The 80,803-nt window shown below is 45.4% G+C and carries 76 protein-coding genes and 5 tRNA genes; 43 read left to right on the top strand and 38 right to left on the bottom strand.

Features of this window, described 5'->3' with window-relative positions; genetic code table 11:
• Positions 1-233, bottom strand: a 233-nt coding sequence (locus Q335_RS10280) for a hypothetical protein (protein WP_038369413.1), incomplete at its 3' end; no start/stop codon positions are given.
• A gap of 101 nt (positions 234-334) precedes the next feature.
• Here Q335_RS10280 and rsmD point away from each other — a divergent pair.
• From rsmD to Q335_RS09355, 3 genes are all read left to right on the top strand, one after another.
• Entirely contained in the window at positions 335-907 is a 573-nt protein-coding gene (rsmD, locus tag Q335_RS0105090) for a 16S rRNA (guanine(966)-N(2))-methyltransferase RsmD (RefSeq protein ID WP_028357708.1), read from the top strand.
• Positions 908-974: 67 nt separating this feature from the next.
• Positions 975-1,496, top strand: a complete 522-nt coding sequence (gene coaD, locus Q335_RS0105085) for a pantetheine-phosphate adenylyltransferase (protein ID WP_028357707.1) — start codon at positions 975-977, stop codon at positions 1,494-1,496.
• 61 nt (positions 1,497-1,557) lie between these two features.
• Complete coding sequence (locus Q335_RS09355; RefSeq protein ID WP_051532311.1) at positions 1,558-1,842, top strand: YfhL family 4Fe-4S dicluster ferredoxin; 285 nt, start codon at positions 1,558-1,560, stop codon at positions 1,840-1,842.
• A 144-nt stretch (positions 1,843-1,986) separates the two neighbouring features.
• Here Q335_RS09355 and Q335_RS0105075 read toward each other — a convergent pair whose 3' ends face one another.
• From Q335_RS0105075 to Q335_RS0105030, 10 genes are all read right to left on the bottom strand, one after another.
• Positions 1,987-4,509 carry an AsmA family protein gene (locus Q335_RS0105075; RefSeq protein WP_028357706.1) on the bottom strand — a complete coding sequence of 841 codons (2,523 nt, stop codon included), beginning with the start codon at positions 4,507-4,509 and terminating at the stop codon, positions 1,987-1,989.
• Positions 4,510-4,551: 42 nt separating this feature from the next.
• Entirely contained in the window at positions 4,552-5,643 is a 1,092-nt protein-coding gene (gene ychF, locus Q335_RS0105070) for a redox-regulated ATPase YchF (RefSeq protein ID WP_028357705.1), read from the bottom strand.
• A 133-nt stretch (positions 5,644-5,776) separates the two neighbouring features.
• Positions 5,777-6,559, bottom strand: a complete 783-nt coding sequence (locus Q335_RS0105065) for a CPBP family glutamic-type intramembrane protease (protein ID WP_028357704.1) — start codon at positions 6,557-6,559, stop codon at positions 5,777-5,779.
• A complete protein-coding gene (gene pth, locus Q335_RS0105060; RefSeq protein ID WP_028357703.1) occupies positions 6,559-7,170 on the bottom strand; it encodes an aminoacyl-tRNA hydrolase in 612 nt (203 codons plus the stop codon). Before pth ends, Q335_RS0105065 begins: the two co-directional genes overlap by 1 nt.
• Before the next feature lie 133 nt (positions 7,171-7,303).
• Complete coding sequence (locus Q335_RS0105055; RefSeq protein ID WP_028357702.1) at positions 7,304-7,963, bottom strand: 50S ribosomal protein L25/general stress protein Ctc; 660 nt, start codon at positions 7,961-7,963, stop codon at positions 7,304-7,306.
• A 167-nt stretch (positions 7,964-8,130) separates the two neighbouring features.
• Positions 8,131-9,066, bottom strand: coding sequence for a ribose-phosphate pyrophosphokinase (locus Q335_RS0105050; protein ID WP_028357701.1), 936 nt, complete (start codon positions 9,064-9,066; stop codon positions 8,131-8,133).
• A gap of 116 nt (positions 9,067-9,182) precedes the next feature.
• Positions 9,183-9,259, bottom strand: a tRNA-Gln gene (locus Q335_RS0105045).
• Positions 9,260-9,607: 348 nt separating this feature from the next.
• Positions 9,608-10,528 carry a 4-(cytidine 5'-diphospho)-2-C-methyl-D-erythritol kinase gene (ispE, locus tag Q335_RS09350; RefSeq protein WP_051532310.1) on the bottom strand — a complete coding sequence of 307 codons (921 nt, stop codon included), beginning with the start codon at positions 10,526-10,528 and terminating at the stop codon, positions 9,608-9,610.
• A gap of 11 nt (positions 10,529-10,539) precedes the next feature.
• Entirely contained in the window at positions 10,540-11,109 is a 570-nt protein-coding gene (gene lolB / locus Q335_RS0105035) for a lipoprotein insertase outer membrane protein LolB (RefSeq protein WP_038369410.1), read from the bottom strand.
• A 266-nt stretch (positions 11,110-11,375) separates the two neighbouring features.
• Positions 11,376-13,181: a tetratricopeptide repeat protein gene (locus Q335_RS0105030; RefSeq protein WP_028357699.1), complete on the bottom strand. Its 1,806-nt coding sequence runs from the start codon at positions 13,179-13,181 to the stop codon at positions 11,376-11,378.
• Positions 13,182-13,263: 82 nt separating this feature from the next.
• Between Q335_RS0105030 and mutM the strand changes: the two genes are divergently transcribed.
• Positions 13,264-14,088, top strand: coding sequence for a bifunctional DNA-formamidopyrimidine glycosylase/DNA-(apurinic or apyrimidinic site) lyase (mutM, locus tag Q335_RS0105025; protein ID WP_028357698.1), 825 nt, complete (start codon positions 13,264-13,266; stop codon positions 14,086-14,088).
• A gap of 60 nt (positions 14,089-14,148) precedes the next feature.
• Here mutM and Q335_RS0105020 read toward each other — a convergent pair whose 3' ends face one another.
• A complete protein-coding gene (locus Q335_RS0105020) occupies positions 14,149-15,564 on the bottom strand; it encodes an FAD-binding oxidoreductase (RefSeq protein WP_028357697.1) in 1,416 nt (471 codons plus the stop codon).
• 224 nt (positions 15,565-15,788) lie between these two features.
• On the opposite strand from Q335_RS0105020, the gene Q335_RS0105015 reads away from it, so the two are divergent.
• The gene (locus tag Q335_RS0105015; RefSeq protein ID WP_051532309.1) at positions 15,789-17,207 is read left to right on the top strand and encodes a phosphomannomutase/phosphoglucomutase; all 1,419 of its coding nucleotides are present in this window, start codon (positions 15,789-15,791) and stop codon (positions 17,205-17,207) included.
• A 21-nt stretch (positions 17,208-17,228) separates the two neighbouring features.
• Here Q335_RS0105015 and Q335_RS0105010 read toward each other — a convergent pair whose 3' ends face one another.
• From Q335_RS0105010 to Q335_RS0104970, 9 genes are all read right to left on the bottom strand, one after another.
• The gene (locus tag Q335_RS0105010) at positions 17,229-18,353 is read right to left on the bottom strand and encodes a glycosyltransferase family 4 protein (protein ID WP_028357695.1); all 1,125 of its coding nucleotides are present in this window, start codon (positions 18,351-18,353) and stop codon (positions 17,229-17,231) included.
• Positions 18,343-19,482, bottom strand: coding sequence for a glycosyltransferase family 4 protein (locus Q335_RS10275; protein ID WP_028357694.1), 1,140 nt, complete (start codon positions 19,480-19,482; stop codon positions 18,343-18,345). The genes Q335_RS0105010 and Q335_RS10275 overlap by 11 nt, the downstream gene beginning before the upstream one ends.
• A complete protein-coding gene (locus Q335_RS10270) occupies positions 19,467-20,639 on the bottom strand; it encodes a glycosyltransferase family 4 protein (RefSeq protein WP_051532308.1) in 1,173 nt (390 codons plus the stop codon). Before Q335_RS10270 ends, Q335_RS10275 begins: the two co-directional genes overlap by 16 nt.
• Before the next feature lie 39 nt (positions 20,640-20,678).
• The gene (gene asnB / locus Q335_RS0104995; RefSeq protein WP_028357693.1) at positions 20,679-22,571 is read right to left on the bottom strand and encodes an asparagine synthase (glutamine-hydrolyzing); all 1,893 of its coding nucleotides are present in this window, start codon (positions 22,569-22,571) and stop codon (positions 20,679-20,681) included.
• Between the two features lie 13 nt (positions 22,572-22,584).
• Positions 22,585-23,697 carry a glycosyltransferase family 4 protein gene (locus tag Q335_RS0104990; protein WP_028357692.1) on the bottom strand — a complete coding sequence of 371 codons (1,113 nt, stop codon included), beginning with the start codon at positions 23,695-23,697 and terminating at the stop codon, positions 22,585-22,587.
• A gap of 17 nt (positions 23,698-23,714) precedes the next feature.
• Entirely contained in the window at positions 23,715-25,001 is a 1,287-nt protein-coding gene (gene murJ, locus Q335_RS0104985) for a murein biosynthesis integral membrane protein MurJ (RefSeq protein ID WP_084493570.1), read from the bottom strand.
• A 64-nt stretch (positions 25,002-25,065) separates the two neighbouring features.
• Positions 25,066-26,091, bottom strand: a complete 1,026-nt coding sequence (locus tag Q335_RS0104980) for an NAD-dependent epimerase/dehydratase family protein (protein ID WP_028357690.1) — start codon at positions 26,089-26,091, stop codon at positions 25,066-25,068.
• A gap of 44 nt (positions 26,092-26,135) precedes the next feature.
• A complete protein-coding gene (gene tviB / locus Q335_RS0104975; protein ID WP_038369408.1) occupies positions 26,136-27,419 on the bottom strand; it encodes a Vi polysaccharide biosynthesis UDP-N-acetylglucosamine C-6 dehydrogenase TviB in 1,284 nt (427 codons plus the stop codon).
• A 59-nt stretch (positions 27,420-27,478) separates the two neighbouring features.
• Positions 27,479-28,555: an MraY family glycosyltransferase gene (locus Q335_RS0104970; RefSeq protein WP_038369524.1), complete on the bottom strand. Its 1,077-nt coding sequence runs from the start codon at positions 28,553-28,555 to the stop codon at positions 27,479-27,481.
• A gap of 934 nt (positions 28,556-29,489) precedes the next feature.
• Between Q335_RS0104970 and Q335_RS0104965 the strand changes: the two genes are divergently transcribed.
• From Q335_RS0104965 to Q335_RS0104955, 3 genes are read left to right on the top strand one after another with little or no spacing between them, the layout of a single operon-like run.
• On the top strand, positions 29,490-29,921 hold the full coding sequence (locus Q335_RS0104965) for an OsmC family protein (RefSeq protein ID WP_028357687.1): 432 nt from the start codon (positions 29,490-29,492) through the stop codon (positions 29,919-29,921).
• A gap of 1 nt (position 29,922) precedes the next feature.
• Positions 29,923-30,735 carry a thymidylate synthase gene (locus tag Q335_RS0104960; RefSeq protein ID WP_028357686.1) on the top strand — a complete coding sequence of 271 codons (813 nt, stop codon included), beginning with the start codon at positions 29,923-29,925 and terminating at the stop codon, positions 30,733-30,735.
• A 17-nt stretch (positions 30,736-30,752) separates the two neighbouring features.
• Complete coding sequence (locus tag Q335_RS0104955) at positions 30,753-31,250, top strand: dihydrofolate reductase (RefSeq protein WP_028357685.1); 498 nt, start codon at positions 30,753-30,755, stop codon at positions 31,248-31,250.
• An 89-nt stretch (positions 31,251-31,339) separates the two neighbouring features.
• Here Q335_RS0104955 and Q335_RS09340 read toward each other — a convergent pair whose 3' ends face one another.
• The 3 genes from Q335_RS09340 to ppk2 all read right to left on the bottom strand — a co-directional run bounded on the left by Q335_RS09340 (position 31,340) and on the right by ppk2 (position 35,213).
• Entirely contained in the window at positions 31,340-32,677 is a 1,338-nt protein-coding gene (locus Q335_RS09340) for a mechanosensitive ion channel family protein (protein ID WP_051532307.1), read from the bottom strand.
• Positions 32,674-34,020 (bottom strand): glutathione-disulfide reductase, encoded by a 1,347-nt coding sequence (gene gorA, locus Q335_RS0104945; protein WP_028357684.1) that lies wholly within the window; start codon positions 34,018-34,020, stop codon positions 32,674-32,676. The genes Q335_RS09340 and gorA overlap by 4 nt, the downstream gene beginning before the upstream one ends.
• A 158-nt stretch (positions 34,021-34,178) precedes the next feature.
• Entirely contained in the window at positions 34,179-35,213 is a 1,035-nt protein-coding gene (ppk2, locus tag Q335_RS09335) for a polyphosphate kinase 2 (RefSeq protein ID WP_084493547.1), read from the bottom strand.
• Positions 35,214-35,527: 314 nt separating this feature from the next.
• On the opposite strand from ppk2, the gene thiD reads away from it, so the two are divergent.
• Positions 35,528-36,373: a bifunctional hydroxymethylpyrimidine kinase/phosphomethylpyrimidine kinase gene (gene thiD, locus Q335_RS0104935; RefSeq protein WP_028357683.1), complete on the top strand. Its 846-nt coding sequence runs from the start codon at positions 35,528-35,530 to the stop codon at positions 36,371-36,373.
• Between the two features lie 168 nt (positions 36,374-36,541).
• Positions 36,542-37,252, top strand: a complete 711-nt coding sequence (locus Q335_RS0104930) for a protein-L-isoaspartate O-methyltransferase family protein (protein ID WP_245588283.1) — start codon at positions 36,542-36,544, stop codon at positions 37,250-37,252.
• Positions 37,253-37,288: 36 nt separating this feature from the next.
• Here Q335_RS0104930 and rfaE2 read toward each other — a convergent pair whose 3' ends face one another.
• From rfaE2 to ubiE, 4 genes are all read right to left on the bottom strand, one after another.
• A complete protein-coding gene (rfaE2, locus tag Q335_RS0104925) occupies positions 37,289-37,720 on the bottom strand; it encodes a D-glycero-beta-D-manno-heptose 1-phosphate adenylyltransferase (protein ID WP_425393515.1) in 432 nt (143 codons plus the stop codon).
• A gap of 64 nt (positions 37,721-37,784) precedes the next feature.
• On the bottom strand, positions 37,785-39,341 hold the full coding sequence (gene ubiB, locus Q335_RS0104920; protein ID WP_028357680.1) for a ubiquinone biosynthesis regulatory protein kinase UbiB: 1,557 nt from the start codon (positions 39,339-39,341) through the stop codon (positions 37,785-37,787).
• A 3-nt stretch (positions 39,342-39,344) separates the two neighbouring features.
• The gene (locus tag Q335_RS0104915) at positions 39,345-39,986 is read right to left on the bottom strand and encodes an SCP2 sterol-binding domain-containing protein (protein ID WP_028357679.1); all 642 of its coding nucleotides are present in this window, start codon (positions 39,984-39,986) and stop codon (positions 39,345-39,347) included.
• 12 nt (positions 39,987-39,998) lie between these two features.
• Positions 39,999-40,808 (bottom strand): bifunctional demethylmenaquinone methyltransferase/2-methoxy-6-polyprenyl-1,4-benzoquinol methylase UbiE, encoded by an 810-nt coding sequence (ubiE, locus tag Q335_RS0104910; protein ID WP_028357678.1) that lies wholly within the window; start codon positions 40,806-40,808, stop codon positions 39,999-40,001.
• Between the two features lie 143 nt (positions 40,809-40,951).
• On the opposite strand from ubiE, the gene phoB reads away from it, so the two are divergent.
• The 3 genes from phoB (at position 40,952) to ilvA (ending at position 44,581) form a co-directional block, all read left to right on the top strand.
• A complete protein-coding gene (gene phoB, locus Q335_RS0104905) occupies positions 40,952-41,647 on the top strand; it encodes a phosphate regulon transcriptional regulator PhoB (RefSeq protein WP_028357677.1) in 696 nt (231 codons plus the stop codon).
• Between the two features lie 3 nt (positions 41,648-41,650).
• The gene (phoR, locus tag Q335_RS0104900) at positions 41,651-42,955 is read left to right on the top strand and encodes a phosphate regulon sensor histidine kinase PhoR (protein ID WP_028357676.1); all 1,305 of its coding nucleotides are present in this window, start codon (positions 41,651-41,653) and stop codon (positions 42,953-42,955) included.
• Positions 42,956-43,069: 114 nt separating this feature from the next.
• Entirely contained in the window at positions 43,070-44,581 is a 1,512-nt protein-coding gene (ilvA, locus tag Q335_RS0104895; protein ID WP_028357675.1) for a threonine ammonia-lyase, biosynthetic, read from the top strand.
• A 174-nt stretch (positions 44,582-44,755) separates the two neighbouring features.
• Here the strand turns inward: ilvA and Q335_RS0104890 are convergent, their stop codons facing one another.
• Complete coding sequence (locus Q335_RS0104890; protein WP_051532306.1) at positions 44,756-45,310, bottom strand: adenine phosphoribosyltransferase; 555 nt, start codon at positions 45,308-45,310, stop codon at positions 44,756-44,758.
• 232 nt (positions 45,311-45,542) lie between these two features.
• On the opposite strand from Q335_RS0104890, the gene Q335_RS0104885 reads away from it, so the two are divergent.
• From Q335_RS0104885 to lptB, 5 genes are read left to right on the top strand one after another with little or no spacing between them, the layout of a single operon-like run.
• Positions 45,543-46,580, top strand: a complete 1,038-nt coding sequence (locus Q335_RS0104885; protein ID WP_084493546.1) for a KpsF/GutQ family sugar-phosphate isomerase — start codon at positions 45,543-45,545, stop codon at positions 46,578-46,580.
• Positions 46,581-46,585: 5 nt separating this feature from the next.
• A complete protein-coding gene (locus tag Q335_RS0104880; RefSeq protein ID WP_028357672.1) occupies positions 46,586-47,188 on the top strand; it encodes a KdsC family phosphatase in 603 nt (200 codons plus the stop codon).
• A gap of 2 nt (positions 47,189-47,190) precedes the next feature.
• On the top strand, positions 47,191-48,018 hold the full coding sequence (gene lptC, locus Q335_RS09330; protein ID WP_051532305.1) for an LPS export ABC transporter periplasmic protein LptC: 828 nt from the start codon (positions 47,191-47,193) through the stop codon (positions 48,016-48,018).
• Positions 48,015-48,665: a lipopolysaccharide transport periplasmic protein LptA gene (gene lptA, locus Q335_RS09325; RefSeq protein ID WP_028357671.1), complete on the top strand. Its 651-nt coding sequence runs from the start codon at positions 48,015-48,017 to the stop codon at positions 48,663-48,665. The genes lptC and lptA overlap by 4 nt, the downstream gene beginning before the upstream one ends.
• Positions 48,666-48,667: 2 nt before the next feature.
• A complete protein-coding gene (gene lptB, locus Q335_RS0104865) occupies positions 48,668-49,456 on the top strand; it encodes an LPS export ABC transporter ATP-binding protein (protein ID WP_038369406.1) in 789 nt (262 codons plus the stop codon).
• Between the two features lie 78 nt (positions 49,457-49,534).
• Here the strand turns inward: lptB and htpG are convergent, their stop codons facing one another.
• The 5 genes from htpG to Q335_RS0104840 all read right to left on the bottom strand — a co-directional run bounded on the left by htpG (position 49,535) and on the right by Q335_RS0104840 (position 55,300).
• The gene (gene htpG, locus Q335_RS0104860) at positions 49,535-51,454 is read right to left on the bottom strand and encodes a molecular chaperone HtpG (protein ID WP_028357669.1); all 1,920 of its coding nucleotides are present in this window, start codon (positions 51,452-51,454) and stop codon (positions 49,535-49,537) included.
• Between the two features lie 68 nt (positions 51,455-51,522).
• Positions 51,523-52,332 (bottom strand): heme ABC transporter ATP-binding protein, encoded by an 810-nt coding sequence (locus tag Q335_RS0104855; protein ID WP_028357668.1) that lies wholly within the window; start codon positions 52,330-52,332, stop codon positions 51,523-51,525.
• A 3-nt stretch (positions 52,333-52,335) separates the two neighbouring features.
• Positions 52,336-53,310, bottom strand: a complete 975-nt coding sequence (locus Q335_RS0104850) for a FecCD family ABC transporter permease (protein ID WP_425393514.1) — start codon at positions 53,308-53,310, stop codon at positions 52,336-52,338.
• A 35-nt stretch (positions 53,311-53,345) separates the two neighbouring features.
• Positions 53,346-54,218: a heme/hemin ABC transporter substrate-binding protein gene (locus tag Q335_RS0104845; protein WP_245588282.1), complete on the bottom strand. Its 873-nt coding sequence runs from the start codon at positions 54,216-54,218 to the stop codon at positions 53,346-53,348.
• Positions 54,219-54,271: 53 nt separating this feature from the next.
• Complete coding sequence (locus tag Q335_RS0104840; protein ID WP_038369404.1) at positions 54,272-55,300, bottom strand: hemin-degrading factor; 1,029 nt, start codon at positions 55,298-55,300, stop codon at positions 54,272-54,274.
• 250 nt (positions 55,301-55,550) lie between these two features.
• Here Q335_RS0104840 and Q335_RS0104835 point away from each other — a divergent pair.
• The 25 genes from Q335_RS0104835 (at position 55,551) to Q335_RS09290 (ending at position 77,459) form a co-directional block, all read left to right on the top strand.
• Positions 55,551-55,635 (top strand) — tRNA-Leu (locus tag Q335_RS0104835).
• Positions 55,636-56,104: 469 nt separating this feature from the next.
• The gene (locus Q335_RS0104830) at positions 56,105-56,539 is read left to right on the top strand and encodes a hypothetical protein (protein ID WP_028357664.1); all 435 of its coding nucleotides are present in this window, start codon (positions 56,105-56,107) and stop codon (positions 56,537-56,539) included.
• 404 nt (positions 56,540-56,943) lie between these two features.
• A complete protein-coding gene (gene miaB, locus Q335_RS0104825; protein WP_028357663.1) occupies positions 56,944-58,416 on the top strand; it encodes a tRNA (N6-isopentenyl adenosine(37)-C2)-methylthiotransferase MiaB in 1,473 nt (490 codons plus the stop codon).
• Positions 58,409-59,512 carry a PhoH family protein gene (locus Q335_RS09320; protein WP_051532304.1) on the top strand — a complete coding sequence of 368 codons (1,104 nt, stop codon included), beginning with the start codon at positions 58,409-58,411 and terminating at the stop codon, positions 59,510-59,512. The genes miaB and Q335_RS09320 overlap by 8 nt, the downstream gene beginning before the upstream one ends.
• Positions 59,513-59,514: 2 nt before the next feature.
• On the top strand, positions 59,515-60,033 hold the full coding sequence (gene ybeY / locus Q335_RS0104815; protein ID WP_051532303.1) for an rRNA maturation RNase YbeY: 519 nt from the start codon (positions 59,515-59,517) through the stop codon (positions 60,031-60,033).
• 72 nt (positions 60,034-60,105) lie between these two features.
• Positions 60,106-61,002 (top strand): CorC family transporter, encoded by an 897-nt coding sequence (locus tag Q335_RS0104810; protein WP_028357661.1) that lies wholly within the window; start codon positions 60,106-60,108, stop codon positions 61,000-61,002.
• Positions 60,980-62,614 carry an apolipoprotein N-acyltransferase gene (gene lnt, locus Q335_RS0104805; protein WP_028357660.1) on the top strand — a complete coding sequence of 545 codons (1,635 nt, stop codon included), beginning with the start codon at positions 60,980-60,982 and terminating at the stop codon, positions 62,612-62,614. Before Q335_RS0104810 ends, lnt begins: the two co-directional genes overlap by 23 nt.
• A 183-nt stretch (positions 62,615-62,797) precedes the next feature.
• Positions 62,798-62,873 (top strand) — tRNA-Ala (locus tag Q335_RS0104800).
• 95 nt (positions 62,874-62,968) lie between these two features.
• Positions 62,969-63,044, top strand: a tRNA-Glu gene (locus Q335_RS0104795).
• Between the two features lie 33 nt (positions 63,045-63,077).
• Positions 63,078-63,154, top strand: a tRNA-Asp gene (locus Q335_RS0104790).
• A gap of 195 nt (positions 63,155-63,349) precedes the next feature.
• Positions 63,350-64,561 (top strand): tyrosine-type recombinase/integrase, encoded by a 1,212-nt coding sequence (locus Q335_RS0104785; protein ID WP_038369401.1) that lies wholly within the window; start codon positions 63,350-63,352, stop codon positions 64,559-64,561.
• A 72-nt stretch (positions 64,562-64,633) separates the two neighbouring features.
• On the top strand, positions 64,634-65,695 hold the full coding sequence (locus tag Q335_RS10015) for a JAB domain-containing protein (protein ID WP_028357658.1): 1,062 nt from the start codon (positions 64,634-64,636) through the stop codon (positions 65,693-65,695).
• A 22-nt stretch (positions 65,696-65,717) separates the two neighbouring features.
• Positions 65,718-66,146 carry a hypothetical protein gene (locus tag Q335_RS0104775; protein ID WP_028357657.1) on the top strand — a complete coding sequence of 143 codons (429 nt, stop codon included), beginning with the start codon at positions 65,718-65,720 and terminating at the stop codon, positions 66,144-66,146.
• Positions 66,147-66,226: 80 nt separating this feature from the next.
• Positions 66,227-67,291, top strand: coding sequence for a JAB domain-containing protein (locus Q335_RS0104770; RefSeq protein ID WP_028357656.1), 1,065 nt, complete (start codon positions 66,227-66,229; stop codon positions 67,289-67,291).
• A gap of 22 nt (positions 67,292-67,313) precedes the next feature.
• Positions 67,314-67,541, top strand: a complete 228-nt coding sequence (locus tag Q335_RS0104765) for a hypothetical protein (protein WP_028357655.1) — start codon at positions 67,314-67,316, stop codon at positions 67,539-67,541.
• A gap of 336 nt (positions 67,542-67,877) precedes the next feature.
• Positions 67,878-68,228, top strand: coding sequence for a TrbC/VirB2 family protein (locus tag Q335_RS0104755; protein WP_028357653.1), 351 nt, complete (start codon positions 67,878-67,880; stop codon positions 68,226-68,228).
• A gap of 14 nt (positions 68,229-68,242) precedes the next feature.
• Positions 68,243-68,614: a VirB3 family type IV secretion system protein gene (locus Q335_RS09305; protein ID WP_051532302.1), complete on the top strand. Its 372-nt coding sequence runs from the start codon at positions 68,243-68,245 to the stop codon at positions 68,612-68,614.
• Positions 68,568-70,982 carry a VirB4 family type IV secretion/conjugal transfer ATPase gene (locus Q335_RS0104745; protein ID WP_028357652.1) on the top strand — a complete coding sequence of 805 codons (2,415 nt, stop codon included), beginning with the start codon at positions 68,568-68,570 and terminating at the stop codon, positions 70,980-70,982. Before Q335_RS09305 ends, Q335_RS0104745 begins: the two co-directional genes overlap by 47 nt.
• Before the next feature lie 22 nt (positions 70,983-71,004).
• On the top strand, positions 71,005-71,289 hold the full coding sequence (locus Q335_RS0104740) for a HigA family addiction module antitoxin (protein WP_028357651.1): 285 nt from the start codon (positions 71,005-71,007) through the stop codon (positions 71,287-71,289).
• A 70-nt stretch (positions 71,290-71,359) separates the two neighbouring features.
• The gene (locus tag Q335_RS09300; RefSeq protein ID WP_051532301.1) at positions 71,360-72,007 is read left to right on the top strand and encodes a type IV secretion system protein; all 648 of its coding nucleotides are present in this window, start codon (positions 71,360-71,362) and stop codon (positions 72,005-72,007) included.
• 24 nt (positions 72,008-72,031) lie between these two features.
• Positions 72,032-72,991: a TrbL/VirB6 family protein gene (locus Q335_RS0104730; protein ID WP_038369399.1), complete on the top strand. Its 960-nt coding sequence runs from the start codon at positions 72,032-72,034 to the stop codon at positions 72,989-72,991.
• 45 nt (positions 72,992-73,036) lie between these two features.
• The gene (locus Q335_RS0104725; RefSeq protein WP_028357649.1) at positions 73,037-73,624 is read left to right on the top strand and encodes a hypothetical protein; all 588 of its coding nucleotides are present in this window, start codon (positions 73,037-73,039) and stop codon (positions 73,622-73,624) included.
• A 136-nt stretch (positions 73,625-73,760) separates the two neighbouring features.
• Positions 73,761-74,261 (top strand): plasmid mobilization protein, encoded by a 501-nt coding sequence (locus Q335_RS0104720; RefSeq protein ID WP_028357648.1) that lies wholly within the window; start codon positions 73,761-73,763, stop codon positions 74,259-74,261.
• 15 nt (positions 74,262-74,276) lie between these two features.
• Positions 74,277-75,344 carry a relaxase/mobilization nuclease domain-containing protein gene (locus Q335_RS09295; RefSeq protein WP_051532300.1) on the top strand — a complete coding sequence of 356 codons (1,068 nt, stop codon included), beginning with the start codon at positions 74,277-74,279 and terminating at the stop codon, positions 75,342-75,344.
• Positions 75,345-75,425: 81 nt separating this feature from the next.
• Positions 75,426-77,459, top strand: a complete 2,034-nt coding sequence (locus Q335_RS09290) for a DNA topoisomerase (RefSeq protein WP_038369398.1) — start codon at positions 75,426-75,428, stop codon at positions 77,457-77,459.
• An 83-nt stretch (positions 77,460-77,542) separates the two neighbouring features.
• Here Q335_RS09290 and dcm read toward each other — a convergent pair whose 3' ends face one another.
• The 4 genes from dcm to Q335_RS0104690 all read right to left on the bottom strand — a co-directional run bounded on the left by dcm (position 77,543) and on the right by Q335_RS0104690 (position 80,541).
• Complete coding sequence (dcm, locus tag Q335_RS09285; protein WP_038369396.1) at positions 77,543-78,865, bottom strand: DNA (cytosine-5-)-methyltransferase; 1,323 nt, start codon at positions 78,863-78,865, stop codon at positions 77,543-77,545.
• A gap of 80 nt (positions 78,866-78,945) precedes the next feature.
• Positions 78,946-79,665: an Eco47II family restriction endonuclease gene (locus Q335_RS0104700; RefSeq protein ID WP_028357647.1), complete on the bottom strand. Its 720-nt coding sequence runs from the start codon at positions 79,663-79,665 to the stop codon at positions 78,946-78,948.
• An 89-nt stretch (positions 79,666-79,754) separates the two neighbouring features.
• On the bottom strand, positions 79,755-80,324 hold the full coding sequence (locus Q335_RS09280; RefSeq protein WP_038369395.1) for an ATPase: 570 nt from the start codon (positions 80,322-80,324) through the stop codon (positions 79,755-79,757).
• The gene (locus Q335_RS0104690) at positions 80,317-80,541 is read right to left on the bottom strand and encodes a hypothetical protein (protein ID WP_038369393.1); all 225 of its coding nucleotides are present in this window, start codon (positions 80,539-80,541) and stop codon (positions 80,317-80,319) included. The genes Q335_RS09280 and Q335_RS0104690 overlap by 8 nt, the downstream gene beginning before the upstream one ends.
• Between the last annotated feature and the right edge of the window lie 262 nt (positions 80,542-80,803).

The following is an 80,803-nucleotide window of genomic DNA, read 5'->3' as shown; positions in this document are numbered from 1 at the left end:
TCGGTTCTTTGTACAGGTTCGGTTCTTTGTACAGGCTCGGTTCTTTGCACGGGCTCCGTTCTTTGCACGGGTTCCGTTCTTTGTACAGGCTCAGTGTTTTTTACTGTTTCGTTTTCTTGCACAACCTCGGTAGCAACGGGAGGCGTTGACGGCGACGTGCTAGGTTGGCTGGGGTCATTAAGGTCTTTTTCTGTGTCTTGTTTTTTATTCTTTTTGCGGAAAAAACTGAACATTTCACTCCCTATGCTTAGTGATAACTCGAGATATACTACAATGAGCGGCAATATAACAAAATTATAAAGCCTTTCAAATGTAGAGATGGCTTTTATACCCTATGACTCAACAGAACAAAAGCTCCCACAAAATTCGTATTATTGGTGGTTCTCTCAAGCGCTCTTTATTGCCCGTCGCCAATCTTGAAGGATTACGGCCTACGCCTGATCGCGTGCGTGAGAGTCTTTTCAATTGGATTGATCACCTGTGGCAACGCCAATACAGTGACAAGGCGGTGCTAGACCTTTTTGCGGGCACGGGTGCCTTGGGTTTTGAGGCGGTCTCAAGAGGTGCTCAATACGTGCAGATGGTCGAGCCCAATGCACAAGCACGAGCGGCACTACGAACGTTTCGCGATCAGCATCAATTGCAGCAAATTAGAATTCATAGTGGCGATGCCATGTTGGTGCTTTCGCGTATGGATGCCTCACGTTTTGATTTAATTCTCTTGGACCCACCTTTTAGACAAGGCTATTTGCAACAAGTCAAAAGCTATCTACCCCAAATCTGTAAACCGGGCGCCTTAATCTATACCGAATCCGAAGCCTTTCAGGAGTGGCATGAACCTTTCGAATTATTACGTCACGGTAAAGCAGGCCAGGTGTATTATCAATTATTCCAACTCCATTCCTAGCAATTTTTAATTATCAATCGAAATATCTTATAATTAAGGTATCTCTTTAATTTTTATACAGTTTGTTATGCGCATTGCCGTTTATCCGGGGACGTTTGATCCCCTGACTCGAGGCCACGAAGATTTAGTAAGACGGGCTTCAACCCTATTTGACCAGGTCATTGTTGCCGTGGCTGCTAGTGCCGGCAAGAACCCCTGTTTTACCCTAGAGGAGCGTTTAACCATTGCCCACGAGGTCTTGGATCACTATGATAACGTCACCATCAAGGGCTTTAGTGGTTTATTACGTGATTTTGTCTGCCAAGAGAATGCTCAGGTCATTATTCGTGGATTGCGTGCGGTCTCCGACTTTGAGTATGAGTTCCAAATGGCCGGCATGAATCGCTACTTGCTACCCAATGTCGAAACCATTTTCTTAACGCCTGCCGACCAATACCAGTTTATTTCAGGGACCTTCGTGCGCGAAATCGGTCTGATGGGCGGTGATGTCAGTAATTTTGTCTTCCCTTCTGTAGAACGTTGGCTCAACGAAAAGGCCAAACAACGTCAAGCCAAACTCGCTAGCCAGCAAGCACTACAAAATAAATAATGTTAAGGTCAGCACATTACGCCGCTCTTTGGGCAGTGTTTTGGGACCGTAGGTAATAATTATGGCACTTAAGATTGATGACGAATGCATCAATTGTGATGTATGTGAACCACAATGCCCCAATGAGGCTATCTTTATGGGGCCAGAATACTATGTAATTGACCCAGCTAAATGCACTGAATGTGTTGGTCACCACGAGGAACCCCAATGCATGGTGGTGTGTCCAGTCGACTGTATTGCCGTCAATCCAGAATTTGTAGAGTCTGAAGCCCAGCTCATGCAAAAATTCAAAGAACTCACTGGTCAAAGCGAAACGGAGACTGATCCCCAAGAGGTATTATCGTAATCATTCGGATAGGGTTAGTGGTTGAGCGTTAAACGTCACACGCTTGCGTTGTTTATAACAAGTCCCATTGATGCACTCACAAAAAAGCTGCCAATCATTCAGAGTTGGCAGCTTTTTTGTATTTGATAGCCTAACTAGAAGAGGCTATTTGCTGGGTTGTGATTTACTTGGCTCGGCGTCCTGAGAATTTGCCTTCTCAGCCTGTGCTTTTTCTTGCAGCAATTGTTTGACATGCGTCTGCTGCTCTTTGGCTTCTTCTAGTTGTGTCGCTAGGTCTTTTTTAAGCGAAGCCTGTAATTCTGGATAGGTACCCTCTAGAGTCAAAGGCAGCTTAAGATTACGCACATTGATACGGACGCCGCCCATGGCGACATCGGCGACACCGTTTTTGAGGTGGACCATTAAAGGTAGATAGAGAGATTGCTTGGCCATATCGGCATAGGCAAACGCGTTACGCTCAAGGTCGATTTGTGGAGATAACCACTGCAAATGTTTAAAGGTAAGAATGCCATGATCAAGTGCCGCCTGTGCTTGCAACTGCTGAAACGCTGTGCTTGCATTCTGATAAAACTCAAAGCTTGGATGCTCTTGCGGATCTGCTTTGGCCGCCTCGAGCCATTGCAAAAAATCGACCCCGTTGAGCTTACCATCGTTGACTTTAAGGTTTAATTTACCAGATAAACTTTGTGCAATGTCTTGATCTGCGAGACTCGTCCCTTGTACATCAAACACCAAATCGGCCTGTCCCTCAATTAAGGGCAATTGCTTAAAGAGTGGCCAGAGTTGACGCAATTGGACTTGACGCAAATCACCGTCGACGCGGAAACGATCACCATGCAAATCAAAATCACTATTAAGGCTGAGCTGGCCCTCAAAGACCTTGGCTTTGAGGGATTTGATAGACATGGTACTGGAGGCATCAAATAATAAGGTTGCGCCTAGGTCTTTGAATTCCGTATCGTGATACACCAAGGAAGCAATATTAAAGGTACCCACACCACTTAGACGACTTAATAAATCTTGTTTAAAGCTCAAGCCATTACTTGGCTTAGCAGCGACGTTGGTAGCGTTTGTATCGTCCTTATCATTTGCTTGGGTTTGTTCTGGTGCTGACGAGGTTTCTTGAGCCGTCTCATCAGCTTTCGCAGATTCTTGCTGCTCGGCCTCTTCAGCTTGTTTGGGATCGTTGGAATCAATTAAACGATCTAAGACGATTTTGTCCGCTTGTAGATCCACATTTACGCGTGGATCACTAAAATTATGTAGCTCACCCTTAAGTGATAGCTTCTCGTTATCAAACAAGGCATCCATCTGCATGCTGAGTTGGCGTTGTGGCAAATCTCCCTTGATTTTGCCGATCAACAGCATTTCTTGTTGTGGGTTGTCATAGTCTTTGAGTTTAAGCTTACCGTTGATCCCATCCAAAGAGAACTGCTGACCCAAATCGCGAATATGCCCGGCAGCATCGAAATCAAATTGCAAATTACGCGCTTCGCTAGGCGCATAAATGCCATTGACCGTCACCTTACCAATTTGAATATGCCCGGCAGTCCCACTAATATCCTTAAAGCTTAAATTCAAATCCGCTTTTTCTTGACCTTCAAAATGCAATACCCCCGTCAATGGTTGACCTTGAGCCTTGCTGGGTGAAATATTCAAGTCCGGTGATTTCAGTTCCAAACTATAATTTTGCTGTTGCTTGGTTTGGGCATTGGCATTGATCGCTAAATCCTTAAGCACCAATGTGGTCTGTGAGATATCAAAATTCAGCGTTGGCGCTGCCATACTGAAGTCAAGATCCTCGAGATCGGTATGCTCTTCACCCTTAGTATTGAGACTGAGCGCTACGCCACGGCCTTTGAGCATACCGTTTTTAGTGTCAATATCAAAGTTGCCTTTGACCCCTGCTTGGCTTTGACCAAAGTGGGCATCGCTACCATTTAGACCCAGATTTAAATTTTTGGCACTGTATAAGCCCAAGACCGGATCGAATTGCAATAAGCCATTGATATTTAATTTACCTTCTACGTCAGGGGTATCACTTTGCAAGTTCGCGCTGAGCGTCGCATCAAAGGCTTGGTTGGGTGAAATACGTCCCGTATGCACATTAAGATTGTGTAGCTCGATGTTCTGGTGGCGTTTGAGATCGTGATAGCGTAGTTGGCCATCTTGCAGCTCTAAGCCCGCCACGTCGACAACAAAATCATCGGAGTCAAGCGCAAAAGAATCCTGTTCATGGTCATCTTCGGCACTCAGATTCGCTTTGGCCTCTTTGAAGAAATCATCAAAATTAAAGTTACCATCAGCCTGATGCAATATATTGACATCAAAGCCTTTAACATCGATATGATCGATCAAGAAACGATCAAACAATAAGGGCCAGAGGGCTACAGCAAAACGCGCATGATCGATATGAGCAAATTGCTCTTGGCTATGAGGCTCACTTAGGCGAATATCATCAGCGTTAAGGCCAATGCGCGGAAACAATGACAATTTAAAGTCACCATTAATGCTAAGTTCTCGGTCGTAACGCTGTTTAACCGCGGTCACGAGCTTTTGTTTGTAGACATTGGGGTCAAACGTCAAGAGAAAGATAGCGCCACCAATAAATGCAATAATCAATAAGGCGACTAGACCCAATAGACCTTTTTTCAGGAAACTTTTCATGAATGAATGCCTCGTGTTTAGGCGCAAAAGACAATAATTGCCTTAAACATTAAACAAGAAATTTAGCACATCGCCATCTTTAACAATGTAATCTTTACCTTCTGCCCGCATTTTACCAGCTTCTTTTGCACCGGCCTCACCTTTGTATTGGATGAAATCAGCGAAAGCGATGGTCTGTGCACGAATAAACCCGCGCTCAAAATCAGTGTGAATGGCCGCCGCCGCACGTGGCGCTGTATCTCCAATGCGAATGGTCCAGGCACGAACCTCTTTGACACCCGCCGTGAAATAAGTTTGTAAGCCTAGTAATTTGAAACCTGCACGGATAACCCGGTTTAGCCCTGGTTCCTGCATGCCCATATCTTCGAGGAAGACTTGCTTATCATCTTCGTCAAGGTCGACAATTTCGGCCTCGATGGTGGCACAAACCGCCACGACGGGGGCGTTTTCTTGGGCAGCGTAGTCTTCGACCTGTTGGAGTAAAGGATTATCTTTAAAGCCGTCTTCTTGGACATTAGCCACATACATTATCGGCTTGGCTGTAATAAAGCCATACGGTTTGAGCAACGCCTTATCGTCAGCAGACAAATCCATGGAGCGGATGGATTTGGATTGATCGAGTACCGCAATGATTTTTTCGAGTAAGGCGGCAAATTTCTGCGCTTCTTTATCGCCAGCTCTGGCGGTTTTTTGGGCTTTAAGTAAGGCCTTTTCGGCAGAGGCTAAATCCGCTAAGGCCAGTTCTGTGTTGATGACTTCAATGTCGGCGATAGGGTCAACCTTACCGGCAACGTGTACCACGTTATCATCTTGGAAACAGCGAACCACATGCACAATGGCATCGGTCTCTCGGATATTTGCCAGGAATTGGTTGCCTAAGCCCTCGCCTTTGGAGGCGCCCGCCACCAGTCCAGCAATATCGACAAATTCTACTGTCGCAGGGACGACGCGCTGTGGCTTGACGATTTTTGAGAGTTCGTCAAGCCGTGAATCGGGCACTTCAACAATACCAACATTCGGTTCAATGGTACAAAACGGATAGTTTTCAGCGGCGATACCGGCTTTAGTAAGCGCATTAAATAACGTTGATTTACCGACATTTGGAAGTCCGACAATGCCACATTGAAGAGCCATAATAATCCTTAACTAATTTATGCTAAAGGGTCTATTTTAACCTTAAGATCCCTTGAAATTTAAAAAAAACCGTTACCCTATTGCGCTAACTACATGCGCTGAAGCGAAGAAAATTGTCCTAAAAATGCTTGAGTTAGTTCACTAATTCTGGGTCAACAGCGTACAAGAGCACCATGAGTAAGACGGGGCCACCATTGAAGGCCGCATGAAATAACATACTTTGTAAAATCCCAAAACGCACACGTAGCCAAGCCAGAATCATGCCTGTGGACATTTGGGGCAATACCAAAAAAGGCATAGCCCATAGAGGGATATGCTCACTTTCATAATTAAAGGTATGCATAAAGGCAAATAGCAAAACCATACCATACAATATGTACGGAAAAGCGCAGACATAACGACGCTGCTGCTTAAACGACAACGCGACAAAGTAGTGTTCGTGCTTTTTTGGGATATAAACAATTACTGCAGACAATAACAGCGCTAAAAGCAAGAGGTTATACCAATGCGCGCCGGCTAGCAGTAATACAATACTTAGGGGAATCAAAAAGGTCCAAGCGGAAGGACGGCGCAAAATAAAGCGAAAAACGGTTTCTTCAATCAGTGGAGCCCATAGCACTGCCAGCAGTACAATGTCCCATCCCGTAAAAGTAATTTTATTGACAGCACCGACTTTTTGCGAGACCACAAAAGTCAATGGCGCCAGCAAAAATAGATTGACGACCCAGGCCAAGCACAGCCACTTGATAAAAACCCCCAGTGGTAGGATTCGATTCCAGTCACGCTGCCAACTGTGCGCGGTCCCCTCCAAAAGGGCATGTGCTCCCTGACCATGCTTGAGGGTAGGTTTTTTGACAAAAGCAATAAAATCCTTCCAGAGCATGGAAAACGTCACTGGTCTTGGCGTTGCAGACATTAGGCTTCCTTTTTGCAAATACTGGCTAATTGACGATTGGCTTTATCTATGTCACCTTCTAATAAGGGTGTAATCACCGTTTGGCATGACAGCAAGACAGGTTCAATAGCATTCATCTCGGTCTGACTAGGGCGATGCAAAACAAATTGTACGACGGGTTGCTGTAAATTGAGACTGCGAGGGTGCCCAATCCCGAGCCGTAAACGCCAGTAATTTGGCGTACCTAAGGCTTTGTCAATATCACGTAGACCGTTATGGCCAGCATGGCCACCCCCCTTCTTGAGTTTGACTTGGCCTGGCAATAAGTCCATTTCATCGTGTATGATCAAAATCTCTTCCGGCGCGATCTTAAAAAATTTAGCTACAGCTTGTACGGACTGACCTGAGCGATTCATAAACGTCGCCGGTTTGAGTATATAAACGGGCTGACCAAGATAACGCGCCTTGGCTATTTCACCAAAAAAACTCGATTCTAGTTTAAATGCACTATTAAAACCTTGAGCAATATGATCGGCCATCCAAAAACCTGCGTTGTGGCGCGTGAGTTCATACTCAGCCCCTGGATTGCCTAACCCCACAATCAAACGAATTGCACTTGCCTGCTGCGCCATCTTGTACTCTACCTAAAAACTAAACAAAAAAACCCTTGCATGAATCATGCAAGGGTTTGCTGCAACTACTCTGTGCATTATACACAACTGCTAAGCGCTAAAAACACATTGTTGCTGTTGCAGCCATTTATGCTTACTCTTGACCTTCAGCGTTATCATCTGCTTGATCGTTATCAGCAGACTCTTCTGCCTCTTCGCCTTCAGCGTCGGCATCCACGTCTTCATCCAAGCTTGGATCTTCAGTGATTTTAGCGGCTGTCGCCACTGTTTCTTCTTCGCTGATTTGGAAGGTAACGCCTTCTGGGGCTTTGAGATCGGCAACTGTGATCACGTCACCATCGTGCATACCGCTCACATCAACTTCGATGTGTTGAGGGAGGTTACGTGGCAAGCAAGTGATGCTGATTTCGTACATAACGTAAGAAATAGATGCATCTTCTTCTTTGACGGCTGGAGATTCTTCCTCACCAAAGAAGTTAAGAGGTACGACCGTAGAGATTTCTTCGCCTGCACGGACACGTTGGAAGTCAACGTGAAGAACTTTTGGTTTGTAGGCATGCCATTGCACGGCACGCAAGAGGACTTTTTCGCTTTCACCATCAATTTGCAAATCTAGCAATGATGAACGGAAAGATTCTTTGCGTAAAGAATGGAAAATCTCGTTGTGATCTAACTCGATATTGACTGGCTCTTTGTCGCCACCGTAAACAATCGCTGGGACACGACCTTCGCGGCGCAGGCGGCGGCTCGCACTCGAACCCTGAACGCTACGTTTAGTTGCTGTTACTTTCATGTAATACTCCAAATAAATAAAATCAATCGTTGATTGATAAAAAAGTGTTTCTAGACAGAAACTAGCAGATTTGCCGCGACCAGCAAATCTGCCGTATTATTACCGCTTGCTCAAAGTGCAAACGATAAGAATTCTAGGGACTCAGTCCCGTGCCCAACACGGGCGACTTATTGATCGTCAAATAATGAGCTGACGGATCCCGCAAAAGCAATCCGAGAAATCGTCTCGCCAAGCAAGGCTGCAGTAGAAAGCTGACGAATCTTAGTGCATTCAGCAGCCTCTTGACGCAATGGAATCGTGTCGGTAACGACTAATTCATCTAAGGCAGAGCCACTGATGCGCTCGACCGCTTGACCGGATAACACGGGATGCGTGCAATACGCATAAACAGCCGTTGCACCGCGTTCTTTGAGGGCCGCGGCTGCTTTGCACAAGGTGCCTGCGGTGTCGACCATATCATCCATAATAATGCAGGTACGGCCATTTACGTCACCGATGATATTCATCACCTCTGAGACATTGGCGCGTGGACGGCGTTTGTCGATGATGGCCAAATCCACCTCGAGTTGCTTAGCAAGTGCACGTGCGCGAACCACACCACCAATATCTGGCGATACCACGACTAAGTCTTTAAAGTCGCGTTTGGCGATATCGTTCAGCAATACCGGTGCGGCGTAAATATTGTCGACAGGAATATCAAAGAAGCCCTGAATCTGATCAGCATGCAAATCCATAGTGAGGACACGATCAACCCCCACACTTTGCAGCATATTGGCGACGACTTTGGCAGAGATGGCAACCCGTGCAGAACGCGGACGACGGTCTTGGCGAGCATATCCAAAATACGGAATCGCTGCCGTAATACGACCTGCTGAAGCACGGCGCAGTGCATCGACCATGGTCATAATTTCCATCAAATTATCGTTGGTGGGTGCACAGGTGGGTTGCAAGACAAAGACATCTCGCCCACGAACATTCTCGTTGATCTCTACCATGACCTCACCATCTGAGAATCGCCCCACTGTCATTTTACCGAGAGACATATCTAAGTGATTAACTACGTCTGTGGCCAAGCGTACATTCGCCGTGCCCGTAAAGATCATAAAGGGGAGATTTTCGTGGATCATGGTTTAGCCGTATAAACAAAAAAACCGTACGACAACTCCTACAGCATACTAAGACATACTCATGAGTTTTGTACGGTTCACATTTAATTCTTTGGCTGGGATGGAAGGATTCGAACCTTCGCATGCCGGAATCAAAATCCGGTGCCTTAACCAGCTTGGCGACATCCCAACGAATGAAAGAATATAATTATAGACACTTTTTTTAGTACTGTAAAGTCCTTTTTGCAAAAAATTTAAAAAATTTAAACCTGACCAAAAAAGCAACAAATAAACAACAAATCCGACTTAAACATCGTAGCCACATAAGCGACCCACAGTGACGGCAATCATGCAGATTATCTGTGGCTAAATATAGCGATGATTACTGAGCTACGTTGAGCTGATATGAGCTGATGCTCCCTATCTGCCCTGTCTATATTTGTCAGAGTTAGGCCTCTGCAATAAGGAACTTATGAATCTAACGGTACAAAAAGTGAACCTTTACATTCAGGAATGGTTATTTTAGCAATTTCTAAAATTATGCGGGCAAATAAAGAGAGGCCGCGGTAAATTTAAAAGGCATTAGCGATTGCCACGCGGCTGGCGGCTGCTTAGCGCTACCCTGCTCCGAAAAAACACGGCTTAAATCTTTGACCAGCTGCTGAGCCTGCGCTAGATCCGCCACCGGAATATAAAAATTAGAGCCCGACCCCGTCATTTGTGCCTGCAAACCCATCGTCTCTAGCGTTTGCAACATGCTTTGTAGTGCTGGATGGAGTTGGCAGGCGACTGCTTGTAAATCATTTCTAAAATGTTCCAAATAGGCCGACACACTCCGCTGAGCACAGTCTTGAAACTGTTGCTGCAGGCTGTCTAGATCAAGTGTTGGGGTATTGCGTTGCAACGTCGGGTGCTTAAAAATCGCTGGCGTCGCAATGCTTAAATTCGGGCTGATCAGCACATAAGCAGGCGGTACATCCAGCGCCACGGCATGGACTATTTCGCCAATACCTTCGACAATGGCCGCTTGTTGTTGCATAAAAAATGGTACATCGGCTCCCAACTGTAAACCTAATCGCTGCAACTGCGCGACACTTAGATTGATTTGCCACAGTTGATTGAGCGCGGCCAAAGCACAAGCCGCGTCAGATGAGCCACCGCCCAAACCCGCCCCTGAAGGAATCTGCTTTTGCACCTCAATACTCACCCCGGCTTCGGGCTTATAGGCCTGCATAAGCCGCGCCGCACGAATAATTAAGTCATCTTCAAAGCGGGCATGAGCCGTGCTACCTAAGCGCTCAATTTGAGCATCATCGCGCCTGGTAAAACGCAGTCTATCGCATAGATCTATCGGTACAAATAGACTCTGCAATTCATGATAACCGTCAGCTCTGCGCCCCGTCACATGCAAAAAAAGATTGAGTTTAGCGGGGGCCAGTCGTTCAAGTGTTTTCGTCATTCGCCAGTACTCTAGTCAACATTAATTTGCACTTTGTATTTAAGCGTGCCTTTTTGACTTTCTAAGTTGAGATGCTTAGGACCTTGTGCATCGTAATTATTGACCTTGACCGCCCAACCGTTTTGCTTGAACGATTGCAAGCGCCCTTGCGCGTCTTTTTGGACATTGCTGGCGGCAGGACTTGGCATAAGTTGACCAAGCACCCAGTAACGCAAGCCACTGACAGGCAATGGACTGCCATTGAGGGCTTGCTGCACTAAATCATCGATATTGTTGGCTTCTAGGGTTTGACCGCTGGAATCGGTGAGGGTGGCCGATCCCAGTCGCGCTTGCACCCGGGCAATGGTCGACCCCATAGGACTGGTCAGATCTAACTGTAAGCGATCATGTTGATCGAGCCATATAAAACCGCCTTGCACTGAATCCTTGTTACGATCATTGGCTTGATCCTTAACTAAGACGGCAAAACGTCCGCTACGCTGCTGTTCTGGCGCATTGGAATCCACTTTAGGTGAAGAGACACACGCGCTGAGCGTGAGTACGCCACTCAAAAGGCTAAGCTGCACGAATTTCTTTAACATAATTTCCTTTTGGTAAATTTAGTAGTGACCACTATCATACTTTAAGCGCTTAAATCATATGGCTTTTTTGCCTTACCTAGCCGTCAACTATAAAGATCGTCTGCCAGCTTTTACCCCTGCCCTCCAGCTCAAGGAGTTACTGAATAAACCGTTAGGTGAATTATTCACAGTTTCTGTGCATAACTCAGTGAATAGGCAGCGTATAGATAGTTTATGTGATTGATTTTTAGAAAAAATCACTACAGCTGGTTAATCTTTGATCAATTTTACTTTGCGAGTTTGATATGCAAGCGTTTGGCAGTATCCAGTAATGTTGGATCCGAACGATCCAATTGATAGCCTTGGTGCAGATAATCCCTGGCCTCTTTTTTGCGACCAATGGCGAACAACACTTCCGCCATATGTGCGGCCACTTCTGCCAGGGGTTCCTGTTGCCAGGCCAATTGCATATAGTGTAGAGCTAGCTGTGGATTGCCCATTTTGAATTGCAACCAGCCATAACTATCTTGGATATAGGCGCTCTGCGGCTCGATGGCTAAAGCTCGCTTTAATAATTCATTACTAAAACTTAATTTAGTGGAGTGATTGGTCAAGGTATAACCCAGGGCGTTATAGCCTTCTGAGGCGTCAGGATGCTCTTGAATCAAGTCCAAAACCATGGCTTCTGACTTGTCTAATTGGCCGAGTTTTTCGTAGTTAAGCGCCAAAAAATATTTGACAAATACATTGTTGCGATCGGCTTTTTGGGCCCGCTCTAGCACCTTAAGCGATTGTGGCCACTGCTGTAGCTCTTGGTGTAACTGTGCACTGAGCAACAAGGCTCGCACATACTCCGGGTCATCCGCTTGGATATTAGACAGCAATTCAAAGGCTTTAGCATAGGCCTTAAGCTTAGAATAGAGCTGCGCCTGTAAAATTCTGACGCCATTGCGCTTATTAAAGTCCACGACTTTATTGAGCACTTGGATACCTTTGGCATACTCTCCCGAGTTGAGATACACCTGCCCTAACTGCAAATTAGCCATATCCAACTGGTGTTGGGCATCCAGTTGTACCTCTTCTGAATCAGGCTGCTCTTGCGCTAATTGCTTAACGTCTTTTTGGAAGTCATTAAGCTGCGCGACGGCCTGATCATATTGCCCAGCCTCAGCATACACAAAAGCCATGACGGTTTTGAGATTGTAGTTGTCTGGATTCAGGCGCACCAGTTCCTGCATTTCTTTGACAGCAGAATTGTAATGCTTGTCGTAAAGCAATTCTTCTATGTAGGCATAACGCGTTTCTATGATTTCTGGTTGCTTAGCAATCACTGCCTGGAAACGTGACAGCACTTGGAAACGATCTGGCCTGTCTCGACTCAATTCCAGCAATTGCAACATAGCGGTGGTGGCAGTGGGCCCCGTGAGTGCTTTTTGGGAGGCATCTCTTGCCAAATCAAAATCATTGGCACGCATGGCAAAATCATGTTGCACTAAGAACAAGAGCGGGTCCGGTGGTAAATCTTTAATCACTGCATTATATATATTAAGGGACAGTGAGGGATCTCTGAGTTGACTAATGAAGGTGGCGACCTCATATAGAGATTTGGTGAGTTGCCCCTGTTTGATGTGATTTTGAAGTTTTTTGATAAGCCCTTCGTAGTGCCCTGCTCGCGCTGCCAAAAACAAATAGTTAAATTGGGCTTGCTCACTATCTGCATCCAGACTTTGCCATAAACTTGCTGCCTTAAGAGCATTACGTCGATCATCTAGCAAGGTATACAAAAAACTCGCCTGCCGAGCCATATAGATAGAATGTTTGGCTTGTGCCAGACTCAGGGCAATCGGCGCCGCCACTTTGAAGTTTTGTTCCATGAGCGCTAATTGGAACACCGTGACCTGATAAATATCCTCGGGGTTGGTGTAATCCTTCAGCTCAACGGGGGCCAACTCCTGTTGCGTGGCAAACGCGCTTGCTTGAGGCGCTGCTGCGGAGGGCAAATCTGCTTGAGATGAGGCTTGGGGATCTTTGCCACAGCACAGCGCCAGCATTAAACCCAGCATCTGAGCGAGCACAGTCACAGAACTTAGCATAGTGTAGGCAATCAAAGGGATTACAATAGATTTGATAACCTACCATAGTACCACGATCATCTGTTTTTGAATATTAACAAAAATGCCTGAATTACCCGAAGTTGAAACCACAAGACGTGCCCTTGCGCCCTATATGACCGGACAGCGATTACGGGGCTTGATTATTCATAATGGCCAACTGCGTTGGCCAGTACAAAGCGACTTAGCTGATCGCTTAGTGGGGCAACGGCTGTTACGCTGTGAGCGCCGCGGCAAATATTTATTGTGGTATTTTGAGCACGGCGTACTACTCGTACATTTGGGCATGTCTGGTTCTTTACGACTATGCCCGTGTAACGAATTGCTGCGCAAACATGACCATATTGAATGGCACTTTGAAACCTGTTGTATCCGCTTAAACGACCCACGCCGTTTTGGCTCGGTGCTCTGGCACCCCTATAGTCAAGGCGACGTCAACACTCATCCCTTGTTGAGGCATTTGGGCATTGAACCTTTTGATAGCCACTTTACGCCAGAGTACTTGCACCAGGCCTTGCGACGCAAGCAAGTGAGTATTAAGCAGGCCTTACTCAACGGTCAGATCGTGGTCGGGGTGGGCAATATTTATTGTTCAGAAAGTTTATTTTTGGCGGGCATCCATCCTAAAACCCGAGCTCATCGTATCAGTCTGGCTCGCTGCTATAAATTACACCAAGCGATTCTCGAGACCCTCACAAAGGCGCTCGAAAGTGGTGGCAGTACGATGCGCGACTTTATCAGTCCTGATGGCCAGCCAGGCGCTTATTTTGAGATACATGCCCTGGTCTACAATCGTGAGGGCTTAGCGTGTAAGCGTTGCGCCAAACCCATCAAAAAAATCATACAAAATCAACGAGCCACGTATTATTGCAGTGCGTGCCAACACTAAAACCGAACGCACTGCTAGCGGTGCTTGTGACATTGCACGACACAACACCGTCCTAGCCATTTAGTACTCAAAATCAACACTGCTGATGACTTTGCCTGGGTTCATCAAACCATAAGGGTCAAGCGCGCGTTTGATACGGCGCATTAAGGCAATTTCGACCTCGTCTTTATAATCAGGCAAAATGCTTTTTTTGAGTTGACCAATGCCATGCTCGGCACTAATAGAACCATTAAAAGCCGCTACCTGATCATAAACAACTTTAAAAGCGGCTTTTTGATTCTCGAGAAAGCCCTGCTCTTGGCCAATAGGGGCGCCGATATTGTAGTGAAGATTACCATCCCCCAAATGTCCAAACACAATGTGCCGCACACCAGGAAAATGTTGTTGCAATAAGGCATTGGTGTCTTTAACAAAGCGCGCAATCTCTGAAATCGGGATAGAAATATCGTTTTTGATGCCTTGACCCGTTTTGGCTTCGGCCAATGGAATACTTTCTCGCAAATGCCATAAATCATGACTTTGCTGTAAAGACTCAGCAATGGCCGCGTCGATGACTAAGCCGTCTTCCATAGCCTGACCCACCACTTTTTCAAAAAGTTCACGAGCATGTTGCTCACTCTCGGCATCAGAAATTTCGAGCAAAGCATACCAAGGACTTTGTAAAGCGAAGGGCACGGGCAAGCCAAAGCAATCGACTACACGTTGTAAACAATAATCTGACATCAATTCAAACGCTGTCAAACTAGCACCAAATCCGTAGCTGGCACGATTCAACACTTGGACGGCGGCATCAATCGATTCAAAGGCTAATAAGGCTGTGCACGTGCCCGCAGGCAAGGGATATAGCTTAAGCGTAGCTGCTGTAATAATGCCTAAGGTTCCTTCAGAACCAATATATAAATCGCGTAAATCGTAGCCGGTATTATCTTTGCGTAAGCTGCGTAGGCCGTTCCAGATGTCTCCTTCGGCAGTCACAACCTCGAGACCTAACGTCAATTCTCGGGTATTGCCATAGCGAAGCACTTGAGTGCCGCCCGCATTAGTGGCCAAGTTACCACCAATGCTGCAACTGCCCTGTGCCGCTAAACTCAAGGGAAACAAACGCCCCGCTTGTCGAGCGGCTTCTTGGATGGTTTGCAAAATACAACCCGCTTGCACCGTTATGGTGTTGTTGTCGGTATCGATATTGAGGATTTGATTAAGCCGCATTGTGGAAAGCACTACGGCATCGCCCTTGTTGGAAGGTGTGGCACCACCGCACAGACCGGTATTACCACCTTGAGGCACGATCGGAATTTGATAATTAAAGCAAGCGCTGACAACCTCGGCGATTTCTTGACTATTGGCGGGACGCACCACAGCGAGACATTTGCCGCTGTAACGATGGCGCCAATCAGTAAGATACGGCTCTGCGCTCTCACCCTGCAATACATGCTCTGGACCGACAATGGATTCTAATTCGTGCAACAAGCTCATCTTGGACTCTGTATTAGTAATTAATTGGGCAAACCATAATCTTTCATTATAAGGTGAAAAAAATGATTTTGGCCCAAAGGCGTTGCACAATATCACACCATCCATGCAGCACTTACGGTCTTTTTAGAGGTAAGCCAAACGGTCCGTGTCTGCCTACTGGTAGCTTTCATGCCTGAGCCGATAGTTGCTATAATCAATTTTTTATCACTATTTTGCTGACTATTATGACCCAGTCTACTTCTCATCAAGCGACAGGCTTGGCGCTACCTAGCAATGTTTTTAAAGCCTATGATATTCGTGGCATCGTACCCGATCAGTTAAATCCCCCATTTGCTTATCTATTGGGTCGTGCCCTTGCTGTCCAAGCACGTCAACATGGTATTGAACAGGCCGTGGTCGGCTATGATGGCCGGCATAGTAGCCCAGAACTCTCTAGTCATTTAATCCAAGGTATGAATGCTGAGGGTCTAAATGTAGTGCTCTTGGGTCAAGTGCCAACGCCTTTAGTGTATTTTATGGCTTACTCCAAAAATATCGGCGTGGCGGTGGCGATTACGGGGAGCCACAACCCCCCACAATACAATGGCTTTAAGATGATGATGCAAGGCAAAGCCATTTATGGCGAGCAAGTAACGGCGCTCCGAGAGCTCATGCAATCCTTGCAAGGTCAAGAAACATCGGCGCAAAGCGTTGGTCAATGTCAGCAAGTGACTATTATCGATGATTATGTTCAACGCATTGTTAGCGATGTAAAATTAGCGCGCCCTATGCATATTGCTATCGACTGTGGTAATGGCGTTGGAGCGGCTGTTGCACCACAACTCTTTAAAGCCCTGGGCTGCCAGGTCGATGAGCTTTATTGTGATGTTGATGGTGATTTTCCTAACCACCACCCCGATCCAGCCGATCCTCATAACCTCGAAGATTTAATTCATCACGTCCGCACGACGGATTGTGAACTAGGTTTAGCTTTTGATGGTGACGCCGATCGCTTAGGCGTCGTGACCAAAAGCGGCCAAATCATTTGGCCCGATCGGCAACTCATTTTGTTTGCCCAAGATATTTTGCAACGCCATGCAGGGGCGACCGTGATCTATGACGTGAAATGCAGTCGCCACGTTGCCCTAGAAGTCGAGAAAGCGGGTGGTCAACCTTTAATGTGGAAGACAGGTCACTCGCTTGTCAAATCCAAACTGGCAGAGACAGGCGCCCCTTTAGCTGGCGAAATGAGTGGTCACACCTTCTTTAAAGAACGATGGTATGGTTTTGATGACGGTTTATATAGCGGCACACGCTTACTCGAGATTCTGTCCAAACACGGCAACCCGAGTGAGGTGCTCGAAGCCATTCCGCAAGACTTATCAACACCTGAACTCAAACTACAACTACAAGAGGGGCAAGCGCACCCATTAATTGCACGCCTACAAGCCGAGGGTCAGTTCCCGAGCGCCAAATCCTTAGTCAAAATCGACGGTGTCCGCGCTGAATATGAAGATGGTTTTGGGTTAGCTCGCGCCTCCAACACGACGCCGGTGATTGTCTTGCGTTTTGAGGCTCAATCAAAAGAGGCTTTGCAGCGTATCCAAGCAGAATTCAAAGCCGCCATCGAGCAGCTGTTGCCCGACGCCAAATTACCTTTCTAACGTTTTACCTGTGAGTAAGAACTAGGAAGTTAACAAGTCTCGGTAAATTTCTATTTGCCGAGACACAATTTTTTGTTCATCAAAAACAGTTTCCGCCAGCTGACGTCCTGCTTTCCCAAAGCGTTGTCTGAGTTCATGATCATTGGCTAGACGTTGCACCGCTTGAAACAAGGCAGTGGCATTTTTGGCGGGTACTAATAAACCCGTTTGCTCGGCGATAATCGCATCGCGACAACCTGGCACATCAGTGGTCACAATAGCACGCGCGCAAGCACCCGCTTCTATGAGTGACTTAGGCAGCCCCTCACGATAGGATGGCAAGACCGCAATATGACAATTCTGATAGAGCGCCGCCATATCCTTAACCTCACCTAAATAATGAATATGCTGCTGATAGTTAGCCAATTCTTGTGCCGTGACCGCGCTTGGATTGCCTGGATCTAAGGCCCCTGCTAATTGCCATTCAAGCGCAGGCTCTTGCTGAGCGCTCAACTGCGCCGCCTGCACATACTCTTGCACACCTTTGTCTTTGAGTAAACGCGCAGCCATGACTACTTTAAGCGGTGGCAACGCTGGTTCGGGGGTCGCTTTAAAGAGATCGAGATCAACCCCTGAGCCTTTGATCAAAACAATTTGTTGCTCATCCAGCGTCGCTAACTGTTTAAGTGTGGCAGCGTCGTTTTGGTTTTGCACAATGATACGCGCATGCTTGTGCGCCAAGGCGAGACGATATAAATGGCGAGTAATCCATTGTGCTGGATGGAATCCCTGCTGGCGTGTAAACAGATAACCCAAGCCTGAAATCGCAAACACGACTGCCGGAACCTTGGCCATGCGTGCGGCAATGCCCCCGTAGAGCACAGCTTTAATGGTGACTAAATGCACCAGGTCTGGCTGCACTTTTTTAAATAGCTGATAGAGGGCATAAATCGTGTGCAGTTCTTGTTTGGGATTCATACCACTGCGAGACATAGGTATGACAAAATGTTCAAACCCTAAATCCTTAATTTTTTGTACACTCTGACCGGCCATAGTGGCTATCACCACCTGATAACCTTGAGCCTGCGCCGCCTGGGCAATATTGAGTCGGTGTGACAAGAAAAAGGCGGGATTGTTAACCACCATTAGAATTTTTTTAGTGCTCATAAACTTCTTTCCAAACGGCTTCGTAGCGGCTCACCATGGCTTGCAAACTAAAGTTTTGTAAGATGTGCTCTCTGGCGGCAGTTGATCGAGCTTGACGCTCTGGCGTTTGCAAACTGTCTAGCGCCTCTTGAATCGCCTTGGCCATGGCTTTGGGATCCGAGGGTGGAACCACCCAACCCGTATCGGCGACAATTTCAGCGGCGTCTCCGACATCCGTCACCACACAAGGGGTGCCACAAGCCATGGCTTCGGCCACGACATTGGGAAAGCCCTCCGCCATACTAGAGAGGACATGGATGTCCATAACATTCATAAGTTCCGGCACATCACTACGACTACCAAGTAAGATGACTTGTCCCAAAACATTATGCTCAGACAAAAGCCGAATCAATTCCGCATTGTCCGTACTCATATCTTTACCAATTAATAAGCATTTAAAGTCGTATTTTTGTTGTGCACACAAGGCTAGTGCCTTGATTAAATTGGCATGGTCCTTTAGCGGATTCCAACGCGCCACAAAGCCAAGTACGGGCTCATCTTTTTGGATACCGAGCTGATAACGCCCATCCTGTCTGGCCTGTTCGTCACTATGCCAACGGCTCATGTCATAGCCATTCGGAATCACCTGCATTTTATTTTTTTGATAGTGCCAGAGCGCGTGTCTACGTTTGGCTTGGTGAGCACAGCAAATGATTTTTTTGGGAATAAAATAAGATGTCCAGCCAAAATAGCGGGCTAAAAAATAGGATGAACGGCTGCTTTTTTCGAGATTAGCACCAGAGTTACGAATACCCCAAACGATGTTTTTTATGCCGACTAAACGTGCGGCCATGCCACCAATAAAATCGGCGTGATACATCCATGTCTGCAACACATCTGGGGCCTGTTGTTTGAGTGCTCGCATTAAGCGCTGTAAGCTCTCAAGATTGAATTTACCATTCGGTAAGCCCAAACAATGCACTGGGACACCGTGTTCTTCTAGGATCTTGCCATAACTGCCAGCATCCGTCATAGAGATCACCACATGTTGCTGCTGCGGGGCATTTAGCACCAGTCGCATGAGTACGTTTTCGGCGCCACCTTGTCCTAAGCCACTAATCAGATGAACAACTTTTAGTTTTTTTTGCATGAGGTCACCAACTCTAAGTCTGCAAATAATTTACGCCAATCCTCAAGTACGGCTTCTAGACTGTAATTTGCCAAGACACTGCTTTGGGCTTTTTGCCCTAGTTCGGCACGCAACGAAGCATCGCTGAGCAATTTTTGGAGCTGTGCCACAAAGGCAGCTTTATCGTGCATGCCTACTAGCAGCGCTAATTGGCCATGTTGACTTAATTCAGCCGGCCCACTAGGACAATCAACCGTAATTGCAGGTAAACCACAGGCCATCGCTTCAAGCAATACGTTAGGGAACCCCTCCAGCCTTGAGGTCAAGGCGAAGGCTTGAGCTTGCAACATAGTGGTTCGTACTTGATCGGTTTTGCCCTTAAGAAAGGCGCGATCTTGTAATTGCAAGTGGTCAATTTGTTGTTGCAGCGTATCATGCTCAGGACCTTGCCCATAAATATGCAATTGCCAATCGGGGCATGCCTGTCGGACTTGTGCAAAGCATTCCAGCAAAAAATCAAAGCGTTTGATGCGATTTAAGCGCCCCATCGCTAACAGCACCTTGGGTTGTTCATGGCTGTTGGATCCTGTTGGGTCAGCCTCGACCTTTTCGGCTTGCTCGACCTGCTCAGGCGGCATAAATTCCGCCGGTAAAGGATTAGCAATCACGGCCACCTTGCGTAAGGCAGGCATGTGCGCTTCAAACTGCTGAGCGGCCGCTTGCGTTTGGAGCATGACGGCGTCTGCCCGTGGATAAAGCGTGCGCCGCAACCACTTTAGTACAGCAGAGATATTTTGCCCAGCCATAGGGTTAGTGCGTTCGCATACAATCAACTTCGGTCCCGTACCCCGCGGACAACTCTTAAGGGCCAGCAGCGCCGTGATATTGACATTGGTAAGAAATGAAATCACGACCTCGGGCTGTATTTTTTGGACCACTTGGCGCAAATAATAAGGCTTTAAGAGGCGCGACAAAACCCTATTTTTGGGTAATGCATCGGCTAACCACTGCAACTTGACTTGCGCTTGCAAATCATAAAAGCTTTTGTGCTGAGTCTGCGAGGCACATGCCATTAAGGTGACATCATGACCTTGGTCAGCCCAGGCATTGCATAAGGTCGCCGCCACCCGCTCGGCGCCACCGGCATTCATAGAGCTGACTAAAAATAGTATTTTCATAGCAAATTAGCTTAACATCTTGGTCATGATCATGGGCCTTTACTCGACGCTATAAGGGTAATAATCCAACCAACTTTGTAACATTAAAATACCCCATAAATGCGTGCTGTGATCGGCCTGGCCTTGCAGATGTAATTGCCAGAGACGTTGCACAGCGGCGCTGTTGAATAAGCCTTGTTGTTCCAATCGTTGTGGTTCGAGTAAACCTTGAGCCCAGTCTTTGAGTTCATGGCGTAACCAATGCCCTAGTGGCACTGAAAAACCTTTTTTGGGGCGATTGAGTAAAGCTTCAGGAACATATTGATACAAAACTTGTTTACTCAACCATTTGGCTTGCTGCTCACGCTGCTTGTAAGCAAAAGGCAAGCTCCACACATATTCATATAAGCGATGATCAAGCATCGGGACTCGGGCTTCTAGGGAATAATGCATAGCAGCACGGTCCACTTTTACCAAGATATCGTCCGGTAAGTAGCTTAAGGTGTCGAGCGCCATCATGGTTTCAATATCATGCGGTAGCGCACCATAATGATCAAACGCTGTCTCTAGCTCTTGACTACCGAGTACCAATTGACTCGGATCACTCCAATAAGACACGGCATCTCTATAAAAGGTGGGCAACTCGGTGAGTGATAAGCGCCGCGCTAATTTATGTAATTTGTCCTTTTTGGCCGACGGCGCTAAGCCCGCCATGGTCTCAATGACAGGCACCAAGCTTTGGCGCAGAGGACCGGGGACGCGACTCAGACTATGCCACCATTTGGCAATACGCGCGTACCTGTTATACCCTCCCATGAGCTCATCACCAGCATCGCCAGACAAGACGACTGTTACGACTTGTTTGGCTAGCCCCATCACGAGGGTTGTCGGAATTTGTGAAGAATCAGCAAACGGTTCGTCATAAATTTTAGGCAGATCAGCAATAATGTCTAAGCCTTGCTGTGGGCGAATATACATGGTCTCGTGTTGCGTGCCTAAATGCTCGGCAATCGCCTGCGCGGCAGGTGCTTCATCAAAGGCTTTTTCCTCAAAACCAACAGTAAAGGTTTGTACTTTCTGCTCACTTAATTGCTGCATTAAGGCTACGACCAGAGCAGAATCGGTGCCTGACGATAGGAGCGCGCCTAATTTAACATCGGCCAGCATTTGACCTTGGATGGACTGACGTAGTTTGTCTTCAAATTGTTGTACGGCTTGATCTGGACTAAGCGCTGACTGTTTGCTTTGGCGCGCAAGCTCATAGGCTGACCAGTAAGGTTTAGGCATCGGCAATAGTGCGGCGCTGATATCACTGTGTTTGAGGGTGAGAATACTGGCGGGCGGTAATTTATAAATACCTTTATAAATACTATAAGGGGCAGGAATGTAATTATGGCGCATTAACAAAGCCACCGCATCACGATTAATGATGGGCTTAAAGCCAGGCAGCGCGTGCAAGGCTTTAAGCTCAGACGCAAACATAAGCCCTTGCTGACCGTAGCCATAATATAGAGGCTTTTCACCAAAACGGTCACGCACAAGACTGAGCGTCTGCTCTTTTTGGTCCCAGATGGCGATCGCAAACATACCAACGGATTGTTGGATGGTCGCTTCTATCCCCCATAATTCGAAACCCGCTAAGAGCGTTTCTGTATCCGAGTGGCCGCGCCATTGCGGCGCTTGCTCACCCATGCGTTGGCGCAGTTGTAGGTGATTATAAATTTCACCATTAAAGGCCACGACATAGCGTTGTGATGCAGACAACATAGGTTGATGGCCACTCGGTGATAGATCTTGAATCGCCAAACGTACGTGAGCTAAGGCGATTTGTTGGGCTTGATTTTGCCATACGCCATGACTATCTGGACCGCGATGGCGCAAGCATTCACAGCCCTTTTGTAGGTATGCAGTTTTGTCTTCGGAGCCGCCCCAGCAACCTAATAATCCACACATAGTTTTTTTACTCTTAGTTCATAAGGGAATCAAAAAGCGCCTGCCATTTACTGCCGACCAAACGCATACTAAAACGATCTTTAACGTCGGGTGCTCGTTGCGACAATTGATAGCGCAACTCCGGCTGGCTAAGCATTTGTTCTAAGCCCTTGGCGAGCGAGTCTGTGGCGTTGTCGTTACTCACTAACTTGCCATCAATCCCATCTCGAATAATTTCTTGGGGCCCCACTGGACAATCCACAGCCAGCACCGGTAAACCTGCCGCCATGGCTTCTTGCAAGGTATTAGACAACCCTTCGGCGCGCGAGCTCAGTACGTACATATCAGCATGTCGATACCACCAGGTCATATTTCCCACGCGTCCGAGTAGGTCAATTTGTGATGACAAACCAAGTTGATCGATCTGCGCTTGCAGATTTTTGCGTTGTGGACCCTCACCCAAAATAATTAAACGCCAATCAGGATATTGCGGCGCCACTTTGGCAAAGGCATCAATCAGGCGATCAAAACCTTTTTCGTGATGCAGGCGTCCAACCGCTAAAAGCCATTTTTTGCCGACTTGTTTTTGCGTTTTGAGGACGGGTTCGGCATCGCTGATAGGCCAGTGAATGGCATTAGGGATCACCACATAATGAGCTGCAATATGCTGTTTGAGATAATCAGCAGAGCCTTGTGCGAGTGTCACCACGGCAGCCGCTTTTGGGTACGTGCGACGACGTAGCCATTGCCAAAATTTAGAAAGTTTTTGCGAAGGCGGGTACGCATGCTCGGTAGCAATTACATGACAAGGTAATTTGTGGGCTGCTAAGACACTCAAAATCGAGGCATTAGTCATAAAGCCAATCACGATATCTGGACGCAAGCGCTTGAGCTGTCGACGCAGTAAAAATAAGCGTTTGCTGTGACCCAAGATCCCCTTGCGCCCGAGGGTTTGCAGACTAATCCGTTGTACCTCTGGATGGAGGGTGTAAACATCCGATTCCGGAGTGCTTTCGGTAATTAAGGTCACCCGATGCCCTATTTGCACCCAACGACTACTCAAATCAGCTGCAACCCTCTCGGCGCCACCGCCACGCAAACTCGCGATAAATATCAGGATATGATAGGGGGTAACAGTTGGATTCATGTTAGTTCTAATTTAGCTTAAGATGGCGTGGTCTGCTTCTTAGGTTTCAGGCAGCTGACCGCCACAAAATAACAACAAAACGATAGTAAATACATCAGTGCCGTGGCTAGCATGATGCCTTGCACGCCCCAGGTTGGCGCTAAGTAATAATTCATCACGGCTTTGAGCGCAAAGTTAGCCACAGCAATGGCAGCCATCAAACTATAACGGTTTTGGCTTGCCATCAATTGTACTAGGATTAAAACACCGAAATAAAACGGCAACTGCAATAAACCATAACGTAGGACTTCACTGACAATGGTGGTATTTTTGCTACTAAAGGCCCCACGCTCAAAAAGAATATGCACCATCCAAGGACTCAACCACCACAACAGCGCCACGACGACTACCCCCGCCAAGACCATCAGCAAGCTCCACTTGAGGGCAATAGTGCGTGCTCTGGCGACCTCACCCCGAGCTTCAATATCGGACAAGACCGGCAACGCCGCACGCCCTACCGAAGCAGCGCCAATGCCGATAATCAGAGATAACAGACGGGTCGCGTAGCCCATGGTGGCATTGGCATTCGAGCCGAGTTTCGCAGCCGCCATTTGATCTAAGGGCGCCACAAAACTACTTGCGATTTGCCCAATCAGCATAATCCCGGCCGCTTTGAGCAGTAGACTCCAATAAGGTGAAGATAGCGAGAAGGCCGGCAAAGCATAGTGCTGATCTGCCCGGCTGGATAAATAATACAGAATGACGGCTTGCAGTAAGGTGCCGATGAGAGTACCGAGTAACAGCGGTAGCGTTGAAGTATTGCCGGGTAAGGCAAATATACACAGCAAAATCAAGATGGCCGGCATACTTTCAAGGAGAGTATTGATATGCCGCTCGCGCGCTCGCAAACGAGCCATGCTAACCCCAATCACAACTGTCATCATGGCCACGGGCGCAAAGCCTAGGATTAATTCTTGGCTGGCTTGCTTGGCATGTTCATTAAACTCGGTAGCTAAATACTGTATGACCCAAGGCCACAGGGCCCACGTCAGAATGCCAATAATGGCGCCAACCAAGAGTACCCCACCTTGCAACTGAGACAAGAATTGCTTTTGTTCTTGAGGTTCGGCATAGCGTAATTTCACAAGTGTTGGCACTAGCACGACCGATAGCACACCTACCAAAGTCACGGGTAACCAATTACTCATGGTCATGGTGAATTGGTAGGCATCCACAACGTCCGAGACACCGTAGCGATTAGCGACCGCCATCTCTTTGAGGGCGCCAGCCAATTTACCAATCAATAAGAAAAAAGCCACCCGCATGGCACCTTTGGCAATGCGGGCATGATCTGAATCTAAAGCTTTGAGGCGTTTTAACACAAGTCTTTTATTTGAGGAATTGAATATACCAAGGCATCGCTTCTGCTAAGCCTTGCTGCACATTATATTCGGGAGCATATCCCAATTGACTTTGGATTTTGCTGATATCGGCTTGAGAATGACGCACATCGCCGCGGCGGAAATCGCGGTAAATCGCGTCTTTGGTATAGTTGACACCATTTGCCGCTAGGTTTTTTTGGAGGGCGACAAATAATTGATTTAAAGACGTGCGGTCATTAAGCGCAACGTTATACACCTCAAAACCAGACTCAGGCATCTGTACAGCACTCAAAAGATTCGCTTGCACGGTGTTTTTGATATAACAAAAATCACGGCTAGTTTCGCCATCACCATTGATCAAGACGTCCTCATTGTGGATCATTGCGCCCGTCCATTTAGGAATAACGGCGGCATATGCGCCATTTGGCGTTTGTCGTTTACCAAAAACATTAAAGTAACGCAAGCCAATGGACTTGAAGCCATAGGTACTGGCAAACACACGTGCGTACAACTCATCCACATACTTAGTGACGGCATACGGCGATAATGGATTGCCGATTTTGTCTTCTTGTTTTGGGAGATCAGGGTGATCACCGTAAGTCGAGCTGGAAGCGGCAAATACAAAAGAACTCACCTTGGCATCACGCGCAGCGACTAACATCTTCAGGAAACCGCCAATATTGACCGAATCTGTGGTGATAGGATCATCGACAGAGCGCGGCACTGATCCCAGCGCGGCTTGATGCAAGACATAATCGACGCCCTCTACAGCGGCTTGGCAATCCTCACTGTTGCGAATATCACCTTCAATAAATTTAAAGCGTTGCCATTGCTCAGGCATCACAGAGGCTTGCACTTCATCAAGATTATGCTGAAAACCAGTAGAAAAATTATCGAGCCCTGTCACTTTTTGATCTAACTTGAGTAGAGTCTCGAGTAAGTTCGAGCCAATAAAGCCGGCACAACCCGTGACTAACCAATGTTTAGGATGTTGTTGCAGTTGCTCTACAACTTCTTGAAATTTACTTGTCATGTTGAAAGCTTAGTGATTAATTACACAGTAAATAATTACGAAAATTACAGACGAATATCGACTTTGTCTTTAGGTAAGATGTATTTGAGATCATAAAGAACATGCTCTGGCTTACCAAACTCACGGATTTTCTCGGCACCCATTTGTACGAATTGACGATGCGCTACTGCGACGACAATGGCGTCATAATGACCTTTTTTGGGTTCTTGAATTGGCGTAATACCATATTCGTGTTGAGCTTCAGCGGCTTCAACCCATGGATCATAAACGTCCACTTGGATATTGTATTCACCTAACTCACGTACAATATCGACCACTTTAGTGTTCCGTAAATCTGGGCAGTTTTCTTTGAAGGTTAATCCCATCAAGAGCACACGGCAGTTTTCTACCTGAATTTTACGTTTAGTCATGGCTTTGACCAATTGAGAAACCACATAACTGCCCATGGTGTCATTTAAACGACGACCGGCGAGGATAATCTCTGGGTGATAGCCAATGGATTGCGCTTTATGAGTCAAGTAGTATGGGTCAACGCCAATACAATGACCACCCACCAAGCCTGGGCGGAATGGCAAGAAGTTCCATTTGGTACCCGCGGCTTTAAGGACGTCTTCGGTGTCAATGCCTAACTTACTAAAAATTAAAGCCAATTCGTTCATTAAGGCAATATTGACATCACGTTGCGTATTTTCAATGACTTTGGCCGCTTCAGCCACTTTAATGCTAGCGGCTTTATGAGTGCCTGCCGTAATGATTTCTGCATACAAGGCATCGACTAAGTCAGCGATCTCTGCCGTCGAACCTGAAGTCACTTTTTTGATGGTAGACACACGGTGCTCTTTGTCGCCTGGATTAATACGCTCGGGACTATAACCCGCAAAGAAATCCTCATTAAAACGAAGTCCTGATTGTTTTTCGAGCTCAGGCACACATACTTCTTCGGTGGCTCCTGGATAAACTGTTGATTCGTAAATAACGATATCGCCTTTTTTGAGAACCTTACCAATCGTTTGGCTAGCTTTGACTAAAGGAGTGAGATCCGGCTGTTTGTATTCATCGATGGGCGTTGGTACGGTCACAATGTAAGTATTAGCCTGCGCCAAGTCTTGCGCATCGGCGCTATAAGTCAAATGTTTAGCGCTGGCGAGCTCTTCGGCATCTACTTCTAGCGTGTGATCGACTCCGCTTTGTAATTCTTTAACACGTTTGGCGTTGATATCGAAACCAAGTACCTGCCTTTTTTTGCCAAACTCAACGGCTAGTGGCAGACCCACATAACCCAGTCCAACAATCGCTAATTTGATATCTTGAATGTTTTTAGTAGTCAAAATAAAACTCCTGTGAGTAACTTATTCCTAAGCATATGTAAAAAATGCCGCTTGATTGCTTAACGTTTACGAAAAGCTTGAGGCAATAACAGCCAACGCGGACAACGCCATTTGACAAGGCGACGGTACAACCAAATATATAGGGCTGAGAACATCAACATGGAGCCAATTAGCAACCATGCGTTATTCCAGAATAGCGTGGCAGGCACCAAGCCGATCAAGCATAAGACCCACAAATAGGGTGAGGTCAAGGCATTACAAAAAGCGGGTACTTTGCCATCGGAGTCACGGCTAAACGTGACACGAACTAAACGTCTAAAGACTAATTGGTGTAAGTGCAAGGCATCCGGTTGATCCACGGGTACGTTGCGAATAAATCGACGGCGCCAAATCGAAAATAAGGTTTCGAATACCGGATAGAATAATACGGCTAAGGCATAAAAAGGTGAAACAGATGGATTACGAACCACCAGTAAGACGGCTAATTCGGCCAGCAAAAAGCCAATAAAATAAGCGCCACCATCGCCTAAAAATACGCGACCGTAGGGGAAATTCCAGACAAAAAAGCCGATAATACTCGAGGCCAGTGAAATGGCTATCGTGAAAATCGCGATGTCGTTGACTTGATAAGCCACCAGAGCCACCGAGATAGACATTAAGCAAGCGGCCATACCGGCTAGGCCATTCATGCCATCGATTAAATTAAGGGCATGCGTACAGCCTGCCACAGCAGTAATGGTAAACAGAAAGGAAATAATCCAGTAACCCAGAATATAATTATCGATGAAGTCGATACCGACGCGATTGACTCCACCAAAGAACCAGCAAGCGATCGCCGCCGAGGCAAACGCCGCTAATAAACGCTGCCCTGCTCCAACATCCTTAGTGATATCTTCGAGAATACCGGCCACAAATACTGGCATCGCCGCCACAAACAGCGCGGGCCACAGCCAGTTAAGGGTGGTGTTGCCAGGGTGTCCCATGACCAACAAACCCGCCAAAGTTCCTGCAAAGACGGCTAAACCACCAATCCTAGGCGTGGAGCGCACATGCGAGGCTTGAGGTTTGTTGAGATCATAGTCGCCTGTGTAACGACCATGCCAGCGCTCTGAAAATACAATCAGACCGCCCACCATAAAGGCCACTATACTAATATATAAATATTGCCAGCTGCCAGACACAATAAAATCTGCCTCAGAAACAAATTTGGGATTCAAAGAACTGCATTCTAGCAAGAAATGCAGTGTAGGTTTGTAAGTACTCGTAAATGCCTATTGCGAGATACTACCTGTTATAGCATGCTTAGTATAGCACTTGGAGATTGTAGGTGGTTTTTGCCCCATTCCGATAAAAATGCAAAAAAAACCCAGAGCCAAAGGCTCTGGGTAAAATCCACCAAAGGAGGAGGGTGGAGGAGACAACTTTGATGACCTAGCAATTGAGTCGTTGATACGAGTTGTTAATACAACTAGGGATTACAGCAATTGCAATCACCTAAATCAATTACGGAGCAAAACAAGCACATTAACAAACTAAGGAGATTAATATTGGCCAACATTAAAAGCCAACAATAGTAGCCAACAAAAATATCAAGATTCTCTGAGAGATCAATGATTGGTTAGCCAACAATATGCAGCAATTGCTACGTCATTCATTAATTTGAATTCTAGCAAACCTATCTAAGCAATGCAACATTATCACGCCCCCAAAACGCCTACACACAGGTCTTTATCAGGTCTTTATCAGGACTTCATTCGGTTCCAAAAAGCTTGCAAATTCACATTAATTTGTGATGATAAGCTGACTTAATAGTCATATGACAAATTGAGCCCATGCCCCAAATTGCCCTTAAATCAGGGCTATCCCTAGGTTTAGTGAAGTCGCCATTGCAGCAAAGGCGCCCACTTTTTGTCACGCCGTGTTTAAAAGTTTTATCTACATTCAAGGGCTGTGTCAGAGTACAATGTAAACAGGTTTTTTTATGATTAAGGGATATTTTCTGTATTATTTTTGCAACAAATCCCCTAATTTCAAAAATTTGTCATATCACTTTTGGGTGTAAGTATCTCTATGAAATGTACAACAGAATGGCATGGTCCTGACGGCATGTTAATGGTCAGCAAGACTGGCACAGGTCATGTAGTGGCCATGGATGGCTCTCTCGAAAGCGGCGGTAATAATCTCGCTGCGAGCCCGATGGAATTGCTCTTGAGCGGCGCCAGTGGGTGCTCCTCCTTTGATATTATTAGCATTCTTAAACGCAGTCGCGAAAATATCCAACGCTGCCAAGTCAATGTCAGCGCCGAACGCCGTGATGAGCATCCGCGCATATTTTCAAAAATTCATTTTGAATTTATTATTAGTGGCCGCGACCTCAAAACGGCCACTGTTGAACGTGCTGTGCATCTTAGTCTCGACAAATATTGCTCAGCGATTGCCATCCTGAGCCAAAGTGCTGAGGTGACCCATAGTATTGCCATCCATGACACCGCTAACGACTAATATGACTGATTTAGTAATAAATACGGCTTACGAAGACTTAATGCGCTTAGTCTACGAGCAAGGCCATCTCAAAACGGATAGAACGGGCACAGGTACGCGTTCGATTTTTGGACATCAGATGCGTTTTGATCTGCGCCAAGGCTTTCCTCTTATCACCACCAAGAAAATTCACCTCAAAAGTGTGATTTACGAATTATTGTGGTTCTTACGAGGTGACTCTAATGTGCAATGGCTGCAAGAACATGGTGTAACTATTTGGGATGAATGGGCCGATGCTGAGGGTGAGTTAGGCCCTGTATATGGCGTGCAATGGCGCAGCTGGCCCAGCACTGATGGCCAATCGATCGATCAGATCACTCAAGTCATTGACCAAATCAAACAGAATCCTGATTCGCGTCGCCTGATTGTGAGCGCCTGGAATGTTGCCTTGATCGAGCAAATGCAATTGCCGCCTTGTCATCTATTGTTTCAATTTTATGTGGCCGACGGCAAACTCTCATGCCAATTGTATCAACGCAGTGCCGATATCTTTTTGGGAGTGCCTTTTAATATTGCGAGTTATGCCCTCTTGACCCATATGATTGCCCAACAGTGCGACTTAGACGTGGGTGATTTTATATGGACGGGGGGTGACTGCCACTTGTATAGCAATCACATGACGCAAGCCAAGGAGCAACTCAGCCGCCAGCCTTATGCATTCCCTCAGTTACGCATCAAGCGTAGGCCTGCTTCTATTTTTGAATATGATTTCGATGACTTCGAAATTATCAATTATCAACACCACCCTCACATTAAAGCGCCTGTAGCGGTTTGATGTGTTCTTGGATTTTTATGCCTATGTCTTCTCGTCCTATTAAGCTTATCGTCGCTTATGATAATGATTACGGTATTGGCAAAGATAATGCCATGCCCTGGCATTTGCCGAGCGACCTTGCTTTTTTCAAAAAAACCACCATGGCTTGCCCAATTATTATGGGTCGAAAAACCTATGAAACGATTGGTCGCCCTCTTCCTGGTCGCCTAAATATAGTCGTCAGCTATCAAACAGATCTTAAGATCGAGGGTGTCAGTGTGGTCAACAGCCTGCCACAAGCCATTGAGCTCGCCAATACTCAGGATGCGCCGAGTATTTTTGTGATTGGTGGGGCACAAATTTTTAAGCAAGCCCTGGAGCTGGCGCAAACTGTATATGCCACCGAAATCCACGCTAACTTTGATACAGACACGCATTTCCCCGTCTTAAACCCCGAAAGCTGGCAAGAGGCAAGCCGTGAGCCTCATTCCGAAAATGGCTTAGATTTTGATTTCGTACGCTATGAGCATTATTAAGTTTCTGCCTGCTTAACGGATTATGAACAAAAAAGCCACCCCGACGAACACTCGAGGTGGCTTTTTTATAAATAGAAATAATGCTGAATTTATTGAATGATATTGGCCGCACTCATACCCTGAGCCGCAGATTGATTCTGCAAGCCCTTAATAAGTGCTTGAGAGACATCTTTACCGCCCAGATTTTGGTAGATACTCAGATCGAACATTGGCAACACGGCCAATAAATGATCAAAAATATCTGACTGGATGGCTTCGTATTCCGCCCACACGGTAGTATTGGTAAAACAATATACCTGCAATGGAATGCCGTTGGGGGTAGGATCCATTAGGCGCACCATAATGCTCATGCCCTTATTGACCGAAGGATGGCTCTTCAAATATTGCAAGACGTAGGCTCTAAACGTCCCCAAATTGGTGAGACGGCGACCATTGAAGTTATAGCTCAGGTCACTGCGTCGTGATTCATTGAATTGCTTAATCTCTTTCGTCTTATGATCAAGGTACTGTTCTAGCAAGTGGCTATGCTTGAACTCCGCGATGTCTTCTTCTTTGAGAAAGCGCACGCTATTCATATCAATATTGATGGCTCGACTAATGCGGCGCCCACCTGATTGCGACATACCGCGCATATTCACAAAGGCGGTACTGATTAAAAATGAGGTTGGGACATAGCTAAAGGAGTTATCGAAGTTCTCTACCTTAACGGTGGTCAGCCCAATATCCAAGACAGTCCCATCCACACCAATCGACGGCATGGTGAGCCAATCATCCACCGCTAGCATATCGTTGGCAGATAACTGAATACCAGACACCAGCCCCATGAGTGGATCTTTAAAGACCAACATTAAGACGGCGGTCATAGCACCTAAACCACTGAGCAGTATCAAGGGTGACTTACCGATCAAAACGGAAATAATCAGCAGTGCTATAGCAATCGCTACGACTAGCTTGATGGTTTGCTCAATACCTCGAATCGGAAATTTTTGGAATTTTTTGTGCCTCGCGGCTAAATGCGCGATCAAGGTCACAAATTCATTAATCGTCAGCCCGGTAAAGATCAGCCCCACCACCTTAAGGCAGGCCATAATGGCATCGCGCCCTGGGCTCGGCAACATCCAAGATTTCACCATCATTTGCATGGTCACCATAATCGCCACCATGACCATATATCTGAGCACCTCGCGTTGCCCGAGTTCAAACAAGAGTGCTTTTTTGGAGGAGCGTAAGCCTTTGCGAATCCAACTGATGCCAAAAAGAATCAATAAATAATACAAGGCATAGCTGGCAGCAAATACCAGAATCAGAATGATGGTGTTGGCGATGGTAGTTGAATGCCCCAGTCCTAGACTACTCATAATGTCTAAGATGAAGTCTTGTAGGATATCGCCTTGCTTGTCTAGATTGGCTTCGACAACGTTTTTCATTCAGGAGTTCTCATAGTAACTAGTTCTTCGGCGCTACTTGGGTGGATACCAATAGTGCTATCAAAGTCAGCCTTCGTAGCCCCGTGCTTGATCGCGACCGCAAAGCCTTGTAGCATTTCAGCAGAATCGGCACCGCCTAAATGCAAGCCCACCACTCGATCGCTGGCCTTATCGACGATAATTTTCATCAGGCTACGAACATCATGACCACTTAAGGTGTGCTTCATGGGTTTAAAGTTAGACTTATAAACATCGATATCTTTAAACTTTTCACGGGCTTGTTCTTCAGTGTAACCAACTGTCCCCAATTCTGGATGGGTAAAGACAGCGGTGGGGATGTACTCATAAGACATTTGGCGAGACTTATCACCAAATAAGTGGTTATGTAAGACCACCCCTTCGTTAATGGCCACAGGCGTCAGTTGTACCCGAGAGATGACATCACCCAAGGCATAAATAGAGTCCACATTACTCTGGAAGTTCTGATCAACCACTACAGAGCCGTTTTTATCCAACTCTACACCGGCATTTTCTAGACCTAAATTCTGGGTGCGCGGTTTACGTCCCGTCGCAAAAAAGACCTGGTCACATACAATGCTATCGCCGCTTTCCAGGTGAGCGATAAATTCATCACCCTGCTTAGTGATTTTTTTGACATTATTCCCGCAGAGAAAATCAACGCCGGATTTTTGCATTTCTTCGCTGACAAAGCTGCGTAAATCCTCATCAAAGCCTCTAAGTATTTTTTGGCCGCGATAAACCAATTTGACATCGCTACCCAGGCTATTGAAAATACTGGCGAATTCAGCCGCGATATAGCCACCACCAACAATAACTAGACGTTTAGGGAAAGGAATGTCAAAAATCTCATTCGAGGTGATGGCGTGTTCTTTGCCCTCGATATCTGGCACGAAAGGCCAGCCGCCAACGGCAATCACTATATTTTTGGCGGTGATCTTATCAGCGTCGTTGACCTGTACGGTATGCTTGTCGATCACCTTGCCCCAACCTTCAATCATATGGGTGCCAGCTTTTTGCTGTTGAGAAGCATAAATTCCATTTAGACGCTTGATTTCCTGGGCGCGTCGTTGTTTGAGTACCTCAAAATCAAAGCTCGCCTCTGGTATGGACCAACCGTAGCCCTTGGCTTCTTGAATATACTCGCCGTAATAGGACGCATAGCTATACAGTTTTTTGGGTACGCAACCGACATTTACGCACGTACCGCCAATATCGGAGCCTTCAATAAGGGCGACCTTAGCACCACTTTGCGCGGCTAAGCGAGCAGTGCGTACACCACCACTACCCGCACCAATTACGATTAAATCATAGTCAAATTGCATCGTTTTACCTTTGTGTTGAGTGTGTAAGGGATGAGGCCTCGGCGCCATACTAGCCGTTCCGAGGCTACCATCCTTTTTAGTTTTTATCTTACAGATAATGCAAACTTTTGCAAATTCAAGTGCTTATAAAATCAGAAAGTCCAGAAGACTCATAAAGCTTAGGATTTTTTGGCGCGCTCACTATGCTCATACACGAGATTGGAGCGACCAATAATAAGAGGATCAAGTTTACCAATGGCCTTAGTGTCACGATTATCATAATCGACATTGAAAAGCACATAACGAATAGCATTGAGCCGTGCGCGTTTTTTGTCATCGGATTTGACCACAATCCAAGGAGAATCAGCGGTATCAGTACGATAAAACATGGCTTCTTTGGCTTCGGTATATTCGTCCCATTTATTTTGGGATTCTTTGTCGATAGGTGAGAGTTTCCAACGTTTGAGGGGATGGTTTTCGCGGGATTTAAAACGTTTGTCCTGCTCCTCACGACTGACTGAGAACCAAAATTTAATCAAGGTAATGCCATCGCGCACCAGCATACGTTCAAATTCAGGCACCTGATACATAAATTCTTCGTATTGGGCATCGGTACAAAAACCCATGACGCGCTCGACACCTGCTCGGTTGTACCAGGAACGGTCAAACAACACAATCTCTCCCGCTGTCGGCAAGTGCTCGATGTAACGTTGAAAATACCATTGGCCCGCCTCTGCTTCAGTCGGTTTCTCGAGGGCCACCACGCGCGCACTACGGGGGTTTAAATGCTCCATAAAACGCTTAATCGTACCGCCCTTACCGGCGGCATCTCGCCCCTCAAAAAGCACCACCACGCGTTTACCCTTTTCACGAACCCAAGCTTGTAGCTTGAGTAACTCCACTTGTAGGGCAAATTTCTGTTGCTCGTAGACTTTGGTGGACATTTTGTATCGATAAGGATACTTACCCGACTCTCGCCAGTCGTCACGAATCGCCCCCTCTTGCTCAGCCGTGTAGGCAGCACTCATATCCAAAGCCGTGTATTCATTTTTGAGGCGCTTATAGACACCACTTCTTTCTGAGACGGTTAGATTGCTAAGCACCTCGTGTAAAATTCGCTCGCGCGTTTGGATATCGGGAATTTCATCAAAAATATTACAGATAATTTGAATGATTTCTTCGGTGGAATTGTAGTTGAGTAGTTCTTCTGACATGATGTTCTACTGGCGGTGAATAAAGGGGTCAGTGAGGGGCTCCAGCGCAATTTTGTGATCTCTAAAATAAGACTAAGACCTCAAAACTAAGCAAGTCTCTCCTAAAATTCTAGCATAAGCATTTTTGATTATTACTAGACCTATGTGAAATTTTTTGACAGCGTGAATAACCGTTAAAGCATTTTTTTATTCAGCAAAAACCACTGTACAGCAGGGGATATCGCTAATTTAAGGACTCACTCGATTGTCCTACAAAGCTTTTCAGGTAAACTTAAAATTATTCATGTTACTGATTTGTCCTATAGGGAGACCTTATGCAAAACCCTGCCACCAGTCAAGCAAAGTCTGACTACATTCCCAATACCCTAAGCATAGCCGGCGTCGATCCCTCTGGCGGCGCGGGTATTTTGGCAGACGTCAAGACCATGAGCGCACTCGGGGCTTATGCTTGCGCCGTTGTCGCTGGATTGACGGCGCAAAACACCCAAAGTGTGACACAAGTTCTGCCCGTTGATCCCTCCTTTGTAGAGCAACAATTAAAGACTTTATTTGATGATGTCCGCATTGATGCCACCAAAATAGGCATGTTGGGACAAGCCAAGGTCATCGAGGTCGTCGCGCAGGTTCTTCATCAAAGACAAACACGCAATATCATTTTGGATCCAGTCATGGTGGCCAAGAGCGGCGACTCGTTACTCGAACAAGTGGCCGTACACACCCTCAAAGAAGCCTTGTTGCCACTCAGCTTAATGATCACCCCTAATCTGCCTGAAGCGGGTCAATTACTAAAGCAACGCGCGCCCGACAACATCAAAGAGATGTACGTTTGCGCCGAAAAATTGCATAAGCTTTTTAAGCAGACCGATGAACGTTGGGTGCTACTCAAAGGGGGCCACCTAAGTGGTAATGAAACGATGGATTTACTGTTTAATGGTGATCAAATGCTTGAATATCCAGGCCAGCGGCTACACACCAAAAACACGCATGGCACGGGATGCACGTATTCATCTGCTATATGCGCTTTACTGCCTCGCGCCGCTACTGTACCAGAGGCGGTCCAGAAAGCCAAACATTATGTCCATGAGGCGATTACTCAGGCTGATCGCCTGCAAGTCGGTCACGGTCACGGCCCATTGCAGCACTTCTGGCAGTGGTGGTAGTCCCTTTCATGACATCAAGCGCCCAAAAAATAGTAAAATATTGGACATCTCTATTTTTGAGCGGCACTTACTTAACTAAACGTTAATTACAAGAGCGCATTATCGGGCTGAGCACTCGCTTAGCTTGCCAGCGCAAGGTGCACGCTAGCTAAACTCACAAGGTTTCTTATGAATACAGCACCCCAATTTACCGGTCGTCCACTTTCAGCCAATGAAATGACGCTTGAGCAGTTTCGTTTCAATATGGTGGAGCAATCTTTGCGTCCTAGCGGTGTCCTCAACGACCGAGTGGTCGAGACGTTTCACACCCTAGAGCGTGATTTATTTGTAGCGCCAGAGTACAAAAACTTAGCCTACTCTGACATGACTCTCCCTATTGTTGTCAAAGACCAAAAAACCACCGAAACTATGCTGAGCCCTATTCTAGAAGCTCATATCGCCGAGAAATTACAACTCAAACCGAGCGATAGCGTGCTTGAAATTGGTACCGGCAGTGGCTTTCAGGCGGCCGTGCTGAGTCGTTTAGCCGATCACGTCACCTCTGTCGAAATCAATTCTGCGATTGCTGCGCAAGCCAAAGCCAATTTGGCACAGGCAGGTATTAATAACGTCAAAATTGAGATTGGTGATGGTCACGCTGGCTGGGGCAACGCTGAATACGACGCCATCGCCGTCACCGGCGCTGTCAAAAGCATTCCAGACTCCCTTAAATACCAATTGGCCGAAGGCGGTCGTATGTTAATTATTGTTGGTGAACCACAACTGATGACGCTCTATCGCATCACTCGTAAATCACCCGCACAATTTGATGTCGAAAGCTTTTTTGAGACGGATATTCCTTTCCTTAAAGGCGAGTCCATTTCTCACTTTAAGTTCTAGCCTCACAAAAAACCAGTGCATTAAGCACTGGTTTTTTTATGATCTGATTTTTTTAACGAGGGCGGTAGTCGAGCGTTGGAATTCAAAATCGATAGCGACGGCCCTGCCGCCCCAACTTTCTATAGCGGCCGTTTCTGGTAGTTTGCGCATATCATAATCACCGCCTTTCACCAAAATATCAGGCTTAAGGTACTCGATCAATGCCAACGGTGTATCCTCTGCAAACCTAGTTACTGCAGTGACCGAGGCTAGCGCTGCCAAGAGTGCCATGCGATCTGCCAAACAGTTGAGCGGACGATCTGGACCTTTGCCCAATCGACGCACTGAGTCATCGCTATTGACCGCCACAATTAAACAAGCGCCCAGCTGTGATGCTTGATCTAAATAGCTCACATGGCCTCTATGCAAAATATCAAACACCCCATTGGTAAAAACGACTGGTCTAGGTAATTGCTGCTTAGCAATCATCTGCAGGCATTGCTCAGGCGTTTTGATTTTTTGTTCAAAAAGAATCTTGGCCATACCGGAAGCCCTACCCTAGAAAGTGTTTGTATAAATACCATAGCGTAGCTAATAAGCCAATATTGGCAATAGCTAATAGTGCCAACCAGCGACGCTGTTTTTTGTGGTTTTTGTTAAGTTGCTGCAATTGCTCCTTAATTTGCACTAGATTTTCCTGGTGACTAAGGGCTTCATGAGTCAGGCGCGGCAATTCGGGTAACCATTGTGACCAATGAATAGCCTCTTTGCGAACCTTATCAACAAAACCTTGCGGGCCAATCCGTTGCCACATCCAGCGTTCTAGAAAAGGTTTGGCCGTGCTCCACAAATCGAGCTCAGGGTCGAGCTCACGCCCCATACCCTCAATATTGAGCAAGGTCTTTTGCAGTAAGACGAGTTGTGGTTGAATCTCTACGTTAAAACGGCGCGACGTTTGGAATAAGCGCATTAGCACTTGGCCCAAAGAAATTTCTGAGAGCGGTCGATCAAAACAAGGTTCACAAACGGCGCGTACAGCGGCTTCAAGCTCTTCCTCGCGGGTGTTAGGGGGCACCCAACCCGACTCAATATGCAATTGTGCGACGCGGTGATAATCGCGACGGAAGAAAGCTAAAAAGTTTTGAGCCAGGTAGTTTTTGTCAAATTCCGACAAGGAACCGACAATCCCAAAATCTAAAGCGATATAGCGGCCTACACTACCCGGCTCTGTGGACACCCAAATATTACCTGGATGCATGTCAGCATGGAAGAAACCGTCTTCGAAGACCTGAGTAAAGAAGATTTCGACCCCCCGCTGCGCTAGCAGACTCAAATCCACTCCCTTGGCCCGGAGTTCGGCGACATGACTACTCTGCACCCCCTCTAACCATTCCATGGTGAAGACATTTTTGGAGGTCAATTCCCAGTGTGCCTCAGGAACTTTGATGAGGTGACGTCGCTCTTTGGTGTCAAAATTGCGACGTAGCTGACTGCAATTGGCAGCTTCGATTTGTAGATCTAATTCATCATGCAAATACTTATCGAATTCAGCCACCACTTCTTTGGGGCGCAAACGCTTGCCATCTGGTAAAAGCCAATGCACCAATGAGGCCCAGGTACGCATTAAGGCCAAATCACTTTCAATGGTTTTAATGAGTCGTGGTCGAAGAATTTTGACGGCCACCTTGCGACCGTCATGCAAATAAGCTTGATGAACCTGTGCCACCGAGGCGGAAGCCACAGGCTGGGGAATAAATTCTTTGTAGAGTTGCCCAATGGGACGGCCGAATTCCTTTTCGACAATGCCTATGGCCACTGCTGGATCAAACGGAGGCACCCGATCCTGTAAGGCGGTTAGCTCACGACAGATATCCTCGGGCACAATATCGGGTCGAGTAGATAAGACCTGCCCAAATTTAATATAAATAGGCCCTAGATTCTCTAGGGCTAGGCGTAGACGCTGACCCCGCGGCGCCTCAAAGGTTCTAAATTTATGGATGAATTTGAGGATGGATTTAGTGATCGGGCGCTGAATACTGCTAATGAGCATCTCATCAAGACCATAACGCAGACAAACCCAGACAATCCGAAAAAATCTAAAAAAAACCATACCTTACCCTTGTCTCTCAAGCCTTCTGATCTGTGCTTCGAGCGGTTTGAGGGAGTCTTGCAAAGTGTGCAAGTCTTGTTTGAAATCCTGAAACGCGGCCTGGTCTACTAGGCATTGATCCTCTTGACTTAAGTGACTCGCTAAGTGTTGAGCTCCCTCAAGTCCTGTTTGTTGGACTTTGTGAGTGCTGGCCATCAGGATTTTAGTGAGTAGAGGCCCCAAAAATTGACTTAAGAAAACTTCTTTGTCTAGTCTTAAATGAGTGGCCAAATCAGAAACTAGGCGCGCCAATCCCGCTTCACCCGATATATGCAAGACATCGGCCGCATTTTGCATGCCTTGAGGTCCTTGACTTAAACTTTGCACTAACTTAGGAATATCCTCGCGAGCTACCGTCACCGTCACATTCGCCTGTGGCGTCAGGCCATTGACCGCTGCAGTAGGTGACTCTGCGGGCTTGTCTAGATAGTGCAAGCGGCCTTCTGGGGTGAGTTTAAAACAGAGGGACTTATCGGCCACCACAAACTTCACGGTTTTGTGCGCTTGTTGTGCAATACGTTGCTGCGCCCATGGCTCTTGTTGTATGAGACGATTAAAGGCGGCTACCGCGAGCTGTTTGGGACTCGGTAAAAAAGCAGAAAACATAACACGCTTACCTTATGCTTTGAGGCCTTCGTGCAGTGCCACAATGCCCGCCGTAAGATTATGGTAATTGACACGGTCAAAACCGACTTGACGCATCATATTGGCCAAGGTTTCTTGGTCGGGGTGCATACGAATAGATTCGGCGAGATATTGATAACTCTCGGCATCTTTGGCGACGTGTTTACCCAAAAATGGCAGTACATTAAAGGAGTAAATATCGTATAACTTGCTCAACGGTTTATAGACTTTGGAGAATTCGAGAATCAAGAGTCGACCGCCGGGCTTCAAAACCCGATACATTTCAGCAATGGCGGCGTCTTTGTGCGTCATATTGCGCAGTCCAAACGCCACCGTGACTAAATTGAAGTAATCATCGGGAAAAGGCAAGTGCTCGGCATCACAGACCACAGAAGGAACAAAAATGCCTTGATTCAACAAGCGATCTCTGCCTACGCTTAACATGGATGAATTAATATCCGTGTGCCAGACTTCGCCGGAAGGGCCGACTTTTTTGGACATAGGAATAATGAGGTCGCCCGTACCACTGGCAATATCGAGAACTTTTTGGCCAGGTTTAAGTCGCGCCTTATTGATGGTAAAGACCTTCCAGAGACGGTGTAGACCACCTGACATTAAATCATTCATGATGTCGTAATTAGCCGCTACGGAGTGAAATACGCCTGCGACTTTATTGGCTTTTTCGGACTCAGCGACTGTACTAAAACCGAAATGAGTGGTGCTGGAATGGTCGTTGGCTGTAGTAGAATGTTGAGAAGAAGTCTCTGAAGAGGTAGCTGAGGTATTTTTGTCGTGTACGTCCATAAGTCGATCCGTGGTTGTCATATAACTGACATCAGGCTAATTTATAATCTGTAGACTTGAATTGTCTTACAGGATTGCTTCATTGCTTCATGCCAAGCTTATCTAGCTAAGCATATTCATAATTAATTTATTTTACTCTATTTATGTCTAGTACAATCCTTATTGTAGAAGATGAACCCGCAATCCAAGAACTCATCAAAGTCAATTTGGAGCATAGTGGTCATCAGGTTCTACAAGCCTATAATGCTTCTCAAGCCAAGAAACTCATTAATCATCAATTACCCGATTTAGTATTACTCGATTGGATGCTACCTGGCATGTCTGGTGTCAGTTTTGCGCGCCAATTGCGAAATGATTCGCGCACACGCCATATCCCCATAATTATGCTCACAGCTAAGAGCACTGAAGAAGACAAAGTAGATGGTTTTGAAAGCGGTGCCGATGATTACCTCACCAAGCCTTTTTCCATCAAAGAATTACAGATGCGTATTAAGGCCTTACTGCGACGCTTGGCGCCGCAACTGACAGACGATAGCATCAATATTAATGGTTTATTATTGGATCCCAAACAGCACAAAGTGAGTGGTCATGACGAAGCCATCACCTTGGGTCCTACAGAATATCGTTTACTGCATTTTTTCATGACGCATCCAGATCGAGTATATAGCCGTAGCCAATTACTGGACCAAATTTGGGGCGATCATGTATTTATCGAAGAACGCACTATCGATGTTCATATCAGACGTCTACGTAAAGCCCTCAAGGTTTCAGGCCATGATGTTTTACTCGAAACCGTGCGTGGGTCCGGATATCGTTTTAACCAATCAGCAACTACTTAAGGTATGAAGAGTACTACCCTTTTGGCATTAGTCGTAATTATTTGTTTAGCGGGATTAGCGTTGCAGCACGTGATTCCCGCTTACGTTGTGTATGGCTTAATTATTATTAGTGTCTGTGTGTATATCTATATTGAACGCAAAAAATTTCAGGCGACGCTGGATTGGACCCATAACCCCGAAAACATTCCGCCCATCGACTGTGGTCAAAATGAATTGATTATTACGCCGCTCTACAAAGCACTGCGCCGTCGCACATGGGAACTCGAGGATCAAATTCATATCAACAAAACTTCCATGCGAGCTGCTTATACGCTGCCAGCAGCCGTGATCATCCTAGATGAAGAGTATCGCCTCATGTGGTGCAACCGTGCCGCTTATAATTTTTTGGGTTTACAAAGCGACAGCGACAAAGATAATAATTTATTTAATGTCATCCGTGTTCCTGAAGTGATTGAGTATGTTAGCGCCCATAACTTTAGTAAACCGCTGATCTTTGATTACGAAAATCAAAAAAACCGTACCTTGCAACTTGAAGTGACACCCTACGCCAATACGGGTTTTGTGCTATTTATCTCCGACATCACACAACTAGAAAAACTACGCAAGATTCAACAAGATTTTGTGGCGAATGTCTCTCATGAGTTGCGCACACCATTGACGGTACTGATTGGCTTTTTAGAGACCTTGCAGTCCTTGCCGCCAGAGTCTCTTTCACTCGAAAAACGTCAACAATACCAAGAAAACATGCTCGAGCAAGCCCAGCAAATGTTGGCGATCGTGACTGACCTGCTGACGCTCTCAACCCTAGAGGCCACTACCATGACGGGTGGCAAAGGCGTAAGTCTCAACGATATCTTATGTAAGTCCTTACATCAGGCTCAAGCACTTTCTAAGGACAAACACCATTTTATTGTCAAGGCCGAACCCAATATTGTCGCCTTCGGCAAAGCTACTGAATTGGCCTCGGCAATGAGTAACTTACTCAATAACGCTGTGCACTACACCCCTGAAGGCGGCACGATTACGGTCAAGCTCTACAAAAAAGGCAAACACCCTGTTTTTAGTGTTACAGACACCGGCATTGGTATCAAAGCCAAGCATATCAGCCACCTCACCGAGCGTTTTTATCGGGTCGATCGCAGTCGCTCACGAGCCACAGGTGGTACGGGTTTGGGCTTGGCGATTACCAAGTACATTGCCTTACGCCATAATATTGAGCTCAAAATCGAAAGTGAAGTCAACAAAGGCAGTACGTTTAGCCTGATCTTTCCTAACACCCATAAAGCGCTCAAAAAAACCGAGGACTAATTCATAGTTTCTCGTTTTTGTGATTCACAGGTCGTCCCAACACTTGTAATCACGGGCAGTTGTGATAATCTTTTTAGCTAGTCTTCTGTAATACTCACTCAAAAGGTTAATTCTATGTCCGTGGATTATCTCAAACGCATCTTAACTTCGCGTGTTTACGACGTGGCTCACAAAACGCCGCTCATTAAAGCGAGTCTCTTGTCTGCTCGCCTACAAAACACGATTTTGATTAAGCGCGAAGATGAGCAAGATGTGTTTAGTTTCAAAATCCGCGGTGCCTACAACAAAATGGCGCAACTCTCTAAGGCGGCCAGACAGCGCGGCGTCATCTGTGCTTCGGCGGGTAATCATGCACAAGGTGTTGCCTACTCTGCTCGACAATTGCAATGCCGCGCCGTCATTGTAATGCCTATTTCGACCCCAGAGGTCAAAGTCAATGCCGTTAAGCGCCTAGGTGGTGAAGCGGTGTTATTTGGCGAAAGCTATAGCGATGCGTACGAACATTCGCTGGAATTACAAAAAGCACAAGGTCTCACCTTTGTGCACCCCTTCGATGACCCGGATGTTATCGCAGGTCAGGGCACTGTGGGTATGGAGATCCTTAGCGAACAAGCCGATGACTTAGACGCGATTTTTGTACCGATTGGCGGCGGTGGTTTGATTGCAGGCGTCGCCGCCTATGTCAAAGCGCTTCGCCCCGAAATAAAAATCATTGGTGTGCAATCCGAAGACTCCTGTGCCATGATCCAGAGTATTCAGAAGGGCAAGCGACTCAATCTTAGCCATGTGGGATTATTTTCTGATGGTACGGCGGTCAAGCAAGTCGGTAAAGAAACGCTACGGCTTGCCAAGCAATACGTCGATGATTACGTTACGGTTAATACCGATGAGATCTGTGCCGCTATCAAGGATGTGTTCCAAGACACTCGTAGTGTGCTTGAACCTTCGGGCGCCTTAGCCATAGCGGGCAGCAAAAAGTATTTGCAAACTCACCAAGCCAAAAACAAAACCGTGGTCGCCATTGCCAGCGGCGCCAATATGAATTTTGATCGCTTACGCTTTGTGGCAGAAAGGGCCGATGTCGGCGAAGAAAAAGAAGCGATTTTTGCGGTTAGCATGCCCGAGCGTAAGGGTTCTTTCAAAAAACTCTGTCAAGCTCTCGGTAAGCGTCAGGTTACAGAATTTAATTACCGCATGAGTGAACCCGATATCGCGCATATTTTTGTGGGTGTGCAAATCAAAGAAACCACAGAAATCCAAAAACTCATTGCCAATATCGAAAAACACAAATTTACCGTGCATGATCTAAGTGACAATGATCTTGCCAAAACGCATTTACGTTATATGGTCGGCGGCCACTGCGAAATTGCCCAAGACGAGCGCTTATTGAGTTTTGTTTTTCCTGAAAAACCCGGTGCCCTTTCGAATTTCTTAAATCAGATGAGCCCCGGCTGGAATATCAGTCTTTTCCATTATCGTAATAGTGGTGGTGACTTCGGCCGCGTCCTCGTGGGTATACAGGTACCAAGCACTGATAATGCCTTATTTGATGACTTTCTCAACAAAATCGGCTATCCGCACCAAGAAGAAACAGGCAACCCTGCTTATCGCTGGTTTTTAGATTAACGGTACTCACAAACAACGCGCCTAAAGGAACGAGGTCAAAAAACGCAAGCCCTGCAAGACTTACGTCCTTAAGGTGCCCCTCAGACCAACATAAGGACGACATAGGGGCGCTATAGAGACTATATAGCGACCATGGCCTCAGCAGCTAAGTACTCGTTTTTAGCGTTTTCGTTTTTAGTATTGGCACACAGAAAAAACATTGACGTCTTGGTCACGTAGTAGTTTGGAGCCGCCAAGATCGACCAGATCAATAATACAGGCGGCTTCAACCACATTGGCCCCTAATCGTTGTAAAAGGCGGTTCGCGGCAGACATGGTACCGCCGGTGGCGATTAAATCATCGATGAGCAACACGCGCTGACCAGGTCTGACGGCATCGACGTGCATCTCGACCTCTGAATGGCCGTATTCGAGGGTATATTCTTCGCTCACGGTGGCATAAGGCAATTTACCCTTTTTGCGTACAGGGACAAAGCCTAAATTAAGCTCATACGCCAAGACACTACCCACAATAAAGCCACGCGCATCAATGCCCGCGATCAAGTCGATGCGGCGCCGCATATAGCGATACACCATAATATCGATCAGTGATCGAAAGGTCACTGGATCTTGAAGCACGGGCGTGATGTCTCTAAAGGTCACCCCAGGCTCAGGCCAGTCTGGCACACTACGGATGGCGTTGACCACACGCGCTAGAGGATCCGTGAAATTATCGCATTGCTTATCCATATGATTCCTATAAAACCTTATTTTAACCCTATGAAATTGATGATAAAAGCCATCGGTAACTTTCCTGGGATTTGTAACACTGCTTGTGGCTTTTTATCTGCAGCGCCTATTGTATAGATAAAAAATGTAAGCTAAATGAAATCGCCACAAAAGCCCTATAAAATAGTACAGCTATTTAGTGAACGCATAGAAAGCGCGCCTTATTGCTCAAGTAGTACAGTATAATTACGACATGAAAAATTCAGAGCCAACGCCTTCTTTGAGCCCCGAGCAGTTGTCCAACGCCACCGATGGAGAGCTTGACGCTGCCCAGGTGCTCGCCAGTGCCCGTGCTACCCTGCAGCAGGAAGCGCAGGCACTCATGCGCACGGCCAAACATCTGGATCAGTCTTTTGTCAAGACAGTCCAGCTTTTATTGGCGTGTCAAGGTCGTGTGGTGGTGACGGGACTCGGTAAATCTGGTCATATAGGCCGCAAGATTGCCGCTACCCTGGCTTCCACTGGTACACCGGCAGTTTTTATTCACTCGGCCGAAGCCGTCCATGGTGATTTGGGCATGATTACCGCCAAAGATGTGGTCTTAGCGATTTCGTATTCGGGCCAAAGTAATGAATTAGCCGTGGTCCTTCCCGTAGTACGGCGCTTAGGTGCGCCCATTATCGCCCTGTGTGGCAACGCCCATTCGGATCTAGCGCAACTCGCCGATGTGTTTTTGGACGGCTCAATAGAACACGAAGCTTGTCCGCTGAATTTAGCGCCAACAACTAGCACTACAGTGGCGTTAGCTCTCGGCGATGCCTTGGCCATTGCTTGTTTGCAAGCCCGTAATTTCACGGCCAATGATTTTGCCCGCTCACATCCAGGCGGAGCGCTGGGTCGACGCCTACTCACCTATGTTAAAGATATTATGCGCGTCAACGAGGCGATTCCTAAGGTGAGTACACAAGCCTACATGCCCGAAGTCCTCAATGAGATCTCTAGCAAGGGTATGGGCATGACGGCAGTGTTGGGTCCGTCCCAAGAACTCGCTGGTGTGTTTACGGATGGTGACTTACGTCGCCTCATAGAAAAAAAAGGCGATATCCGTCACTACCAAGTCGCCGATGTGATGACCAGTCAACCACGCACCATTCGAGCCGATGCCTTGGCCATAGAAGCGGCTGGCGTCATGGAACGCCATAAGCTCAGTAATTTATTAGTCATTGATCAACAACAACATTTAGTCGGTGCGCTTCATATGCACGATTTAATGGCCGCAAAAGTAATCTAACCATCATGCCAACTTTTCATATTCCCCACCCCGCCGAATCAATGATTCTGGCCAAAGTCCCTGAAAAAGTCATCGACCTGAGTAAAGTCGTGCAACTCGCCGTGTTTGATGTCGATGGTATTCTCACGGATGGTGGTCTTTGGTTCACCGAAAATGGCGAGCATCTCAAACGTTTTAATGTCCTAGATGGTCACGGTTTACGTCTACTCGAAACGCATGGCGTTAAAGTTGCCTTTATTACCGGCCGCTCAAGCGCAATCTTGACACGACGGGCCGCCGAACTAGGTATCGCCATTGTCAAACAGGGCTGCAACAACAAAAAACAAGCGCTGCTTGAACTTGCAGACGAGCTCAATATCGACTTAGCCCATATTGCTTTTATGGGTGACGATATTATTGATCTAAGCGCCATGCAAACGGCGGGACTGGCCATTGCAGTACCCAACGCGCCTAACTATATTCAACAAGCCGCCCACTGGGTCACACAGCAATCTGGTGGTAATGGTGCGGTACGTGAATTTTGTGACATGGTTTTGGCCGCTAAAGGCTTGCTCGGTGCAGTCCTGACGCAAAAACATCAACTGCCGACCCAACACGCTATCCAATAAGCATGAAAGACCGTATCCCCGCATTCGTCGCGATTTTTATCTTGGTGGTGCTTGTTATCACCACCAAATGGGCGGCTGATTATGCCGAGAACGCCATTCCTACGGATCCGCAAGCCAGCAAAGAACATAAACCTTCTTCGGTTTCGGGGCCGTTTGTGATGGTCACCTCAGACGATAAAGGTATCCCAGAAAATCGCTTGGACGGTGAACGTTTTCGGTATTACACCGATGACAACACTTACGAAATTGATAACGCAAAAAGCGTCAGCCAAAAAACCAATCAACCAAGGATGACGGGTACGGCGGATTTTGCCAAAATGCTCGATGATGGTAATACGATCCAATTAGTAGGTAACGCCCACCTTAAGCGATTTCCCTATGGCAAGGACAAACAATTGGATATTTATAGCGAAGAGCTATTCATTTATCCGCACGATGATATTGTCAAAAGCAATATTCCTACGACGGTGGTGCAGGATAAGTCCACCCTAAAGGGCAATGGCATTATCTACAATAATCAAACCCGTAAGCTTAAAGTCATCAACAATTCCAATGTGAACTTAAATGATGACGACCTCAATCGCGGTCATGACAAGCAAAAGAATAAGCCTGCCAATCCATCCGACACACGTGTGCCTCGTAAATTGGATGGCTCGCCTGTCACTCCCTCGGCTGCCCCTCAATCATTTAATCAGGGTCCAAAAAACACAGCCCCCTCTAAAGCCACCAGAACGCTTAGTCATGCAGGTGGAGCTCGCTGGCAACGCTCTATTGCTTTAGTAGGCTATACTTCTAGAACACTCACTACGTCAGAGAAAGCACTATCATGAAATCCAGCTCTTTAGTCAGCGCGCTAAGCGTTATCGTCCTTGGTATGGGTGTTAGCAGCCTTTGTGCCGCACAAAGTCAAAGCGCCACCCCAGCCCCCCAAAAAGCTAGCGCCGATGCCGACGCCGCTAACGAAACCTTAGTGTTATCAGATACGTTAGATTACGATGACAATAGCAAGACCAGCGTCTTTAGTGGCAATGTGATTTTGACCCGTGGCTTGATGCGCTTAAATGCCGATAAGTTAGAAGTCAGCGAGGACAAACAAGGCACCAAACACGGCAAAGCCACCATGAACAAGGGCTCAGACTTTATCCATATTCTACAAGAGCAACCTGAGAAATATACGACCATTAAGGGTCAAGGCAAGGTCGGCCTCTACGAAGGTGAGGGTGAGGTGTTTAGGCTTAGAGATCAAGCCGTGGTTACACGTTTTGTATGTGGACGGGCCGTCGATAATGTACGAGGCCACGAAGTCATCTACAACAGCGACAAGGGCACCTATCGCGCCGTAGCAGACAGCAAACAGGCGGGCCAACGTGTCCGTTCTTTGGTGCTACCAAATGATCGTATCAAGCAATTAACCGAAGAATGTCGTCGCAAATATCACAATAAACCAATGCCGACCACCATCCAAACACAGCAATAATTATGAATCGTTACCAGCAAAATACAGTTTTGAATACGAATCCAAAGCAGGGCGTCCTGGAGGTGACGGGTTTACAAAAAACCTACGGTAAACGCACGGTCGTGCATGATGTCTCTCTCACCGTCAGAAGTGGAGAAGTCGTCGGTTTATTGGGTCCCAATGGTGCTGGCAAAACCACAAGTTTCTATATGATTGTTGGCTTGGTGCCTGCTGATTTTGGACGGATTGAAATCGATGGACAAGATATCGCTGGCTTACCCATCCACAAAAGAGCTCGCATCGGTCTTTCTTATCTTCCACAAGACGCTTCTGTCTTTCGCCGTCTCACTGTTGAAGAAAATATCCAGGCTGTGCTCGAGTTGCAGGTGCATCGCAACACGGGTAAACCCATCAGCAAGGCCGATATTCATGAGCGTCTTGAGCGCTTATTGGATGATTTACAAATCCAACATATCCGCAAGAATCCTGCTCTTTCATTATCTGGTGGTGAGCGTCGCCGCGTCGAAATTGCGCGCGCCTTAGCGACTTCCCCGCGCTTTATTCTGCTTGATGAGCCTTTTGCGGGGGTCGATCCCATCGCCGTGATTGAGATTCAACGGATTATTACCTTTCTCAAGGAACGTCAAATTGGGGTGTTGATTACCGATCACAATGTACGAGAGACCTTGGGGATTTGTGATCATGCCTACATTATTGGTGAGGGTAAGGTCATCGCCAATGGTCTACCCTCAGAAATTATTAATAATGACAGAGTACGACAAGTTTATTTGGGTGATAATTTCACTATGTAAGCGTGTCTGCGATGCAGCGCACAAAAAAACCCCAAGCGTTGTTCATGCTTGGGGTTTTTTGTGACCTTGAAATGAGGTTTATTTGTGGCTATTTAACAATAAACGATTCATTTTTTTGACGAACTCGGCTGGATTTTCTAAATTGGCGCCTTCGGCCAATAAGGCTTGGTCCAAAATAACCTCGGCCCAGTCTGCAAAATCCTCATCTGAGCTTGCTTGCATTTGCTTGATGATGGCATGCTCTGGATTGATTTCCAACACCGGTTTAAGTTCAGGGGTTTCTTGACCGGCAGCCTTTAACATACGCAATAAATGCGGACTTAATTCATGCTCACCCACAACAACGCAGGCTGGAGAATCGACTAATCGCAAGGTGACACGAACCTCTTTTACTTTATCCGCCAGTTGTTTTTGCAAACGCTCAAGCAAAGGTTTAGCCTCTTCGCTGATTTTCTCTTGCTGCTCTTTTTCTTGGGCATCGGCGAGTTGATCTAAGTCGAGAGCGCCTTTGGAAATTGATACTAAAGGTTTACCATCAAACTCCTGCCAATAGGCGAGCGCCCATTCGTCAACACGATCAGATAGCAAGAGCACCTCGATGCCTTTTTTGCGGAAGATTTCTAGATGTGGACTACTTTGCGCAGCACCAAAGGAGTCAGCCGCCACATAATAAATCTTGTCTTGGCCTTCTTTCATGCGAGACACATAATCCTCGAGACTGACTTCTTGTTGGGCCGTGTCATTATGCGTAGAAGCAAAGCGTGCTAATTTGGCGACCCGTTGTTGATTTCTTTGGTCTTCGCCTAATCCTTCTTTAAACACTTGACCAAATTGCGTCCAGAATACTTTATAGTCCTCAGGTTTATTGTTGGCTAAGTCCTCGAGCATGCTTAAGACGCGTTTAGTACTGCCTTCTTTGATGTTACGAACATCACGACTTTCTTGTAGGATCTCACGCGACACGTTAAGCGGTAGATCTGCAGAATCAATCACACCTTTGACAAAACGCAGGTAATTCGGCATAAGTTGCTCAGCATCATCCATAATAAAGACGCGTTTGACGTAGAGCTGAACACCATGCTTAGCATGCGCATCGTACATATCAAATGGTGGATGCTTAGGAATAAAGAGTAATTGCGTGTACTCGCTCGTACCCTCGACTCGGTTATGAGTCCAGCATAAAGGATCCTCATAATCGTGACTGATATGTTTATAGAATTCTATATACTGTTCGTCACTGATATCGGCCTTATTGCGCGTCCATAAAGCGCTGGCTTGGTTAATAGTCTCCCATTCAGGTGTCACGTCTTTGACGTCTTGTTCTTCGCCATCGGACGTTTCGGTCACCTTAGGCATTTGTACAGGCAAAGAGATATGGTCAGAGTAACGACGCAGAATCGAGCGCAAGCGCCAATCGTTCAGTAACTCATCCTCACCCTCTCGCAAGTGCAAAATAATCGTGGTGCCACGTTGCGCTTTATTAATTGGACGGATACTAAATTCACCCTCGCCTGCTGACTGCCATTCGACGCCCTCGTCTTGTGCAGCACTGGCGTGACGCGTTTGTACAACGACGTTATCGGCCACAATAAATGAAGAATAAAAGCCAACCCCGAACTGACCGATTAATTGGGCGTCTTTTTGCTGATCACCACTGAGTTTAGAGAAGAACTCTTTGGTGCCAGATTTAGCGATGGTGCCAATATTGTCAATGACTTCTTGGTAAGTCATACCAATGCCATTATCATCGATCGTAATCGTACGCGCCTGGGCGTCAAAGCTGACACGAATAAGCAAATCATTATCGCTGGCCATAAGCTCGGGGTTTTTGATGGCCAAAAAGCGTAATTTATCGCAAGCGTCTGCAGCGTTAGAGACTAACTCACGCAAAAAAATCTCTTTGTTAGAGTACAAAGAGTGAATCATTAAATGCAGCAGTTGTTTGACTTCTGCTTGAAAGCCCATCGTCTGAGCTTCTGGAGTCTTATGTTCAGACATATATTTACCTTTAAAACGCATTTTTTAAACGAATGTTATGTCTGATAATGGGTTCGCTTACTGCTTTTTCAAGCCCAGACCACCAGCAGTTTGTCCTTTTTGAGCGGATGGTCAATGGTGATGGCTCGCACACCATAGAGCCGATGTAAATTGGCTTCAGTGAGGACTTCTTTGGGCTGACCTAATGCAAGTAATTGGCCATCGGCCATAAGTGCTAAACGGTCACAGTAAGCCGCTGCCAAATTAAGATCATGCAAAATAATCAGCACCCCTATGCGCTGCTGTTTAGCGAGTTGTTCGGTGCGTTCCAAAATAAACTGCTGGTATTTGGGATCCAGACTCGAGGTCGGTTCATCTAATAAGAAAAAACGTGTTTGTGGATCTTCTGCACGACAGCCTAATAATTGCGCGACCACACGGGCAAATTGTACACGCTGTTTTTCACCCCCTGACAAACGCTGATACGAGCGCTCTAAAAACTCATTCACGTCAGCCCACTGGCAAGCCTGCTCAATGACGGCCTGAACTTGCTGTGGTGTTAATTCAGGAAAAGGATACAAGCCCATCTCTATGATGTCGTAGACCTTAAGGTCAAAGCTTAATAAGGTATGCTGAGGCAGTACCGCCCGTCGGCGTGCAATCTCACGGCCGTCCATACTGCTGACCGCTTGTTGGTTGAGCTGTACGGGCTGTGCTTCTTGCACATGCATATGCTCCCGCTCACCAGCAATGGCGTTTAGCAGGGTTGATTTGCCCGCGCCATTGGCTCCTAATAAGGCTACCACTTCCCCTTCTTGAATAGTGAGACTAATACCGTTGAGAATGTGTTGGTTGCGCCCACGGGCAACATGCAGTTCGTAAACCTGTAAAGAACCCATTGTTTATCTTTGTTTCATATTAAGTAAAAGCCAAAGGAAGAAGGGACCACCAATCAGACTCGTCACTAAACCAATTGGCAATTCAGCGGGGCTAATAATGGAGCGGGCAATACAATCAGCCCAGATCATCAACAAGGCGCCCCCCAAAATAGAAGCCGGTAATAAAAACTTATGGTTAGCGCTTAAGGTCAAACGCATGATATGCGGCACAATCAAACCGACAAAGCCGATACCCCCAGTAACCGCCACTAAAGGGCCCACCAATAAGGCCACCAGGGTCACCAAGGTGCGACGGATGGTTTTGATAGAAAACCCTAGGTGTTCTACCTCTCGCTCCCCTAGGAGTAAAACATTGAGGGCACGCCATTGCGTACATAAAATCACCAGTAACAACAATGACCAAGGCACAATAAAACCAATGATTTGCCAATTCGCAATTGCCAAACTCCCCATACTCCAGAAAGTCAGGTCTCGCAGCTGTGTATCGCTCGCCATATAAGTGAGTAGACCAATCGCACTCCCCACAAGGGCATTAATGGCCACGCCTGCTAATAATAAGCCGGCAACACCACCATAGCGACGTCCAATCAAATAAGCGAGCAAGGTGCTAATTAAACTACCTACAAAAGCCAAACTAGCGACCCAAACAAAAGCCGCGCTAATCAAGACAATACTCAAGATCGCGCCCAAAGAGGCGCCTGCCGATACACCGATTAAACCAGGCTCAGCGAGCGGATTACGAAAAAGCGCTTGCATGGCGGCGCCTGTTGTGGCCAACACCGCGCCTGCTAATACCGCCAAGACAACTCTGGGAATACGAATGTTCCACATTAAGGAATGCATAATAGCTTGCTCGGGGGGAGCCTTGGTATGGCTAACGACTTGCCACCATTCACTCCAGGTAATAGGCACCGCTCCCATTTTGCTTGCCAACACCATGCTTAATAAAGTCAAAATACCCAAAATCAGCAAAGCAATTTTGGGCCAAAAAGTGCGTGACACCACCAGCGACCCTATGGAATTTGTTTAAGAATTTTGAGCGCTTGAGCGACCCGTGGACCGATCCCTAAGGCCAATAGCTCCTCCATGACAATTACACGGTTTTCTTTGACAGCTTTTGTGGAAGCAAAAGCCGGGAGCGCTTTAAATTTTTCAAGACCACCTGAATTCTTAATGGTCATCTCAGTTGTCACAATCACCTCTGGATCAAGTTGCAACATACTTTCAGCGGAAATCGGTTTAAAGCCTTTTTGGGCGCTATAAATATTTTTGAGACCAGCCATTTGCATCAAGGTATTGGCCGCCGTATGTTGCCCGCCTGCCATGAGGCCTGCACCAAAATTCAAAATAAATGCGGTTTTATAGGTCTTAGCAGGTAATTGCTCTACCTGAGCTAATTGTTGCTTAATATCACTCATCAAGGCTTGGCCTTTGTCACTGACATTCAGCACCTCAGCGATTTGTTGAATACGTTGATACAAAGAGTCAATTTCCGGTCGATCGGAGACGGTTTGAACCTCTACGCCAAGCTCAGCAATTTTTTTGAGAGAGTCCTTTGGGCCTGCTTGTTCAGAAGCCAATAGTAAGCTGGGCTTAAGCGCAATCACACCCTCTACTGGCGTCTGTCTAAAGTAACCGACTGAGGGTAATTTTTGGGCAGCCTCGGGGTATAGACTAGTAATATCATCACCGACCAACAGCCCTTCTTGACCCAAAGCGTACACCAATTCTGTCACCCCCCCTCCCAGCGAAATCACTCGCTCTTGAGCCAGTACTGACAAGGATAAAATAGATAAAAAGACCGCAGCGCCTAAGCGCATAAAGATTTTGTACATGATAGACATTTGCTCTTTTAAAACTAAAGCACAGGCGCGAACGTTACTCATGCTAGCCGCATTCGCTTAAGCGCCTGTACACATGCAACTGAATGCAAGCAGACCTAAGCCGCTAAAGGCTCTTTGACATACGAACATAACAAGTTACGCCATGCGCTAAGCTCTGGCACGCCTGGTTTACGCACACCAAAGAATTGCGCAATCAGTTCACCATTTTTGGCATAGGCTTCCATGGAGGTCACCCAACCATCCTCGGTGGGTTTATTGACTACCCATACTTGGCTAATAGCCTCTGTATTCAGGTGTAAATTAAAGTCTGGATCGAGAATATTAAACCAAGAGCCGGTGCGCATCAGTTTATGAATCACACCACTATGAATCTGCACCAGACCACTATTGCCCACAAACACCATTAAAGGAATTTGCTGTTGCACGACTTGATTCAACATTTGTTCAATATTGTCGACACTAATTTGCTGCGCCAAATCGCTGCCTGCGGCTTCGTATATGCTCAGGCGCGGCACATTCCATTTTTTGAGTAATGGGCCAAAGTCATGGGTATCTTTCATGGCCAGCCATTCCTCGCGCAATTGCGCAGGAAGATCAGAATCATGTACTTCCTTAGCGATTGGCTCTAGTGCTGGAACTTGGCTTTTATCTTGTTTGAATTCGTCAACAATCGCCTGCAGCGCCTCTGTATTGCTTTCTTCAAGCGCATAGATTTTTTGGATCGCGACGCCTGCCTTATCAAAAAACTGGATGCTACGACGCCCATTTTGTTCGACATACCAAACTGTTGACCAGTTTTTAAAGAAAATCCGTAAATCGATGTCTTTGCCTAGCGCAATGGCCACTGGTCCTGCCTTACCTACTTTCAGGGTTTCATAGGCGCCTTTGCGCTCATGCACGCACCAAGGATTACGCGTCAGGGAAAGGATCTTGCCTAATTCAGGTAAGCGTCTATACACCGCACGAAAATCATCCCCTAAATAAGTGGATTCAATACCGCAGCAATCCGCTTGCACTAAATCACGCTCTTTGACCCCTAATTTGTCAGCCACATTAAGGACTCTTAATTTTGGCTCTTTACTGAGTAAAACTTCAGATTTTATTTGTAAATCTTCGATATCCATGACAACCTCAAGTCGAATAAAATTTCTTATTGATTATAATTCTTATTTACAATTGCGCTGCTTATTGTAAGCAGTTGTCATAAAAAACCCATGCTTAACCCTAGATTAAATACTTTCGGACCCGCCGTCTAAGCACAGCCCTAGCGGTCTGTTTTAGTGCTTGAGCGCTTTTCTTTAAATAGAAAATTTTCAAAAAATTCTAGATAAAATAAGATTTCTAGTATATAATGGTAATCTTTCATTTCCCAGAGCCCGGGTGGTGAAATTGGTAGACGCAGGGGACTCAAAATCCCCCGCCGCAAGGCGTGCCGGTTCGATTCCGGCCCCGGGCACCACTGCCCTCATTGATCCCGTTAGATCTTCATAAATCCCCTCTGATTGACTCTGAATTTCTTCAAAATCCTTTTCAAAATCTATAATAAACAAACACTTACTAAACAAGCACTTACCGTATAGACCGTATAACGGCGCCTTTTTTCTGAGATCCATCAGCTTTGTTGATCCTCAATGGTATTTATAGCTAATTGATGGTATCCTGAGATCAATCTACCCGCATAATTGTTTAATAACGCGCTGCAAACTCACGCCTTGCCTTTTATGCTTTTTAATCCAGTACAGTTCCTGAAACATGGTGGATGTCTCTCGTACAGTATTAGTAAGCGCTTTTTTAAGAATAACCGGAGGGGCTACTGATGGGGTTTCTAGCAATCAGGATACCCAAACGTGAAAATTAAGTAATCGCACCTTTTTAAAGCAAAGAGTCGTGAGAGAAATAGAATAAACCGTCTAGTTAAAGATCCAAAAATGAATACCACCCGTCATCAGTTAACTCAACGTCTAAAAAATATTTGTTTTGAGGCTTACATCGAGGATATCGATGAATTACTGAAAAAAGTCCAAGAAGATGCGTTTAGAAAAACACTAGCGTATGCAGAAATCATCGTTACAATAAATCAATTGATGTCAAGAACTGATGAAAAATTAGGTGAACTTTGCTCAGCTAATATGATTGAGACTAGTATCGAGCTCATCAATCTATTGCTAGACAAGGAATTTAGTCAAACGGCAGACGGCATACAACTTAAAGAGTGCTTAAACCTGTTGATGATACCAGGTGATGGTCAAAGGCTTAGATTTAAACCATTTAGCGAGACGCATCCAGAGCAACATGCGAAATTGAAAGCAGAACGCAGAGCTCAGCGCCGGCAGATGGCACAACAAAGCGCCTCTAAAGCATAGTGTAGAGATTTCATCGTCTAATCATCATTATTGAAGCCAATAGATTAGCAACCATCAGTCTGGAATTTAAGGTATGTCAATCTTCTTAATTTGAGCAATCGTACAAATCCTATTTTTGCAAACCACCTTGTCCAAGAATTTAGTTGTTTCTTTACAACTGCCACTAAGCGTTTAGTTAATCACGCAAAATTTAATTAAGGCGAGTCTTGAAGCGCTAAGAAACCTCTGTGGTTGGCTAGGAATATGGCGCTTAATCACTTGATTTATATAAAGAAAATGCTCTAAAACAAAGCAAGCCCAGTGCCTAGTTGTTACAATAGAACGTCTCGTACTTAAATCAGAGTACAATACTCCTTTTCTTTTCTATCACCCTCGGGATATAAACCCGCTACGGTCTCTTATTTATGCAAGAAATTTCTATTCAGCGCCCTGGCGCCAAAGCCAACACCTCTGTTGATCACGATCTAGAGAGCACTATTCAGGCCTCTTTACAAAAAATCAAAAATCAGCCTAACCAAAATCCTAAAGGTCCCAAAAAGCTCTATATCAAAACCTTTGGCTGTCAAATGAATGAGTACGACTCCGACAAAATGGCCGATGTACTCAAAGCTAACCAAGGGATGCAACTGACCGATAATCCAGAAGACGCGGATGTCATCCTCTTTAATACCTGTTCTATCCGCGAAAAAGCCCAAGAAAAGGTCTTTTCTGATCTGGGTCGCGCTAATTTGCTCAAAAAGAAAAACCCAAATCTCCTGATTGGAGTAGGCGGCTGCGTGGCCAGCCAAGAAGGCTCTACCATTATTCGACGCGCACCCTATGTGGACGTGGTCTTTGGTCCACAAACCTTACATCGCCTACCAGAGCTACTCAATCAACGCCGCCAAACAGGCGTTTCACAAGTCGATATTAGCTTTCCAGAAATCGAAAAATTCGATGCCCTACCGCCTGCCAGTGTCAAAGGCCCTTCTGCCTTTGTGTCCATTATGGAAGGCTGCAGTAAATATTGCAGCTATTGCGTCGTGCCTTATACACGCGGTGAAGAGATTTCTCGGCCCTTTGACGATGTGCTCCTAGAAGTTGCAGACCTTGCTGACCAAGGCGTCAAAGAAGTCAATCTCTTGGGCCAAAACGTCAATGCCTACCGGGGTGCCTTAGGCGATACGGGTGAATTAGCAGATTTTGCAATGCTTCTCGAATACATTAACGATATTCCTGGCATTGAGCGAATCCGCTATACCACCTCGCATCCTAAAGAAATGACCACGCGTCTGATTGAAGCACATGGTAAACTCGACAAATTAGTGCCATTCTTGCATTTACCTATTCAAACAGGTTCAGATAGAGTATTAGCGGCCATGAAGCGTGGATATACGACCTTGGAATTTAAATCCATCGCGCGTAAACTCTATAAAGCGCGTCCTGGTTTAACCCTATCTTCTGACTTTATTGTCGGTTTTCCGGGCGAAACTGATGAAGACCACGCCAAGACGCTGAAACTGATTGAAGACATTAACTTCGATATGTCGTTTTCTTTTATTTATTCAAGACGCCCGGGCACACCCGCCGCTGACTTGCAAGATAATACGCCTTACAGCGTCAAGCTCAAACGCTTACAAGAATTGCAAGCCCTCATTAACAAACAAGCACGTACAATTAGTGATGCCATGCTTGGCACAGTCCAAAAAGTCTTAGTTGACGGCCATTCTCGTCGTGATAAATCCGAGATGACTGGACGCACTGAAAATAACCGCATTGTTAATTTTGCAGGATCCGATCGCCTCATGGGGCAGATCATTGATGTTCGTATCACCCATGTATACACTAACTCTTTGCGTGGTGACATTGTAACGACAGAAAAGGTAGCGAATGGCTAAACGATTACGCCCATTGGTCTTACATCTAGACGGCGACAATATGCAACTTGCCAATCTTTGTGGTCCACTAGATGAGAATCTGCAGATTATTGCAGACCGCACCAATAGCGTCATCGGTCGCCATGGCAACCGCTTCACCATAGAGAGCGAAAATGCCCAAAATGTGCGCGACATGATTGAGATCTTTCATCGTCGCGCTCTACACAAAGTGCTAGGTCCGGAAGACATTCAACTCGGCCTGATTGAACTCAGTAGCACGGGCTTAGCCGACCCTAATGCTGCGGCGAGTGAGCCTAAGATGGGCGAACCCACGGATGAGGCCGTCGAGAGCCAAGTGATTGCTGAAATCCCAAAAATTGGCGAGCAGGTACACGAGATTGCCTTGCGAACTCGACGCCCGGATCTGCGTCCGCGCACACCGAGCCAGCGCCAATATATTTGTCAAATTCAAACCCATGATGTGACGTTTGGGGCCGGCCCGGCTGGCACCGGTAAAACTTGGCTGGCTGTCGCTTGTGCCGTCGATGCTCTAGAACGCGACAATGTCCAGCGTTTGGTGCTAACGCGTCCGGCAGTTGAAGCCGGTGAGCGTCTAGGTTTTTTGCCAGGCGATTTAGCGCAAAAAGTCGATCCCTATTTACGCCCTCTCTACGATGCACTCTACGATTTAATGGGCTACGAAAAAGTCCAAAAATTATTTGAGCGTCAAGTTATAGAGATTGCCCCGCTCGCCTACATGCGTGGCCGCACCCTTAACAACGCGTTTGTGATTCTAGATGAAGCCCAAAACACCAGCAAAGAACAAATGAAAATGTTTCTGACGCGTTTGGGCTTTAATAGCAAAGCTGTGATTACCGGGGATCCCTCACAAATTGATTTACCTAAAGGACAGCATAGCGGTCTTAAACACGCGCTTTCGATTCTGAAAAAAGTCGAAGGGGTCGCCATTACTGAGTTTTCTAGCCGCGATGTCGTGCGCCATCCTTTGGTTTCACGGATTATTGATGCTTACGACAAGGCTGAATCCCACCAAAAAGAACCCAAACAAAAGCTGATTCAGAATCGTTTTCCTAGTATAAATTTTAGGAATCTCTAGTCATGACGCCCTCTCAAACCCCTGCCCCAACATTTAGCTCCTCGGACTTGCGTTTTAATGTCATCCAAGAAGATGAGCATCTTAATATCACGGCAGAGGATCATATAAGTCGCCAACAATGGCGTGCTTGGGCGCTCAAAACCATACAGTTAGCCATGCAATACTATGAACAGGATTTCAGTACGGCCGAAATCAGTCTCAATATTGTGGCTTCTGAATTAGGTCGCTATTACAACCATACCTATCGTCACAAAGACTACGCCACCAATATCCTAACATTCGAATATGGTATCGATGAGATGCATACGCTCAGAGCAGATTTGGTGCTCTGTTGGCCGGTATTAAAGCAGCAAGCCATAGAACAACACAAAACAGTCAAACATCACGCTTGCCATCTTTTAGTACATGGGATTTTGCATGCTATGGGCTTTGATCACGAAGATCGCGAAGATGCTGAAGTGATGGAAGAATTGGAAATCTCAATCTTGCACGCCTATAAGATTGAGAATCCTTATCTTTAAGTTTCTAAGCGGTTTTCATGCTAAAAGTAGCAATTTAGAGTATTCTTTACTTTTAAACTCTTTTCATTAGCAATGTCTACAGACAGCCATCATGAGTCCGAAAGTGACAAGGACAAGAAATTTTCAGGTTTAACCGGTATTTTTCGTCGCCTTAGTGGCATGAATCGTAATGATCCAGAGGATCGTCAAGACATCAACGATGTGCTTAATGCCGCCCACGACAAAAAAATCCTCGACGATGATTCCTACTCTATGATCCTTGGCGCCTTGTCGCTCACCGAAAAAAGAGCCGATGATATTCTCATTCCACGCTCCAAGATGGATCTGATCGATATTAATCAACCCATCCAAGAAATTATTTCGTTTGTGATCGACGCTGCACATTCGCGTTTTCCGGTATTTGATGACGAGCGTGACAATATCATTGGTGTGCTGTTAGCTAAAGACTTATTGCGTTATCTCGGTGAGGAGCATACTCCCCTACGAGAATTGTTGCGCCCCCCGCTTTATGTACCAGAATCCAAAAGTCTAGATCATCTCCTAAAAGAGTTTAGAGAGACCCGCAATCACTTAGCACTGGTGATCGATGAGCATGGCAGTCTTACCGGTTTAGTCACCATGGAGGATGTGCTGGAGCAAGTCGTCGGTCACATTGAAGACGAATACGACGAGGACGAGCAGCAAACGATTTTCCCAGAGTCCGACAATGCTTGGCGTTTTATGGCCAGCACTCCCATAGAAGAATTCAATAAAGTCCTCGATAGCCATATCCCTACCGATGAACACGATACGATGGGCGGCTGGCTGGCTGACGAACTCGATCACATTCCCCGACGTGGTGATACTTATTTATTCGAAGACTTACGTTTTTATGTGTTGCGTGCCGAAGAGCGTCGCGCCCTGTGGGTTCATGTCAGAAGAATAAAAGTCAGTAGCAGCAGCCACGATGAAGAAACTCCTCAATCCTAATAGTGTCTTATTACCCATCGCCCTCGGCGTTGTTCATTCCTTAAGTTTCTTTGCAGGGTACATTCCTGATGGTGTCGCCACTATCATTCAGTGGTTGACGTTTTCGGGCTTAACCTTATTAGTCTTTACCAGTCGCCGCGGCAAAGCGTTGCTGCTCGAAGTGACTTTATTTGGTACAGCCAGTTTTAGTATTGGTCTGTATTGGCTCTACACCAGTATGCATACCTATGGTGGACTACCGAGTGTCCTGGCGGTGCTAGTGGTATTGCTCTTTGGTTTTTATTTAAGTCTTTATCTGACGGCTGCCGCCGCCATTTTTCATAAGCTCAAAAAGCGCAGCCTCACACACTCACCGCAGCAAGCCTTTTATTTATTACCCTTATTATGGGCCTCTTTAGTGACCTTGAGTGAATTGGCCCGTGGCTACTTCTTTACTGGCTTTCCATGGAATGGCATCGCCTATGCCTATGTCGATAGCCCCTTGAGCGCTTTAGCCCCCATAGGCGGTGCCTATAGCATTACATTTGTGGCGGTTTTTTGTGCCGGTACGACAGCACTGTTTATTCTGGCCAACAACAAAAAAAGAAATTTGCACTTACCCGCCACTTTGGCCTTGGTATTAATGGCCTGTATGGCCCTAAAAGTGATTCCTTGGGCCAGTCCCATTGGTAAGCCTCTATCAGTGCGCTTAGTGCAAGGTAATGTCGATCAAGCCCTGAAGTTTCGCTTAGATACTGGGATTCAGACCGTTTTAGATCAACTTTATCTAGCAGCCAAGGCGCCAACTAATCCACAAAACCCGCCCAAACTCGTCATCTTTCCGGAAACTATACTGCCGGTCTTCCAGAATCAACTTAATCCCCGAGTTTGGCAGACGATTTTGCAAAGCAGTGCCGAAACCAATGCCACCTACTTACTGGGGGCTCCGTTGGCGACAGGTTCCGCAAATAGTCGCACCCGTCTGACCAACAGTATTTTGATGATTAATCGCAACACAAGCCTAACCAATATTTACGAAGGTAATAATCTCAATCGTTACGAGAAACGCCATTTAGTGCCGTTTGGTGAGTTTATACCGTTTGGTTTTCGTTGGTTTGTAGAGTTGATGAACATTCCTCTTGGCGATTTTAATCGTGGCCATATGAACCAAAATAATTTTATGATTGACGATCAAGTATTGGCACCGAATATTTGCTACGAGGATATTTTTGGTGAAGAGCTCATCGATGCTCTCTACAGTCGTGGTAATAATCATCCAGGCGCTACCATTATGTTTAATGTGAGTAACTTGGCCTGGTTTGGCGATAGCATTGCTTTATACCAACAATTACAGCAATCGCGGATGCGTACGCTCGAGGCTGCACGTCCTATGCTTCGCGCCACTAATACTGGCATTACGGCGTATATCAACGCCAACGGGCGTATCGTGGCACAGTTACCCGCTGCCAGCGCGGGTGTGTTGGACGTTCAAGTACAGGGCATGACAGGCAATACTTGGTATTCACGCATTGGCAATATTCCTATCCTCTTGTTATGCGCTGTATTTGTTATTCTGTTTTGGTTTCTAAGAGCAAATAGCCATTTTCATATCCCGGATCATAAAGCCTCATAGGGCAAAGCCTGTCTAAACCTGTCAGAAATTAAGAGCTGATCTTCAATGTGTGGCAAAAAAGCCTTTTTTCTTCTATTTTCTGATAGTTTTCTCAAACTATACTTGACGCCACTAAAAAACATGCGTAATATAGACATCTTGCTAGCTTTGCTAGCAAAAAGAAGTTTCTCAAAAGAATATTTTGGGGGTATAGCTCAGCTGGGAGAGCGCTTGCATGGCATGCAAGAGGTCAGCGGTTCGATCCCGCTTATCTCCACCAAATTTTAAATTCTTAAAAAAACTTCTTGCACTTTTCAAAAAACTAGTTTAGAATTATGTTCTTAACAATTTTTGATAAGTTGTTATAAAGCTTAGGTCCCCATCGTCTAGTGGCCTAGGACTCCGCCCTTTCACGGCGGCAACAGGGGTTCGAACCCCCTTGGGGACGCCAAATTTTTTGGTTGCTTATTTAATCTATCGCTGCGGAGCGGTAGTTCAGTTGGTTAGAATACCGGCCTGTCACGCCGGGGGTCGCGGGTTCGAGTCCCGTCCGCTCCGCCATTTCTTCTTTTTGATCCTCCTCAAATCTCTTCGATTGTCTTCGAATCCCTTCAAAAAACCATTAAAAAACAATCACTTAGCCACTAAAAAACACTTTTTTTAAGATCAATAAACTTTTATGGTCTTCAATGGTATTTATAGCTAGTTGATGGTATCCTGAAATCAAAATACCACCACGTTTTTAAAAATACCATCATGGGTAAACTCACCGATAAAAGCATTAAAAGCGCGCTGAGCAAAAAGCGAACCAAACCCGAAAAACTCTATGACGGCAATGGCTTGCATTTGCATATCAGTGTTCAAGGGACGGGCTCTTGGCGCTTTTCGTATCGTTTTGACGATAAGCAAAAACTACTGACTATTGGCCGCTTTCCAATCGTCTCTCTGAGAGAAGCGCGAATCCTTCATATTCAAGCGCAAAAAGATATTTTTGAAGGCATCGATCCAGCCGCCAAAAAGCAACAAGCCAAAAACAGCAGAAAAACGCGTTTGAAAGATACGTTTGAAAAATACTTTCTTGAGTGGCATGAGTTGCAAAAAAAACGCTGGAAACCTGAATACGCGCAAGAAATCGCGCATCAGTTAAATCGCCTGGTTATGCCAAAGCTAGGCGCAATGCCGATCACTGAAGTCAACGCCCCGATCGTCAATGAGTTAGTTATGGAATTGACCAACCAAGGCTTGGGCGATACCACCCGCAAAACCTTACAGCGTATTAATGCAATAATGAACTACGCCGTGCAGGTCGGGGCGTTGCCCTTCAATCCCGTGCTGGCGCTCAAAGGCATCGTGCACGTACCACCCGTACAGCATCAATTAGCGCTGCCTGAACAAGAACTCACGGAGTTTTTTAAGCGTTTAATACAAGCCCCTGCCCTAAGAAATACAAAAATTGCCTTACTGATCACGGTGCTCACCTTCGTGCGCCTTGGCTCATTAAGGCGACTCGAGTGGCAAGATATCGATCTTGAAAACAAGCTTTGGATTATTCCTAAAGAAAAATTTAAAGCTTCGCGAATTTCCCTGCACGTACCCTTATCCGATTGGGTCATCGCGCTGTTTAAAGAATGTCCTCAAGGACCCGGATATATATTTCACAATCATCATGACACGCGCAAAATCATGAGTGAAAATGCCCTTTCTTACCTGATGGCTCGAATGGGTTATAAAGGCATCGCCACCCCTCACGGTTTTCGTTCGCTAGCGACGGATATTCTGAATGAAAAAAGTGACTTTAATTTTGATGTAATCGAGCGCCAAATGGGACACGTTGAACGCAATGCCGTGCGCCGTGCTTATCATCGCACCGAATACTTGCCTGACCGAATCAAAATGATGGATTGGTATTCCAACTACATTCGACAGTATTACGATCAAGCCGTCCTAGAAGTGGGTCGAGGTATTTGACCCGGAGCTTTTCTCATAAGATTATTAACCACCAACCGCCTACTTTAGGCGGTTTTTTTATGGAAATTCAAAATGAATCCTTCTTTTTTGGAGGTGTTTAATTGTTCATCAAACGAAGAACTGTATAAACGCCTAAATCAGGATAGAGACGTGTTAGTACGGTATAAGCATTATGATCACAGTTTCGAAAATTTTTATAAATCGATTCTTAATCAAGACAAGCTCGATGGTGATTTAAAAATAGGGCATTGGCTTAGAAAACATAATTTTAAGGATCTGAAACAACCTTGTTTATTATTAATGAACGCTCTCTATAAACCAGTTGCTAAGATAGATTTAGTAAAGTCTCAAGAGGGGTGGTTATCAAATGAGGTCAAGGAGAAAATTACCAATACGCCCTTCATATATAGAGCCGCCGTCCATGTTAGCGAGCAACATATTCCAGAAGGTTTTTATTTAGAGACATTTACAACTATTCATGATGAATTTACCGCCGCTTACGAAGATTTTAATTTTTTAGGTTCATATTCAAGCGATAAACAAAACCGCATTTATGTTCAACCTGACGACAAGTTGATGATCGACTCGCCTAATGAAATGACCTTACCTAAGCAGTATCTCGAGCCTGAAGTGTTTAAGGCTTCAGTTCCTTATCTAGACGGGTATCATGACTTCAAACACTATCTGGCCGAACAAAAAATTGTGGGGCTTCACATTGAAAAAGATAGTGCTAAGATTGAAAAAATACTAGTTGACGCCTACCAAACTCAACCGTTTGAGACAATGAACGTCATGCTTTTAGACAAAACGGGTAGAGTCAAAAATCTAGAACGCTGTACAAAGGGTGATGTTATCAAAACGCCTTCTAATGATAATTTAATTATTAAAAAAGCCCTACGCGATAATATAAGTGCTTTTGTTTTAGTTCATAATCATCCTGATGGGTGGACTCAACCCAGTCCAGATGATATAAAAATAACGGCCAAGATAGTTAATATGAGTAAAGATATAAACAGACCGTGTATTGAACATTTTATTGTAGGTAAGGATAACGTCTTATCTTTTAGGCGTGAAAATTTAATAGATCACCTTCCCTTATTTAAAGATCCCAGTCGTGACATAGAGATAGAGTAAACATCTAGGATAGGAGCAAAAAATGAGCACCCTTTTGAATCAGTTAACTCAACGTCTAAAAAATCTTTGTTTTGAGGCTCGCATCGAAGATATCGATGAATTACTCAAAAAAGTCCAAGATGATGAGTTTAGAAAAACGCTAGCGTATGCAGAAATAATCGTTACAATCAATCAATTGATGTCAAGTACTGATAAAAAACTAGTTGAACTTTGCTCAGCTAATATGATTGAGACCAGTATCGAGCTCATCGAACTATTGTTAGACAAAGAATTTAGTCAAACAGCAGATGGCATACAACTTAAAGAGTGCTTAAACCTTCTGATGATACCAGGTGATGGTCAAAGACTTAGATTTAAACCATTTAGCGAGACGAATCCAGAGCAATATGCAAAACTTAAAGCAGACCGCAGAGCTAAACGTCGGCAAATGGAGCAAAGCGTTACCGACTAAGAATAGAAAATCATTCGACTAATTGTCATTTATTTATTGCCAACCGCCTACTTTAGGCGGTTTTTTTATGGAAATTCAAAATGAATCCTTTTCTAAAAGAGTTTAATTGCTCGAGCAATAAAGAGCTCTATCAAAAGCTGTCGAAAGACTATGAGCTCGCGGCTAAATATAGGGACTATGATAAAAATATTGAATCATACTATGACCATCTAACGAATCAAAAAGAACTCGACAGTCGAAAACTCTCATCATCTTTTTTGTTAAATAATGGCTTAGATCAATCTGAAAAACCGTCTATTATTCTTATGAATGAAAGGTTTCAGCCCATTAAACACATTGAATTAGACATTCTGAAAAATGCTTGGCTTAATAAACGCGTTGTTGAGCAAATTAACAATACACCGTATGCAAGCAAGGTGATGCTAAACGTCCCAGAAAAGGCCACCAAACTACCAAACATTAAAAAATTTCCAACCTTTTTTACGGAAATAAGGAGAAAAACTAACTTAATATGTCACGAAATAGAGTCAGCCAGTCCCACAGATCAAAAGATCACAGTAATAGATGGCGAGACCAAAGCCAGTCAACGATTTGACTATTTTGTCGTCGACTTATCAGCCACATCCGGTATTGATACAAGTATATTTAATAGGGACTTAAATTACCTAGACGGGTATCATGACTTTAAACACTATCTGGCCGAACAAAAAATTATGGGACTTCACATTGAAAAAGATAGTGCTAAGATTGAAAAAATACTGTTGGGTGCCTATAAAACCCAACCGTATGAAACAAGCGAAATCATTACCCTAACCAAGCGCGGGGAAATCAACAGCTTTACCCAACTTGCAAAAGGCGATGTTCGCTCGACAAGTATGCCCTTTGACAAAATGCAGACCATCGTTCAAGAGCGCCAAGCCGAGGCCTTTATATGTATTCACAATCATCCCAGTGGAATTAATTTACCCAGCGACAAAGATCTTGACACCACTCAAAAGATGGTTAAGCACTTTAAAGAGACCAGTCCATGTATGGATCATTTCATTGTTGGTAGTGATGTATTCTCATTTAGAGAGAATAATTTAATTAAAGACCATACGCAAAGCTTTGAGCGCCAAGCTGATTTAGATTTAGATCTTGAATAACCCAACCCCAAAAGGAGTTAGCATGAGTGAAGAAACTGAAGATTATGAATACTATAAGCCTCTAAATAGAGACCTTCAAGGCCGCTTTATCGCCGCGGATATTGACAATGTGGAGCAATTTTTACAATTGTGCCAAACCGATGACTTTAAAAACTCAATGTACTACATTGAAATTATGCATTATCTCAACAAGTTAATTAACGACCCTGATCGCATTTTTGCACTTTTAACAAAAAAGAAAGATTCTTAAAGGAGAGCCACGATGATCTATATTCCAGGCACCAACCATGAGTTTATTGACTTGTGCTTTGAGTGTGGCATTCGCGATAGTTGTGATTTTGTAAAAAAACTCTCGGATGAAGCTTTTAAAAACTCAGCGGAAGGTCAAAAACTCATATCACTACTTAATTGTCTCGTGGCTACATCAAAAAACGAGCCCGCCCGTGTCTATGCAAGAAGTATACGAGAGGGATAAATTGCTATAGTTTCAATAAATGTCATTATTGATTTTTTTATTTCTTAATTAACTTTATTTGTTTTATTTGTTCACCGCCTACTTTAGGCGGTTTTTTTATGGAGTTGCCAAATGGCTATTAAAAAATATGTATCTCGTAACACCCTTGAAAATTCAATCCTCACCGCGCTCGTGCTCTCGATGGGTCTGGCGCTATATCTCACCCCAGATCTGGCCTTTGCCGCAGGAGGTGGCGGCTTTGCCTCTGAAGTGAAATCGATGATGGAAAACATCAAAACCGGACTACTCTCAATTATCGCTGTCGTCGCGACGATCGCCCTGATCTGGACCTTTGTCGAAGGCTTTATGGGACGCAAAACGTGGGCTGATGTCTTTACGCAATGCGCTTGGATTATCGGTGCAGCCGCCGCCGGAGCTCTTGCCACTTGGGTCTTTGATGCTGGTAAAAAAATCAGCTTTTAATCAAGGAGCCCGCGATGATTCCAGAAGAAGGTTTTCCAACCTTTGGCGGGCTCGCGCGATCAGTCACCTTTATGGGTGTACCCCTTGTCCCACTAGCCTTTTTGCTAGTGGGTTCAACCCTGATCACACTGATAGCCATGCAATTTTTAGGCGCCGGCGCCTTACTTTTTTTAGCGCTTCCCATCCCCGTTTTCTTAGCCATGAAAACCCTCACGGCCAATGACGATAAAGCGCTCGAAATTGTCAGCCTCGAGCTTTTAATCTTTTTTAATCGCCGCAACCCGCAAATCTTTAATAAAACCACCACGATTATTGGTACAAGTCTAGGCAGAAACAAAAATGATTACTTCCGACTTTTTGAAAAATATTCTAAAAAAACTCGCTAATCAGCCTTCACACGCTGATTTCTTACCCAAAATCAGCCAGCACGTCACAAAAAATATCGTGCACTTACACAGTGGTTATTTTCTGTTTACCCTTCAATTCGAAGGCATTCCCTTTGAATCTGAAGACGATCGACACATCGAAACGCAATTTAATAACTTAGCCAAGACCTTCGCCTCGGTCGGTAAAAACTACAGCAATCGCTTAGCGCTATGGACAACCCTGCAGCGCAAACAACGCCTGTTTGAGAGAAAATACGACTTTGAGAATATTTTCTGCCAAGAGTTTGCGGCAAAATACTTAGAGAAATTTAATCGCCAAAAATTCTACAACAACTACTTTTATATCACTGTCGTCTTAAAGTATGAGGACTTTAAAGACGGCTTAAAAGAAGCTAACGACTTAATCGGTCAACTCACGACGAACCTGGCCATTTACAGTCCCCACGTTTTAAGTAGCTATCAAAATAGCACCGGCATTTTATTTTCTGAAGTCTATGAGTTTTTAGGCACGCTCATTAACTACGAATACAAGCCCGTGCCCTTATCGGCTACGGATGCGAGCGCTATTTTGGGTGACTCTGATTTACACTTTGGATCCGATCTATGTGAAATTCGTGCACAAAACAGCACGAAATACGCCGTCTGCTTTGATTTAAAAGATTTTGGGGTGGCTAAACCTAAAATCCTCACAGGCATTTTAGATATCGACTGTGAATTTACCCATACCCAAAGCTTTGTGTTTATTAAAACGGCCGATATGAATCAACGCATTAATCGGCAATTGAACAATATGATTAGCGTTGGCGATGAAGCCATTGAGCAACAAGAAGAGCTGCTTTATGGCAAGGGCAAATTAGCCGCCGGTGACTTAATGTTCGGTGACTATCACTCCGCGCTGATTGTCTACGGTGATACACCTCAAGAAGCGGCCAATAACGGTAATATGGTGACCGCCAGATTCTTAAACCAAGGGGGATTTAATTTTAAAAAAGCGCAAGTCTCTGCGCCTTTTACGTATTTCAGTCAAGTGCCCGCCTCACGCAAAAAGCCACGCGCCTCACCTAAAACCACCGATAATCTTGCCTGCACCTTTGGCATGCACAATTATTCGCAAGGCAAAGCGCTCGGCAACCCCTTGGGGGATGGCACGGCCATCATGCCGCTGCAAACGGTATCGAACACCTTGTTTGACTTTAATTTTCATTTCACATCACCCAAGGAGAATAATATTGGCGATAAAGTGGCTGGCCACACCTTGATTTTAGGGGCGACAGGTACTGGTAAAACCACGCTTGAGACGTCTTTAATTGCCTTTACCAATCGCTTTAATCCTTATTTGTTTGTGCTGGACTTAGATGCCGGCATGAAAATCTTTATCACCGCGCTCGGTGGGTCTTATTACACCTTAAGCGCTGGCGAACCCACGGGGCTAAATCCTTTTCAATTGCCCGATACCCCCACTACCCGCGAATTTTTATATACGCTCGTGGGCATTTGTGGCCAAAATCTTCAGGGAAAAATCTCTGCTGATGAAGAAAAGCAAATTAAAACCGCGGTCGATACCTTACTTAACCAAGTCGATTTTGAGCACCGAAACTTTTCAGTGCTCCTGCAAAATATTCCGTATTCGACCAAGGAAGATAGCTTGCGCCAGCGTCTAGCGCGTTGGTGTCGCTCAGAGAACGGGCGCTTTGCCTGGTGTTTGGATAATCCCGTCAATAAATTCGATCCGAACGACTTTTATAAAGTTGGTTTTGATATGACGGACGTGCTAAAAGACAATTATCCGCCAACCGAGCCGATTCTGGCCTATATGTTTTACTTACGCGATCTAATGATGGATAACGTTGCCGCGGCCAATGGCATTTTGTGTACGATTGTCGAAGAATTCTGGTGGCCGACACGCTTTGAAGCCACGCAAGAATTTATTTTAAAAATTCTCAAAACCGACAGGAAGCGCGGCGGCTGGATTGTGCTCACCAGTCAATCCCCTGAAGATGCTATTAATAGTCCGATCTTTGCGGCCATTGTGCAGCAAACGCCAACTAAGATTTTCTTGCCTAACCCGGATGCCAAATATGAAAACAGCTATGAGCTGTGTGGCATGACCAGAAAAGAGTACGATGAATTGATTAAACTGAGCTTAGAGAGCCGCACCTTTTTAGTAAAGCAATCGCGCCAGAGCGCTTTTGCTAAATTAAATTTAGCCGGCTTTAGCAATGAAATCGCCGTACTATCGGGCTCGAGCAGCAACATTGAAATCCTCAATGAAGTCCTGCAAGAAAATCCATCGGCCTCGGTCGATACGTGGTACCCGATGTTTAAAGACCGTCTTAATGAACATAAACAAAGTAAACGGCTGTTGTAAAGATCACTGAAAGGAATAAACGATGATGCACAACCCACCACACCCAGGCGAAATTCTTAAAGACGAAGTACTCGATGCACTCGGTTTATCAGTAAAACAAGCCGCCGCGCGGCTAGCCATGTCACGTGTAGCTTTATCACGAGTCATCAACGGTAAAGCGGCGATCAGCCCAAACCTAGCGATTCGTCTTGAGCAGTCAGGTATCGCCTCGGCCAACTTATGGTTAGATCTACAAACTAAATATGACTTATGGCGAGCGATGCAGCATAAACAGCCTCGCATTCAATCATTGCGACAACCTGCCTAATAAACGTTTTAACAGTCATCTCAATCTTATCTAAGCCCCATCCCAGGGCTTTTTTTATGGAGCCAACATCATGAAAACCACCCTTGTAAAAACCTTAATCGTTAGCGCGATCGCATTTACGAGCCTGCAACCGTCAGTTCATGCTCAGGGTATTCCCACCTTCGACGCCACTGCAGTCTTGAAATATACTGAGCAAATCGCTCAGATGAAAAAACAAATTGAGAACCAAATCCAACAAATCACCGAGTTAAAAAATCAGGTAGTGGCCTTGACGGGCACGCGCAATATGGGCAATCTATTAAAAAATAGCGTGCACGAAGCAATCCCTGATGATTGGAAAATGCTCTATGATCAAGTCGGTGTTGGCATTGCCGATATCCAAGATCCGAAGAAGTATGACCCGAAAGCGGCGGAAAACAACTTGACGGCAATTTATCAACTGACCCAAGATTCGCTCGTAAAATCTCAGCAAATCACTTCAGACATTGAATCCTTAATGGCTGAAATTAATAACACTAAAGACATTAAAGCGGCCGCTGACTTGCAAAGTCGCATCTCCGCGCAACAAGCGGCTTTAACGCTAAATCAATCCAATCTTGATCAAGCATACCGAGCCTTTGAGATTAATGAACAAGTCATCGCCGAACGCCAAACCGCAAGGGATAATTGTTATCTTCGCGCTTGGGCCTATGGTACTGATAAAAGCCAATGCGAGTAATTAAAACAATTCTAAGGGAGCATCATGACTATGTTTGCAGACGTCTCCGAGGCCTTAACCAAGGCGATCGAGACGGATTTATTCAACCAAGCCAAAAACATCATTGATCAAGCCTTACCGATTTTTGAAATCGGTTTTGGCATTTATATTATTCTCGTCATGTGGGGTTACTACCGATCGGGATTTGATGAGACAATGGTGGATCTCACCAAGCGAATCTTAGGCTGGATGATGATTATCGCCATTGGCCTGAATGCCGGAAACTACCAAAAAGTGGCCAAATCGGTCTATGATGCCCCCGAAACGGTCGCGAGCTGGGTTACGGATAATAAAATGGACAATAAGTTTGTCGATCATCAACTAAATAACGTCGATAAATCCATCTTTAAAATGTATGAATTCGCTAAAAAATTAAGTACATGGAAAATTTTTGAAAAATTTTCCCTCGCAATAGGTTCTATTGTGTTATTTTTACTTGGCTACCTCAGCATTTTATTTATTTGGGTCTTCTATATGATAGCCAAATTCAGCTTAGCCTTAACCCTGGTAGTCGGCCCGATTTTTATTGGCGCCATGTTGTTCCCCTCCACCCGACAATACGGCATGAACTGGATAGGCCAATGTCTAAACTATATTCTGACCGTCATGCTATATATGGGAATTTCCCAACTTCAACTAGGATATATATCTAAAACTTTAGAAAAAATAAATTTAAACGATTTTTCGAGCGCGGTTATTTGGGAAATGACAGGATCCTTCGTTGTCATAACTATTATATGTATTCCCTTAATGCTCTCAATTCCTGGCATTGTGTCGGCTTTAACGGGTGGCGCCTCTGTCGATTCGCACGCTCGAGGGATTCGTTCAATGGCTTCAATGGGCGCCGCTGCCGTTTCTTCAGGCGCGACTTTACCTTTTAAAGCCTACAACTATGCCAAAGAAAAATATAAAAACTTTAGTAAAAACAGCATATCAAGTAAATAAGTTATTAATTATTTAACCCCCATTTTTTAAATAAAAGGAAAAATCATGTTACGCCAAACCATTTACTCCGCCCTCGCACTATCCTTATTCGTGCACTCTCAATCAAGTTTTGCCAGTGAAGAACAGGAAAAATTCAACGCCGCGCTTGATACAGCCTATGATTGTAAAGTGGATGCAAAGGCCAAAGGTCAACTAGGTGCGTGCAAGACAGAAGAAGAAGCACTAGAGCAAGCCGCGGCGGCTTGGAGGAAAAAAGAGCCCGAAAACTATAAAAAAATGAGCGATAAATCGACCGCCGATTTAAAAAAAGCAGAAAAGGCCACCGAAGGTACCACCGACGTATGTATTGAAAAAACGCTAGATAGTGATCTTCCCGACGACCAACTCGACGCTAAACTCGATGAGTGTGAGGTTGACTTCTTGAAAACCCTTAAAGCAATTGATGAGCAATCATTGAAAAGATACCAAATCATTAAAATGGCTAATGGCGAGTTAACACTTAGAAAACAGCCAAAAACGCAACCAATCAACGCGATCTTTGGCTTACTAAATGAAAAATTACAGGACACAGAGATAAGTGTTGAGGAAATGAACGAAGTCATCGCCAAAGGTTGGGCAGGCTTAGAAAAATGAAAATAATTGCAGATACAGAGGCCGCTAAAATTTTAAAAGCACAAAAAATGAGCGTTGAACTTCACTAACAACTACTTTTTAATCTAATCACGCAACCCCTTGTTCACCACAAGGGGTTTTTTATTGGGAAAAAACAATGAAAGTCTACGGATTAAGTGCGCAAACCAAAGAGAAATTAAAAAAACTCGCCCTGGAAAAGACAGGCAAAACGAGCCTCTCGAACTTTACCAAGCAACTTTTAATCGCCCAGATAGCTCCAGAGCACGAAAAAACCCCCATCACCGCACCTAAACGTCAAACCGCGCGCGTGGAAGTGCGTATTAGCCAAGAACTTTTAAAAAAACTCACCCAAGACGCTCAGCAAAGCGATATGACGGTCAATCAATTTATTACGTTTGTTCTCACTAGGTATGCCGCCAGCAACACGATCCTCACCAGAAAAGAAGTCGCCACCCTTCGAGAGTCGAATTATCAGTTATTTAAAATCGGCCATAACCTCAATCAAATTGCCAAAGCTTTAAACCAAGGGCAATCGTCGTCACTCACTACGACGCAAATTAAAACACTTAACCAGCACATCGATCAACACCTCAATGAAGTGCACACTTTAATAGATCAAAATTACGATCGTCTTTAAAAATAGAGAAAATTTATGTCTATGGCTACTAAACGCGCCGAAGATTTCTTACTCGGTAAAGAGCGTCGCATAAAACCCAAACATGGCCGCGCGGTCTTGTCTAAGCGCACCGGTCGCACAAGCACATCGGCCAACGCCTCCAGCGCACCGAACCGCACTCAGGGCACGATTCTCACTCGTCCTAACCCGCCTTTAAAAAAGAATACCGCCCTGGTAAATATCGTTTCAGCGGCTAAAAAAAGCCCCGAAGTCATGGTAAAAATTGGCCGCCGCAAATCGGCCAACAGTAAAGGGGTAAAAGGCGTTGCCTCACACATTGACTACATTAGTCGCAATGGCAAAATCGAGCTCGAGGATAACCATGGCTTAAAAATTAGCGGCAAAGAGGTTAAAGCGATCGCTAGCAATTGGACCAAAGCGGGCATGATTCACACGCAATCGACCAAACGCGAAGCGTTAAACCTAGTTCTGTCTATGCCCGCGCAAGTGGATCCTGAAAAAGTTCGAGACGCCGCCCGAGACTTTGCTCAAACCTTATTTAAAGGGCACGAATACGTCTTTGCGCTTCACACCGACACCGATCATCCACACGTGCATATTGCCGTTACGATGCAAAACGAGCGTGGTGAACGCTTAAATCCACGCAAGAACGATCTGTATCAATGGCGTTTACTATTTGCCGAGAAAATGCGCGATCAAGGCGTCGAATGCGCCGCAACCAAGCGCGTGCATCGTGCGCAGTTTACAAAGAGCGAAAAATCCGAACTTTGGCACTTAAAAAATCGCCAAAGCCATTCGTATATTGAAAAAGCGCGCTTTGAAAATTTAAAAGACGCCTTAAAAAACAATAAGCGCCCGGTTCATCCGTTTTTAAAAGAGCAACTGCAAAGTCGCAATTTTGTGGTCTCTGAATACAAAACCTTAGCGCGTCTGTTGTATCAAGAAAATATGAAAACTGAAGCCCGAATCCTCAGCAAAATGGCCAAAGAAATGAAAAACAAACCACCTATCACTCAAGCCCAAGCGCAGTTTGATAAACAAACGCGCCAAAGAGAGCCAAGACAAGAAGAGCGCACGTTATAGATTAACGCCAACAAAACCCAATCCCGCCTAGCGTGCTAGGCGGTTTTTTTTATTTAAACCACCAACCCAAAGAGCATTCCTATGAGCACATTAATCATCGCCGAAAAACCCAGTGTTGCTAGAGACTTAGCAAAAGTCCTTTCTAAAGACCATCCCGAGCTTCTTTTTGACAACTGCATTGGTCACTTAGTACAAGTCAGTTACCCAACTGAACCAAATCAAACGCTGCCCATCATCCCTAAAGCCTTTGAGCTAACCGTTCTTGAACGCACCAAAGAGCAATTTAAAAAATTAAAAGCCCTGTTCAATCGTAAAGACATTGATCTGATCATCAACGCGTGCGATGCCGGGCGTGAAGGTGAATTAATTTTCCGCTTGGTCTACGAAAAAGCCCAATGCACTAAACCCACAAAACGCCTTTGGTTACAGTCCATGACCCCTGATGCCATTAAAGACGCGTTTAACCAATTAAAAGACGCCAGCGCCTACGATAATTTAAGCGATGCCGCTAGAAGCCGCACCGAAGCTGACTGGCTCTTTGGAATTAATGGTTCGCGCGCTGTAAAAAGCGCCATCGGCCGCGTGATGACCCCGACCTTAGCGATGGTCGTGCGCCGCTATCAAGACAATAAAAACTTTACATCTGTGCCGTTCTGGGAAATTGTTGGGCAATTTAAAACCTCACACGGCCTATATGAAGGCAAGTTAGTGACTTCAAGCGAAGATCGCAAAGAAAGAAAATTTAACTCGCAGCATCAAGCGCAAGCCGTCCTAGATCAAATCCCGCGCACTGTTGAAACCGCCATGGATGCGATCGAATTAGAAAAAAAATATCCACGCCCTTTATTTTCGCTAACAGCCTTGCAACAGTACGCTAATAAAAAATTTGGTTACAGCGCGGCCAAAACCCTGCAACTGACCCAAGCCCTTTATGAAAAACATCGCGCCGTCACCTACCCGCGCACTGACGCCACCGCGCTGCCCACGGACTACGTGGAAAAAGTAAAAACCACACTCGAATCCCTCAGCGCGAATTATCCATCAGCCAAAGACATCGAGCTAAATCTGGTTAGTGTCAGTAACAAACGCGTCTTTAATGATAAAAAAATCACCGATCACTTTGCCATCATCCCCACGGCAGAGCCGCCCAAGGATCTCACTTCTGAAGAAAAAAACATTTATGAAGCGATCAGTCTGCGCTTTATTGCCGCCTTTTATCCAGAAGCGCACTATGTTAAAACCACAAGATGGACGCAAATCAGTGCTGAGTATCTGTTTAAGTCAACGGGCAAAACGCTCGAGCAACCGGGCTGGTTGCAAGTCTACAATGGTGTCGACGAAGAAGACGATAAGGAAGATAGTGAGAAAAAAACCAATTCATTAGCACCCTTAGATAATCCTCAGCCAAGCCTAGAAGCTCTTAGTCTGTCTAAAGGTCAGTCAAAGCCACCCGCTCTTTATACCGAGGCAACGCTCCTTAAAGCGATGGAAAATGCCGGTAAAGACATTGAAAATGAAGAACTCGCTGAGCAACTCAAAGGCAAGGGTTTAGGCACGCCCGCCACGCGCGCGGCGATCATTGAAAAGCTCAAAGATAAAGGCAAACATCCACAGGCGTATATGACGCTACAAAAAAAAGCGCTCATCCCCACCGAACGCGGCATTGCACTAATCGACTATCTGCAAGGGGCGGCACCAGACTTTATCTCGCCTGAAATGACAGGTCATTTAGAATACGAATTAAGCCGTGTTGAAAAAGGCGAAAAATCGCGCGCTGACTACATGCGTGAAATCGAGCAATACGTCTTTGATCTTATAAGATTAATTCAAGCCAAGCCCCGTCAAGTGCCACAAAAGACAGCGACGCTAGGAAAATGTCCTGTTTGCGCCCAACAAGACATGGTCAATCGTAAATTTAGTTTTATGTGTGACTGTGGTTTTAAAATTAACAAGGAAATCGCCCATCATCAACTCACCGACAAGGAGGTTAAAGCCATTATTGAAAAGGGAAAATCGCCTAAAATCACCACCTTTAAATCAAAAGCAGGCAAACCCTTTAGCGCCATCCTAGTGCTCGACAAAGAAGCCAAAAACTTACAATTTAAATTCGATTAATGACAGTTTAATTTTTATAAGTTCAATAAAAAGCCCCTAGAGCGTATAAAAGCGTTCTAGGGGCTTTTTGTTTGGCTGTGATTTCAGCCCGTTTGTCTTATCAATTCGTCAATACACACAGTGTCTGACTTACCACAACGAACATCGGATAACCGTTGTTCGGCCAGACACAAATCTTCAAGGTCATCGAGATGTTCAAGCAATTGAATCACAGAACAACCTATCGCCTGAGCTAAATTCACAGGTACAGCGTTACCGATTTGCTTATATTGCGCCGTTGTAGACCCTTCAAAGACCCATTCATCAGGAAAGGTTTGAATTCTTGCATATTCCCTAACAGTCAAAGGCCTCGTCTCTTCAGGATGACACCGTTCTGTCTGTTTTTGTGCAGGTGCACAAGTGAGCGTTAAACTGGGTTCATCCCAAGATAACCGCCGCGCCATTCCTGTTTTTCCACCTCCCAAATAATAGCTTTTAAGCATATATTCTTTTTGAATATCTACTGGCAAATCACGCCAATATCCCCCGGCAGGAACCATACTTAAAATTTCTTTTTTTCTCTTTGGATATTCTTGTCCTTCAGACGACGGCACATCGCAATCATAAAGTTCGCCTTTTTTTAAAGCATCTTTTAAGGTGAGCACCCTGTGATAAGTGGCTGGCCATTTAAAATCAATACCTTCTGAAATATCATTCCTTACCGCAATAAGAATCAATCTCTCCCTTTTCTGCGGCACTTTATAAAACATGGCTTTTAATACTTTTGGTTCATATAAATGATAGCCAAGATCTTTGATGACATTTCTGATCGTCTCTAGAGTTCTACCATTATCATGGTTTAAAAGCCCCCGGACATTTTCAGCCAAAATCACCCGCGGATTGATCTCCTTGACCGCTCTTGCAAATTCAAAAAATAACGTGCCTCTAGTGTCTTCAAAACCTAATTTCTTTCCAGCATACGAAAACGCCTGACAAGGAAAACCACCGGCTAACACATCAACGGCATCTTTATACTCAGAAAAGTCTACTTTTGAAATATCATTTTCCACGACATTCCATTGGGGCCTATTTCTTCTCAAAGTGTTGCACGCGTGATGATCAATTTCGTTTAGCATGACGGCGTCTAGCCCTGCTTTTTCAAGGCCAAGTGCCATACCCCCCGCCCCAGCGAATAGTTCTAGGACAGTATATTTTTTACTATGGACATAATCGCCTTCAACCCATGAGTCTTCAAATAGAAATTGGGCTTGTTCAAATTGCTTGAGTTGTTCTTTTTTATAATAGCGATAATTATTAGATTTATTCCTATGTGAAATAAATTTACCGTCGTTGTCCCAACGGCGCAGTGTCCCTTTGGACATTCCTAAAATATCGGCGACTTCAGCTAAAGATAATTGGTCTTTCATCAATGATAACCATGTAAACGTTATACATGGTTACTATATTAATAATTTGTTTTTGCAATGTCAAACATTACTTATGGTTATTATCCATAAGCAAGCGAAAAATATCGCATATAACTTTCTTTTTCTTTAATAGTAAATTCTGCAATCCCAAAGCGTTCCCTCAAAACGTTCTCTATCACCGTAGGTAACACTGAATGCAACTCTTTTAGTGCGTATTCTCTACCCGTGACTATGTGATAAAAACTAGCACCATCAATAATTCGGATTTTTTCGTTCTCTGGACACCGGTCTCCACGTTCTTTGTCCGATGGCGTAAACGGTTTATCAATTCTTTGAGGTTTTTTTGGAATGATGTTCACAAAAAAAGCGGTATAGCCTTTATATAAACTCGTTTTTGGCGAAATAAGTCTATCTAAGTTGTGGTATTTATGGACTAAATCACCGCCAGTCACAGTTGAATATTTATTTTTAATTTCCGCAAGTATTTTTCTTTCTTCATTAATAAGGTCTATCACACCACCAACGCCGCAATCGCGCCAGCCGCCAACGTGACCTAGCAACTTTTGATGAAACGTCCCCACATGATTTTGGATTGTCTTCTGATACTGCCTAGCCAGTTCAAAATTACGCCATTGATCATGACTTGAAAACACATGTGATTCAAACAACGCGCCGAAGGGATCAATCACGTTTCGATAAAACGTTTTTTCTGCCTCAGTTTGTTTCTTTTTGGCTTTCCCTAGGAGGAACTCAACCTCCTTAAAAAGCTCTTCATCACTAACGTATTCAAGTAAGGCCATGGCTATTCTTATAAAAATTGTTTAATTGAGCAATATCCTACCATTATTAATAGCAACTCAATTGAAATAGCCATACACCTGCGGAACAACTAGAGAAATCCCGCCGTCAAGACATATTTAACACTCCAGATAGGCAATTGATTTCTTCTGACTTTAATTTTGCCTCTATTAATACTAATTATTAATTTATGTTTTCTGCCAGAGTTATCAAAAATAAACGCCCGATCGCAATCAGCGATATACGCCTCTAATTGAAACATGCTGCGATGGTATCGTCTGAAAACATCCGCTTGAGGCACATCGTGACCTTTACATAGCACGCGCTGTTTAACTCTTCTATTCGAGACCGCAGGACTATTGATACCAACATAAATGAGATCCACTTGATAACCCAGTGACTTCGCTTGTTTGACTAAACGTTTTTCAATATTCCCTGTTAACGTCGTCTCGATCGCAAAGCTAGTTTTCTTCTTAAGTAAATGTTCTCGTCTTTCTAAAGCGATTTTACCGGCCGCTATATTACTGCAACCCAATTGAACCGCAATATCATCGGGATTTACAAGTGGCATCCGGCTACGTAACTTAAGCTTTTTGACTAATGTTGACTTACCAGCACCATTTGGCCCTCCTACAATCAACAATTTGTATCGCTTACTCATACGTTTTAACCACAACAAAATCGCCATTATCGTCTTCAGCGACTAGTTCTTTCTTACCATCAGGGTACTCCATAATCGCGTAACCCACTGGCGTATCATCCTCGATATAGCAAACAGGGATCCCCGCATCTAATAGCGGCTGAGCAAAATCATCATTGTTATCTTCAGCCCATTTTTCAATGTCTCGCCATAATTGATCATCAGAGTCTTCACACATCGTTATCGCTCCCTTAATAACCAGTCTTTAAATTCTAGCAAATTCAAAAAGTCGTCAGACGCAAAAGAACAGGTGTGTTAGCACCACTCAGCCGCGTGCGGCGTTTCCAATCGCAGATTGGAATTTAACCCATTTAGGGTTAATGTTAAAGTGTCCCCACATTAACGGCGATAGCCTATCCTGCATTTAGATATTTTTAGTCTAGAATTTACACATATAACCACTGATAACCACCCATCGTTCATCTTCAGGGAAAAATATG

The organism is Brackiella oedipodis DSM 13743 (assembly GCF_000621025.1).
GTDB lineage: Bacteria > Pseudomonadota > Gammaproteobacteria > Burkholderiales > Burkholderiaceae_B > Oligella > Oligella oedipodis.
The sequence above is the reverse complement of the archived record's forward strand: the minus strand, read 5'-3'. Positions and strand labels throughout refer to the sequence as shown.

Coding starts and splice junctions, on each gene's coding strand:
- Q335_RS0104855 (WP_028357668.1), bottom strand. CDS start 52,332: ATGGGTTCTTTACAGGTTTACGAACTGCATGTTGCCCGTGGGCGCAAC.
- Q335_RS0105020 (WP_028357697.1), bottom strand. CDS start 15,564: ATGAGCTTGTTGCACGAATTAGAATCCATTGTCGGTCCAGAGCATGTA.
- gorA (WP_028357684.1), bottom strand. CDS start 34,020: ATGCAATTTGACTATGATTTAATCGTAATTGGTGCGGGTAGTGGTGGT.
- Q335_RS0105075 (WP_028357706.1), bottom strand. CDS start 4,509: ATGAAAAGTTTCCTGAAAAAAGGTCTATTGGGTCTAGTCGCCTTATTG.
- Q335_RS10275 (WP_028357694.1), bottom strand. CDS start 19,482: ATGCAAAAAAAACTAAAAGTTGTTCATCTGATTAGTGGCTTAGGACAA.
- Q335_RS0104785 (WP_038369401.1), top strand. CDS start 63,350: ATGGGTAAACTCACCGATAAAAGCATTAAAAGCGCGCTGAGCAAAAAG.
- Q335_RS0104980 (WP_028357690.1), bottom strand. CDS start 26,091: ATGACAAGTAAATTTCAAGAAGTTGTAGAGCAACTGCAACAACATCCT.
- Q335_RS0104890 (WP_051532306.1), bottom strand. CDS start 45,310: ATGGATAAGCAATGCGATAATTTCACGGATCCTCTAGCGCGTGTGGTC.
- ubiE (WP_028357678.1), bottom strand. CDS start 40,808: ATGGACGTACACGACAAAAATACCTCAGCTACCTCTTCAGAGACTTCT.
- ispE (WP_051532310.1), bottom strand. CDS start 10,528: ATGACGAAAACACTTGAACGACTGGCCCCCGCTAAACTCAATCTTTTT.
- mutM (WP_028357698.1), top strand. CDS start 13,264: ATGCCTGAATTACCCGAAGTTGAAACCACAAGACGTGCCCTTGCGCCC.
- Q335_RS0105050 (WP_028357701.1), bottom strand. CDS start 9,066: ATGATCTTTACGGGCACGGCGAATGTACGCTTGGCCACAGACGTAGTT.
- htpG (WP_028357669.1), bottom strand. CDS start 51,454: ATGTCTGAACATAAGACTCCAGAAGCTCAGACGATGGGCTTTCAAGCA.
- ybeY (WP_051532303.1), top strand. CDS start 59,515: ATGACGCCCTCTCAAACCCCTGCCCCAACATTTAGCTCCTCGGACTTG.
- lolB (WP_038369410.1), bottom strand. CDS start 11,109: ATGTTAAAGAAATTCGTGCAGCTTAGCCTTTTGAGTGGCGTACTCACG.
- Q335_RS0104740 (WP_028357651.1), top strand. CDS start 71,005: ATGATGCACAACCCACCACACCCAGGCGAAATTCTTAAAGACGAAGTA.
- lptB (WP_038369406.1), top strand. CDS start 48,668: ATGAATCGTTACCAGCAAAATACAGTTTTGAATACGAATCCAAAGCAG.
- phoR (WP_028357676.1), top strand. CDS start 41,651: ATGAAGAGTACTACCCTTTTGGCATTAGTCGTAATTATTTGTTTAGCG.
- murJ (WP_084493570.1), bottom strand. CDS start 25,001: ATGCGGGTGGCTTTTTTCTTATTGATTGGTAAATTGGCTGGCGCCCTC.
- Q335_RS09295 (WP_051532300.1), top strand. CDS start 74,277: ATGTCTATGGCTACTAAACGCGCCGAAGATTTCTTACTCGGTAAAGAG.
- Q335_RS10015 (WP_028357658.1), top strand. CDS start 64,634: ATGAATCCTTCTTTTTTGGAGGTGTTTAATTGTTCATCAAACGAAGAA.
- phoB (WP_028357677.1), top strand. CDS start 40,952: ATGTCTAGTACAATCCTTATTGTAGAAGATGAACCCGCAATCCAAGAA.
- Q335_RS0104775 (WP_028357657.1), top strand. CDS start 65,718: ATGAGCACCCTTTTGAATCAGTTAACTCAACGTCTAAAAAATCTTTGT.
- lnt (WP_028357660.1), top strand. CDS start 60,980: ATGAAGAAACTCCTCAATCCTAATAGTGTCTTATTACCCATCGCCCTC.
- Q335_RS0104700 (WP_028357647.1), bottom strand. CDS start 79,665: ATGGCCTTACTTGAATACGTTAGTGATGAAGAGCTTTTTAAGGAGGTT.
- Q335_RS0104960 (WP_028357686.1), top strand. CDS start 29,923: ATGACTGATTTAGTAATAAATACGGCTTACGAAGACTTAATGCGCTTA.
- Q335_RS0104955 (WP_028357685.1), top strand. CDS start 30,753: ATGCCTATGTCTTCTCGTCCTATTAAGCTTATCGTCGCTTATGATAAT.
- rfaE2 (WP_425393515.1), bottom strand. CDS start 37,720: ATGATTGCTAAGCAGCAATTACCTAGACCAGTCGTTTTTACCAATGGG.
- Q335_RS0105030 (WP_028357699.1), bottom strand. CDS start 13,181: ATGCTAAGTTCTGTGACTGTGCTCGCTCAGATGCTGGGTTTAATGCTG.
- pth (WP_028357703.1), bottom strand. CDS start 7,170: ATGGCGCAGCAGGCAAGTGCAATTCGTTTGATTGTGGGGTTAGGCAAT.
- Q335_RS0104930 (WP_245588283.1), top strand. CDS start 36,542: ATGAATACAGCACCCCAATTTACCGGTCGTCCACTTTCAGCCAATGAA.
- ubiB (WP_028357680.1), bottom strand. CDS start 39,341: ATGGTTTTTTTTAGATTTTTTCGGATTGTCTGGGTTTGTCTGCGTTAT.
- Q335_RS0104990 (WP_028357692.1), bottom strand. CDS start 23,697: ATGAATCCAACTGTTACCCCCTATCATATCCTGATATTTATCGCGAGT.
- Q335_RS0104765 (WP_028357655.1), top strand. CDS start 67,314: ATGAGTGAAGAAACTGAAGATTATGAATACTATAAGCCTCTAAATAGA.
- Q335_RS0104915 (WP_028357679.1), bottom strand. CDS start 39,986: ATGTTTTCTGCTTTTTTACCGAGTCCCAAACAGCTCGCGGTAGCCGCC.
- Q335_RS0104970 (WP_038369524.1), bottom strand. CDS start 28,555: ATGGTGGGCGGTCTGATTGTATTTTCAGAGCGCTGGCATGGTCGTTAC.
- Q335_RS0104755 (WP_028357653.1), top strand. CDS start 67,878: ATGGCTATTAAAAAATATGTATCTCGTAACACCCTTGAAAATTCAATC.
- lptC (WP_051532305.1), top strand. CDS start 47,191: ATGAAAGACCGTATCCCCGCATTCGTCGCGATTTTTATCTTGGTGGTG.
- miaB (WP_028357663.1), top strand. CDS start 56,944: ATGCAAGAAATTTCTATTCAGCGCCCTGGCGCCAAAGCCAACACCTCT.
- asnB (WP_028357693.1), bottom strand. CDS start 22,571: ATGTGTGGATTATTAGGTTGCTGGGGCGGCTCCGAAGACAAAACTGCA.
- ppk2 (WP_084493547.1), bottom strand. CDS start 35,213: ATGTCAGAAGAACTACTCAACTACAATTCCACCGAAGAAATCATTCAA.
- Q335_RS09305 (WP_051532302.1), top strand. CDS start 68,243: ATGATTCCAGAAGAAGGTTTTCCAACCTTTGGCGGGCTCGCGCGATCA.
- Q335_RS0104770 (WP_028357656.1), top strand. CDS start 66,227: ATGAATCCTTTTCTAAAAGAGTTTAATTGCTCGAGCAATAAAGAGCTC.
- Q335_RS0104730 (WP_038369399.1), top strand. CDS start 72,032: ATGACTATGTTTGCAGACGTCTCCGAGGCCTTAACCAAGGCGATCGAG.
- Q335_RS0105055 (WP_028357702.1), bottom strand. CDS start 7,963: ATGAAAGTAACAGCAACTAAACGTAGCGTTCAGGGTTCGAGTGCGAGC.
- dcm (WP_038369396.1), bottom strand. CDS start 78,865: ATGAAAGACCAATTATCTTTAGCTGAAGTCGCCGATATTTTAGGAATG.
- Q335_RS0104880 (WP_028357672.1), top strand. CDS start 46,586: ATGCCAACTTTTCATATTCCCCACCCCGCCGAATCAATGATTCTGGCC.
- Q335_RS0104885 (WP_084493546.1), top strand. CDS start 45,543: ATGAAAAATTCAGAGCCAACGCCTTCTTTGAGCCCCGAGCAGTTGTCC.
- Q335_RS0105010 (WP_028357695.1), bottom strand. CDS start 18,353: ATGAGCACTAAAAAAATTCTAATGGTGGTTAACAATCCCGCCTTTTTC.
- Q335_RS09290 (WP_038369398.1), top strand. CDS start 75,426: ATGAGCACATTAATCATCGCCGAAAAACCCAGTGTTGCTAGAGACTTA.
- ilvA (WP_028357675.1), top strand. CDS start 43,070: ATGTCCGTGGATTATCTCAAACGCATCTTAACTTCGCGTGTTTACGAC.
- Q335_RS0105015 (WP_051532309.1), top strand. CDS start 15,789: ATGACCCAGTCTACTTCTCATCAAGCGACAGGCTTGGCGCTACCTAGC.
- Q335_RS0104830 (WP_028357664.1), top strand. CDS start 56,105: ATGAATACCACCCGTCATCAGTTAACTCAACGTCTAAAAAATATTTGT.
- lptA (WP_028357671.1), top strand. CDS start 48,015: ATGAAATCCAGCTCTTTAGTCAGCGCGCTAAGCGTTATCGTCCTTGGT.
- Q335_RS09300 (WP_051532301.1), top strand. CDS start 71,360: ATGAAAACCACCCTTGTAAAAACCTTAATCGTTAGCGCGATCGCATTT.
- Q335_RS0104810 (WP_028357661.1), top strand. CDS start 60,106: ATGTCTACAGACAGCCATCATGAGTCCGAAAGTGACAAGGACAAGAAA.
- Q335_RS09355 (WP_051532311.1), top strand. CDS start 1,558: ATGGCACTTAAGATTGATGACGAATGCATCAATTGTGATGTATGTGAA.
- Q335_RS09320 (WP_051532304.1), top strand. CDS start 58,409: ATGGCTAAACGATTACGCCCATTGGTCTTACATCTAGACGGCGACAAT.
- Q335_RS0104725 (WP_028357649.1), top strand. CDS start 73,037: ATGTTACGCCAAACCATTTACTCCGCCCTCGCACTATCCTTATTCGTG.
- Q335_RS0104845 (WP_245588282.1), bottom strand. CDS start 54,218: ATGAGTAACGTTCGCGCCTGTGCTTTAGTTTTAAAAGAGCAAATGTCT.
- Q335_RS0104840 (WP_038369404.1), bottom strand. CDS start 55,300: ATGGATATCGAAGATTTACAAATAAAATCTGAAGTTTTACTCAGTAAA.
- thiD (WP_028357683.1), top strand. CDS start 35,528: ATGCAAAACCCTGCCACCAGTCAAGCAAAGTCTGACTACATTCCCAAT.
- rsmD (WP_028357708.1), top strand. CDS start 335: ATGACTCAACAGAACAAAAGCTCCCACAAAATTCGTATTATTGGTGGT.
- ychF (WP_028357705.1), bottom strand. CDS start 5,643: ATGGCTCTTCAATGTGGCATTGTCGGACTTCCAAATGTCGGTAAATCA.
- Q335_RS0104690 (WP_038369393.1), bottom strand. CDS start 80,541: ATGTGTGAAGACTCTGATGATCAATTATGGCGAGACATTGAAAAATGG.
- Q335_RS0104965 (WP_028357687.1), top strand. CDS start 29,490: ATGAAATGTACAACAGAATGGCATGGTCCTGACGGCATGTTAATGGTC.
- Q335_RS0104720 (WP_028357648.1), top strand. CDS start 73,761: ATGAAAGTCTACGGATTAAGTGCGCAAACCAAAGAGAAATTAAAAAAA.
- Q335_RS10270 (WP_051532308.1), bottom strand. CDS start 20,639: ATGAAAATACTATTTTTAGTCAGCTCTATGAATGCCGGTGGCGCCGAG.
- Q335_RS09340 (WP_051532307.1), bottom strand. CDS start 32,677: ATGAAAAACGTTGTCGAAGCCAATCTAGACAAGCAAGGCGATATCCTA.
- Q335_RS0105065 (WP_028357704.1), bottom strand. CDS start 6,559: ATGTCTGCAACGCCAAGACCAGTGACGTTTTCCATGCTCTGGAAGGAT.
- Q335_RS0104745 (WP_028357652.1), top strand. CDS start 68,568: ATGATTACTTCCGACTTTTTGAAAAATATTCTAAAAAAACTCGCTAAT.
- Q335_RS09280 (WP_038369395.1), bottom strand. CDS start 80,324: ATGAGTAAGCGATACAAATTGTTGATTGTAGGAGGGCCAAATGGTGCT.
- coaD (WP_028357707.1), top strand. CDS start 975: ATGCGCATTGCCGTTTATCCGGGGACGTTTGATCCCCTGACTCGAGGC.